This is a genomic window from Actinoplanes sp. SE50/110 (genome assembly GCF_900119315.1).
Taxonomy (GTDB): Bacteria; Actinomycetota; Actinomycetes; order Mycobacteriales; family Micromonosporaceae; genus Actinoplanes.
Genome location: NZ_LT827010.1, coordinates 2,861,702 through 2,976,344, shown reverse-complemented (window position 1 = coordinate 2,976,344; position 114,643 = coordinate 2,861,702). Strand labels below are relative to the sequence as shown.

At 71.2% G+C, this 114,643-nt stretch carries 97 protein-coding genes, 1 pseudogene and 1 riboswitch (2 of these 99 cut by a window edge); of the genes and pseudogenes, 43 read left to right on the top strand and 55 right to left on the bottom strand.

Annotation, left to right across the window (positions count from 1 at the left end; genetic code table 11):
- The 3 genes from ACSP50_RS13200 to ACSP50_RS13190 all read left to right on the top strand — a co-directional run.
- Nucleotides 1-962, top strand: the 3' portion of a protein-coding gene (locus tag ACSP50_RS13200) for a LacI family DNA-binding transcriptional regulator (protein WP_014689908.1). It extends 22 nt beyond the left edge of the window; only the last 962 of its 984 coding nucleotides appear in the window; its start codon lies off the left edge, out of view; it ends in the stop codon at nt 960-962.
- Nucleotides 963-1,065: 103 nt separating this feature from the next.
- The gene (locus ACSP50_RS13195; RefSeq protein WP_014689909.1) at nt 1,066-1,506 is read left to right on the top strand and encodes a hypothetical protein; all 441 of its coding nucleotides are present in this window, start codon (nt 1,066-1,068) and stop codon (nt 1,504-1,506) included.
- A gap of 47 nt (nt 1,507-1,553) precedes the next feature.
- The gene (locus ACSP50_RS13190; RefSeq protein WP_014689910.1) at nt 1,554-3,224 is read left to right on the top strand and encodes a hypothetical protein; all 1,671 of its coding nucleotides are present in this window, start codon (nt 1,554-1,556) and stop codon (nt 3,222-3,224) included.
- On the opposite strand, the gene ACSP50_RS13185 is transcribed toward ACSP50_RS13190, so the two are convergent.
- Both ACSP50_RS13185 and ACSP50_RS13180 read right to left on the bottom strand, forming a co-directional pair.
- Nucleotides 3,214-4,065 carry a LacI family DNA-binding transcriptional regulator gene (locus tag ACSP50_RS13185; RefSeq protein WP_014689911.1) on the bottom strand — a complete coding sequence of 284 codons (852 nt, stop codon included), beginning with the start codon at nt 4,063-4,065 and terminating at the stop codon, nt 3,214-3,216. The two genes, ACSP50_RS13190 and ACSP50_RS13185, sit on opposite strands and share 11 nt — an antisense overlap.
- A 5-nt stretch (nt 4,066-4,070) precedes the next feature.
- The gene (locus ACSP50_RS13180) at nt 4,071-6,548 is read right to left on the bottom strand and encodes a glycoside hydrolase family 2 TIM barrel-domain containing protein (protein WP_014689912.1); all 2,478 of its coding nucleotides are present in this window, start codon (nt 6,546-6,548) and stop codon (nt 4,071-4,073) included.
- A gap of 444 nt (nt 6,549-6,992) precedes the next feature.
- On the opposite strand from ACSP50_RS13180, the gene ACSP50_RS13170 reads away from it, so the two are divergent.
- The gene (locus tag ACSP50_RS13170) at nt 6,993-8,423 is read left to right on the top strand and encodes an ROK family transcriptional regulator (protein WP_014689913.1); all 1,431 of its coding nucleotides are present in this window, start codon (nt 6,993-6,995) and stop codon (nt 8,421-8,423) included.
- 50 nt (nt 8,424-8,473) lie between these two features.
- On the top strand, nt 8,474-9,118 hold the full coding sequence (locus ACSP50_RS13165; protein ID WP_155123492.1) for a hypothetical protein: 645 nt from the start codon (nt 8,474-8,476) through the stop codon (nt 9,116-9,118).
- A gap of 108 nt (nt 9,119-9,226) precedes the next feature.
- Here the strand turns inward: ACSP50_RS13165 and ACSP50_RS13160 are convergent, their stop codons facing one another.
- The 8 genes from ACSP50_RS13160 to ACSP50_RS13125 all read right to left on the bottom strand — a co-directional run bounded on the left by ACSP50_RS13160 (nt 9,227) and on the right by ACSP50_RS13125 (nt 16,204).
- Nucleotides 9,227-9,442, bottom strand: coding sequence for a DUF3072 domain-containing protein (locus tag ACSP50_RS13160; protein ID WP_014689915.1), 216 nt, complete (start codon nt 9,440-9,442; stop codon nt 9,227-9,229).
- Nucleotides 9,443-9,623: 181 nt separating this feature from the next.
- Complete coding sequence (locus ACSP50_RS13155; protein ID WP_014689916.1) at nt 9,624-10,052, bottom strand: nitroreductase family deazaflavin-dependent oxidoreductase; 429 nt, start codon at nt 10,050-10,052, stop codon at nt 9,624-9,626.
- Nucleotides 10,053-10,171: 119 nt separating this feature from the next.
- On the bottom strand, nt 10,172-10,834 hold the full coding sequence (locus tag ACSP50_RS13150) for a sulfotransferase family protein (RefSeq protein ID WP_014689917.1): 663 nt from the start codon (nt 10,832-10,834) through the stop codon (nt 10,172-10,174).
- 42 nt (nt 10,835-10,876) lie between these two features.
- Nucleotides 10,877-11,689, bottom strand: a complete 813-nt coding sequence (locus tag ACSP50_RS13145) for an ABC transporter ATP-binding protein (protein WP_014689918.1) — start codon at nt 11,687-11,689, stop codon at nt 10,877-10,879.
- Nucleotides 11,686-12,558: an ABC transporter ATP-binding protein gene (locus ACSP50_RS13140; protein WP_014689919.1), complete on the bottom strand. Its 873-nt coding sequence runs from the start codon at nt 12,556-12,558 to the stop codon at nt 11,686-11,688. Before ACSP50_RS13140 ends, ACSP50_RS13145 begins: the two co-directional genes overlap by 4 nt.
- Nucleotides 12,555-13,508, bottom strand: coding sequence for an ABC transporter permease (locus tag ACSP50_RS13135; RefSeq protein WP_014689920.1), 954 nt, complete (start codon nt 13,506-13,508; stop codon nt 12,555-12,557). The genes ACSP50_RS13140 and ACSP50_RS13135 overlap by 4 nt, the downstream gene beginning before the upstream one ends.
- Nucleotides 13,509-13,519: 11 nt before the next feature.
- A complete protein-coding gene (locus ACSP50_RS13130; RefSeq protein WP_014689921.1) occupies nt 13,520-14,509 on the bottom strand; it encodes an ABC transporter permease in 990 nt (329 codons plus the stop codon).
- Between the two features lie 6 nt (nt 14,510-14,515).
- On the bottom strand, nt 14,516-16,204 hold the full coding sequence (locus ACSP50_RS13125) for an ABC transporter substrate-binding protein (RefSeq protein WP_014689922.1): 1,689 nt from the start codon (nt 16,202-16,204) through the stop codon (nt 14,516-14,518).
- A 235-nt stretch (nt 16,205-16,439) separates the two neighbouring features.
- Between ACSP50_RS13125 and ACSP50_RS41820 the strand changes: the two genes are divergently transcribed.
- Together ACSP50_RS41820 and ACSP50_RS13120 are read left to right on the top strand one after the other, a co-directional pair.
- Nucleotides 16,440-16,598 carry a hypothetical protein gene (locus ACSP50_RS41820; RefSeq protein WP_014689923.1) on the top strand — a complete coding sequence of 53 codons (159 nt, stop codon included), beginning with the start codon at nt 16,440-16,442 and terminating at the stop codon, nt 16,596-16,598.
- 34 nt (nt 16,599-16,632) lie between these two features.
- Nucleotides 16,633-17,394, top strand: coding sequence for a hypothetical protein (locus ACSP50_RS13120; protein ID WP_014689924.1), 762 nt, complete (start codon nt 16,633-16,635; stop codon nt 17,392-17,394).
- Nucleotides 17,395-17,634: 240 nt separating this feature from the next.
- Here the strand turns inward: ACSP50_RS13120 and ACSP50_RS41815 are convergent, their stop codons facing one another.
- The gene (locus ACSP50_RS41815) at nt 17,635-17,835 is read right to left on the bottom strand and encodes a hypothetical protein (protein WP_155123491.1); all 201 of its coding nucleotides are present in this window, start codon (nt 17,833-17,835) and stop codon (nt 17,635-17,637) included.
- Nucleotides 17,836-17,983: 148 nt separating this feature from the next.
- On the opposite strand from ACSP50_RS41815, the gene ACSP50_RS13115 reads away from it, so the two are divergent.
- Complete coding sequence (locus tag ACSP50_RS13115; protein WP_231956921.1) at nt 17,984-18,331, top strand: response regulator; 348 nt, start codon at nt 17,984-17,986, stop codon at nt 18,329-18,331.
- Nucleotides 18,328-19,785 (top strand): ATPase domain-containing protein, encoded by a 1,458-nt coding sequence (locus ACSP50_RS13110; protein ID WP_014689926.1) that lies wholly within the window; start codon nt 18,328-18,330, stop codon nt 19,783-19,785. The genes ACSP50_RS13115 and ACSP50_RS13110 overlap by 4 nt, the downstream gene beginning before the upstream one ends.
- An 11-nt stretch (nt 19,786-19,796) precedes the next feature.
- On the opposite strand, the gene ACSP50_RS13105 is transcribed toward ACSP50_RS13110, so the two are convergent.
- The 3 genes and pseudogenes from ACSP50_RS13105 to ACSP50_RS41810 all read right to left on the bottom strand — a co-directional run.
- Entirely contained in the window at nt 19,797-20,309 is a 513-nt protein-coding gene (locus ACSP50_RS13105; protein WP_080128213.1) for a bifunctional 2-polyprenyl-6-hydroxyphenol methylase/3-demethylubiquinol 3-O-methyltransferase UbiG, read from the bottom strand.
- A gap of 77 nt (nt 20,310-20,386) precedes the next feature.
- Nucleotides 20,387-20,953, bottom strand: coding sequence for a cysteine hydrolase family protein (locus ACSP50_RS13100; protein ID WP_014689928.1), 567 nt, complete (start codon nt 20,951-20,953; stop codon nt 20,387-20,389).
- Nucleotides 20,954-20,962: 9 nt separating this feature from the next.
- Nucleotides 20,963-21,094 (bottom strand): annotated as a pseudogene (locus ACSP50_RS41810) (respiratory nitrate reductase subunit gamma); the annotation flags it as partial.
- A 114-nt stretch (nt 21,095-21,208) separates the two neighbouring features.
- Here ACSP50_RS41810 and ACSP50_RS13090 point away from each other — a divergent pair.
- Nucleotides 21,209-22,180 carry a LacI family DNA-binding transcriptional regulator gene (locus ACSP50_RS13090; RefSeq protein ID WP_014689929.1) on the top strand — a complete coding sequence of 324 codons (972 nt, stop codon included), beginning with the start codon at nt 21,209-21,211 and terminating at the stop codon, nt 22,178-22,180.
- Between the two features lie 18 nt (nt 22,181-22,198).
- Nucleotides 22,199-22,792: a GNAT family N-acetyltransferase gene (locus tag ACSP50_RS13085; protein ID WP_014689930.1), complete on the top strand. Its 594-nt coding sequence runs from the start codon at nt 22,199-22,201 to the stop codon at nt 22,790-22,792.
- Here ACSP50_RS13085 and ACSP50_RS13080 read toward each other — a convergent pair.
- Nucleotides 22,789-23,172, bottom strand: coding sequence for an HPF/RaiA family ribosome-associated protein (locus tag ACSP50_RS13080; protein WP_014689931.1), 384 nt, complete (start codon nt 23,170-23,172; stop codon nt 22,789-22,791). The two genes, ACSP50_RS13085 and ACSP50_RS13080, sit on opposite strands and share 4 nt — an antisense overlap.
- Nucleotides 23,173-23,309: 137 nt before the next feature.
- On the opposite strand from ACSP50_RS13080, the gene ACSP50_RS13075 reads away from it, so the two are divergent.
- Nucleotides 23,310-23,639: a multidrug efflux SMR transporter gene (locus ACSP50_RS13075; RefSeq protein WP_014689932.1), complete on the top strand. Its 330-nt coding sequence runs from the start codon at nt 23,310-23,312 to the stop codon at nt 23,637-23,639.
- Nucleotides 23,636-24,364, top strand: a complete 729-nt coding sequence (locus ACSP50_RS13070; RefSeq protein WP_014689933.1) for a TetR/AcrR family transcriptional regulator — start codon at nt 23,636-23,638, stop codon at nt 24,362-24,364. Before ACSP50_RS13075 ends, ACSP50_RS13070 begins: the two co-directional genes overlap by 4 nt.
- Before the next feature lie 186 nt (nt 24,365-24,550).
- Here ACSP50_RS13070 and ACSP50_RS13065 read toward each other — a convergent pair whose 3' ends face one another.
- The 8 genes from ACSP50_RS13065 to ACSP50_RS13030 form a co-directional block, all read right to left on the bottom strand.
- Nucleotides 24,551-25,144 carry a TetR/AcrR family transcriptional regulator gene (locus ACSP50_RS13065; RefSeq protein ID WP_014689934.1) on the bottom strand — a complete coding sequence of 198 codons (594 nt, stop codon included), beginning with the start codon at nt 25,142-25,144 and terminating at the stop codon, nt 24,551-24,553.
- 57 nt (nt 25,145-25,201) lie between these two features.
- Nucleotides 25,202-26,233, bottom strand: a complete 1,032-nt coding sequence (locus tag ACSP50_RS13060) for a hypothetical protein (RefSeq protein WP_014689935.1) — start codon at nt 26,231-26,233, stop codon at nt 25,202-25,204.
- A 188-nt stretch (nt 26,234-26,421) separates the two neighbouring features.
- Entirely contained in the window at nt 26,422-26,991 is a 570-nt protein-coding gene (locus ACSP50_RS13055; RefSeq protein WP_080127807.1) for a putative glycolipid-binding domain-containing protein, read from the bottom strand.
- A 313-nt stretch (nt 26,992-27,304) separates the two neighbouring features.
- Nucleotides 27,305-27,820 (bottom strand): hypothetical protein, encoded by a 516-nt coding sequence (locus ACSP50_RS13050; protein WP_043511422.1) that lies wholly within the window; start codon nt 27,818-27,820, stop codon nt 27,305-27,307.
- A 382-nt stretch (nt 27,821-28,202) separates the two neighbouring features.
- Nucleotides 28,203-28,748, bottom strand: a complete 546-nt coding sequence (locus tag ACSP50_RS41805; RefSeq protein ID WP_014689938.1) for a hypothetical protein — start codon at nt 28,746-28,748, stop codon at nt 28,203-28,205.
- Between the two features lie 340 nt (nt 28,749-29,088).
- Nucleotides 29,089-29,703 carry an FMN reductase gene (locus ACSP50_RS13040; protein ID WP_014689939.1) on the bottom strand — a complete coding sequence of 205 codons (615 nt, stop codon included), beginning with the start codon at nt 29,701-29,703 and terminating at the stop codon, nt 29,089-29,091.
- Nucleotides 29,700-30,815, bottom strand: coding sequence for an LLM class flavin-dependent oxidoreductase (locus tag ACSP50_RS13035; RefSeq protein WP_014689940.1), 1,116 nt, complete (start codon nt 30,813-30,815; stop codon nt 29,700-29,702). The genes ACSP50_RS13040 and ACSP50_RS13035 overlap by 4 nt, the downstream gene beginning before the upstream one ends.
- A 230-nt stretch (nt 30,816-31,045) precedes the next feature.
- Nucleotides 31,046-32,968, bottom strand: a complete 1,923-nt coding sequence (locus ACSP50_RS13030; protein ID WP_014689941.1) for a serine/threonine-protein kinase — start codon at nt 32,966-32,968, stop codon at nt 31,046-31,048.
- 328 nt (nt 32,969-33,296) lie between these two features.
- Here ACSP50_RS13030 and ACSP50_RS13025 point away from each other — a divergent pair, with 328 nt between their 5' ends.
- On the top strand, nt 33,297-33,854 hold the full coding sequence (locus tag ACSP50_RS13025; RefSeq protein WP_014689942.1) for a dihydrofolate reductase family protein: 558 nt from the start codon (nt 33,297-33,299) through the stop codon (nt 33,852-33,854).
- Nucleotides 33,855-34,003: 149 nt separating this feature from the next.
- On the opposite strand, the gene ACSP50_RS13020 is transcribed toward ACSP50_RS13025, so the two are convergent.
- The 3 genes from ACSP50_RS13020 to pgi all read right to left on the bottom strand — a co-directional run bounded on the left by ACSP50_RS13020 (nt 34,004) and on the right by pgi (nt 38,153).
- Nucleotides 34,004-35,314 carry a glycosyl hydrolase family 18 protein gene (locus tag ACSP50_RS13020; protein WP_014689943.1) on the bottom strand — a complete coding sequence of 437 codons (1,311 nt, stop codon included), beginning with the start codon at nt 35,312-35,314 and terminating at the stop codon, nt 34,004-34,006.
- Between the two features lie 100 nt (nt 35,315-35,414).
- Nucleotides 35,415-36,461 (bottom strand): winged helix DNA-binding domain-containing protein, encoded by a 1,047-nt coding sequence (locus ACSP50_RS13015; RefSeq protein ID WP_014689944.1) that lies wholly within the window; start codon nt 36,459-36,461, stop codon nt 35,415-35,417.
- A 63-nt stretch (nt 36,462-36,524) separates the two neighbouring features.
- A complete protein-coding gene (gene pgi, locus ACSP50_RS13010) occupies nt 36,525-38,153 on the bottom strand; it encodes a glucose-6-phosphate isomerase (RefSeq protein ID WP_014689945.1) in 1,629 nt (542 codons plus the stop codon).
- A gap of 139 nt (nt 38,154-38,292) precedes the next feature.
- Between pgi and ACSP50_RS13005 the strand changes: the two genes are divergently transcribed.
- From ACSP50_RS13005 to ACSP50_RS12995, 3 genes are read left to right on the top strand one after another with little or no spacing between them, the layout of a single operon-like run.
- Complete coding sequence (locus ACSP50_RS13005; RefSeq protein ID WP_014689946.1) at nt 38,293-40,233, top strand: glycosyltransferase family 39 protein; 1,941 nt, start codon at nt 38,293-38,295, stop codon at nt 40,231-40,233.
- A 55-nt stretch (nt 40,234-40,288) separates the two neighbouring features.
- Nucleotides 40,289-40,510 carry a hypothetical protein gene (locus tag ACSP50_RS13000; protein ID WP_155123489.1) on the top strand — a complete coding sequence of 74 codons (222 nt, stop codon included), beginning with the start codon at nt 40,289-40,291 and terminating at the stop codon, nt 40,508-40,510.
- Between the two features lie 3 nt (nt 40,511-40,513).
- Nucleotides 40,514-41,458, top strand: a complete 945-nt coding sequence (locus ACSP50_RS12995) for a hypothetical protein (RefSeq protein WP_014689948.1) — start codon at nt 40,514-40,516, stop codon at nt 41,456-41,458.
- Nucleotides 41,459-41,733: 275 nt separating this feature from the next.
- Here the strand turns inward: ACSP50_RS12995 and ACSP50_RS12990 are convergent, their stop codons facing one another.
- Nucleotides 41,734-42,777, bottom strand: a complete 1,044-nt coding sequence (locus ACSP50_RS12990) for a glycoside hydrolase family 26 protein (RefSeq protein WP_014689949.1) — start codon at nt 42,775-42,777, stop codon at nt 41,734-41,736.
- Nucleotides 42,778-42,991: 214 nt separating this feature from the next.
- Here ACSP50_RS12990 and ACSP50_RS12985 point away from each other — a divergent pair, with 214 nt between their 5' ends.
- Nucleotides 42,992-44,107 (top strand): dipeptidase, encoded by a 1,116-nt coding sequence (locus ACSP50_RS12985; RefSeq protein ID WP_231956920.1) that lies wholly within the window; start codon nt 42,992-42,994, stop codon nt 44,105-44,107.
- 804 nt (nt 44,108-44,911) lie between these two features.
- Here the strand turns inward: ACSP50_RS12985 and ACSP50_RS43910 are convergent.
- Nucleotides 44,912-46,996, bottom strand: coding sequence for an APC family permease (locus ACSP50_RS43910; RefSeq protein ID WP_014689952.1), 2,085 nt, complete (start codon nt 46,994-46,996; stop codon nt 44,912-44,914).
- A 108-nt stretch (nt 46,997-47,104) separates the two neighbouring features.
- On the opposite strand from ACSP50_RS43910, the gene ACSP50_RS12970 reads away from it, so the two are divergent.
- Together ACSP50_RS12970 and ACSP50_RS12965 are read left to right on the top strand one after the other, a co-directional pair.
- Nucleotides 47,105-47,371 carry a hypothetical protein gene (locus ACSP50_RS12970; protein WP_014689953.1) on the top strand — a complete coding sequence of 89 codons (267 nt, stop codon included), beginning with the start codon at nt 47,105-47,107 and terminating at the stop codon, nt 47,369-47,371.
- 303 nt (nt 47,372-47,674) lie between these two features.
- The gene (locus tag ACSP50_RS12965; protein ID WP_014689954.1) at nt 47,675-49,975 is read left to right on the top strand and encodes an immune inhibitor A domain-containing protein; all 2,301 of its coding nucleotides are present in this window, start codon (nt 47,675-47,677) and stop codon (nt 49,973-49,975) included.
- Here the strand turns inward: ACSP50_RS12965 and ACSP50_RS12960 are convergent.
- Nucleotides 49,945-50,640, bottom strand: coding sequence for a cyclase family protein (locus tag ACSP50_RS12960; RefSeq protein ID WP_014689955.1), 696 nt, complete (start codon nt 50,638-50,640; stop codon nt 49,945-49,947). The genes ACSP50_RS12965 and ACSP50_RS12960 overlap by 31 nt on opposite strands.
- A 68-nt stretch (nt 50,641-50,708) precedes the next feature.
- Here ACSP50_RS12960 and ACSP50_RS12955 point away from each other — a divergent pair, with 68 nt between their 5' ends.
- The 4 genes from ACSP50_RS12955 (at nt 50,709) to ACSP50_RS12935 (ending at nt 57,236) form a co-directional block, all read left to right on the top strand.
- Nucleotides 50,709-51,359, top strand: coding sequence for a MerR family transcriptional regulator (locus ACSP50_RS12955; RefSeq protein WP_231956919.1), 651 nt, complete (start codon nt 50,709-50,711; stop codon nt 51,357-51,359).
- Complete coding sequence (locus ACSP50_RS12950; protein ID WP_014689957.1) at nt 51,356-54,019, top strand: VIT domain-containing protein; 2,664 nt, start codon at nt 51,356-51,358, stop codon at nt 54,017-54,019. Before ACSP50_RS12955 ends, ACSP50_RS12950 begins: the two co-directional genes overlap by 4 nt.
- A 152-nt stretch (nt 54,020-54,171) precedes the next feature.
- Nucleotides 54,172-55,473 (top strand): IS256 family transposase, encoded by a 1,302-nt coding sequence (locus ACSP50_RS12945; protein ID WP_014689958.1) that lies wholly within the window; start codon nt 54,172-54,174, stop codon nt 55,471-55,473.
- A 1,331-nt stretch (nt 55,474-56,804) separates the two neighbouring features.
- Nucleotides 56,805-57,236, top strand: a complete 432-nt coding sequence (locus ACSP50_RS12935) for an RICIN domain-containing protein (RefSeq protein WP_043511432.1) — start codon at nt 56,805-56,807, stop codon at nt 57,234-57,236.
- Nucleotides 57,237-57,629: 393 nt separating this feature from the next.
- Here the strand turns inward: ACSP50_RS12935 and ACSP50_RS12930 are convergent, their stop codons facing one another.
- The 3 genes from ACSP50_RS12930 to ACSP50_RS12920 all read right to left on the bottom strand — a co-directional run bounded on the left by ACSP50_RS12930 (nt 57,630) and on the right by ACSP50_RS12920 (nt 63,359).
- Nucleotides 57,630-59,225 (bottom strand): amidohydrolase, encoded by a 1,596-nt coding sequence (locus tag ACSP50_RS12930; protein ID WP_014689960.1) that lies wholly within the window; start codon nt 59,223-59,225, stop codon nt 57,630-57,632.
- A gap of 88 nt (nt 59,226-59,313) precedes the next feature.
- Nucleotides 59,314-61,209 carry an L-lactate permease gene (locus ACSP50_RS12925; RefSeq protein WP_014689961.1) on the bottom strand — a complete coding sequence of 632 codons (1,896 nt, stop codon included), beginning with the start codon at nt 61,207-61,209 and terminating at the stop codon, nt 59,314-59,316.
- A 230-nt stretch (nt 61,210-61,439) separates the two neighbouring features.
- A complete protein-coding gene (locus ACSP50_RS12920) occupies nt 61,440-63,359 on the bottom strand; it encodes an ATP-binding protein (protein WP_014689962.1) in 1,920 nt (639 codons plus the stop codon).
- Nucleotides 63,360-63,786: 427 nt separating this feature from the next.
- Here ACSP50_RS12920 and ACSP50_RS12915 point away from each other — a divergent pair, with 427 nt between their 5' ends.
- The 3 genes from ACSP50_RS12915 (at nt 63,787) to ACSP50_RS12905 (ending at nt 69,046) form a co-directional block, all read left to right on the top strand.
- Nucleotides 63,787-64,425, top strand: coding sequence for a DUF6230 family protein (locus ACSP50_RS12915; protein WP_014689963.1), 639 nt, complete (start codon nt 63,787-63,789; stop codon nt 64,423-64,425).
- Nucleotides 64,426-64,505: 80 nt separating this feature from the next.
- A complete protein-coding gene (locus tag ACSP50_RS12910) occupies nt 64,506-66,038 on the top strand; it encodes a DUF6114 domain-containing protein (protein ID WP_014689964.1) in 1,533 nt (510 codons plus the stop codon).
- 128 nt (nt 66,039-66,166) lie between these two features.
- Nucleotides 66,167-69,046 (top strand): discoidin domain-containing protein, encoded by a 2,880-nt coding sequence (locus tag ACSP50_RS12905; protein WP_014689965.1) that lies wholly within the window; start codon nt 66,167-66,169, stop codon nt 69,044-69,046.
- On the opposite strand, the gene ACSP50_RS12900 is transcribed toward ACSP50_RS12905, so the two are convergent.
- Nucleotides 69,033-69,422 (bottom strand): DUF1992 domain-containing protein, encoded by a 390-nt coding sequence (locus ACSP50_RS12900; protein WP_014689966.1) that lies wholly within the window; start codon nt 69,420-69,422, stop codon nt 69,033-69,035. The two genes, ACSP50_RS12905 and ACSP50_RS12900, sit on opposite strands and share 14 nt — an antisense overlap.
- 67 nt (nt 69,423-69,489) lie before the next feature.
- On the opposite strand from ACSP50_RS12900, the gene ACSP50_RS12895 reads away from it, so the two are divergent.
- Complete coding sequence (locus ACSP50_RS12895; RefSeq protein WP_014689967.1) at nt 69,490-69,759, top strand: DUF2277 domain-containing protein; 270 nt, start codon at nt 69,490-69,492, stop codon at nt 69,757-69,759.
- A gap of 3 nt (nt 69,760-69,762) precedes the next feature.
- On the opposite strand, the gene ACSP50_RS12890 is transcribed toward ACSP50_RS12895, so the two are convergent.
- From ACSP50_RS12890 to ACSP50_RS41795, 10 genes are all read right to left on the bottom strand, one after another.
- Complete coding sequence (locus ACSP50_RS12890; RefSeq protein WP_014689968.1) at nt 69,763-70,662, bottom strand: DivIVA domain-containing protein; 900 nt, start codon at nt 70,660-70,662, stop codon at nt 69,763-69,765.
- Nucleotides 70,659-71,390 carry an AbfB domain-containing protein gene (locus ACSP50_RS12885; protein ID WP_014689969.1) on the bottom strand — a complete coding sequence of 244 codons (732 nt, stop codon included), beginning with the start codon at nt 71,388-71,390 and terminating at the stop codon, nt 70,659-70,661. The genes ACSP50_RS12890 and ACSP50_RS12885 overlap by 4 nt, the downstream gene beginning before the upstream one ends.
- A gap of 215 nt (nt 71,391-71,605) precedes the next feature.
- Nucleotides 71,606-74,026: a non-reducing end alpha-L-arabinofuranosidase family hydrolase gene (locus tag ACSP50_RS12880; RefSeq protein ID WP_014689970.1), complete on the bottom strand. Its 2,421-nt coding sequence runs from the start codon at nt 74,024-74,026 to the stop codon at nt 71,606-71,608.
- A gap of 222 nt (nt 74,027-74,248) precedes the next feature.
- A complete protein-coding gene (locus ACSP50_RS44785) occupies nt 74,249-75,772 on the bottom strand; it encodes a sigma-70 family RNA polymerase sigma factor (RefSeq protein WP_014689971.1) in 1,524 nt (507 codons plus the stop codon).
- Nucleotides 75,773-76,105: 333 nt separating this feature from the next.
- Nucleotides 76,106-77,422, bottom strand: coding sequence for a non-reducing end alpha-L-arabinofuranosidase family hydrolase (locus ACSP50_RS12870; protein WP_099344056.1), 1,317 nt, complete (start codon nt 77,420-77,422; stop codon nt 76,106-76,108).
- Between the two features lie 106 nt (nt 77,423-77,528).
- Nucleotides 77,529-79,826 (bottom strand): beta-L-arabinofuranosidase domain-containing protein, encoded by a 2,298-nt coding sequence (locus ACSP50_RS12865; protein WP_014689973.1) that lies wholly within the window; start codon nt 79,824-79,826, stop codon nt 77,529-77,531.
- A 35-nt stretch (nt 79,827-79,861) separates the two neighbouring features.
- Entirely contained in the window at nt 79,862-80,089 is a 228-nt protein-coding gene (locus ACSP50_RS12860; protein WP_014689974.1) for a hypothetical protein, read from the bottom strand.
- Nucleotides 80,086-81,450, bottom strand: a complete 1,365-nt coding sequence (locus ACSP50_RS12855; RefSeq protein ID WP_014689975.1) for a glycoside hydrolase family 43 protein — start codon at nt 81,448-81,450, stop codon at nt 80,086-80,088. Before ACSP50_RS12855 ends, ACSP50_RS12860 begins: the two co-directional genes overlap by 4 nt.
- Nucleotides 81,450-83,096: a glycoside hydrolase family 27 protein gene (locus tag ACSP50_RS12850; protein WP_014689976.1), complete on the bottom strand. Its 1,647-nt coding sequence runs from the start codon at nt 83,094-83,096 to the stop codon at nt 81,450-81,452. The genes ACSP50_RS12855 and ACSP50_RS12850 overlap by 1 nt, the downstream gene beginning before the upstream one ends.
- Before the next feature lie 101 nt (nt 83,097-83,197).
- On the bottom strand, nt 83,198-83,488 hold the full coding sequence (locus tag ACSP50_RS41795; protein WP_155123486.1) for a hypothetical protein: 291 nt from the start codon (nt 83,486-83,488) through the stop codon (nt 83,198-83,200).
- A gap of 33 nt (nt 83,489-83,521) precedes the next feature.
- On the opposite strand from ACSP50_RS41795, the gene ACSP50_RS12845 reads away from it, so the two are divergent.
- From ACSP50_RS12845 to ACSP50_RS12830, 4 genes are all read left to right on the top strand, one after another.
- Complete coding sequence (locus tag ACSP50_RS12845) at nt 83,522-84,880, top strand: endo-1,4-beta-xylanase (protein ID WP_014689977.1); 1,359 nt, start codon at nt 83,522-83,524, stop codon at nt 84,878-84,880.
- 56 nt (nt 84,881-84,936) lie between these two features.
- Nucleotides 84,937-86,184 carry a cellulose binding domain-containing protein gene (locus ACSP50_RS12840; RefSeq protein WP_014689978.1) on the top strand — a complete coding sequence of 416 codons (1,248 nt, stop codon included), beginning with the start codon at nt 84,937-84,939 and terminating at the stop codon, nt 86,182-86,184.
- A gap of 159 nt (nt 86,185-86,343) precedes the next feature.
- Complete coding sequence (locus tag ACSP50_RS12835; RefSeq protein WP_014689979.1) at nt 86,344-86,646, top strand: cellulose binding domain-containing protein; 303 nt, start codon at nt 86,344-86,346, stop codon at nt 86,644-86,646.
- A gap of 28 nt (nt 86,647-86,674) precedes the next feature.
- Nucleotides 86,675-87,346 carry an HAD family hydrolase gene (locus ACSP50_RS12830; protein ID WP_014689980.1) on the top strand — a complete coding sequence of 224 codons (672 nt, stop codon included), beginning with the start codon at nt 86,675-86,677 and terminating at the stop codon, nt 87,344-87,346.
- Here the strand turns inward: ACSP50_RS12830 and ACSP50_RS12825 are convergent, their stop codons facing one another.
- On the bottom strand, nt 87,347-88,813 hold the full coding sequence (locus ACSP50_RS12825) for an endo-1,4-beta-xylanase (RefSeq protein ID WP_014689981.1): 1,467 nt from the start codon (nt 88,811-88,813) through the stop codon (nt 87,347-87,349).
- 561 nt (nt 88,814-89,374) lie between these two features.
- Between ACSP50_RS12825 and ACSP50_RS12820 the strand changes: the two genes are divergently transcribed.
- Nucleotides 89,375-89,767, top strand: a complete 393-nt coding sequence (locus tag ACSP50_RS12820) for a hypothetical protein (protein ID WP_014689982.1) — start codon at nt 89,375-89,377, stop codon at nt 89,765-89,767.
- 636 nt (nt 89,768-90,403) lie between these two features.
- Here ACSP50_RS12820 and ACSP50_RS12810 read toward each other — a convergent pair.
- The 4 genes from ACSP50_RS12810 to ACSP50_RS12795 all read right to left on the bottom strand — a co-directional run bounded on the left by ACSP50_RS12810 (nt 90,404) and on the right by ACSP50_RS12795 (nt 94,881).
- The gene (locus ACSP50_RS12810) at nt 90,404-91,147 is read right to left on the bottom strand and encodes a Pr6Pr family membrane protein (RefSeq protein ID WP_014689983.1); all 744 of its coding nucleotides are present in this window, start codon (nt 91,145-91,147) and stop codon (nt 90,404-90,406) included.
- A 201-nt stretch (nt 91,148-91,348) separates the two neighbouring features.
- A complete protein-coding gene (locus ACSP50_RS12805) occupies nt 91,349-92,086 on the bottom strand; it encodes a YcnI family protein (RefSeq protein WP_014689984.1) in 738 nt (245 codons plus the stop codon).
- A 272-nt stretch (nt 92,087-92,358) separates the two neighbouring features.
- Nucleotides 92,359-93,762: a cell wall metabolism sensor histidine kinase WalK gene (locus ACSP50_RS12800; protein WP_014689985.1), complete on the bottom strand. Its 1,404-nt coding sequence runs from the start codon at nt 93,760-93,762 to the stop codon at nt 92,359-92,361.
- A gap of 441 nt (nt 93,763-94,203) precedes the next feature.
- Nucleotides 94,204-94,881, bottom strand: coding sequence for a response regulator transcription factor (locus tag ACSP50_RS12795; RefSeq protein ID WP_014689986.1), 678 nt, complete (start codon nt 94,879-94,881; stop codon nt 94,204-94,206).
- Nucleotides 94,882-95,310: 429 nt separating this feature from the next.
- On the opposite strand from ACSP50_RS12795, the gene ACSP50_RS12790 reads away from it, so the two are divergent.
- From ACSP50_RS12790 to ACSP50_RS12775, 4 genes are all read left to right on the top strand, one after another.
- Complete coding sequence (locus tag ACSP50_RS12790; RefSeq protein ID WP_014689987.1) at nt 95,311-96,486, top strand: sigma-E factor regulatory protein RseB domain-containing protein; 1,176 nt, start codon at nt 95,311-95,313, stop codon at nt 96,484-96,486.
- An 82-nt stretch (nt 96,487-96,568) separates the two neighbouring features.
- Nucleotides 96,569-97,783, top strand: coding sequence for a tryptophan synthase subunit beta (gene trpB / locus ACSP50_RS12785; protein WP_014689988.1), 1,215 nt, complete (start codon nt 96,569-96,571; stop codon nt 97,781-97,783).
- A complete protein-coding gene (gene trpA / locus ACSP50_RS12780) occupies nt 97,780-98,760 on the top strand; it encodes a tryptophan synthase subunit alpha (protein WP_014689989.1) in 981 nt (326 codons plus the stop codon). The genes trpB and trpA overlap by 4 nt, the downstream gene beginning before the upstream one ends.
- Complete coding sequence (locus tag ACSP50_RS12775; protein WP_014689990.1) at nt 98,720-99,445, top strand: GntR family transcriptional regulator; 726 nt, start codon at nt 98,720-98,722, stop codon at nt 99,443-99,445. Before trpA ends, ACSP50_RS12775 begins: the two co-directional genes overlap by 41 nt.
- Before the next feature lie 476 nt (nt 99,446-99,921).
- Here the strand turns inward: ACSP50_RS12775 and ACSP50_RS12770 are convergent, their stop codons facing one another.
- Nucleotides 99,922-100,539: a tyrosine-protein phosphatase gene (locus ACSP50_RS12770; RefSeq protein ID WP_014689991.1), complete on the bottom strand. Its 618-nt coding sequence runs from the start codon at nt 100,537-100,539 to the stop codon at nt 99,922-99,924.
- 266 nt (nt 100,540-100,805) lie between these two features.
- Here ACSP50_RS12770 and ACSP50_RS12765 point away from each other — a divergent pair, with 266 nt between their 5' ends.
- Together ACSP50_RS12765 and ACSP50_RS12760 are read left to right on the top strand one after the other, a co-directional pair.
- Nucleotides 100,806-101,198, top strand: coding sequence for an SCO5389 family protein (locus tag ACSP50_RS12765; protein WP_014689992.1), 393 nt, complete (start codon nt 100,806-100,808; stop codon nt 101,196-101,198).
- 335 nt (nt 101,199-101,533) lie between these two features.
- Entirely contained in the window at nt 101,534-102,007 is a 474-nt protein-coding gene (locus ACSP50_RS12760; RefSeq protein WP_157432777.1) for a DUF4265 domain-containing protein, read from the top strand.
- A gap of 332 nt (nt 102,008-102,339) precedes the next feature.
- Here the strand turns inward: ACSP50_RS12760 and ACSP50_RS12755 are convergent, their stop codons facing one another.
- From ACSP50_RS12755 to ACSP50_RS12735, 5 genes are all read right to left on the bottom strand, one after another.
- Nucleotides 102,340-103,131 carry a phosphatase PAP2 family protein gene (locus ACSP50_RS12755; protein ID WP_014689994.1) on the bottom strand — a complete coding sequence of 264 codons (792 nt, stop codon included), beginning with the start codon at nt 103,129-103,131 and terminating at the stop codon, nt 102,340-102,342.
- Between the two features lie 230 nt (nt 103,132-103,361).
- A complete protein-coding gene (locus tag ACSP50_RS12750; protein ID WP_014689995.1) occupies nt 103,362-104,570 on the bottom strand; it encodes a tetratricopeptide repeat protein in 1,209 nt (402 codons plus the stop codon).
- A gap of 90 nt (nt 104,571-104,660) precedes the next feature.
- Complete coding sequence (locus tag ACSP50_RS12745) at nt 104,661-105,638, bottom strand: NlpC/P60 family protein (RefSeq protein ID WP_052311575.1); 978 nt, start codon at nt 105,636-105,638, stop codon at nt 104,661-104,663.
- A gap of 14 nt (nt 105,639-105,652) precedes the next feature.
- Nucleotides 105,653-105,784: riboswitch (cyclic di-AMP (ydaO/yuaA leader) on the bottom strand.
- A 113-nt stretch (nt 105,785-105,897) separates the two neighbouring features.
- Nucleotides 105,898-106,815, bottom strand: a complete 918-nt coding sequence (locus tag ACSP50_RS12740) for a M56 family metallopeptidase (RefSeq protein ID WP_014689997.1) — start codon at nt 106,813-106,815, stop codon at nt 105,898-105,900.
- Nucleotides 106,812-107,132 carry a BlaI/MecI/CopY family transcriptional regulator gene (locus ACSP50_RS12735; RefSeq protein ID WP_304412711.1) on the bottom strand — a complete coding sequence of 107 codons (321 nt, stop codon included), beginning with the start codon at nt 107,130-107,132 and terminating at the stop codon, nt 106,812-106,814. Before ACSP50_RS12735 ends, ACSP50_RS12740 begins: the two co-directional genes overlap by 4 nt.
- Nucleotides 107,133-107,238: 106 nt before the next feature.
- Here ACSP50_RS12735 and ACSP50_RS12730 point away from each other — a divergent pair, with 106 nt between their 5' ends.
- Genes ACSP50_RS12730 through ACSP50_RS12715 form a run of 4 tightly spaced genes read left to right on the top strand, consistent with a single transcriptional unit; the run spans nt 107,239 to nt 114,273 of the window.
- On the top strand, nt 107,239-108,642 hold the full coding sequence (locus ACSP50_RS12730) for a cytochrome ubiquinol oxidase subunit I (RefSeq protein ID WP_014689999.1): 1,404 nt from the start codon (nt 107,239-107,241) through the stop codon (nt 108,640-108,642).
- 9 nt (nt 108,643-108,651) lie between these two features.
- Entirely contained in the window at nt 108,652-109,632 is a 981-nt protein-coding gene (gene cydB / locus ACSP50_RS12725) for a cytochrome d ubiquinol oxidase subunit II (protein WP_014690000.1), read from the top strand.
- Nucleotides 109,629-113,711, top strand: a complete 4,083-nt coding sequence (locus ACSP50_RS12720) for an ATP-binding cassette domain-containing protein (RefSeq protein ID WP_014690001.1) — start codon at nt 109,629-109,631, stop codon at nt 113,709-113,711. Before cydB ends, ACSP50_RS12720 begins: the two co-directional genes overlap by 4 nt.
- A 10-nt stretch (nt 113,712-113,721) precedes the next feature.
- Nucleotides 113,722-114,273 (top strand): TetR/AcrR family transcriptional regulator, encoded by a 552-nt coding sequence (locus ACSP50_RS12715; RefSeq protein ID WP_052311576.1) that lies wholly within the window; start codon nt 113,722-113,724, stop codon nt 114,271-114,273.
- Between the two features lie 133 nt (nt 114,274-114,406).
- On the opposite strand, the gene ACSP50_RS12710 is transcribed toward ACSP50_RS12715, so the two are convergent.
- Nucleotides 114,407-114,643 carry the 3' end of a methyl-accepting chemotaxis protein gene (locus tag ACSP50_RS12710; RefSeq protein WP_014690003.1) on the bottom strand. The gene runs 1,320 nt beyond the window's last position, so only the last 237 of its 1,557 coding nucleotides appear in the window; its start codon lies off the right edge, out of view; its stop codon occupies nt 114,407-114,409.

Genomic DNA, 114,643 nt, shown 5'->3' with positions numbered 1-114,643 from the left:
CCAGCGCCGACGTCGCCCGCCGGGCCGGGGTCTCCCGGGCCACGGTCAGCTACGTCCTCAACAACACCAGCGGCCAGAGCATCTCCCCGGCCACCCGCGACCGCGTCCTGCAAGCCGCCGCCGGCCTCGGCTATGCCCCGTCCGCCGCCGCCCGCACCCTCCGCACCGGACGCTCCGACGTGGTCCTCTGCCTGCTCCCCGACTGGCCGATCGGCAACGAGGTCGGCAACCTGCTCGGCAACCTGTCCACCGCGCTCGCCCGGGAGGGACTCACCTTCGTCGCCCACCCCGGCAGCCGCGAGGACCGGCCGATCGCCGAGATCTGGAAGGCGCTCACCCCGGCGGCGGTGCTGTCGTTCACCGACTTCTCCGACGACGAACGCGAGGCGATGCGGGCCGCCGGCGTCGCCCTCGTCGTCGCGCTGCTCGGCCGGCCCGGGCGGCACGGGCGGGAGCTGGAGGTCCCGCAACAACTCGTCGGACGACGACAGGCCGAGCACCTTGCCGGTACGGGTCATCAGCGGCTCGGATACGCCTACCCGGACGATCCGCGTCTGCAGATCTTCGCCGACCCCCGCCTCGCGGGCGTGCGCGCCGCGGCACCGGTCGACCCGGTCGTGCGGGTCGTCCCGCTCGACGCCGCGCAGGCGTCCGCGGCGGTCGCCCGCTGGTGCGCCGACGGGGTCACCGCGATCTGCGCGTACAACGACGAGGTGGCGCTGGCCGTGCTCGCCGGGGCGCGGCGGCTGGGGCTGGCCGCACCGACCGACGTCGCGGTGATCGGCGTCGACGACATCCCGGCGGCCCGCCTCGCGGTGCCCCCGCTGACCACGGTGACCACCGACCAGCTGACGCTGGCGGCGCACCTGGCCACCACGGTGGTGGCGGCGGTCGGCGGCCGGGCGGCCCCGCCACTGCCCACCGGCGACCTCATCCAGCTGGTCGTCCGCGACTCCGCCTGAGCCCCGCGGCTGCCAACCAACGCACAGGCGGGGCACACGGCCCCTTCAGGCTGGGGGCGAATCGTGAACCCATCACGAGGGACCCACCGAGGGGATGACCACCATGATCGAAGAGCTCACGCGGGCGGCCCAGCCCACCACCGTGACCCCGGCCCCGGCCCCGGCCGCCGATCCGGTGGTCGCGGTCCTCGGCCAGCGGAGCCGGGTCGGCGCCCTTCCGCAGCACCTGCCCTCCGGCTGGTCGGTCCGCGCCCTGACGGTCCTCGACGACGCCCGCCCCGGCGAGATCATCCTGCTCAGCGGCGCCCGGGTCGAGGACGTCCGGCAGGCCCGGGTCACCCTGCCCCGCGCCAGCCGGATCGTCGTCCTCATCGACGAGTGGGCCCCGGCCGCGCTGGTCGCCGGCATCCTCACCGCCGGCGCCGACGTGTGCGTCCGCGGCGGCCACCCGGCGATCCTGGCCGGCCACCTGGTCGCCTGCCGCCGCCGCCAGCTCGCCGAGCGCTGGGCCACTCTGGATCCGGCCCGCACGTCGAATATCTGATCTACCGGGTACGGTCTACGGGCTTCGTCCGTACCCGGGGAGAGACCATGCGCAAGCGCACCATCAGGACACTGCTCGCGGCCGGCGTGCTGGCGGCCGGGTCGGCGGCCTTCGTCAACCTCGCGACCGGGTCGGCGTCGGCCGGGACCGGGCCGACCACACTGACCGGGCAGCAGCGCCACGCGATCGACGGATATCACGCCGACCGGATGGTGGTCGACACGGTGCACCAGCGGCTGCTGATCGCCGACGACGTGGCGCACCGCATCCTCGCGGTCGGCTACGACGGCACGGTCGCGGCCCAGGTGGCCCTCCCGGACGGGGCGAACGCCGGCGACCTGCGGCTCACGGCCGACGCGGGCCGGCTCTGGGCGATCCTGCCGGGCGCCCACCAGATCGTCTCCTGGGACGCGGCGACCCTCGGCGACGCCAAGCCCTACCCGGTCGACCTCCTCGACCTCGGCCACCTCACGCTGGCCGGCGGCACGCCCTGGTTCACCTTCGACAAGAACTACTTCGCCTCGCTCGACCCGGCCACCGGCGCGGTCACCCGGTACGTGCTCGGCAAGGGCAACGACACCTCGGCATCGCCGTCCCAGCCGCTGATCGCCGCCAACCCGGCCGACCCGACCCAGTTGGCGCTGACCTACGCGGGCACCCGGACGACCCTGTTCCGCTACGACACCGCCGGCGACATGACGGCGCCGGTGACCGCCGAGACCGGCGTGCTCGCCGCGCACAACACGTTGGCGTACACCCCCGACGGCACGATGATCTACGTGGCCGGTGCCGGTGGCGTCTTCTACACCTGGGCCGACGACCTGGCCGGCATCTCGGCCCGCACGATCGGCCTGGACGGCGCCGCCGACGTGGCGACCACCGACGGCTGGGTCGCGGCCGGCACCGGCGACGTGCGTCTCTACCCGGACGCCGAGACGACCGCGGCCCGCGAGTTCGACTTCCCGGCCACGGCCACCGTGACCGACCTCGGGTGGGGTGCCGGCGCCGGCCGGCTCTTCGCGATCAGCACCGATCCGACCGGCGCGCAGAGCCTGTGGGTGATCGACCAGCCCACGGCGACGCCGGCGCCGGCCACACCGGAGCTCACGCTGAACCGCGACGGGAGCGTCAACGCGTACGGCGCCACCGTGACGATGACCGCGCACCTCGGCACCACCGCCCAGAACCGGACCGTGGAGATCTGGGCCGACCCGTACGGCACCGACCGGCCGCGCACCCTGCTCAAGAAAGGCGTGGTGGACGCCGCGGGCAACCTGAGCGTCGGCTACCAGCTGACCCGCAACACCACGTTCAGCGTGGTCTTCGCCGGTGACGCCGGATACGCCGCCCGGACGGTCACCTCGGCGGTGAACACCTCGGTCGCCGTCGCCACCACGGTCGCCAACCACTACACCGTCAAGCGGTCGTACTACTACGTGCACAAGAGCAAGAACCCGGTTTTCGGTACGACGATGACGCCGTACCCGGGACGCACCGAGCGGCTGACCCTCCAGCAGTACTCGGGCGGCCGGTGGGTGGCGTTCAAGAGCGGGAACTACCGGCTCAGCTCGGCCGGCAAGTACTCGTACACCCTCACCGGAACGCACCGGACCGGGGTGAAGTACCGGGTGTCGGCGGCCTACCTGACCGGCATCTCCGGGGACCGGGCCAACGCCACGACCAACGGGCCCTGGAAGTACTTCATCTTCACCAGCTGACTTTCGGAGCGGCGGGAGCCGGGCCGGTGCTCTCCCGGTGGCGGATGCTGACCGCCGGGCCCGGGTGGGTGCGGCCCGCTCCCCCGTCGAGCACGTCGAGCACCGCCCGCCCCAGGGTCAGCCCGTGCTCGTGCACGTCGGTGCTCAACGCCGACAGGGGTGGCACCGCGAGCTCACACAGCGGGGAGTCGTCGCAGGCCAGCAGGCTGACCTGCGCCGGCACCCGGGTGCCGGTGCGGAGCAGCTCCTGCTCGGCGGCGACCGCCATCACATCGTTGTCGAAGACGATCGCGGTCGGCGGCGGGGCCGAGGCGAGCAGGGACCGCAGCGCCCGTACGCCGCCCTCGGCGGTGTAGTCGCCCTCGGCGATCCGCACGGTGACGCCGCGCCCGGCCGCCGCCGCCCGGATCGCCGCGGTGCGTTCCGCGGTGTGCACCAGGTCGGCAGGGCCGCTGACCCGGCCGATCACCCGGTGGCCGAGGGCGGTCAGGGCGGCGATCGCGGTGGTCATCGCCCCAGCGTCGTCGGTGACCACTTTGGCGTACGGTCCGGGGTGCCGACCGGCCAGCACCGCGGGCAGGCCGAGCGCGGCCACCCGGTCCGGGCGCACGTCGTCGTGCACCAGGTTGACCACGACCACCGCGGCCACCGTGTGGTCCTGCGCCCAGCGGCGGTAGGTGGCCAGCTCGGCATCCCGATCGGGGACGACCAGGAGCAGCACGGTGGCGCCGGCCGGGGCGAGCGCCTCCTCCATGCCGGCGATCAGCTCCATGAAGAACGGTTCGACCCCGACCTGCGCGGCGCTGCCGGTCAGCACCAGCCCGATCAGCCCGCCGGCCACCGCGCTCAGGCCTCGGTCGCGGCGGCGAGGGTGTTCGCCGCGACGAGCACCCCGGGCGCGCCGAACGCCGCCGGGTCGGCCCAGGTGGTGCGCACGTGGAAGGTGTGGCTCTCGCCGGCCAGGAGATCCACGAGCAGGTCGTCGACGGACGACGCGGGGTCGATCTTGTCGGTGAGCAGCGCGACGTCGCGGGCGAAACGGGAAGCGGTCACGGTGATGCAGTATCCGCCCTCGGCGGGGGTGATGTCCGCGGTGAGGGGCGACGGGTCGTACGCGAGATCGAAGTCCTCGGCGAACAGGTGCGTGGCGCGCAGCCCGTCGGCGTCCGCGACCAGCACCTCGCGGGTCACGTCGCCGGGTGTGGTCAGTCCGGCGTCCAGCGGGACGACCGATCCGGATCGAGGCGCGACGTCCAGCTCGACGGTCCCCTCGGCCAGCGGCTCGCCGGTGAAGGAGACCCGCCGCACCCGCACCGTGCCCCGCCAGGGCGTCGGCGAGTCGTTGACCGCGACCAGTGCGCCGTCCGGCGACCCGGGCGGGAAGCGGAGGCTGAGCAGCCGCGGGGCGTAGGCGCGGCGCAGCGCGTACCAGGCCGGCTTGCGCCGTCCGGCGCCGTCGACCACCGCCCAGGAGGTGACCGGCCAGCAGTCGTTGAGCTGCCACAGGATGCTGCCCATCGTGCGCGGCGCGTGCCCGCGCAGGTGGTGCACCGCGTACGCCGTCGCCCGGGCCTGGTTGAGCTGGGTGGCCCAGTGCCACTCGGCGAAGTCGGCCGGCACCCGCATGTGGTGCGCCAACCCGGTGTCGAGTTTGTCGTTGCCGCCGGCCGCCTTCTGGTGCAGCAGGAACGCCGGCGACTCCTGATCGAAGTCCTCGGGAGCCAACGACTCGCGCAAAGTCGACCAGGTGGCCGGCGCCTGCCAGCCGAACTCGGCGCAGAACCGGGGCAGGAAGTTCGCGTGGTGGGTGTAGTCCTGCCGGTTCCACGCCTCCCACTCGTGGCGGGTGCCGTGCCGGTCGTCGTTGGGGTGGATGATTTCGGGGTCGTGGCCCGGGCTGGACGGGCTGCCGGGGTGGTAGGGGCGGCTCGGGTCGAGGTCGGCGAGCAGCGCCGGGAAGTCCCGGTAGTAGTATCCGGCGCCCCAGGTCTGCCCGTTGAGCCGCGGTTTCCAGTCCCAGTCCTGGTGCCCCCAGATGTTCTCGTTGCCGCCGTTCCACAGGATCAGCGACGGGTGCGGGGCGAGCCGGGCGACGTTCTCCCGGGCCTCGGCGAGGATCTCCGAGCGGATCGGCTCCTCCTCCGAGTACGCCGCGCAGGCCAGCGGGAAGTCCTGCCAGACCAGCACGCCGCGCTCGTCACACTCGGCGTAGAAGTCGTCGCTCTCGTAGATGCCGCCGCCCCAGACGCGCAGCAGGTTGGCGTTGGCCTCGACGGCCCGCTCGATCGCCGCCGCGTACCGTGCCCGGGTCAGCCGGGTGAGCAGATGGTCCTCGGGAATCCAGTTGAGGCCGCGCACGAAGATCGGCTGTCCGTTGACGATCAGCGTGAACGGGGTGCCGACCGCGTCCGGCGTCTCGTCCAGCGTCACCGTCCGGAAGCCGACCCGGGTGTCGAACACGTCGAGGTCGCCGTCGCCGTCGCGCAGCACCACGCGCACGTCGACGAGCGGCTGGTCGCCGTAGCCGACCGGCCACCAGACCGGCGCGTCGGGCACGGTGATCTCGGTCGTCACCGCGTCGGCCGTCGCCGGGAGCGTGACCGGCACGGTCTGCGACCCGACCGCGACCTCGGCGGTCAGCGCGGTCGCGGCCGCGAGCCCGGATCGCTCCACCTCGATGGAGATGCGGCACTTGCCGGTACGGCCGTCCGCGTCCACCGTGGCCAGCGGACGCACCGAGGCGAGCCGTGCCACCCGCCAGCGCTCCAGGCGCACCGGCTTCCAGATACCGGCGGTCTGCAGGTCGGGCCCCCAGTCCCAGCCGAACGAGCAGGCCATCTTGCGGACCGCGTTGAACGGGTGCGGATAGGGCCGGGGGCGTTCCCCGATCACCTTCTGCAGCCGCTCGGCATAGTCCAGCGCGGAGTCGAACCGGACCGACAGCGGCAGCGGCGCGCCGTGCAGCCGGTCCCGCACGTCGAACCGGTGGCCACGGTGCATGTTCGCGGTCCGGCCCAGCTCGGCGTCGCCCAGGGTGATCGTGGCGACCGTGTCCAGACCGTCGAAGACCAGGTCGACCCGCTCGTCCGGGGCCGCCGGCGCGGCCCGCAGGGTGGTGGCGTAGAGCCAGGCCGCCCGGTGGAACCAGACCAGCAGCGACTCGTTCTCCCCGAGGTACGGATCGGGGATCAGCTCGGCGTCGAGCAGGTCGGTGTGCACCGTGCCGGGCACCGTGGCCGGCACCGTCCCGGCGGCGATCTCCGCGGGCACCGGCCCGCCCACGGCACGCACGGTCCAGCCCGAGTGCAGGTCGGTTCTGATCATCTGGGGGGTGACTCCTGTCGTCGTGCCGCCGCGACCCGGCAACTCATATTCTTAAGCTACTGAACGAAGCCCGTCAACGCTGGTGGGGAGTCGCCGACGGCGCGGACCTGAGCCACCTGAGCGCCGCCCGGATGAGCCTGGTCCTCGACTGCCGGAGCCCGGCGGTGATCGCGACGGGCACCAGCGCCTCGTACCCGCCGGGCGCGGCCGGGCTGCCCGGACCGGTCCGGACCGGGTGCACCACGTCCGGCCCCGGCCGGCGGGTGACGTTGCCGACGGCAACGCCATCGCGTGGGGTGCTGCGTTACCCTGGTGCACGCCCCAGGGGGTACGCCTGAACGGCCGCACGCTCGGCACCGTCGGACTCCGGCTCCCGGTGCTCTGTCCGGACCGCGTCGTGCTCGTGCGCGTCACGGCCGCAACCGCCCCGGGGAGGGTGACCGAGTGAGAGAAGCGGTCGGCGCGCCCGCGCCGGCAGGCCGGCCCGGCCGTGGTCGCCGCCCCGGCGCCCGGGAGAGCATCCTCGACGCCATCCGCGCCTGCGAGCCCCTCAGCCGCGTCGAGCTCGCCAAGATCACCGGCCTGACCGAGGCCGCGGTGTCGATGACGGTCCGTCGGCTCCTCGAGGAGGGTCTGGTCGTCGAAACCGGCCGCACGCCGACCGGCGGCAAACCGCGCACGTTGCTGCAGCTGGACCCGACCGCCCGCCTGGCCGTCGGCGTCCACCTCGACGAGGACACCACCACCTACGTCCTCACCGGGCAGACCGGGGGTGTCATCTCCCGCCTGGCCCGCCCGGCCCTCCCCGCCATGTCCGCCACCCGCACCGGATCCACCACCGGGACCAGCGCCGGGCCCGCCCCCGCGCCCACCGCCGATCAACCCGTGACGGCCGCGCCCGGATCGACCGCGTCCGGATCCGCCGCGCCTGGATCGACCACTTCCGGACCCGCCACGGCCGGACCAGCCACGACCGGTTCCGTCACGGCTTCCGGCGATGGGGATCGGCTCGGGGACGGGGTGGATCTGCTGCTGCGGACTCTGGCCGCCGACATCGACACGCTGCTGGCCGGTTCCGGGGTCGATCCGGCCCGGTGCCTGGGCGTCGGCATCGTCTGGCCGGGGCCGCACAGCGGCGGCCCGGCCGACGACCCGCTGCCCCATCTGCGCGGCCTGGGCGGCGACGAACTGGGCAGCCGGCTTTCCGCCGCCACCGGCTGGCCGGTCCTGGTGGAGAACGACGCCACCGCCGCCGCGGTCGGCGAGTACTGGGTCGCCCGGGTCGGCCCGGAGCAGGCGTTCGCCGCCCTCTACATGGGCGGCGGGATCGGCGCCGGCATCGTCGTCGAGGGCCGGGCGATGCGCGGCAGTCACGCCAGCGCCGGCGAATTCGGTCACCTATGCCTGGACGTCTTCGGCCCGGAATGCTGGTGTGGCAGCCGGGGCTGCCTGGAGGTTCTGGCCGGCCCCCGCACGGTGGTCAGCGCCGCCCGCGACAATCGGGTCGCCGCCGCCGAAGCCGGCCTGGACCTGTCCCAGCCGCTCCGCAGCGTGGCCACCGAGTTCGCCGCCATCGCCCGGGCCGCCCGGGCCGGCGCCCCGCACTGCCGCACGCTGTTGGAGACCTCGGCCCGCTACGTCGCCGCCGCCGCCGAAACGGTCGTGAACCTTCTCGACATCGACCTGCTGGTCCTCACCGGCCCGGGTTTCGCCGCCGCCTCCGCCATCTACGGCCCGGCCATCATGCGCCGCCTGGCCCCCGCCGACGCCCGCACCTGGCACCGCAACGTCACCGTCACCGTCTCCCTGGCCGCCGCCACCGCCTCCGCCACCGGCGCCGCCGCCCTCGTCCTGCAGTCCCACCTTCGCGCCTGATCAGCGGAAACGCGGGACATCGCCGTGGGCGGAGCCGCAATCTGGCGGACATGAGAATGTTCCGAATAGTCCTCGCCGCCGCGGCGACGGCGGCCTGCGGACTCACCGGCGCCGCGAACCTTCCCACCCCCGCGCACGCCGCCGGACCCGGCGTTCCGACGGCAGCGCACCCCGCCGACTCTGGCATCTCGACGGCCGCGCACGCCGCGCACGCCGGGCCCGCCGGGCCCGCTGATCCGCGACCGGACGGGCTGCGATTGACCGGGGCGGAACGGTCGATGCTGCTCGCCGCCACCCGTCGTTTCCGCGACGTGCGGGAGGCGGTCCGGGCCGGCTACCTGCCGACCGACGATTGTGTCCCCGGCATGGGCCTGCACTACTCGAACCCGGCCCTGGCCGCCGATCCCAGGATCGACCCGGAACACCCGGAGATTCTTCTCTACGTCCGCGGCGACCATGGCCGGGTGCATCTGGCCGGCCTGGAGTATTACCGACCGGACGCCGACGGTGACCTGCGTACCGACGGCGACCGGCCGGCCCTGTTCGGCCACCGGTTCAACGGACCGATGCTCGGCCACCCGGTGCCGGTCGGCGCTCCGCCCATGCCGGTCCATTACGACCTGCACGTCTGGCTCTACACCCGGAATCCGGCCGGCGAGCTCACCACCGACAACCCGGTGATCACCTGTCACTGACCGACGTCGGTACCGCCGCTGACGACCCGGGAGCCGGCCGCCCCGGGCCGGTCGGCGGCCGGTGGTCCGACAGCCGACGGCTCCGGCGGACCAGAGGCCGCCCGGCGCTCAGCGGCCGCGGCCGGTCTTCTCCTGGAGATCGTCGATGCGGCGCGAAGCCTCCGCCTTGGTCAGCCCGTCCGGCACGTCCTCGTGCGCCTCGGTCGCGAGCGTGTGCAGGTAGGACTCCTGCGCCCCGGTCGCCGGCTCGTCACCGGTGCTCCAGTCGTCAGGATCCTTCACCCGGTTGTCGCCGTTCGGTTCGGCGTTGTTCCGGTCAGCCATGTCATCCTCCTCCGTCGAACAGCCGTGCTATTACCCACCGCACCGCATGCCATGCCACGGATCACCCGCCGGAGGGCGACGCCGCCGGCCGGGCCCCGGATCGCCGCCGGCGGTTGAGCGGATCACCGGCTCCGGCCGCGGGTCAGCCGAAGGCCGCCCGGCTCGGGCGGCTCGCCGCCGGTCAGGCGGAGGCGGCCCGGGTGAGCTGCAGGACGGGGATGGTGCGGATGCCGGCGGTCTTCTGCTCGTACTCCGCGAAGCCGGGGTAACGACGCGCCTGCTCGGCGTAGCGCTCGTCCCGCTCCGGGCCGGTCAGTTCCTTGACGGTCACCGCATACGTCTCGGTGCCGACCTCGACGGTGGTGCTGCCCGCGCTGGTCAGGTTGTGATACCAGGCGGGGTTGTCGGGCGCGCCGGCTTTCGAGGCGAAGATGTAGATGGTGTCCCGGTCGGTGTCGTCCGGCAGGTACATGAGCGGGGTGACGGACTCGCGGCCGGTCTTCCGACCGGTGTGGTGGATGAGGACCATCGGCGCCCCGGCGAACGGCCCGCCGACCCGGCCCTCGTTGGCCCGGAACTCCTCGATGACTTGGGTGTTCCAGTCGCTCATCGCATGTCCCTCATGATCGTCGGTCGTGTCGGCGACGTCCCGCGACGCACCGATCACGAGGGTATCTCGGCGGTGTGACGAAACCACCGGAACGGGACGGCCCTCCACGAGCCGACCTTTCACCTGCCGTTCGTCGCTCCCGTAGGCGTGCGACCGGCATCGACGGAGAGCCCCAGACCGCTCAGCCGCTCCTGGAACGCCGCGGTGTCGTTGAGCCGCGGGAAGTCCTCGTCCGGCACCGGCCGCCCGAGGAAGGCGCAGAGCGGCTCCCACCCGTCCCCGATCCGGTATTCCAGAAGTCGTTCCGCGGGCACCGTCTCGCGCACCGCGGCGTTGTGCCGGTTGAAGACCTCGATGGCGTACGCCCGATCGCCGAACCGTCCGTCGAACGTCCCCACCCAGTTGGTCGCGTCCACCATCTCCCGCATCGCCGTCAGCCCGGGCGCCGCCGGCCGTCGGGACGCGGCCCAGATGGTCCGTTCCGCGCTGGCGTACCAGTCGTCCGGGTCCCGCACGGTCAGCACCACCCTGGCCCGCGGGTGCCGGTCCACGAGTTCCCGCCAGAAGTACACGCCGGGCCAGTCGACCGTCGAGCGGTAGCCGTCCAGGGCCCGATCCAGCGCGCCCGGCTCGCCGGCCGCCGCCCGGGTGAAGAGCCGGCAGCGCTCCTCGTCCCCGATCAGTGGCAGCATGTGCGCGCACGGCCCCAGGCCGATCCGTTCCAGGGCGACCTTGAGGCTCAGTGTTCCGGTTCGTCCGAATCCCGCACCGATGACATCCATCCCCTCTTCATACCCGCACCTTCCGGGTCGAAAAGGTGAACTTCACACTGTCCCGCGGAGTTCCCCGATCCGCCGTTCCGGGTTGGGCGCCGCCTCGGCGAGCATTTTCGTGTATTCGTGCCGCGGGTTCAGGATGACGTCGTCGGCCGGGCCGCGTTCCACGATCGCGCCCTGGTACATGACCAGGATCTCGTCGGCGAAGTGGCGCGCGGTGGCCAGGTCGTGGGTTATGTACAGGACCCCGAGATCCTCTTCCCGCTGCAGGGCGGCCAGCAGGTTGAGCACGCCCAGCCGGATGGAGACGTCCAGCATGGAGACCGGTTCGTCGGCGACGAGGATGCCGGGCCTGGGTGCCAGCGCGCGGGCGATCGCCACCCGTTGCCGCTGCCCGCCGGAGAGTTCGTGGGGCCGTCGCCGGGCCACGGTGTCCGCCGGGGTCAGCCGCACTCGTTCCAGCAGTTCCAGGACTTTCGCCCGTACGTCGGTGTCGGTGATCCGCCGATGGTGGAGCCGCACCGGCCGGGCCAGATGATGGCCGATGGTGTGGTACGGGTTGAGTGATGCGAACGGGTCCTGGAAGACCATCTGCACCTTCCGGCGGTATGCCGCGAGTCCCGCCCCGCGCCGTCCGACCGGTTCGCCGTCGAGCCGGATCTCGCCGCGGCTGGGCCGTTCCAGCTGCAGGAGCAGTCTGGCGACCGTCGATTTGCCGCTGCCACTCTGCCCGACCAGGGCGATGGTCTTCCCGTGACCGAGGGTGAGGCTGACGTCGTCGACGGCGCGCAGCGTGCTGGTCCGCCAGCCGTCCCGCAGCCGGTAGTCCTTGCCCAGCCCGCTGACTTCGAGGGTGGTCACGACGCCTCCACTTCGACCGCGTCCAGCGCGAGCAGCCGGTCGTCCATGGCGCCGCGGACGAAGGAGCCGCGGTCGCCGGTGAGGCTGGGGAACGATGCCAGCAGCTGCCGGGTGTATTCGTGCTTCGGGGTGGTGTAAAGGTCGGCGGCGGCGCCGAGTTCGACGATCTCGCCGCCGCGCATGACCGCGATCCGGTCGCTGATCTCCAGCAGCAGCGGCAGGTCGTGGGTGATGAAGATGACCGCGAAGCCGAGTTCGTCGCGCAGCCGGGTGATCTCCCGGAGGATCTCCCGCTGGACGACCACGTCGAGCGCGGTGGTCGGCTCATCCATGATCATGACTTGCGGTTCGAGCGCCATCGCCATCGCGATCATGACGCGCTGCCGCATGCCCCCGGACAGTTCGTGCGGGTAGGAGGTGAGCCGCGCCGGGTCGACGCCGACGCGTTCCAGCAGGTCGGCGCAGCGCTGCCGGCGCTCCCTACGGCCCATCCCGGGCCGGTGGGTGGTGAAGACGTCCTCGAACTGGTCGCGGATCGAGATCACCGGATTGAGCGAGTTCATCGCTCCCTGGAAGACCATCGAGATCTTCTCCCACCGGTTCGCCCGCAGCTCTTCGGCGTCCAGGGCGTTCCAGTCGGTCTCGCAACCCGCACGGGAGCGGAACACCGCCCGGCCGGAAGTGATCATTGCGGGCGGTTTCAGGAGGCGGATGATGCCGTACGCCAATGTGCTCTTGCCGCAGCCGCTCTCCCCCGCCAGGCCCAGCACTTCGCCCCGCTGAAGGTCGAGGCTGACGTTCTTCACGGCGTGCACGACCGGGTCGACGAGATAGTCCACGCTGAAGTTCTCGATGCTCAGGACCGTCACAGCGTGGCCTCCTTCGCCTTGGACAGCTGCTCGGACGACATCCGCCAGCTCTTGCGGGCGGCCCGGGTCCGGTTGCGCAGCCTGGGGTCGATCACCTCGTCGATCGAGAAGTTGATCAGCGAGAGGGCGGCGCCGAACAGGGCCAGCATCAGACCCGGCGGCACGAACCACCACCAGGCGCCGAGCCGCAGGGCCAGGCCGTTCTGCGCGTAGTAGAGCATGGTGCCCCAGGTGAACGAGCCGCTGGCGCCGAGACCCAGGTAGGACAGACCGGCCTCGCCGAGGATCGCGAAGATGACCGCGAAGATCACCTGGGAGGCGAGCAGCGGGATCAGGTTGGGCAGGATCTCGACGGCCAGCACCCGCCAGCGTTTCTCCCCGGCGACCCGAGCGGCCAGCACGTAGTCGCGGTTGCGCAGGCTCAGCGTGTAGCCGCGCAGCACCCGGGCCGACCCGGCCCAGCTGGTGATCGCCAGCACCAGGGAGACCAGCCAGATGCTCTTGTCCGGGACGTAGCTGGAGATCACGATCACCAGCGGCAGGCCGGGGATGACCAGCACCACGTTGGTGAACAGGGAGAACAGGTCGTCGACCCAGCCGCCGGCGTAGGCGCCGACGACGCCGAAGAAGGTGGACAGGATCAGCGTCAGCACACCGACGATCGCGCCGACCGCCAGCGAGCCGCGGGTGCCGTAGGCGAGCTGGGCGAGGACGTCCTGACCGGTCTGCGTGGTGCCCAGCCAGTGCTCGGCGCCGGGTCCGGTCAGGCCCTGGTCGTGCACCAGGGACGGGTCCTGGCAGAAGATCGGGCCGAGCAGACCGAACGAGACGATGGCGCCACCGAGGGTCAGGCCCGCGATGAGCTTCCGGTTGCGCGTGAATCGGCGTACTTCAATCGGACTTTGATCTTGAGGGATGGTCGGCTCGGCGAGTTCCGTGGTCATCGTCATGGTCGCCCCTCTCAGGCCCGGGCGCGGGTGCGCGGATCGATGACCGAGTACAGGAGGTCGACCAGCAGGTTCGCGCCGAGCACGGACAGCGTGATGACCAGGAAGATGCCCTGCATGAGGGCGTAGTCGTTGCTGCCGACCGCCTGCAGCAGCGCGTTGCCGATGCCGGGATAGGAGAAGACCGCCTCGGTGACGATCGAGCCGGCCACCACGAACCCGAGCGAGATCGCGAAGCCGGAGACCGACGGCAGGATGGCGTTGCGGGCCGCGTAGCGCCGCATCATCCGGCCCGGTCGCAGCCCCTTCGCCTCCGCGGTGACCATGTAGTCCTCGCTCAGCGTGGACACCATCATGTTGCGCATACCGAGCATCCAGCCACCCACCGAGGACAGGATGATGGTGATCGCCGGCAACGCGCCGTAGTAGACGACCGAGCCGGCGAACGCGGCGTTCCAGCCGGGCGTGACGGTGTAGACGTCGTAGCCGCCGTTGAGCGGGAACAGCGGCCAGATGCTGCCGAAGACGAAGAGCAGGATCAGCGCCAGCCAGAAGTACGGCACGGACTGGAACATGGTGGTGACCGGGACGAGGTTGTCCAGCCAGGATCCCCGTCTCCAGCCGGCGACGGTGCCGAGACCGACGCCGGCCAGGAACGAGATCACCGTGGCGAGACCGATCAGGCCGATCGTCCAGGGCAGGGTCTGCTCGATGATCGAGCCGACCGACGCGGGGTAGAACGTCACCGAGACGCCCAGATCTCCGTGTGCCAGGTTCCCGAGATACCGCAGATACTGGCCCCACAGCGGTCTGCCGCTGTCGGTGCCGAGCATCGCCTCGACCGAGGCGCGCATCTCGGGGGTGACCGGGCCGCGCTGACCCAGCTTCGACAACAGGATGTCGACCGGGTCGCCGGGCATCAGGCGCGGGACGAAGAAGTTCACCGTCAGCGCCGCCCCGAGGGCGACCAGGTAGAACCCCAGTTTGCGAAGCAGATGGCGCACCTTCGTCTACTTCGCCGGCTGCAGGTTGGTCAGCACGATGCCGTTGTCCCACTGTTTCCAGGAGGCGGGCAGGGCGTACTTGTTGTCGTTGGACGGCCAGCCGGTGGCGTGGCTGGTGTTGAACTCGGTGAGCATCGAGTTGACGTAGATGGGGATGTACGGCAGGTCCTTGACGATCTCGGCCTGCACGATCGCGTACTGCGCCTTCTGGGTCGCCTCGTCGTTGGTGGCCGCCGCCGCGTCGACCGCCGCGTCCACCTTCGGGTTCGAGTACCGCGCGTAGTTGCCGCTCGGCGGCGCCGACTCGCCGACCTTCTCGGTGGTCTTGCTGGAGTACTTCAGGTAGGTGGCGTACGGGTTCGGCGACGCGCCGAGGCCGATCGAGTCCAACGACAGCTCGAACTTGCCCTGCACCTGGTTGTTGTTCCACTCGTTCCAGGACAGCTGGGTCGGCTTGAGCTCGATGCCGATCTCCTTGAGTTCCTGGGTCATCGCGTCGTTCAGCGAGATGTAGTCACTCCAGCCGGTCACCGTCTGGATGGTCAGCGACAGCTTCTGGCCGCCCTTGGCGCGGATCCCGTCGGAACCCTTGGCCCAGCCGGCCGCGTCCAGCAGCTGCTCGGCCTTCGCGGTGTCCGGCGCGCCCGGCACGGTGGCATCGGCCTGATCGGCGATCCAGCTCCTGTCCCGCTGCGGCAGCAGCATGGTCGGCGACGCGGTCTCCGCGAAGCCGCCCCCGGCCAGCTTGTTCAGCTGGTCGCGGTTGAGCGCCCAGTAGATCGCCTGGCGCACCGCCGGGTCGGTCTGCGGTCCCTTGCAGCCCAGCGCGGCGCCGGCGCAGGTGAAGATCGAGGTGGTCATCGCCGGGGTGTTGACGTAGCTGAGGTTCTTCTGGTTCTTCAGCAGCTGGTCGAGGCCGGGCAGGAAGGCGCTCATCCAGTCGACCTGGCCGGCGGTCAGTGCGGCGCTCGCGGCGTCCGCGGTGGCCAGCGCGATGTAGCGGACGTTCTGGATCTGCGGCTTGCCGGGCTGCCAGTAGTACGGGTTCTTCTCCATCACGTAGCTCTGCGCGGAGAAGGTCTTGAGCTTGTACGGGCCGGTCCCGACCGGGTTCGGGTTGATCGTCTTGGCCGGGTCGGAGATCCTGCTCCACACGTGCTCGGCGATGATCGGGGTGTTCGCGATGACCGCGGCCTCGTCGGTGAACGACGGCTTCTCGAAGGTCAGCACCGCGGTCCTGTCGTCCTTGGCGACCGCCGAGGCGAGCTTGACGCCGGTGGAGTTGAGCGCCTTGTTCTGCCGGATCAGCTCGAACGTGTACGCCACGTCCCTGGCCGAGAACGCCTGCCCGTCGGACCACTTGACGCCGTCCCGGGTGGTGATCGTCAGAGCGCTGCCGGCGGTGTCCCAGGAGTAGCCGGTGGCCAGCATCGGCGTCGGCTTCGACTCGGCGGCGAAGTTGTACCAGTACAGCGGCTCGTAGATGAGGCCGTTGGTGGGCTGCAGGAAGGTCGGCGTGAACGGGTTCCAGTTCTCGACGATCGTGCCGGTGGACCCGTTGAAAATGGTGATGGCGCTGGTCCCGGCGTTGCCGCCGGTGGATCTGGTGCCGCTGTCGCCCGAGCAGCCGGCGGCCGCGAGGGCCAGCACGGCGGCCGCGGCGACCGCGGCTCGACGGCTCAAGGAGTTCAACATCGGTAGATACCTCGATCTTCGAGCATGCGGTGACGGCGCCCATTATTAAGTGGCTTAAGTTTGCGATGTCAAGAGCGGATGCCGGGTCGTCGCTCGGTGCGTCAAATCCCGGTGCAGGATCGATTCAGGCCGATGTGCACATGCTGCACGGACGACTACTCTGCGTTTGAACTGAACGGGGTGGTGGTCTCGTACCCCCGTGCGACAGTCTCGGGGGACGGGATTAGGGGCACCTATGAAGATCGATCTGGACATCCTCACCGCGATCACGGAGCGCCTCCGGCGCGCCAACGACACCGCCCGCCGGCCCGCCGGACCGGACCGGCCGCAACCGCCGCTCAGCACCGGCACACCGAGCCTGCCCCTGGCGCGTCGGATTCGGCACGCCCGATGACCCCCGGTGACCGCCTCAACGACCGGACAGCCTCATGACCCTCTACTTCGACCTGCCGCGCACCACACCCGTCGCGGCCGATCCGACCCCGTGGCGTGACTACCGCCCGTCACCGCGACTGGTGCACACGGCGGTCGGCAGCGGCCTGCTCACCGTTCTCGTCGCGGCGGCCGGCGGGTGGTCGCTGCTGCTCGGCGAAGGGGCGGCGGCGGTCGCCTGCACGATCGCGACGCTCGTGCTCGGGCACCTGTCCGGGCTGCTGCTGCACCTGTGGGTGCGGCCGTACAACACCGGCGACCGGATGCGGATCGCCGCCGCCGGCGACGGCAGCCCCGGCCTGACCTTCCGGTACTCGGGGCGGCTCTACTACTGGTACGGCGGCTTCCTCGGACTGCTGACCATCGCCCAACTCGGCCTGGCGGTCACGGTGTGGCCGTTCGCCGCGGGAGCCCTGCTCAGCGGCGCCGCGCTGGTCATGCTGTCACGGCACGCCCCGGGCCGGCTCACCCTCACCCCGGACGGGGTCCACCACCACGGCATCCGGCACCAGCGCTTCCTGCCCTGGGAGTCGATCAGCGACATCCTGCCCGGCGAACAGGCCCACATCCCGATCATCGCCGCCCCCACCACCGGGGGACAGCCGCACCTGACCATCCAGGTGCCCTGGCTGGACACCGACCCGGCCCTGGTCCTGCAGGCCCTTCGCTGGTACCACGCCAACCCGGTCCACCGCTTCGAACTCTCCTACCACATAGCCTGCGACCGCACCCGACAGCGCGCCTGGCACCTCCACTGACAGCCGTGGACCAGCCGTCAACCAGCGCCTCCCGGGCGAGGAACACCGGGTGGCGGTGAAAGGACACCATGGCTCGGTCAGGTTGAGTTGCTCCGCCGATCCGTCCCGGGTCCTCGACGTGGTGCGGCGCGGCGTGGGCCCTGGTCAGCGCGGGGCCGCTCGCGACCTGCCGGTCGTCCGGTGACATGCGCAAAGCCTGCCGGAGTGGACTCCAGCATGCCTTCGAGGGGTGATGAGGCGTCAGGCCCGGGCGGTGGCGGGGCGCCTGACCGCGAACACGTCCAGCAGCAGCGCCGCCGGGGCCACCATGCCGAGCAGGACGAAGCCCCACGCGTACGACTGGAAGCGTGAGCGAGCTGTGCCCGGCCAGGCCGAGGAACGGCGAGCGGGCTGAGCAGCGCCCAGGCCCAGAAGTTGACCGCGAATCCGACCGTGGCGCAACGCCTGGGAGGTGGCCGAGCCTCGGCCATGGCGACCAGATCGTGAAGGCGGACGTGAGCGAAACAGCACTTCTCGTCACAGCGGCACCGATCATCGGTACGGTCACCGTGAGACATCCAGCAGCGGGACGGAACCGGTGGGCACGATCTTGGTCGTCGACGACGAACCGGACCTGCGTTTCCTGGCCAAACGGATTCTCACGCGAGCCGGCCATCAGGTCATCGCCGCGGGCAACGGCGCCGACGCGTTGGAGGCGGTTCGACAGGTCCGGCCGGACCTCGTGGTGACCGACATGATGATGCCGGTCATGAACGGTGTGGAGCTCATTCGCCGGTTACGTGCCGACCCGGTCACCGCGGGCATCCCGATCTTGGCGGCCAGCTCGGACTGGCATCTCGCCGTCGAAGCAGACGCCGCTCTCGCCAAACCCTACGGACGGGCCGATCTGGTCGAGGCAGCCGAACGTCTTCTCCGGGAAGGAAGTGACCGGCGGTGACACACCTGAGCACCGGGCACCCTGACCTCGACCTGATTCTGGGCGGCGGCCTGCGACGCGGATCGGTCGTCGTCCTGGCCGGTCCGCCCGGCACCGGCAAGACCGTCCTGGCGCAACAGATCTGTTTCGCCGTGGCCACCGGTGAGCACAAGGCCATCTACTACACCACCCTGTCGGAGCCGCACGCCAAACTCGTCGAACACCTTCACGACTTCACCTTCTTCGACGCGGGCTCGCTGGGCCCGCGGGTCGAGTACGTGCACCTCGGCGACATGCTGCGTGGGCACCAGGCGGCCGGCCTGGACCCGGTCATCGACGAGGTGGTCCGCAAGGCGCTCGACGACGAGCCGGCGTTGCTGGTCGTCGACAGCACCATGATGCTGCGCGACTTCGTCAGCGATCGGGCCTTGCGCACCTCCCTGTACGACTTGACCAGCCGCGTCGCCCACAGCGGAGCCGTCCTGCTGCTGCTTGGCGAGTACAGCGACGCGGACATGCAGTCGGGCATCGAATTCACTCTGGCCGACGGCATCATCGCGCTCTCCCACCAGATCCGGGAGCCGGTCGACCGGCGCACTCTGCGCGTCATCAAGATGCGCGGCGCCGCACCGCTCGGTGGCGCCCACACCCTGCACATCACCGACGACGGTATCCGCGTCTACCCGCGCATCGAGTCCTTCCTGCCCACCGACATGCCGGGCCGCGGTGCGCGGATATCGTCCGGTATTCCCGGCTTGGACGACCTGATGGGCGGCGGCATTCCCGACGGGGACGGCACCGTCGTACTCGGCCCGACCGGAGTCGGCAAGACCATCGGCTGTCTCAGCTTTCTCGCCGAGGGCCTCGCGCAGGGCCAGCGGTGCCTCTACGTCACCTTCCAGGACACCGTCGAGGAGCTGAAGGAGATGGCCGGCCGGTTCGGCTGGGACTTCGCCGCCGCCGAGGAACGGGATCAGCTGGTCATCGCCCACGTCCCGGTCGGCGCGCTCGATCTCGATCTGGACGTGCTCTCGTCGATGATTCGGCACAGCTTCGACGACGGATCGGTCCGGCGGGTGGTCATCGACAGTCTCGCCGAGATGGCCCACGCCGCCCGCGAGGCCCAGCGGTTTCCCGCATACCTGCGCAGCATGCTCGCCGTCGTCCGGTCCGCCGGCGCCTCACTCTGGGTGACCAGCGAGACGCAGCTGTTCGGCCACGTCGATGATCCGCTCACCGGTCTGATGTATCTGTTCCACAACGTCATCCAGGTGCGCTACATCGAGGAATGCGCCGCGGCCGGCCGCTTCCTCAACGTCGTCAAGATGCGCAACAGCCGCCATGACAACGCCATGTACCGCTGCCACATCGCCGATCAGGGTGGCCTCACCGTGGGCGAGCGGCTCGAGCAGGCGACCGGACTACTCGGCTGGGACGCGCCGCGCAACTGCCTTCCCCCCGGCCGCGACAGCTGACGTGGCGCGGCCTAAGGGTGGCGGAGCAGCGCGACCAGGAACTGGGCCGAGGGCGTGAACGGGCGCAGATCCCACGTGCTCAGCAGCAGGTCAGCGGCGAGGCCGGCAGTGGTCACGTCGGCCAGGAATTCGTCGAACGGATAGCCGCGGCCGGCCCCGAACCCGACCGCCACCCGCCCGGAAGGCGCCAGGTGCTCGCCGAACCGTCGGATGATCTCCACCCGGGTGTCCGGCGCCGCGAAGGTCATCACGTTCCCCGCGCAGACGATCGCGTCGAACGGCACCCCCGGCAGCTTCAGCTCGGACAGGTCACCCACCAGCCACTGCGGCCCGGGGTGATCGGCGATCGCCGCCTCGATCAGCTCCGGGTCGAGGTCCACCCCGGTCACGTCGTGACCCAGGCTCGCCAGGAACCCGCCGACCCGCCCCGGCCCGCACCCGGCGTCCAGGATCCGCGCGCCCCGCGGCACCAGGGTGTCGACCAGCCGGGCCTCACCGGCCAGATCGGCGCCTTGGGCCGCCATGTCCCGGAACCGCTTGATGTACCACTGTGAGTGCCCGGGATCCTCGGCGCTCCGGCGCAGCCACTCGTTGCCACCGGTCACGCGGCGGCCCCGGCGAAGTCGACCTCGGCGGTCGGCGCGGTGCCGGCGACCCGGCCGGGTGCGGCCTGCCCGCTCCAGTACAGGTTGGTGAACGACACCACGGTCGCCGGGTCGGGCGCGCCCCACTCGGTCAGGTCCTCGGTGGTGTGCGCGTCGCTGACCAGCAGCACGTCGTAGCCCCGGGTGAAGGCGCCGTGGATGGTCGACCGGATGCACGCGTCGGACTGCGCACCGGCCACCACGAGCCGGCCGACACCGCGTTCGGCGAGCCGCTCCTCCAGGTCGGTCGCCTCGAAGGAGTCGCCGAACCTCTTGTGCACCACCGGCTCCCCGCCGGCCTGGGGCAGCTCCGGCACGTAGGCCCACTGCTCGCTGCCGAACGGCAGGTCGTCGTCGGAGTGCTGCACCCAGATCACCGGCACCGCCTCGGCGCGCGCCTTGCCGACCAGGGTGGCGATGTTGGCGATCACCGTGTCCCGGTTGACCGAGGTCTCGCCCACCACCCCGTTCTGCACGTCGATGACCAGCAGTGCCGTGGCGTCCCGCCCGTCGAGCGTCGTCATGGACCGACCCTATACTCTCCGGCGCGAGTCCCGGATCACGGCCGGGGCCGGCGGGGCGCGGCGGACGACGTACGGCCGCCAGGAGCGGGCGAGCGGCGCCGACCACACGTGCACCAGCCAGCTGAACGGCCACAGCGCCAGGTCGCACTCGCCGAACCTCGGTGCCGCACCCGCCCGCTCGGCGTTGCCAGCTCGTCCGGGGTGGCGTGCCGCGGCGGCGCACCCGGAACCGGAGTCCCGAGGTTTACTGGGAGCGTGTCTCATGGACTCGCCGACGTCGCCCGTCTCGCCGGGGTGTCGCCGGCCACCGCGTCGCGGGTGTTGTCCGGGTCCGGGCCCGCCTCGGCGGACAGTCGCGCCGCGGTCCGGGCGGCCGCCGCGACGCTGGGCTATCAGCCGCACCCGGTGGCGCGGCAACTGGCCCGCGGCACCGGGACGCGGCTGGTCTTCGCGGTGCGCGACGAGCGGGCCGACATCCTGCGCGACCCGTTCGTGATCCGGGCGGCGGCGGCCATGGCGGCGGTGCTGGACACGTACGACATCGGACTCACCCTGCGCCGCATCGGCCTGGGCGCCGCCGCGGACCTGCGCCTGATGTCGGACGATCGCGGCCTGGCCGCGCTGGTGTTGGCCGGGCACGACCGCGTGATGCTGGCGAACCTGCCGCCCGGCCTGCGCGGCCGGACGGCCGCGATCGGCACGGGCGGGGCCGATGTCGACAGCGCGGCGGGCGTCGGCGCGTTGTTGTCGCGGTTGTACGCGGGTGGCCGCCGCCGCATCGCCCTGATCGCCGGCCCCGCGTGGCTCGCCGCGTCCGCCGCGCCGGTCGCCGCCTACGCCGAGCTGACCCGGTCGGCCGGGCTGCCCGCGCGGATCGTGCGGGGCGACTTCACCAGCGACGGCGGTCGTGCCGCGGCGCGCGGCATCCTGGACCGCTGGCCGGACACCGACGCGATCGCCGCGGTCAGCGACGCGACCGCGCTGGGCGTGCTGCAGGCCCTCGCGGCGGCCGGGCGGCGGGTGCCGGACGACGTCGCGGTGACCGGTTTCGACGATGTCCCGCTGGCCGGGGCGACCCATCCGGCGCTGTCCACCGCGACCCATCCGGTCGAGGAGATCGCGGTGGCCGCGGCCCGGGCCGCGCTGGGCGAACCCGCCCCGGCGACGTTGTTCCCCAGCGTTCCGGTGTTCCGGGAGACTTGCGGTGGAAGCGCTTCCACGGCCTAGCCTGCAGGCGTGCCCGAGATGCGACCCTACCGGCCGGCCGACCTGCCCGCCCTCTACGACATCTGTGTGCGCACCGCCGACCTCGGCGGCGACGCCCGCGGGAAGTACTCCACCGACGCGCTGATGGGCGACCTGTTCGCCGGCCCGTACGCCGTCCTGGAACCGGATCTGGCGTTCGTGCTGGACGACGGCGGCCGGGCGGTCGGCTATGTGGTGGGGACCGCGGACACCGCGTCGTTCGTCAGACGCTACCGCGAGGAGTGGATCCCGCGGCTGGCCGGCAGGTATCCGGTGCCGCCGCCCCCGCCGCGCACGCCCGAGCAGGACATGGTGGCGCTGCACTACCGGCCGGAGCGGATGATCGTGCCGGAGCTGGCCGACCACCCCGCGCACCTGCACATCGACCTGCTGCCGCCCTACCAGCGACGGGGGTATGGGCGGCAGCTGATCGACGCGCTCAGCGCGGCGGCGGCCCGGGCCGGCGCGACCGGGGTGCACCTCGGCATGGTGACCGAGAATGTTCGCGCTCGGCCGTTCTACGACCGGATGGGATTCACGGTGCTTCCGGTCCCTGACCCGGGGCCGTTGACGTACCTCGGCAAGCGTCTCTAGATCGGGTCTTCGTCCACGACGACCTCGGGGACCTCCCGCAGGTGCCGGTTGTGGCGCGGCTCCTGCTTGGTCTTCGCGTCGTTGAGCCGGCGCCGCAGGTCGTCGCGGACGTCCATGATCGCGGCGTGCAGGTCCTCCTCCGAGGACGTGGTGACGATCTTCTCCCGGCCGCCGATCCAGCACTCCAGGGTCACCTTCTGGCCGCGCGCCTCGCGGTCCTTCACCGTGATCTCCAGCTCGGTGGCGTCGGCGTGGAACGCGGCGAGACGGGCGTCGAGCGGGCCGAACTGCTCGGCGATCCAGTTCCGGTCACCCTGGGTGAAGCCGGCGCCCACCCGCAGACATTCCTCAACGGTGGCCGGGTTCGCGACTGCGGTCATCAGAACCTCCTGAATCCGGTGGAAAACCTCCCCATCCCCTTACCCGGTTGATCAACCCTGAATCCTCTCCCTTCCGAGGGGCGAGGGTTTCTTGTACGATCGTACTTGTACGAACGTACAAGATGAGGTGCATAGCAGTGCGGTACGTCCTCCTCGCCGTCGCCATCGGCAGCGAACTCTTCGCCACCAGCATGATGAAAGCCACCGACGGGTTCTCCCGGCTCTGGCCCACCCTCGTCGTCCTCGCCGGGTACGGAGTGTCCTTCGTGGCCCTCTCCCAGGCGATCAAGGGCGGCATCCAGGTCGGCATCGCCTACGCCATCTGGTCCGCGGTCGGCACCGCGGCCATCGTGGTGATCGGGGCCTTGTTCCTCGACGAGCCGGTCACCCTCGCTAAGGTGGGCGGCATCACCCTGATCATTGCCGGAGTCGTGATGCTCAACCTGACCGGCGCGGAAGCGCATTGACCGAGCGCCGCCCCCGCCCCACGGAAAGCCGCGCCGCCTCGGAGCCCCGCGACCCGGGAACCCGGGCCGCTTTGGAACCCCGCGACCCGGAGACCCGGGCCGGCTTGGAACCCCGCGACCCGGAGACCCGGGCCGGCTTGGAATCCCGCGACCCGGAGACCCGGGCCGCTGCGGAGCGCCGGCCGCAGCGTCCCCGCGATCCGGAAGCGCGCCGCGCCGCCCTGGCCGCCGCCACCATGGAGATCATCGCCGAGGCGGGGGTCGGACGGACCACCCACCGCGCCGTCGCCGCCCGGGCCGGACTCCCGCTCGGCGCGACGACCTACTACTTCCCCACTCTCGACGACCTGATCGCCGCCGGCCTGCGGTACTCGTGCGACGCGATGCGGGCCGACCTGGACGTGTGGTCCACCCGCCTCGCGGCCGCACCGGACATGCCGGCCGAGCTGACCGCACTGACCGCGGAATACCTGCAGGACCGGCGGCAGGTCCGCATCGAGTACGAGCTGTGCATGGCCGCCGCGCGCGACGCCCGGCTGCGGGCACTCGCCGAAACCTGGATGGACGGACTCCCCGAGATCCTCCACCCGTGGGTCGGCGAGCCCGCGGCGCGCGACATCTGCGCCCTGCTGGACGGCATCATCCTGCGCGCCCTGGTCACCGAGACCGAGCTGGACGCTCCGGGCCTGACAGCAGCCATCCGCCGCCTGATCCCGCCGGCCTGAGCCCGCTCCCCGCCTTCCGGCCTCTTGCCTTCCCGCCCCTTACCGCGCCGGTATCCGGGCCGCTGTCACCGCGTGTCTCCCGCCCTTGCCACCGCCCGCACAGCGGCCCCTTGCGAGTCCTTGCCACCGGACGGTGTACCCCATGTCGGCGGCGGGCCGGCCGGATCCCGTCCGTCGACCGGTCGATCAGGCCGGGGTCATCAGGGCCCGGACGCCGGCGACATACGTCTCGCGGTCGACCTGACCGACCAGGATCCGCTGCAGGATGTAACCCTGCACCAGCCCGAAGATGGCCGCACCGACAGCGGTGGCATCCGCGCCCGGCGGCAGCTGTCCGGTGGCCCTGGCGCGCTCGGCGGTCCGCACCATCCGTTCCCTGATCCGGCGGTAGACGTCGCGCACCACCTCGGCGACCTCGTCGTCGTAGGTGGCCTCACCCCAGATCTGGATCGCGATCCGCACCGTCTGGTCGGCCTGCAGGGTCGCCTCCACCTGTCCGATCACCGCGTCCAGGAAGGCCGGGAGCGGCGGCATGGGATCCGCCGCGAGCAGGTTGTCCAGAATCCCGGTGACCTCGCCGATCTTGATGCCGGCGATCGCCATGATCAGCTCGTTCTTGCTCTTGAAGTAGCGGTAGAACGCGCCGACCGACAGATCCGCTTCCTTGATCACATCCTGCATCGACGTCTGATGGAACCCGTTCCGCACGAAACAACGCACCGCCGCATCGAGGATCTGCTGACGGCGGGCGGCGAGGTGGGCTTCGGACACACGCGGCACCCGCCCAGCCTACCCACCAAACCGAACGTTCGTTCCGGGAAGCCCGAACCGACAGCGCTACGTGTCACCGACGGGCAGGGTCAGTGTCACCTGAACGCCGCCGTCATCGGGCCCCGCTTCCGCGGACCGGCAACCCTGCGGTGACATGGCGAACAACCTGCTGACCGCGCGCCCACACCAGGCCACGGCCAATCCTGCCAGCACCCCGGCCAAGCCGAGGAGCATGTCCTCGTCCCCGTTGAGAGACTCGTTGCCCGCCATCCGCGTCATGTCCGGCCCGATGATGATCGTCGCGTAGCCGATCACCATGCACATGATCGGGATGATCAGCGCGCCCGAAATCGTGACCGCGGCCCTCAAGCCGGCGGGTGCGGACGGATGGCCCACCGACCAGATCCCGGCGACAAACAGGCCCGACCCCGCGAGGAGTAGCCAAACCAGAGCATCTGGAGGACTGTGCGCAAAGAAGACCGTCAGCACCACCCACCCCAGCGCCACTCCCGTCGTCGCCGCAGCCCGACTCGCGGCAACCGGTGCTGCCGCAGTCAGGGTCGCGATCCAAGCGAGCACGATGTGCAGCAGCACCACGGCCAGCCGGGTCGGCGGCAGCTGCGGCTCGCCGCCGCTCGGCGAACCCACGCCGAGCATACTGATCGCACTCAGCACGCCGATCACTGCGACGGTACGCAACACCGGAGGTCTCAGTGAGGTGCGGCGCCCACATCGCGTGCAGACGACGGCGGCCGTGGCCACCACAAGGACACCGACGCCCAGTGTGAGTGGCAGTGCGGGTCGGCCCGGGTCGGCGCGGTCCATCAGCAGATCCACCACGATCCAGCCGACGCCACCGGCAGCCACCCCACGCGTGGGCCACCGAGCGCCACCAGCCAGCACGATGAGGGCGAGACACGACGCCACGATTGCGCCCCACCGCAGGTCACGAGCCCAGTACGACGAGTTCTGTGCCATCTCCCACCAACGGGAGTCCGGCTCGGTGAGCGGTTGCAGCACTGCGATGCCGTACGCCCACAGCGCCGCCCCACCTACCGCGACGGCTGGAAGCGCCGTCAACCTCGCCGACCTGATCATGGAGCGGCAGCCTAACCCTGACCGTCAAGACGCGTCACGCCTGCGGCATGCCGACGACCACAACCGAGCCGAATAACCATGACTGTCCAAGTGCAACTACCGCTGCCAGTCACAGTTCTCCGCGGTGGTGTCCCGCACCGGGACACCACCGTGCGCGTCGACGAGGCACCCGCGTGGGTGCCGGTGCTTCAGCGGGCCAGGCGGAGGTGACCGGCCTGGTAGACCGCCATGCCGGCAGCGTCGAGCTCGAAGGTGGACGCCGGCCAGTCGCCGGTGATCCGCAGGCGCTGCGGGCTGACCAGGTGGTAGGTGACCGTGCCGGGCAGCACCGCCAGCGAGGGCACCTGCACCCGGATCGCCGGGACGGTGACCGGGCCGGACTTCACCGTCAGGCCGAGGCCACGCACCGCCCAGGCGACGAAGATCGGCGAGTCGGCGAGGCGCAGAACCGCCCGCGGGTCGAGCGCGTCCCGCTGCTCGGCACCGGCGGACGGCAGGTCACCGGCATCCCCGGCGTGTTCCGCCCGGCAGGTCCACCCGCTCGCGCCGCGGTCCAGCCACAGCTCCCGGCTCCACCCGTCGCCCTGCGACGTGACATGCAGCGACGTCACCTCGGACGTCGACGTGACCTCCGCCTGCCAGGTCAGCGAGTACGCCCGTGCGCCCGCCACGATCGCCGAGCCGTGTGGCCGCGAACCGCGCGGGAACACCAGCTCGGTGCCGACCGTGTCGGTCCGCTGCCACGTCAGCGGTGTCACGGGCAGGTCGGCTCGAGGCCGTTCCGCCAAGGCCGGTCCCCGTGCGCCGGTCATGGTCATAGCGCCTCCTTTGCCGCTATCCGGTTCCTCATACTTGCATTGTGCAAACGACCGCGCGCCGGAATCCACCCCTGCGAGGCGGTCCTGGCACAACCTTCGGTTAACGGAGGGCCTCCACCAGGTGCCCTCACCGCGACCCGTCCACGCAGCCGGACCCGACGGCCCGGACGAAACAGAATCCCTGCCCACCGTCGGTGTGTCGCACACCATACGACCACTGGCCGGCCACTCGCCAGGCGGGTGGCCAGCACTATCAATCGCTACGCAGAGCAACAAGAAGCACACTTAGCCGTACGGTCACGGCTGCCACGCCCGCGCAGAACAGCACCAGCATTCCCACCGAAACCACCACCGCGACCACCGACCACCGCTTCGAGCGGACCGGCCCGGAAGCCCCTGTCAGCTCGGAGACCGCCAGGCGAGAGACTCCCGAGTCACCGACCGGCAGCCGAGGGGCCACCACGCCGGAGCCCGCCACGCCGGAGGCCGCCGCGCCGGAGCCCGTCAGGCCGGAGCCCGTCAGGCTGGAGACGCTGAGGTCCGCGGGCCGAGTCCGGACGCCGCCATCGATCGGCACCGTGCGCCGGTCGACCGCCGGCGGCGTGTCGGGGCGTTCGCGCGGGATGGCGATCAGATGCCGGAGCGCCGCCTCGGGGGCCGGGCCGGCCGGCCGACGCCCGCGCGGCAGCACGACGAGATGCCGCCGGACCACAGGCGGCTCGCCGTCCGGGAGATCCGCCAACGGCTGGACCGGGGTGGACGTGCCCACCCGAACAGCTTGAACAACAAAGCGTGCCGTTGTCGACGCGCAGAGTGTGTCAACCCCCCGACCCACCACCCGGGACAACCCGCCCCGGCGCCCCATCCCGGCGCCCCATCCCGCCGCCGCCCACCCGCTCAGCCCGCGCCTCACCGACGGCGCTCACACCTCGCGCCGGCGGGTCCTCCCCAGGGCCCACGCCAGCCCACCGCGCTCAGGCCCCGCGCCAGCCCACCGCGCTCAGGCCCCGCGCCGATCCGCCCCACCCGGACCTGACCTCGACCGTCCACCCACCCACGCTGACCGCCCCAGCCGGGCCTCGCGGTGGAGTCCGCTCACCTCTCGCGCCGGCTCCTCCTCGCGGACCGAGGCGAGTTCCACGGGCTGCCGGTCAGGCTCTGCGCCAGCGGGGTCGGTCGCCGTTCTTGCTGGTGCAGCGCATCAGAGTGCCGGCGCTGGTGGTGCCGTACGCGCCCTCCGGGGAGCAGAACGCTCCCGGATGCACTCCCGACTGCGGTGGGGCCGTGGTCGGAGCTTTGGTCGTCGGCTTGGTGGTCCTCGGTCTGGTCGTCTTCGGCGGGGCCGGCCTGGTGCCGGTCGTCGCCGGTTTTGCGGCGGGGGTTCTCGTGGTCGGTGCGGCGGTCGGTTTCGGCTTGGCGGTGACCGGCGCCGGGCTGGACGCGGCCGAGACCCCCGCGGACGGCGAGCCGGCGGCCGCGACGACGACCGCGTCCGCGGGCGCACCGCTCGTGCTGGTCCCGCCCGCCTTGGTGCTGCCGGAGTCGCCGGTGAAGGCGTTGATCGCGGTGACGCCGCCTCCGCAGCAGAGCAACACCACCCCGACGAGGATGCCCAGGATCAGCTTGCCGCTGGGCTTTTTTTTCGGCGCGGCGGGCTGCGGTGGGTTCGGCTGCTGCTGCGGCGGTCCATAGGTCACCCGCACCACCCTGCAGTAGAGCGTGATCTTCGTCGATGCCCTGTCCGGGTTGTGCCGATCACTGTTCGGCTGGCCGCGATGTGGACTTTCGGCCAACCCACGGTGCGATTCGCGGCGCACCCGCCGCCAACCGCTCGCCGCCAGCCGCCCCGTCACCAGCCGTACGCCGCTCGCCCCAGCCGCTCGCCCCAGCCGCGCGCCGCCAGCCGCGCGCCGGCCCGAGGGCATCAAAGTACGGACACGCCTCGCCCACGCCCACCCCACGCCGGGGCTGAGGCTCGGCCCGATACGGCGACGCGCGCCGGGGATGGCCGGCGCGCGTCGGATCACGGCGTACGAACTAAAGGGTTTTCAGCATGTCCTCGAAGGACTCGGTGAGGGCGAACGGATCGACGACCGTCACCGGTTCGCGCCGGTCGAGTTCGCGCGCCAGTTCGGTGGCGGCGCGCTCGATCCGGCCGCGCAGCGGGCCCTCCACCGAGTTGGCACCCCAGTCGTCGCTGGCCGCGAAGACCGCGGTGGGCACCGGCACCGCGCGGAGGTAGGCGAACAGCGGTCGCAGCGCGTGCTCCAGCACCAACGAGTGCCGGGCGGTGCCGGCCGTCGCGGCGAGCAGCACCGGCTTGTCGGCCAGCGCGTCCTTTTCGAGCACGTCGAAGAACGACTTGAACAGGCCGCTGTAGCTCGCGCTGAACACCGGAGTGACGGTGATCAGCGCGTCGGCGGCGGCGACCGCATCCTGCGCCTGCCGGAGAGCGGCCGGCGGGAAACCGGTCAGCAGATGGTCGGTGATCTCGTGCGCCAGGTCGCGGAGCTCGATCACCTGGATGTCGAGCTGGACGCCGATCCGGGTGGCGGCCCGGTCCGCTGCCGCGGACAGCTGGTCCGCGAGCAGGCGGGTCGACGACGGCTGGCTCAGGCCGGCGCTGATCACGACGAGGCTGCGCTGCTTCATGCCTGCACCTCCACCTTCTCGGTCACGGCGGCCTCGGCGGCGTTCTTGGCGGCGACCAGTGCGGCGTGGGTCGGCGCGTCCGGCACGTGGGCCGGCTTGAGCGCCGCGAACTCCTTGCGCAGCACCGGGATGACCTCCTGGCCGAGCAGGTCGAGCTGCTCGAGGACGGTTTTCAGCGGCAGGCCGGCGTGGTCGACCAGGAACAGCTGCCGCTGGTAGTCACCGACATAGTCGCGGAACTTGAGGGTCCGCTCGATCACCTGCTGCGGGCTGCCGACGGTCAGCGGCGTCTCCCGGGTGAAGTCTTCGAGTGACGGCCCGTGGCCGTAGACCGGGGCGTTGTCGAAGTACGGCCGGAACTCGTTGACCGCGTCCTGGCTGTTTCTGCGCATGAACACCTGGCCGCCGAGGCCGACGATGGCCTGGTCCGGGTCGCCGTGCCCGTAGTGCGCGAACCGCTCGCGGTACAGCGCGATCATCCGCTGGGTGTGCGACGCCGGCCAGAAGATGTGGTTGGCGAAGAAGCCGTCACCGTAGTACGCGGCCTGCTCGGCGATCTGCGGACTGCGGATCGAACCGTGCCAGACGAACGGCGGGACGTCATCGAGCGGACGCGGCGTCGAGGTGAACGACTGCAGCGGCGTACGGAACTTGCCCTCCCAGTCGACGGTGTGCTCGCGCCACAGCCGGTGCAGCAGCGCGTAGTTCTCGATCGCCAACGGGATGCCGGCCCGGATGTCCTTGCCGAACCACGGGTAGACCGGCCCGGTGTTGCCGCGCCCGAGCATCAGGTCGACCCGCCCGTCCGCCAGGTGCTGCAGCATCGCGAAGTCCTCGGCGATCTTCACCGGGTCGTTCGTGGTGATCAGCGTCGTCGCGGTGCTCAGCTGCAGCGTCGTGGTCTGCGCGGCGATGTAGGCGAGGGTGGTGGTCGGCGACGAGGAGAAGAACGGCTCGTTGTGGTGCTCGCCGAGCGCGAAGACGTCCAGGCCCGCCTGCTCGGCGTGCTTGGCGATGGTGACGATGTCCTTGATCCGCTGGGCCTCGGTCGGGGTCTTCCCGGTGGTGGGGTCGGCGGTGATGTCGCTGACGCTGAAGATGCCGAATTGCATGACCCGCTCCTGAAACCTCCGGCCGGGGCACTCACGTCCCGGGCTGCCTCGCACAACGTCGTTGACGAGGAAACTATTTCAGATTCAAAGAACTTGGGCTGCGGCGGGGGTCACACCGGTTCGTCAGCGGCCGGCACCACCTGCCTACGTCGTCAAGCCGGCACCGCACTCCACGTCGTCAAGCCGGCACCGCACTCCACGTCGTCAAGCCCGCACCGCACTCCACGTCGTCAGAAGCCCGCGCCGCTGTCCACGTCGACCGCGGTCACCGCCACCGCCACCCCATCGACCGTGGCGGTGCCGCCGGCGACGTCGAACCTCGGTGCCGGCCCGGTGCGGCCGCCGTCGGTCAGCACCCCCACCTGCCGCCCGTCCGGCAGGACGATCCAGGACCCCTGGATCCGCGCGCCACGCACCTTGGCGGACGTCCGGTAGAGCCCGGACGGCTTCTGCACCGGCCGGAGCGTGAACGCATGCGTCCCGCCGGCCACGGTCACCTTTCCCGTCGCCCCGAGCGCGTCGAACGTCCCGGTGATTCGCGCCCCGCCCGTACCGGACAGCGCCAGCCGCCCGTCCACCGCGGTCCCCTGCAGCCAGGCCTCCCGGGTGTTCCCGTCACAGATGTACGCGATCGCCGTCCCGTCCCGGATCGACAACGCCAGCGTCCCGCCGTCGTCCGCCGCATATCCGGCGAGCGTGACCCGCACCGGCGCGGCGCTCGCACTGGCCCGCACCTGCTCGGTGGGCGGCAGCACCCCGCCGGCCCCCGCGCTCGGTGTCACCGCCGGGGCGCTGCTCACCGGGACCGCGGCCGCCGGATGGGACCGGTCCCCGACCACCTTGGCGATCCCGAGTCCGACCATCCCCGCCGCGACGACCGCCAGCACCCCGGCCGCGACCAGCATCCCCCGCCCCTCACGCCGCCTCGGCGGCGCCTCCGCGACCAGCCCCGTCCCGCCGAGCCCGGCCGCCGGGACCCTCGGCCCGCCACCACCCCGCGGCGGCGCCCCGGCCAGAAGCCCACCCTGTGCCGGTGTCCCGGCCAGGAACCCGCCCTGTGGCGGCGCCCCGGCCAGAAGCCCACCCTGTGCCGGTGTCCCGGCCAGGAACCTGCCCTGTGGCGGCGCCCCCGCCAAAAACCCACCCTGCGCCGGTGTCCCGGCCAAAAACCCGCCCTGTGGCGGCGCCCCCGCCAAAAACCCACCCAACGGCACCCCACCGGCCAGCTGCCCGACCCAGATCCCGGAGTGCTCCGGATCGACGGCCGCGCCGGCGCCGCCTCCCGCCCCCGGCGATCCGACGCTCCCGGCCCCGCGCACCGTCGTCCGCCGAGACACCGGATCGGGCACATCCCCCGCCTCGCCCTCCGCCACGACCGGTGGCGGCGGCCCCAGCACACCCGAGGCCACGAGCGCCCGCAGATATCCCCCCACCTGTTCCGCGGCGGGCCGGTCGCGCGGATCCGGGGCAAGGCAGGACCGGGCCGGCCCGGCCAGCCGCTCGGGCAGTGCGTCCGGATCCCCGCCGACGTGACCGGTGATCAGCTCGACCAGGAGGATCCCGAGCGAGTACACATCGGCGGCCGCGGTCGGCGTCGCACCCTGCCAGATCTCCGGCGCGGTGTAGCCGGGCGTGCCCCCGGCCACCCCACGCGCCGCGTCCATCAGCAGCACCGCGAGCCCGAAGTCGGTCACCCGGACCACGGCGGGGCCGGTATCGCGGACGACTAGAAGGTTCTCCGGTTTGAGGTCGAGATGCACGACGCCTCGCCGGTGCGCCGCGGCGACCGCCTCGGCTGCCTGCCCGACGATCACGGCGGTCTCCGCGGCGCCCAGCCGGCCGCCGCGGTGGGCCAGGTGGCGGCGCAGATCGGGACCGTCGACCAGGTCCATCAACAGGGCCAGGGTGCCGCCCTCGACGACCAGGTCATGGAAGCCGACGATGCCCGGATGGTCGAGATGGCGCAGCGCGGCCTCCTCGCGCAGGAACGACTCGCGGATCCGCCGATCGCTGGCCAGCTCGGGGTGCAGCAGCTTAGCGGCCAGCGGTGGCCCGCCGGAGCGGCGGGTGGCTCGCCGGACGACCGCGAGTGCCCCGCGCCCGATTTCCTCGTGCAGCAGATACTCGCGGCCGAGTGCCTCCTGATCGGCCATCCCCGTACCCTTTCCGGAATTGATCTTCTTTCTCCGGTGACCGTTTCTGATCCGCCGTCGACCGCTTCGCCGAGACACCTCCGCATCCGGCATGAGCAGGGGTGATCCACTAGCCGGGACAGGCAGTCGTCGATCCCGGAATGCCATTGTCGTCTCCGGACAGCGGCCGCCGCAAACAGCCGATCCGAACCTGTGGACAACCGCGGACCACGGCGCGGGCCATCGCCCGGACGCCCCGAATTCCGTCCACACCGCGCCGGTTGCGTGCTTCCCGGGCCGGCTCGGGCCAGGATGGACAGGCCGAGTCCCCGAGGCTGAAGGAGACGCTGTGGCACGGCTGATCTGCACCGGCATCACCTCCCTGGACGGCTACATCGCCGACGAGCGGGGAAATTTCGACTGGAGCCGACCGGACGAGGAGGTGCACTCGTTCGTCAACGACCTGGAACGCCCGATCGGGACGTATCTGTACGGCCGCCGGCTGTACGAGGTGATGCGCTTCTGGGAGGACGCGGAAGCCCGGCCGGATTCGACGCCCGCGACCGTCGACTATGCGCGGGTGTGGCGGGCCGCCGACAAGGTCGTCTATTCGACGACGCTGGCCGAGGTGACCACGGCCCGCACCCGGCTGGAGCGGGTCTTCGACCCGGAGGTGGTGCGGAAGGCGAAGGAGGCCGCCGACCGCGATCTGAGCATCGGCGGCCCACATCTGGCGGCGCACGCGTTCCGCGCCGGCCTGGTCGACGAGGTGCAGCTGTTCGTCTCGCCGATCGCGGTGGGCGGCGGCACCCGGTTCCTGCCGGACGGCGTACGCCTGGATCTCAAGCTGGCCGAGCAGCGCCGATTCGCCAACGGCGTCGTCTACCTGCGATACCGCGCGTCCTGAGGCACCCGGACAGGAACCAGCCGACCGGGCGCGCGGACAGGGACCAGCCGACCGGGCGCCCGGACAGGGACCAGCCGGCACAGGGCGCCGGACAGGGACCAGCCGGCCCGGGGACGGTCCGGACCGGCTGATCGAGGGATGCGGTGAGGTCAGCGACCCTGCAGGGCCTTGACGTTGTCGCCGAAGGTCCAGCCCTTCGACCCGTCCCAGTTGATCGACCAGGTCATCAGGCCCTTGATCGACGGCACCGAGTTGTACGCCTGGCTGACCAACGCCGGCGTCATGTAGCCGCCGCCCGCGCCGGACTGGGCGGGCAGCCCCGGGACCTGCTTGTCATACGGGACCTTGACGGTGACGCCCTGGATGGTGATGCCGTTGTTCAGGCACTGGGTCTGCACGGTGAAGCCCTGCACGGTGCCGGCCGAGTAGGAGTCGCCGGAACACCCGTACATGCTGCCGTTGTAGTACTGCATGTTCAGCCACCAGAGGCGGCCGTTGTCCAGGTACTTCTTGATGATCGGCAGGTACGAGCCCCAGATCGAGCCGTAGGTGACGCTGCCACCGGTCACGTACGCCGTCTCCGGCGCCATGGTCAGGCCGAAGTTGGCCGGCATCTGGGCGAGCACACCGTCGATGATCCGGATCAGGTTGGCCTGCGAGGTGGAGAGCGTGCTGATGCTGCCGCTGCCGGACAGGCCGGTCTCGATGTCGATGTCGATGCCGTCGAAGTTGTTCGCCTTCAGGATCGGCACGATGGTGGCGACGAACCTGTCGGCCACCGCGCTGGAGCTCAGGTCGATGCCGGCCGCCGCGCCGCCGATCGACATCAGCACGGTGGCGCCCTGCGCCTTGGCCGCGCAGATCTCGGCGGGGGTGGGCACCTTGACGCCGGCGTCCATGCCGTTCTCCCAGAGCACCGTCCCGTCGGAGCGGATCACCGGGAAGGCGGCCATCAGCACGTTGTAGCCGTGCTGGGTGATCCGGGTGTCGTTGACCGGGATCCAGCCGAGCCCGGGGTGCACGCCGTTGGACGCGCCGTCCCAGTTCTCCCAGTAGCCCTGCAGGACCTTGCCGGCCGGGCGGCCCTTGGTGGCGCAGCCGGTCCCACCGGTCGCCGTGGGTGTGGGCGTCGGTGATGTCGTCGGGCTCGGCGAGGTGGTGGTCACAGACGGGGTCGGTGTCGGCGTCGATCCACCGCTGCAGCCCCCCAGCTCCTTCCACAGTGTCGGCGTCGCGGCCGGGTTCCACCCGGTGCCCGCGTAGGCGGTGTGGGTGACCAGCGCCTGGTAGAGCTTGGACTGGTAGGTCACCTGCTGCCCGGCGGTGTAGGTCACCCCCTCCGCCCAGACCGTGGCGGAGCAGGCCACGGCCGCTTCACCGGTGGTCGAGTAGATCACCGTCGTGCCGAGTGCCACCCCCACCCCGGCGATCAATGCCAGCACCTGGCGGCGAACACGCATGGGAACTCCTCGACGATGAAGCGATCAGGCGGTGATGGTGACCTGTGCCACCGAATGATGTCGCTGACGTTCACAAATATCAAGGGTTCTTAACAGTGCTTTAAGCAAGTTTCTTTACAGTCACTGGAAGGCCGACAAAAGCCCCATACGGCTGCAGCGCCTCCTCGGCCTGCATCCAGTCCCCGGCGGTGAACTCGACCAGCGGTGAGACGGTGATCGAGACCGCCTTCCTGCCGAGCGTGCGTTTCCACACCGCCATCACCCTGCCGTCACGGACCAGAGTGGACTGGAAGATGCCGTTGCCGCCGGGGATGATGCTCCTGAGCATCTCCGGGGTGGCCATCATCGCGCGGTCCTTGTAGCCCAGCATGTACTCGTCGAAGCCGGGCAGGGCGCGCCAGCCGCGCACCGGCCCGGCGTCGAGCACGGCCGGATCCGCCCACATCTCGACGCCGTCGACCTCGACCCGGCGGAGACCGGCCGTGGCGATGCCGGCCCGGGCGTCCTTCATCGGCAGCATCGTCCAGCCGGCGAAATCCTTCGCCGTGGTGGGGCCGTGGCTGCGGAAATACCGATGGGCGAGGATGCCCAGCGCCTCCTCACGGCTCGGCGCGTTCCGCGTGGGCGCCCACTCGTCGAGCAGCACGAAGGTCTGCTCGGAACCCTCGTTCGGGGCGATCGCCGTGACGCCGCGCTGGCTCGCGTACCACAACAGGTGGTAGCCGAGCTGGCCGCTGACCGGGACGCCACCCGCATTGATGGTGGCCACACAGGCCGACCGGGTGAGGCGGCCGCCACCCGCGAGGGCCGCGCCGAGGATCTCCGCCGCCCGGTCCGCGTCCGCCTCGGCCAGGCCCAGGATCTCGCGGCGTTTCGCCGCGCCGGCCAGCGCGCGCACGCCGGTCAGCTCCAGCATCCAGTGCGCGTCGGCGGACGGGACGAGGTGCACCGTGCCGCGCATCGGCCAGGTGCGCACCACGTCGCGGTTCTCGGTGGCGGCGACGATCTCGGGCAGGGTGCTGCCGCGCAGCCGGGCGCCGAGTGACCACAGCACGCTGTTGAGATCCTGCGCCTGCAGGGCGCCGAACCACTCGGTGATGTCCAGAACCGAGGACCTGGTGACCGACCCCAGCAGAAGGCTGGTCATGCGAAGGCTCAGTGCCGTGTTCGAATCCACGGCACTGAGCCTAGAAGCAGGGTCCGACTTGAATCAGCGGCCGCGCGCGGCCCGGTACCGCTTGATCAGCGTGTTCGTCGACGAGTCGGCGTCGTCGGCAGGCGACTCGGCCGCGGTCAGCTTCGGTGCGAGCTGGTTGGCCATCACCTTGCCGAGCTCGACACCCCACTGGTCGAACGAGTTGATCTCCCAGATCACGCCCTGGGTGAACGTGATGTGCTCGTAGAGCGCCACCAGCTGCCCGAACGTGCCCGGCGTCAGCGACTCGGCGAGGATCGTGGTGGTCGGGTGGTTGCCCTGCATCACCCGGTGCGGCGCGACCTCCGGCTTCGTTCCCTCGGCCTGCACCTGCTCCAGCGTCCGGCCGAAGGCGAGCGCGCCGGTCTGCGCCAGGAAGTTGGACATGAACAGGTCGTGCATCTCACCGATGTCGTGGTTCGGTTCGCTGAAACCGATGAAGTCCGCCGGGATCAGCTTCGTCCCCTGGTGGATCAGCTGGTAGAAGGCGTGCTGCCCGTTGGTGCCGGGCTCGCCCCAGAAGATCTCGCCGGTCTGGAAGCTGACCGGGTCGCCGGAGAGCCGCACCGACTTGCCGTTGCTCTCCATGGTCAGCTGCTGCAGGTAGGCGGCGAAGCGGTGCAGGTACTGCGCGTACGGCAGGACGGCGTGCGACTGCGCGCCGAGGAACGTGTCGTACCAGACGTTGATCAGACCGAGCAGGGCCGGGACGTTGCGCTCAACCGGCGTCGTCCGGAAGTGCTCGTCGACGGCGTGGTAGCCGGCGAGCATCTCGGCGAACCGCTCCTTGCCGATCGAGATCATCACCGACAGGCCGACCGCGGACGGGAGCGAGTAGCGGCCGCCCACCCAGTCCCAGAACCCGAACATATTGTCGGTGTCAATACCGAAATCAGCGACTTTTTCAGCATTCGTACTGACGGCGACGAAGTGCTTGGCGACGGCCGCCTCGTCGCTCAGCGAGGCCAGCAGCCACGACCGGGCCTCGCGCGCGTTGGTCAACGTCTCCTGGGTGGTGAACGTCTTGGAGACGATGATGAACAGCGTCGAGGCGGGGTCGAGGTCGCGCGTCTTCTCGTACAGGTCGGTCGGGTCGATGTTGGACACGAACCGGCACTCGATGTCACGCTGCGAGAAGTCCTTGAGCGCCTCGTACGCCATGACCGGGCCCAGGTCGGACCCGCCGATCCCGATGTTCACCACGGTCCTGATCCGCTGGCCGGTGTGCCCGACCCACTCACCGGAGCGCACCTTGTCGGCGAACGCGCCCATCCGGTCGAGGACCTCGTGCACGTCGGCGACCACGTCCTGCCCGTCGACCACCAGCGTCGCGTCGCGCGGCAGCCGCAGCGCGGTGTGCAGCACGGCACGGTCCTCGGTGACGTTGATGTGCTCGCCGGCGAACATCGCGGCGATCCGCTCATTCAGTTTCGCCCGGCCGGCCAGCGCGAACAGCGCGCTCAGCACCTCGTCGGTGACCAGGTTCTTGCTGTAGTCGACGTAGAGGCCGGCGACCTCCGCGGCATACCGCTCGCCACGCTGCGGGTCGCTGGCGAACAGGTCGCGCAGGTGGACCGCCGAGAACTTCTCCGCGTAGCCCTGGAGCGCCTGCCACTCGGCACTGTCGGAAACGTGTTCGCTCATCTCTCCCACTCCGGACCGGGACACTCGCACACTTCGCCCATCGTGGCACGTACCGCTGGCCGACGCGGCGAACTGGGTTCATAGACGGCCCACAGATTGATCACAGAGCCGTCGTAGCACCACCCGCGAGGTTAGTCCCATGACGACGACAGCCGGCCACCGGGCCCGAAACGTCCCGGAGCGTGCCTCTTTGGTGGCGCTACTGACGGCGACGGCCGTCCTGTACCTCTGGAACCTCAGCGCCTCGGGGTGGGGGAACAGCTTCTACGCCGCGGCCGCGCAGGCCGGCGCGAAGAGCTGGAAGGCCTGGTTGTTCGGCTCCCTGGACGCGGGCAACGCGATCACCGTGGACAAGCCTCCCGCCGCGATGTGGGTGATGGGACTTTCGGCGCGCATCTTCGGCGTGAACAGCTGGGCGATCCTGGCGCCGCAGGCGCTGATGGGCGTGGCCAGCGTCTTCCTGCTCTACCTCGCGGTGAAGCGCTGGTTCGGGCACGGGGCGGGACTGCTGGCCGGGGCGGCCCTGGCTCTCACCCCGGTGGCGGTGCTGATGTTCCGGTACGACAACCCGGACGCCCTGCTGGTGCTGCTGATGACGGCCGCCGCGTACACCACCGTGCGGGCCACCGAGGTGGCCAGCGGGAAGTCGCTGGCCTGGACCGGCGTGCTGCTGGGCTTCGGCTTTCTGACCAAGATGATGCAGGCCTTCCTGGTGCTGCCGGCGATGGCGCTGGTCTATCTGGTGGCCGCCCCGGCGCCGCTGGGCAGGCGCTTCAGACATCTGTCGCTGGCCGGCCTCGCCCTGGTCGCCTCGGCGGGCTGGTTCGTGGCGCTCGTCTCCCTCTGGCCGGCGTCGTCGCGGCCCTACATCGCCGGTTCCACCAACAACACGCTGTGGGAACTCGCCCTCGGCTACAACGGTCTCGGTCGGATCCTCGGCGGCGCGGGCAACGGCGGCGGAGGCGGGGGCGGCGGGGGTAACGTCGGGTTCGGCGGGGCGACCGGCATCGGGCGGCTGTTCGGCACGTCGATGGGTACCGAGATCTCCTGGCTGCTGCCAGCCGCGCTGATCGCGCTGGTCACCGTGCTCGCGGCGACCTGGACCGCACCGCGCACCGACCGGGCGCGCGCCGCGATGCTGCTCTGGGGTGGCTGGCTGCTGGTGACCGGGGTGACGTTCTCGTACATGAGCGGCACCATCCACCCGTACTACACGATCGCCCTCGCACCGTCGATCGCGGCGGTGACCGGAATCGGCGCCCGGGTGCTCTGGCTCTACCGCACCCGGCTGTGGGGCCGGATCGTGCTGGCGGCGATGGTGCTGGCCACCGCCGCGTGGGGCTTCGTGCTGCTCGGCCGCACCGACTGGCTGCCGGCGCTGCGCTGGGCGGCGGTCGTCGCCGGGGTGGTCGCGGCCGCCGGGCTGATCGTGCCGGCCGTCGCGCTGCGCCGGCTCGCCGTGATCGGCATCGTCGCGGGGCTGCTGTCGGCCGGGCTCGGCAGCGCGGCTTACGCGACCGCCACGGTCGGCGTCGCCCATACGGGCTCCATTCCCAGCTCCGGACCGTCCGGAAGCTCCGGGATGGGCGGTGGTCCGGGCGGCGGCGGATTCGGCCGTACGGGTGACGGGGCGCCGCCCGCGGGCAATGCCCCCGCCCAGCCCTCCCCGTCCGCGTCCTCCTCCACCGCGTCCGCCTCGCCGTCTGCGCCCTTCCCCGGGGGCGGGGGCATGGGCCGGGGTGGTGGCGCCGACACCGAGCTGACCGCCCTGCTCAAGGCGAGCACCACCACGTGGTCGGCCGCGGTCAGTGGCGCGACCTCGGCCGCCGACCTGGAGCTGGCCTCGGGTACCTCGGTGATCGCACTGGGCGGCTGGAACGGCAGCGATCCCTCCCCCACCCTCGCCGAGTTCCAGACGTACGTGAAGTCCGGCCGGATCCATTACTACATCGCCGGCGGCGTGGGTGGCGGCGGGGGGATGGGCGGCGGTTCGACCGACTCGTCGCAGATCGCCTCCTGGGTGACCGCGAACTACCCGGCGACCACGGTCGGCGGCAGCACCGTCTACGACCTGTCCTGAACGACCGGCGGGCCCGGTGACCGTCCGGTCACCGGGCCCGCTCTACACTCCCGCGGTGATCATGAGACTGGACACGGCCGTCGATCGCCATCGGCGGCCGATCGTGCTGTTCGCCCTCGTGTGGACGATGCTGGCGGTCGCCGCCCGCCGGCTCGGCCACGCCGACGACGCCACGGCCCGAGAATCCGTCCACGTTCTCGCCGCGGTGGCCGCGATCGCGATCGGCGCGGTGCTCATCGACGCGATCCGCGGTTTCCGGGCCCGGGCCCGGATCTGACCGATGCTCGCCGAGATCTCCGCGGCCGCCTACCGGCTGCGCCTGCCGCTGGTGCTGTACTCCGCCGTCCTCACCGTGGCGACGGTGGCCGCAGGCCGGCTGAGCCCCGCCCCGATCGGGCCCACCGTGGCGACGCTGGCGCTGGTCGCCGTCGCGGGCGTCACCGCCGTGCTCGCCCTCGCCGTCATGGCCGCCGCGCAGCGGACCGGCTCGCAGCGCCCCGCGCTGATCGTCGACGGCGCCTTCCACACACCGCGCCCCGGCACGTTCCCGCTGCTGGCCGTCGCCATGCTGGGCCTGGCGGGCGCCGCCGTGGTGGCCCCCGCCGAGGCCGGGCAGGCCCGTCCGGTGTTCTGGGGCGCCGGCGCCTTCGGCGTGCTGACGCTGGCCTGCTGCGCTCGGGCCATCCGCCACGGGATCGGCCTCACGCTCACCCCGCACGGCCTGCACGCCGACAAACACACCGGCTCGGTGACCATTCCGTGGGAAGCCGTCGACCCGCGCCGGGTCTGGAGCGGACCGTTCGAGGTCCGGCTCCGGTACACCCGGCCCGACCTGGTCCGCACCACCGGTTGGGTGGTCAACCCGCACCGGTTCCGGGTCGACGGCATCGCCACCGGATTCGTCGCCGCGACGATCCAGCACTACGCCGCCAACCGGACCGAACTGGTCCTGATCGGACAACCGGCTGGCCAGCTGCACCCGGCCACCGAGCCGGTAAGCCCGCCGCGGTCCGTCGAGCCGTGGAACCTCAGCAGCGTGCTCCCGCTGTTGGCGCTGGCCGCGATGACCGGCGCCGGCGCGGTCGCCGCGGACGTCTGGGCCGGCCGCCGATGGGGCGACGTCTCGGTCCCCGGCCTGGTCGCACACCTGCTGGCGATCCAGGCGCTGCTGGCCGCGGCCCTGCTCGCGAGGGGATCGATCAGGTTGCTGCGCCGGCGCGGCTGACATCGTCGTACCCCTGTTCGCAATTCCCGGCATGGTCAGCGCCCGATTCCGGACCACACGCCGGTAATGGACCGCGCCCCGATTCCGGACCGCACGCCGATACCAGACCGCTCCCCGATTCCGGGCCTGGCCGAGGTCGCCGCCCGTTCCGGCACCACCCGTCTGATCAAGGCGGCAAGGCGCCTGCTCCATGAACCCACTTTTTCGCCCGAAATACGGAAACGCCGCCCGGGCGGGGGACCCGGACGGCGTTTCCTCAGGGGGTGAGTAAAGATTCAGCCGAGCTTCACGTCGAAGATCGGGTTGGCGGCCAGCTTGCGGAACGCCTTCAGCGACGCCGCCGAGCTGTTGATGCTGATGTCGCGGTCGCCCTCGTCGTCGTGCTTGGTGTCGAAGTGCACGATCGCCTTGATCGCCGGACGCTTCTGGAGCTGGTCGATCACGCTGTTGTAGACGAACGACTTGTCGGTGGCCCGGCCGACCCGGTGGTACGCGCCCCACTCGGCGACCATGACCGGCTTGTCGGCGTGCCTGGTGGTGGCCCAGTCGTACCAGCCGAGCGTGCCACCCTTGGCCTTGCGGTCCAGCAGCGCGGAGAAGTCGCCGTAGTGGTAGTAACCCTTCTCCACGGAGACGTAGGAGTCCAGGCCGACCCAGTCGACGACGTCGTCACCGGGGTACAGGTCGGTCCACCACGACTGCGCCATCCACTTCTCGTTGCCCATGTAGGCGACCACGTTGATCACGTTGGTCACGCCCTGCGCGCGCAGCCGCTCGATGGTGTGCCGGTACATGGCCGCGAAGTCCTTGGCCTGCATGCCGGAGCCGGACCGCGGGATGACGTCGTTCTCCGGTTCGTGGTTCAGAACCAGGAAGAATTTCTTGCCGTACGCCTTGGCCCGCGCCGCGAAGGCGTCGATGCGCTTGTCCTGCCCGCCTCGGGCCACGGCGGCCCAGGTGGTGCCGTACGCGATCTTCCAGTTCTCCAGCAGCACCCGCGGGTGCGCGCTGTCGGCGGTCATCGCGATCTCAGCCTTGGTCGGAAACGGCTCGTTGCCCTTGTGGTACTGGTGGAAGATCGTCGCGGTCCGGCCGCTGGCGTTCTCCCAGTCTTTCAGCGCCTTGTCCCGGGGCGCGCTGGTGAAGCCACCGGCCGCGCCTCCCCACAGAACGCCACAGGTCGGGACCAGCTTGGCGCCGGTCACACATCCCGCGTCGGCAGCGTGCGTAGCGGCCTGTGCCGGCGTGGCCGTCGCGGCGCCGAGTCCGGCGACGAGAGCGGTCAGCGTCAGTACGGTCTTGCGCAGCGTCGAACGCATCAAGATTGGCTTTCCCCCCGAGTCTGTCCAGCGGTGTTGCCCGCCGGGCATGTGAAAGAGATTCCGGGACGCCGGGTGCGCGCCGAGTGCCCGTGCCGGTGCGGGCCGGTTGCGGCTCCCGGCTCGCCGGAATCGGCCTCGCCTGCTTGCTTCCGGGCGCCGGTCCGGGTAGCCAGGAGGAATGTGGATCTTCGATGGGCACAATGATCTGGCTATGCGCCTGCGCGGGTGGCACGGGTCGAGCACGGCGGGTCTCGACGGTTCACGTCCGGAGTTGCACACCGATCTGCCCCGGTTGCGTGCGGGCCGGGTCGGCGCCCAGTTCTGGTCGGTCTACGTGCCGTCGTCGCTGCCGGAGCCGGAGGCGGTGACGCATACGCTGGAGCAGATCGACGTCGTGTATCGGCTGCTGGCCGAGTATCCGGACACGCTGGAGGCGGCGCGCACGGCTGACGACGTGGAGCGGATTGTCGCGGCCGGCCGGATCGCGTCGCTGATCGGTGTCGAGGGCGGGCATTGTCTGGCGCGTTCGCCCGGCGTGTTGCGGTCCCTGGCGCGGCTCGGCGTCCGCTATGTCACGCTGACCCACAACCATCACACGGCGTGGGCGGATTCGGCTGCGGCGCCGCCGGTGTCAGGCGGCCTGACGGCCGAGGGGCGGGCTCTGGTACGCGAGATGCAGCGGATCGGTGTTCTGGTCGACCTGTCGCACGTGGCTCCGGTCACCATGCACGCCGCGCTGGACGAGGCCACCGCCCCTGTCATCTTCAGCCATTCCGGCGCCCGTACGGTGACCGACCATCCCCGCAACGTCGCCGACGACGTGCTGGAGCGCCTGCCGGCCAACGGCGGTGTGGTGCAGATTCCGTTCGTAGCCTGTTTCGTCTCTCCTGCCGTCCTGGATTGGCAGCGCGCGGCGGACGAGGAGTGGCAGCGTCTGGGCCTGCCCCCGGTGCAGGACACCTGGCCCCGGGCCCCTCGCGCCGGCGAGTCCGATCCGCCCACGGCCACCATCGCGGACATGACTTCCGAACCCGCCTTCCTCCCCTGGCTGGCCGCCCACCCCCGCCCGGACGCCACCGCCGCCGAGGTCGCCGACCACGTGGACCACGCCCGCGCTGTAGCCGGCATAGATCACATCGGCCTGGGCGGCGATTTCGACGGAACCCCGGACGTCCCGATCGACCTCCCCGACGTCGCCGCCTACCCGGTCCTGCTCACCGAGCTGGAGTCCCGCGACTGGTCCCGCACCGACCTGAGGAAGCTGGCCCACCACAACGTCCTCCGAGTCCTCCGCGAGGCAGAACAGCACGCCACCGCCGATCTCTGACCCCACCCATCCGCGCCGGTCCCACCCACGAACGCCGGACCGGAGCACCCCACTCTGAGCCGAGCCCCGCCTCCCTCGAAACGCGGCCCGCCTCCCCCTGAGCCGCGGCCCACCTCCCCCGAAGCCGCGGCCCACCTTCCCCGAAGCCGCGGCCCACCTCCCCCGAAGCTGCGGCCCATCCAGCTCGGACCAAGGCTCGCCCTCCCCGAAGCTTGGAGGCACGGGCGTTCCTCGGACATCAGGTAGGCGGGCGCCCTCGTGGTAGCCCGGGCCTCGAGCATCGGATGGATCGGCGAGCCTGGCGACAGTCACCGGGCTCAGACACCGGGCTCAAACACCGCCACGATCCGCGGCCACACACCCCTGCGGGTCCTCGGGCTCAGACACCGGGCTCAGACACCGGAGGGATCGGCGGACGCCGTGACGAAGCGGCTTCGGAAGCGGCCGGCGAGCTCCACCGACCGAGCCGCCAGATAACCGAGAGTGACCATCCTGGGCGGCGTGCGTACGCGCCGCCCAGGCGCCAGCCCATGGTGAGGGCCGAAGTTCGCGGATCCGCCGGCACCCGACGGGTGGGTTCGGATGCCGGAGCACCGGCGGATCAGCCGGGGTATTGCCGTAAAACTTCTTGGGCTTCACGACAACTACCGGATGTTCAGCGGTGTGGCCCGCATGAACGTGAAGATCATACGGTTATTCAGCGGGGAGTCCAGTGGCCGGGGTGAACCCATCGACAACGACCTTAGCGATGAGACGGGCAGGAGCGACAAGCAGGCCCCATGACATACCGTCCGTCACCCATAGTTAACTGACCGGCGGATTTCCGCCTTCTTCCGGCTCCGATCCACCCACTGTCGGCTTGGTCACTCCACCGCCGTCCGTCCCCGCCGGCCGCGCCCGCTCGGTCCGCCACCCCGCCGCCTCCCCGGCCACAACATCCGCCGGGCCACCGTCCGCCTCCCCAGCCGAAATCTCCACCGGGTCACCCGCCGCACCCCGAACCGCCTCCGTCCGCGCGACCACATCCGCAGGCGCACCCGCCGCCGCCTCCCCGAGCGCCTCCGTCCGCGCGACCACATCCGCAGGCGCACCCGCCGCCGCCTCCCCGAGCGCCTCCGTCCGCGTGGTCACACCAGGCTTGGCCCCCGTCACCGGCATGCCCGCCGCCATGGTGCGGCCGGCCGCATCCGGCTCCAGCCCCGAAGCCGGAGTTCCCACCGCTGCCGACCGGCCGACTACGTCCGGCTCGGCCGTTGGCGACTTGCCGGCCGCCTCGGGCTGGGAGGTCACATCCGGCGTGACCGTCGTCGCCGGGTTCGGGGTTGCCGGGCCGGGGGTTGCGCCGAGGCCGACGGTCGCGGGGGCCGCGTCAGCGATTTCGAGCCTTGCGGCGGCCTCCGGCTTCGCGGCGGCAGCCACACCGTTGAGGCGCTGCGGCGGGACGACCAGGCCGGGCCTGTCGGCTTCCGGTGGCAGGCCGGTGCCGATCGCGGCGTAGACCGCCGGCCGCTCCCGGCGCAGACGCCGCCCCCACCAGACGCCGAGCAGATAGACGCCGAGGAACGCGATCGGCGGCAGCCACACCTTCACCAGATTGTCCGAATCCAGCAGCTCGCCGAAGAACGCCACCGATAGAAGCAGCATGAGGACCAGGAAGACCGCGGCAATCCACGGCGCGGCCGACCGGCGCCAGGTCGTCTCACCGTGCGTGTCACGCCGGAAGAATCGGACCACTGCGATCGACGCGATCGTCATCAGCGCCAGCACGCCGAGGCCACCGGAGACCGTGCCGAGGAAGAACAGATCACTGGTCGGGTTCAGTACCAGCGCCGCGAAGATCACCAGAACGATGAACGCCAGGCCGGACTGGGCGATCGAGGCGGCTACCGGCACGTCGTCACGGGTGCGGGCGAGCGCCGGCGGCAGCACGCCCTCCCGGGCGACAGTCAACGCGTACCGCGCGACGGTGTGATGGAAGGCCAGCATCGCGGCGAACAGGCTGGTCGCGAAGAAGACCCGGGCCAGGTCGATGACCGCGGTCGGCAGGTATGGCCCGGGCAGCACGAAGAACAGGTCGTTGAGATATCGCGCGGCCACATCGATGATCTTGTCGGGCCCGGCCACGACGGACATCGCCCAGGCCGAGCCGCCGTAGAGGATCGCCGCGACGCCGAGCGTCATGAAGATCGCCCGGGCGACGGTACGCCGGGGGTCGCGCGCCTCGGCCGCGTAGACCAGTGGCGACTCGAAGCCGACCATCCCGGCCACCGCACCGACCAGCAGCGACACTCCACCGGCGCTGGCGATCAGGCCCGGATTGACCGTGTCGAACGCGACCGATCCGCCGTCGGGATGACCGACCATGACCGCATCCAGGGTCAGCACGATCAACACTTCGGCGCCGACCAGCACGGTCAGGATCCGGGCGTTGAAGTCGATCTGCCGCAACCCCAGGACGCTGACGACCGCCCAGCCCAGCAGCGCCCAGACGATCCACGACATCTTCAGCCCGAAGATCGCGGCGGCGTTGTGCGCGGCGACACCGAATGCCCCGTACAGACCGATCTGCATGGCGTTGTAGGCGAGCAACGCGATGAACGCGGTGCCGACGCCGGCCGGCCGGGTCAGGCCCTTCGCGGCGTAGGCGTAGAAGGCACCGCTGTTCGGCACGTGGCGCGCCATCGCGGTGAGCCCGACCGTGAAGATCGCCAGGACAACGGCGACCAGCACGTACGCGACGGGGATGCCCTTCTCTTTCACTTCCCCGTACCCGAGGGGTAGCGCCCCGGCCACGACGGTGAGTGGCGTCATCGCGGAGACCGCGATGACGAACACGGACCAGGTGCCGAGTTTGCGCGAGTTCTGCTCGGTAAGCCCCGTCTCTGCCACGGCGCCTCCTGTCCACAGCGGATCAGTGCCAGACGCCGAAGATATCGAAACTACCCGATCTTGGGGCGAGTTGTTTTCGTCCCGTCCGACACGAGTAGATTCGTGCCTATGCCCATCGGTCCGCAACCACCCGGCCGCCGCGGCACTGTCGAGGAGCCGTACAGCCCACTCAACCTCCGGCTCGTCCTCGCCGCGTTCGGCATGGTGGTCTGCGCCGCCCTGTCCGCGATCCTGTTCCGCGCCGGCTGGACTCTGCCCGGCTGGTTGCTCGCCGCCTGGGCGGCCGTCGCCGCCGTCGACATCCTGGTGATCCAGAAGCGCCGCCGGGCCCGCAACCGCGCCGAGCAGGGCAGGAAGCACAGCCTCTTCGAGTGACACCCCGTCGTGTCCCCGAACCGCCCACATCCGTGTCCACGCCGCGGGCGCCGCGGATGCGATCGGCTGAATGATGGCCGAACCTTCCTGCTCGACGACGGTTTCCGATGCCGTGCGAGGCGATTCCGGGCCCACGCGGCAGGGGGAGTGCGATCCTGGAGAGCGGCCGCCGACGACAGGTGAAGCGTGCAGGGCGGATGCTTCATGATCGACTGCGCGTGTTGGTGCCATATGCACCTTTAGGCAGGTAACGTCCGCTTCGTGAACCGCACCGGATTTGCCAGTCTCACGGCAGTCGTGATCATGGCCCCGCTCCTCACCAGCCCAGCCGAGGCACAGCCGCAGCGGCCGCTCACCCCGGCCGTGCACGGGCACGCCGGGGTCCTGCCGGAGATCGACGGCCGGGGCCTCACCCGTACACACCTGCGTCTCGGTGGCAAATTCCTGCCGCAGGCGCGCTATCGGCCGCAACCCACCGCCCGCCGCGCGCCCGCGGCCACCCCCGCGGTCGGCACGGTCCGCAGCTGGGTGGGGTTGGACGACACCGACGGCGACCTGTACCGCAAGGACTACACGTTGCGGGCGGTCGGCAGGCACATCGAGGTCTGGGTGGCCAAGGACATCGCCTTCCCGGCCGGCGACTGCCGTAAGAACTCCACCGAGGTGACCGACGCCCAGGTCGCCGATCTGGTGACCCAGTTCGACACCAACATCTACCCGAAGGAGACGGCGACGTTCAGCACGCCGCCGGACCGGTCGGGCGCGCACCCGGGGATGGCCGGCGACTTCAGCGGTGACGGCGACAAGACCGTGACGCTGGTCGACAACGTCCGCGACGACAACTACTTCCATTTCCCGGAACGCCCCACCTACATCGCGGGCTTCTTCTCGGCGCAGCTCAACGAGTTGTTCGACCGGAACGTGATGACGATCGACGCCTACGACTGGCAGCACCGGCTCGGCGCGGACCCGAAGAATGAACCGACCGACGACCTGTGCACCAGCCGGCCGGCGCGGCCGCGGATGTACGAGGGCACCTTCGCCCACGAGTGGCAGCACCTGCTGGAGTACTACCAGGACCCGGCCGAGGTGGACTGGCTCAACGAGGGGCTGTCCGATTACGCGCAGACCCTGGTCGGCTATGTGGACCCACGGATCGGCGTGCACCATCCCGGCTTTGACAGCCACATCGCCTGTTACCAGGGTTTCGGCAACGTGAAGACGACCTACAACGCGAATCCGCGGGAGTGCGGCGGCCCACAGAACTCGCTGAACCTGTGGGACGAGGGCGAGCCCAACGAGGTGCTCGCCGATTACGGCATCACGTACGAGTTGATGGTCTATCTGCGGGACCGGTTCGGCGTGAAGATGATCGCCGAGCTGCACCGCGACGCCAAGCACCAGTCGCTCGACGCGCTGCAGACCGCCCTGCCCAAGGGCCTCAAGGTCGCCGACGTGCTGCACGACTTCCAGGTGATGACCCTGGTCGACAAGGAGGTCGGCGAGCCCGGCGGGACGGTCACCGGAGTGCCGCGCGACCGCGTGACCGCGGCGGAGCTCCAGTCGACGGTCAATCTCGCGAACCCGGCCACCTATGACAAGTCGGGCGCCGCGCCGAACGGGGCGGATTTCATCCGCCTGCCGCAGGGTCTGATCAAGTCGGTGGCGTTCAGCGGGGCGCCGACCCTGCCGCCGACGCCGCTGGCCTGGAAGATCGATGCGGGCCTGCTCTTCTCCGGGAACACGTCGGATCTCGACGAGACCGCGGCCCGTCAGGTCGAGGTGCCGACCGCCGATCCGGTGCTCCGGTTCAAAACCACTTACGGCATGGAGAAGGACTTCGACTACGGGTACGTCACCGTCTCGGCGGACGGAGGCAAGACGTACCAGGCGATCGAGGGCAACAACACGGTCAAGGGACCACTCGGGCCCGCGATCACCGGTCAGGCCGCGGACGTCAAAGAGAATTACGACCTCAAGGCGTACGCGGGTAAGAAGATCCTGCTCGGCTTCCGCTACGTGACCGACGCCGCGGTCAACCTCGGCGGGTGGCACCTCGGCGAGGTGACCCTCGGCGCCAGCAAGATCACCAGTGACTCGCTGGACGGCTGGAAGTCGCCCACCCAGTGGCACCCCATCCCGGTGCGCGGCTGGCACGTCTCGCTGGTCGGGCTGGGCCACCTGCGCGCCGCGGTCGTGCCGATCACCGAGGTCGCGGCGCTGCGCGGCTTCCCGAAGGTCGTCGCGATCGTCGCACAGGACGACCCGACCGGAACGGTCACCCAGTACGCCCCGTACACCCTGACCGTGGACGGCGTCGTCCAGCCCGGCGGCGGTCAGACCGCGACCCCGCCCCCGGCCGCGTCCACCACCACCAAGGGCCACAGCACAGCGGGCAACACCCCGGGTCACGCCACACCCGGCGCCGCACCGAGCCACTCCACCCCGAGCCACCCCACCCCGGGCCATCCCACGCCGAGCCCCACCCGCAGCCGCAGCACTGCGGGCGTCACCCAGGGCCACGCCACACCCGGCGCGAGCCCGGCGCACCCCACGGCCGGCTCCGGCCACGGTCAGCCGGCCGCCGGCGGCACCACTCCGTAGATCAGCGCCGTCGAACCGGAACCGGCCCGGTTGATCTGCCCGCCACACAGGACCCACGCGCCGGTGGCGGGCAGATCTGCGAGATGGGCCAGCACCTCGAGGCTGACCCGGCGGCGCTGATAGACCAGTCGGGAAACCGTGAAGCCGGCGTCGCTGCTGACATCGGGGCTGAACGCGTCCGTGCCGGTGCCGCCCCGCTCCCCCAGCCGGCCGGTCTCCACCAGCCAGCGCACCGTCTCCGGGGCGAACCCGGGATGCCGCTCGAAATCCGCGCATCCGAATCTCTCCTCCCACCCGGTCCAAATGATCACGAAAGACTCGTCCGGGATGCGGCCGTGCCGCCCCTCCCAGTCCTGCAGGTCGCCGATGGTCACCGCATATGCGGGGTCGGCCGCGCACGCGGACCGCACGTCGACCTTCACCGCCGGCCGGAACAGGTCGGCCGGCTCCAGCTCGTCGGCGAGCAGCCCGCCCTCGGTGAAGTGGCCCGGAGCGCCCCAGTGCGTGCCGGTGTGCTCGCCGCCGCGCACCGCTCGCAGATAGAAGCCCTCCCCGCCGAGCGTGGCAACGGTGTCCAGCTCGAACGGCGGATCACCGGGAAAGACGCTGATCCGCGCGGGGTCGTTCACGTGCGAGAGGCTCACCAGCCTCAGCCGATCCAGCATGCCGCTCATCCTGCCACGAATCATTGACACTGTCACCATGACAGTGTCATGCTCTGCTCATGTGGACGATGGAGGAGCTGGTCGACCGGGTGCGCACCGCACTCGCCGCGGAGTATTCCGGCGCGCCCAACGGCCGCGTCCGGGATCTGCCGGATCGCCGCTCGATCCGGTGGTATTCGACGATCGGCCTGGTCGACCGCCCCCTCGGCACGCGCGGCCGCACCGCGCTCTACGGCCCGCGGCATCTCATGCAGCTCGTCGCGATCAAGAGACTGCAGGCGGCCGGACGCACCCTCGCCGAGATCCAGGCGGACCTGAGCGGGGCATCGGACGAGTCGCTCACCGATCTGGCCCGGGTGCCGTCCGAGCTGCTCGAGGCCGATCCATCGCCGCCGCCCGCGACGCCCCGGCCGCCGTTCTGGAAATCGCCACCCGCTCCTCAGACGGCACCGACGCACGCGCTCGATTGGGCCTTCCCACAGTCGGAGGCCCCCTCAGGCCTCGCGGAGGTGCCATCACCGGCCGGCGACCCGGGCACGGCGCCGCCGATCGGCGCCGACGCCCTACTTACCGGGGTGCCGCTCGGCTCAGGGCTGATCCTGCTGGTCCCCGGTTCATTTCATCTCGATCGCATCGACCGCACCCAGCTCGCAACCGCGGCCCGGCCCCTGCTCGACCTGCTCGCATCCCGTGGGCTCACCGATAGGAGAGATTCGTGATTATCTACGTCAATCCGATGGGGCCGGGCGAGCTGGAGCGGGTCAGGCCGGCGCCCGGATCCGGGTTCGGCTCGTTGCGCACCGACCGCGGCAATCTGCCTCTCGACCGGCTCGACGTGCAGGCCGCGATCAGTGGGCTGGTCGCCCGCACCGAGGTGACCGCCGAGTTTGTCAACACGCACGACACCGCCCTCGAGGCGACCTACGTCTTCCCACTGCCCGACCGGGCCGCGGTCGTCGGCATGACGATGACCGCCGACGGCCGCACGGTCACCGCCGAGCTGCAGGAGCGTGCCGCCGCCCGCGAGCAGTATGACCAGGCCGTGGCCGCCGGTCAGCGGGCCTCGATCGCCGAGGAGGAGCGGCCCGACGTGTTCACCATGCGGGCCGGCAACATCCTGGCCGGCGAGCGGATCGTCGTGCGGCTGAGCCTGGTCGGCCCGATGCCGTTCGAGGACGGCGCCGCCACCTACCGTTTTCCCCTGGTCGTCGCCCCTCGCTACATTCCGGGTGCACCACTCCCCGGCCCGTATGCCGGGGACGGCCAGACCGCCGACACCGACGCGGTGCCGGACGCTTCCCGCATCTCCCCGCCGGTGCTGCTGCCCGGATTTCCCAACCCCCTGCGACTGTCCCTCGGCGTGACCGTCGACGCGGCCGGTCTGGAGCTCGGCGAGGTCCGCTCCAGCCTGCATGCGATCTCCGAGGAGGGCGGCACGCTACGGATCGCTCCGGGCGAGCGGGCCGACCGTGACTTCGTGCTGCGTCTGGCCTACGCACCGGGTGGCAACACCGCGGTGGCGGTGCCCGACAACGATGGTGAGGAGGGGACGTATCAGATCGTGATCCTGCCCCCCGCCGGCGACGTGCCACCCCGGCCGAAGGACGTGGTGCTGCTCCTCGACCGTTCCGGCAGCATGGGCGGATGGAAGATGGTGGCCGCCCGCCGCGCCGCGGCACGCGTGATCGACACCCTGACCGGCGCCGACCGCTTCGCCGTGCTCACCTTCGACCACCAGGTCGAGCGCCCCGACGGTGTGGAGCCGGGGCTGAGCGAGGCCACCGACCGCAATCGGTTCCGCGCGATCGAGCACCTGGCCCGAGCCGACGCCCGGGGCGGCACCGAGCTGCTCACCCCACTCACCACCGGGCTCGGACTGCTCGCCGACAGCACCGGACGGGACCGTGTCCTGGTGCTGGTCACCGACGGTCAGGTGGGCAACGAGGATCAGATCGTCCACGAGGTGACCCCACTGATCGGCAGCACCCGGCTGCACACCATCGGCATCGACCGCGCGGTCAACGCCGGCTTCCTCGGGCGGCTGGCCGCGCTCGGCGCCGGCCGGGCCGAGCTGGTCGAGAGCGAGGACCGGCTGGACGAGGCGATGGAGCACATCCACCGGCGGATCGGCGCTCCCGTGGTCACCGGGCTGTCCCTGACCGCCGATGATGTCACCGCGCTGGAGGGGACGCGCAGTCCCCAGCGACTGCCCGGGCTCTATCCGGGAGTGCCGCTGGTGGTCACCGGCCGCTATTCCGGGTCGACGGCGGGGACCTTCACGGTGACCGGGACCACTCGGGACGAGCAGGCGTTCCAGGCCACCATCCCCCTGCGGGAGCGTGCCGAGCCTGCGGTGACCAAGCAGTGGGCTCGGGCCCGCCTGCGCGACCTCGAGGATGCCTTCGCGGCCGGCGACCACACGCTGGAGCAGCAGATCGTCGAGACCTCCCTGCGTTTCGGCGTGTTGTGCCGCTTCACCGCCTATGTCGCCGTCGACGAGCGCGTGGTCAACGAGGGCGGCGAGGTCCGGCGCGTGACCCAGCCCGTCGAGATGCCCTCAGGCTGGGAGTCCACGGCACCCCCGATGGCCGCCGGCATGATCCTGGCCTCGGCGTCCTCTCCGTTCCCGGGCGGACCGGCGCCGGCCGCACCCGGGATGTTCCCGCCGGCACCGCCGATCCCGGGCGGCCCGGTGCCGAGCCGCCCGCGCTTCGCCCCGGCCAGCGCCAAACTGCGTGCATCCCACCGCCAGCCGGACGCGTTCGACGACGCCAGGCTTGCGGGTCAGCCTCCGATTGTCGGCGGCCCTCCGCCCTCCGCGGACAGCCCCGCTTCACCTGCGGCCAGCCCACCCGCACCCACCAGCGACGCATCGACCCCCGCAGGTGGCTCATCGGCACCCACCGGTAGCGTGCCGGCGTCCGCAAGCGGCCCGACGTCTCCCGCAGGCGGCCCGCAGTCTCCCGCAGGCGGCCCGCCGTCTCCCGCTGGTGGCGTGCCGCGATCCGCAAGCGGCCTCCCGGCCGGCGGCGGCCGGGTTTCCCCGCGCGGTTTCGGTCGGTCGCGGCAACCCGCCGACGCCGGCATCCCGCTCGCCGACATCCGGCAGCTGGCCACGGTCGAAGCAGGACGGTTGCGCGACGCCGCCGACCACCCCGACTACGAGCGTCGCGACCTGCTGGACGACCTCGCCAGCCGCCTCACCGTCCTGCTGACTCCCCTATCCGGCGACGACTTCGGTCCCTTGCAGGCTCTGATCACGCTGCTGAACGGCAACGCCCCACTCGCCGAGAAGTGGTCCACCGCCCTGCGGGTTCTGACCGAATTCGGCGCACCCACCTCACCGAAACGAGCGACCAAGCCCTTCTGGAAGCGCTGACACCACTACGCCCGCTGGAAGCGCTGACACCACTACGCCCGGGCGTCCATTCCGGCCGCCCGGGCCCCACCGACCGAGCCGCGCCTGCCGTTGCCCGCTCATGCGGGACTGTAAAACGAACGGTGTAACTCCTGATCAAGGAGACGCACCTGATGACGGTCATGACGGATGCCGTGGATACTTCCGCGGTGGCGAAGAAGAAGACTCCGGCGAACACGCCTGAAGGCGTGGACGCCGAACTGGTCGGCCGGCTGGTCGAGCAGGCCCGGGCTGCGGGCCTGCAGCTGACCGGTGAAGGCGGCCTGCTGCAACAGCTAACGAAGCGGGTGATCGAAGCCGCGCTGGACGGCGAGATCACCGACCACCTCGGTTATGAGAAACACGACCCGGCCGGCAAGGACGGCGGGAACTCCCGCAACGGCACCCGTGCCAAGACCGTGCTCACCGACGTCGGCCCGGTCGAGATCACCGTGCCGCGGGATCGAGACGGCTCATTCGAGCCGCAGATCGTCAAGAAACGGCAGCGGCGGCTGACCGGCGTCGAGGACATGGTCCTGTCGCTGTCCGCCAAAGGCCTGACCACCGGAGAAATCAGCGCTCACCTGGCCGAGGTCTATGGCGCCGACGTCTCTCGCCAGACGATCTCCACGATCACCGACAAGGTCATGGACGGCATGGCCGAATGGCAGAACCGGCCCCTCGACCGGGTCTATCCGGTCGTGTTCCTGGACGCGATCAACGTCAAGATCCGCGATGGGAAGGTCGCCAACCGGCCCATCTACGTCGCTCTGGCGGTCACCGTCGAGGGCACCCGCGACATCCTCGGGCTGTGGGCCGGCGACGGCGGTGAGGGCGCAAAGTTCTGGTTCAGCGTGTGCACCGAGCTCAAGAATCGTGGCGTCGAGGACGTGCTGATGGCCGTCTGCGACGGCTTGACCGGCCTGCCTGACGCGATCAACACCGTCTGGCCCAGGACTGTGGTCCAGACTTGCGTGGTGCACCTGCTGCGCAACTCGTTCAAGTACGCCGGCCGCCAGCACTACGACGCGATCGCCAAGGCGCTGAGGCCCGTCTACACCGCACCGACCGAGGCCGCCGCCGAGCATCGGTTCCTGGAGTTCGCCGAGGCCTGGGGCGGGCGATACCCGGCCATCGTCCGGCTCTGGGAGAACGCCTGGGCCGAGTTCGTGCCGTTCCTGGCGTTCGACGCCGAGATCCGCAAGGTTGTCTGCTCCACGAACGCCATCGAGAGCGTGAACGCCCGCATCCGCCGGGCGGTCCGGGCCCGCGGGCACTTCCCGAATGAGCAGGCCGCCCTGAAATGCGTCTACCTCGCCGTGATGTCCCTCGACCCGACCGGCACCGGCCGCCGCCGCTGGGCGATCCGCTGGAAACCCGCCCTCAACGCCTTCGACTTCGCCTTCGAAGGACGACTCACCGCAGGCCGCAACTGACCTTCAACAACATCGAGTTACACCGTTTTCTTGACAGTCCCGCTCATGCCGCTCCGGCCGAAGTCGTGCGGCGTCGCTCAGGTCGTGACACGTCAGCCAAGGGTGATTGTTCAGCAGGCTTCGCAGCCGGTTCGGTCGTCTCGAACCGGTCCGTGCAGATCGAAACCCGCGCTGTGTGGGCGGTCCGCGCCGATGTTGCCGTGGAGCGCTGTGGCGCTCGGGCTGCCGGAGAGGGTGAACGGTGCGGCGCGACTGCGGGCGGCATGGGGAAAGTACGCGCTGCACGCCGGGGTGGCGACTCGGTGGCACCCCGGGGAGTGGCGGTGTGGCTTGGAAAATGCGGCTCGCCAGTGAGCTGTGACACTTCGGTGGGATGGCTCGCGCTCGGAGGCATAGCCGCTGTTCATGGCGGTAGAAGGGCTGGCTGCAGGGGGTGGTTGACGGTCCGGACGGGGGTGGGGTCGGCCGAACGGGGCCCGCGCGGGGTGGGCTGGGCCGGTAAGTTGGTTCATCGATGTCGATCGGGGGGGGTGGGTCTGTCCGTGGACGACGAGGATCTCGGTACTGACCAAGACCCGCTGCTGGTGCGGCCGTTTGTCGCCCAGGAGGGGGGCGCCGGGGACGCTGAGGCTTCCGGGGCTACCTGGCCGGCCGGGGCGGCGCCGGACTCGGTGACCCAGGTGCTGCCGGTGTACTCGGGCGGCTCGGGGCCGGGAGGATCGAGCGCCTCCCGGTCGGGTGGCTCCGGGGCGGGTGGCTCCGGGGCGGGTGGCTCTGGGGCCGGTAGCGCTGGGGCCGGTGGAAACCGGTTCGGGTCGGGCGGCTCGGGAGTGGGTTCGACAGCTGGGGCACGGGCTGACGGGCTGGCGCGGGCTGATGGGCCCACACGCGCTGACGGACGGACACAGGCTGGTGGGCGGGCACGGGCTGACGGGCCCACACGCGCTGACGGGCCCACACGCACTGACGGGCGGACACAGGCTGGTGGGCGGGCACGGCGGTTGTTCGGGACGCGGCGGCGGCCGGTGCTGGTGGCCGGGGTGGGTGCGGGTGCGGTGGTGGTTCTGGCGGTGGCCGGGTATGCGGCTCTGCGGCCCGAATTTGATCCGGCGCTCTCCGCGGACCTGCCCCGACCCTCGTTTCCGGCAGTAACCGGGCCGGGGACTACCGAGGCCACGACTACCGCCGCGGGGACCGCCGGGGTGGTGGTCGGTGCGCACGGCGGCACCGGGACCGGTGGTGGTCCGGGGGTGAACCGGACTGCCACGCCCACAGCCGCGGTGAGTGTGACGCCTAGCAGGATCGGGGGTTCGGCTTCCGCGGCGGCGGGCGTGAGCTCGGCGGCCAGCGCCGGGGCCCAGGCGCCGGCGGCGGTCGTGGTGGGTTCGGGTACGGCTGGCACCGGCATTCTGGTCAGTGGGAACGGGCTCTGCCTCGACCTGCCGGGGGCGGTCCCGGTCGATGACAGTGTCATCCAGGTGTTCGACTGCAACCGGTCGGCTGCGCAGGTGTGGACGCTCGGAACCGACGGCACGCTGCAGGTGATGGGCAAGTGCGCGCTGTTGGTGGGTGACAGCACGGTGCACTTGACCTCGTGCGACCTACGGACCACGGCGCAATGGCGGATCACCGGCGACCATCAGCTGATCAACGCGGCGAGCAACCGCTGCCTGACCGATCCGTCGCAGGGCGCCCGCCCCGGCACGCGGGTCGTGGTCGTCACCTGCACCGGTGCCTCCGACCAGCGCTGGTCCCTGAGCTGACATCGTCACCACTCCGCATGCCGGTGCGGGCGTCCCGATCTCCTCGCCCGACACCGAACGGCGCCGGCTGAGGCCGGAACGCATGCATTTCCCACGCACCCTCGGCATCAATCCCGGCCGATGCAGGGCCAGCGCTGAAGCCCGCACAGACCAACCGCCGGAAGCCCCGCAGAAACCACCGGAAGCCCGCGCAGAGGAACCGCCGGAAGCCCGCGCAGAGAGGCCGCCGGGAGCCCGTGCAGAGAGGCCACCCGAAGCCCGCGCAGAGAGGTCGCCGGAAGCCCGCGCAGGGAGGCCACCCGAAGCCCGCGCAGAGAGGTCGCCGGAAGCCCGCGCAGGGAGGCCACCCGAAGCCCGTGCAGAGAAACCGCCGGAGCCTGCGGCGAGAAATCCTCAACCGTCCGCGGCGAAAGATCCTCCGAAGAGAACGTCCCCCTCCACCACGGTCATCACCACCGCCGACTCGGCGAACTCATCCGCATCCACCCCCAACGGATCCAGCTCGAACACCGAGAAATCCGCCCGGCATCCGGCCGCGATCCGCCCCGAGTCCCCGATCCCCGCCGCTTCCGCCGCCTGCGACGTATACCCCTCCAACGCCATCCGCGCCGTCAACCCCTGTGCAGGCAGCACCGGCGACGTGTCCACCGCCCCGGCCGGCCGGCGCAGCCGGGCCGCCGCCAGGATTCCCCGCGGGTCGAACGGCGCGATCGGCCAGTCCGATCCGAGCACCAGCCGTGCCCCGCTGTCCCGCAGGTCCCGAGCCCGAAACGCCCGGTCGGCCCGCAGTTTCCCGAGCCGCCGCGACCAGTTGTCGGTGTGGTCGGCCCGGGTGTGATGGGTGCAGTGGGTCGGCTGCATGCTGGCGGTCACGTCGAGTGCGGCGAACCGTCCGATCAGGTCGCCCGGCATCGTTTCGAGGTGTTCGATCCGGTGCGGCACCCGCTGCCGCGGCAGCCGGCCGACGGTGTCGAGCGCGTAGCGGATCCCGGCGTCGCCGATCGCGTGGCTCACCGTCGGCACCCCGTGCCCGGCGAGGTGGCGGGCCGCGGCGGCGTATTCGCCCGGGTCGGGCCAGATGCTGGCGGTCGACTCGCCGAGACTGTCGGGTTCGTCGAGCCACGCGGTGCCGCCGTCGACCGTACCGTCAATCATGAATTTTGCTCCTTCGACCTGCCAGCGCCGTCCGTGCAGGCGCTGTTTGGCGACGATGTCGGCGAGGTCGGCGCCGGGTGTGACCAGCGGCGCGCACCGCCACCGCATCGGCAGGTCACCGGCGTCTTCGAGGGCGCGGAACAGCGCGAGTGAGTCCTCCTCGAAGTCCATCGCGTTCGCCGCGGTCAGCCCGCTGGCCGCCATCCGGGTCAGCAGTTCCCGGAGCCGGCGGAGCCGGGTGCCGGGCGGGTCTGGCGGCAGGACGGCGCGCACCGTTTCGACGGCTTCCAGTTCGAGCAGACAGCCGGTCGGCTGCCCGTCCGCGTCGCGGACGACGCCGGCGTGCGACCGCGCGGCCGGCCCGGCGATGTCCAGCGCCCGCGGGCTGACCAGCGCCGAGTGCGCGTCGAAGAACCGCAGGAAGACCGGCACGTGCGGGCCGAGCACCTCGATCAGCGGCGCGGCGGTCAGTGGCGCCCCCTTGAACGCGTCCGGATCCAGACCCCAGCCCTCCAACCAGCCGTCCGGCGCGGCGCACACCGAGGACGCGGAACGCAGAGCGTCCTTCAACCCCGCAAGCGTGTGTACGCCGGACAGATCCAGGCCGCGCGTCAACCCGATGCCGTGCACCGGGTGGGTGTGCCCGTCCACCAGCCCCGGCGTGATCGTCGCCGTGCCGACGTCGATGATCCGGGTGCCGGGACCGCGCCAGTCCCGCACGTCGGCCCGGTCGCCGAGGGCGGTGATCCGGCCGCCGGCGACGGCGACCGCGGTGGGCCGGATTCCGGGGGTCAGGGTGTGGATGCGGTCAGCCATCAGGATGAGGTCGGCCATGCCCGGGACTCCTCACGGACGGTGGTCAGGCGGATACTCACCCAGGCATACCGCGCCGGGCGTCCCCGCGTTCAGTACCCGGAGGTGGCTATCCCGGGATCATCCATCCCAGGATCGGTGTGCTCTGCAGCGTGACCAGCACACACATGCCGAGCAGCAGCACCGCGCTCCAGAGGATGACCTTCCGGAAGATGTCCCCCTCCCGCCCGGCCATCCCGACCGCACCCGCGGCGATCGCCAGGTTCTGCGGGCTGACCATCTTGCCCAACACCCCGCCCGACGAGTTCGCCGCGGCCAGCAGCAGCGGATCCAGCCCGGCCTTCGCCGCGGTCTGCACCTGCAGGGCGCCGAACAGCGCGTTCGCCGAGGTGTCCGAACCGGTCACGGCGACGCCGATCCAGCCGAGGATCGGGGACAGGAAGACGAACACGCCGCCGGCCGTGGCCAGGAACGCCCCGAGGGTGTTCGTCTGTCCGGACTGGTTCAGCACGTACGCCAGGGCCAGCACCGCCATCACGGTGACGATCGGCTGGCGGAGTTCGGCGTACGTCCGACCGTAGGCCCGGGCCGCCGCACCGGGGCGGACCCGCAGCACGACGGCGCTCAGGATGCCCGCGATGATCAGCAGGGTGCCGGCGGCCGGCAGCCAGCCCAGGGTGAAGTTCGTCGAGGACAGCGGTTTGCCGGTGGCACTCAGCACGTGCAGGCCGGGCCACGCGAAGATCACCGTCCAGGGGGATCGCGCCAGCGCCGACTTGACCGGCCCGAGGTTCGCGATCGCGAAGATCACGATGATGATCAGGTACGGAGCGTAGGCGCGGGCCACCTCGGCCGGCGCATCCCGGCGCAGTCCGGTTCCGCTCAGCAGGCTCCCCTCGACGGCGACGTCCCGGCGCTGGGCGGTTCCGGTCGGCGGCCCTTCCCCCGCGGAGGCATCCCGGCGCGCGACGGTTCCGGTCAGCGCGCCATCCCCCGCCGAGGCATCCCGGCGCGCGACGGTTCCGGTCAGCGCGCCATCCCCCGCCGAGGCATCCCGGCGCGCGACGGTTCCGGTCAGCGCGCCATCCCCCGCCGAGGCATCCCGGCGCGCGGCGGCTCCGGTCAGCGGGCTTGACCCGACGGCGCGAGCCGGCTGCCAGAGACGCAGCAGCAGGACCACCGCGGCGGCCGCCGCCAGCGAGGCGACGATGTCGGTCAGCGGCACCGACAGATGGTTCGACGCCACGAACTGCGCCACCGCGAAAACCAGACCCGCCACCGCCGCCGCCGGCCAGGCCTGCCGCACCCCGCGGCGGCCGTCCACCACGAAGACCAGGATAAGCGGTACGACGAGGGCCAGCACCGGGGTCTGCCGACCGACCATCGCCCCGAGCGTGTCGGTGGTCAGTCGCGGGTCGTTCCCGGCCCCCGACGTCACCGTCGCCAGCGTCACGATCGGCGTGGCCAGCGCCCCGAACGCGACCGGCGCCGTGTTCGCGATCAGCGCCACCGAGGCCGCCCGGATCGGCGCGAACCCGAGCGCCGTCAGCATCACCACGGTGACCGCGACCGGCGTCCCGAAGCCGGCGAGCGCTTCGAGCAGCGCCCCGAAACAGAACGCCACGATGATCGCCTGAATCCGCATGTCCGGGCTGACCCGTTCCATCGATCGCCGCAGCACGTCGAAATGCCCGCTGACAACGGTCAGGTTGTACACCCAGATCGCATTGATCACGATCCACAGAATGGGGAAGAACCCGAATGCCGCACCCTCGCTCGCCGACAGCAGCGCCTGCCCGACCGGCATCGCGTAGCCGGCGATCGCCACGACCAGCGCCACGACCAGCGAGATCACCCCGGCCAGCCACGCCCGCACCCGGAACACCCCGAGCAGCAGAAAGAGCGTCAGCAGCGGGAGCACCGCGAAGATCGCCGAAAGCCTCACCGAATCCGAGACCGGGTCCACCACGATCCGGAACCCACCCGCAATGATCTGATCCGCCATGGCAGCCATCCAGAGCCGTCGATCCCACTTTCCCGCAATCTAGCCCCCGCCCCGCCCCGGCGAAACCCGCCCGCACGGCGGACCGGTCACCGTCCGGGCGCCCAGGGATCCGGGAATCCGCCGCCCCGACCTCCGGGGGCGGCTGACCGCGTACGCCGCAATCGGAGGCGGTCGCGACCCCGAGCGGATCGTGAGTGGGCCGCAGATCCCCCCGGTGGCCCGAAAGGGCCTCAGGAGACCGGCAGGGCCACCGGCGCCGGAACAGCCGGCAGGGTCACCGTGAAGGTCGTGCCGCGGCCGACCACCGACTGCACCGCGATCGCCCCGCCGTGGTCGCGGACGATGTCGCGGACGATCGCCAGGCCCAGCCCGGGGCCCTGGACCGCCTGGTCCATCGCATTGCCGGCCCGGTGGAACGGGGTGAACAGACCGGACACGTCCTCCGGCGGGATGCCGATGCCGGTGTCGGTGACCGTCACCGTGACGTGCCGGCTGTCCGCGTCACAGCCCCAGGTGACGCTGCCCCCGGCGGCGGTGAACTTGATCGCGTTCTCCAGCAGTTTGCGCAGCGCCCGCTGCAGCTGCGTGCGGTCGCCGCGAACCCAGGCGGGCGCCGCGTCGAGAGTGACCGCCAGGTTCTTGGCCTGGGCGGCGGCCTGCAGCTCGGCGTGCACGGTGGTGGCCAGGACGGCCAGGTCGAGGGGTTCGGTGACCGCGTCCACGGCGGTCGCCGGCCGGTCCAGCAGCAGCAGGTCGTTGATGGTGTCCTGGAGGCGGTGCCCGTTGCGTAGGATCGCATTGAGCGACCGGCGCTGCATCGGGTTCAGTTCCTCGTCCTCGTCGGCGAGCATCTCGGCGTAGCCGAGAATGCTGGTCAGCGGCGTGCGCAGCTCGTGGGTGACGGTCTGGATGAAGACGTCCTTGCGCTGGTCGAGCATCCGCAGCTGGCCGATCAGCAGCTCCTGGTGCACCCGGATGCCGAGCTGGCGCAGCGCCCGTTCGATCTCGCCGGCCACGCTGGCCAGCAGGCGGTGCTCCGGGGCGGTGAACTGGGGCAGGAACTCGCGGACCACCAGCACCCAGCCGCCCGGGCAGTCGGGGTCGCCGCCGATCGTGACGGCCAGGCCGCCGGCGCGGATCGCGGGCTGCCCGGCGGGCATGTCCCGGATCCCGGTGACGGCGTCCGGCGCCGGGTCGGGCGCCTCCGGCGGCCAGCGGACCGCGATCTGACCGGTACCGGGGACGAACAGGTTGCCGTGCACGGCGTCGGCGCCGAGCGCCCCGCCGATCCGGGCGACCACCCGGTGACCGACCTGCGCCGGGTCGGCGCCCTCCTGCTGCAGCTCGGCGACGACCGCCTGGCAGAGCCAGGCGCGGGCGGTGCGGGCCTGCTCGGCGGCGAGCAGTTCCTCGGTCTGCGCGGAAAGATCGTTCAAAGCTTCGATGACGGTACGCAGTTCCGCCGCGCCGAGGAGCTCGGCGCGGGCCGACCGGTCGCCGGCGGCCTGCCGGCGGATCGTGTCGCCGAGCCGGGCCAGCGGCACCAGCAGCTGTCGCCGGCTGACCCGGACCAGCAGGTAACCGGCGGCGAGCACGGCCAGCACCAGCGCGGCCGAGCCGGCGCCCAGGATCCGGCTCCGGCGTCGGCCGGCCGCGTTCTCGGCGTGCTGCTCGGCGGCGATCGCGTCGTCCGCCGCGGCGTTGAGTGCCCGGACCCGGTCGAAGAGGTGTTTGCCGAGCGCCGGATCGGTCCGGGTGGCGCGGGACTGCCGGTCGATCACCGAGGCGGCGTACTGGGCGAGCCAGTCGTAGGCGGCCTGCCGCTCGGCCTCGACCAGCTCCCGGACCTGCGGGTCGCGGGTCTGTTCGGCGGCGGTGCCGAGCGCGGCGAGGGCGGCGCCCCGGCCGTTCTCGTAGGGCTCCAGGAAGAGCCGCTCCCCGGTGAGCTGGTAGCCGCGCACCCCGGTTTCGGCGTCGGTCATCCGTTGCAGGGCGTGTTGATTGGCCTCGCGGGCCGCGGCGATCCGGGCGGACCGGCGGTCGTGGTCGTCGCGCAGCCGCCCGCCGGTGCCGAACTGCACCACGAGGAACGCCGTGAACAGCCCGAGCAGGGCGGCGAAGCCCAGGTTGAGCCGGCGTTGCAGTCTCACGCCCCTCACATCGGCAGCGACCCGGCCGGACTTACCCGTTCGGTGGAGGGTCGACCTCGGCGAAGTGGTGGGAGACAGCGATTTCTGAGAGATCTCTGGATTTCGTTACCGATCCGTGACCGACGATGTCTCGTCACTTGTGGTGATTGCCACACTCAGGAAACCGGACCACTTGTCCGCTTTACCGCCGGTATTTCGGACACCGCGGACAGCGGCATCACGCTGCGTTAACAAGATCAAGTGATGTGGGTTACTGACTAGTAGCCATGGCCCTTGTAGTCACCGTGCCGGGGCGGCAACATTTCCCGAACGTTACGACGACGGCATCGACTCGCCTCTCTGTTGACGGTTGGCAGAAGTGTCGCCCGTCGATGCGAGCCATCAACAGCAGGCCGGTACCGGCCGTCACTCTTTTATAGGAGGATCCGTGGAGGATTCGCAGAGCGCTCCGGCCACCGGACGGACCAACTGGCGCCGGTTCGCCGTCGCCGTTGGCGTGCCGACCGCCGTTGCGGCCGGCCTGGTGGTGGCGCTGCAGACGGGCGCCCTGGCCGCCAACTTCGTCATCTCCGGCACGCAGTTCAAGCTGAGCGCCGACACCCTCGAGGGCAACGGCTTCACGCAGTACAGCGACGCGCTGGTCGACGGCAGCGGCAAGCCGCGCGCGGCCGCCATGTCCGGCATCTCGAGCGCGACGATCACCAACCTGTGCCAGTCGGTCTCCCAGAAGACCCCGCTGGGCACGATCACCCTGCAGATCAAGGCGGCGACCGGCGTCAAGGCGTCGGACGACGACTCGAAGAAGGTCCAGGCCTCCAACCTGCTGATCGGGATGTCCGAGCTGAGCGGCGACGCGACGTTCACCAACATCGAGATCGGTCGGGACGCCGGCAACCTCAACCGGGCCGGCGACGCGAAGGGTGCGGTCGGTGGTTTCGGTCAGCAGGCCGAGCACGTCACCATCAACAGCCTGAAGCAGCAGGCGTACTCGACGTCGGCCTCGACGTTCAAGCTGACCGGGATGAGCCTCAAGCTCCTCACCGGCGACGGCAACGAGTGCTACTGATCTAGTTCCACCGGGGCTCGCGGAGCACCACCCCGCGAGCCCCACCCCTTTGTGTGACCTTTTTTCCTGGAGGACGACGAGTGGCGACGGACGATTTCTGGAGCAAGTTCCGCCGGTGGCGGCGCGCACGGCCGTTCTGGTCGGGTCTGCTCCTGCTTCTGTCGGGCCTGGAGCTGCTGTACAGCTCGAACCTGTCGCTGGGCAACCTGCAGATTCACATCGGCCCGCAGGGCTTCCTGTCGTACCTGCTGCCGATCCTGATGCTGATCTGCGGCGCGCTGGTGATGTTCTCGCCGGCCCAGCGGATGTTCTACGGCATCGTCGGCCTGCTCACCGCGCTCTACTCGTTCATCGGGCTGAACCTCGGCGGCTGGTTCATCGGCATGCTGCTCGGCATCGTCGGTGGCGCGCTCGCGCTCTCCTGGTCGCCGGCGCCCCACCGGCCGGCCACCGCCCTGCAGGGCCCGCTCGACTTCGCCGGACCGTCCCAGGGCGAGCCGGTGCCGGCCGAGGGCACCGACACCCGGCACCTCGAGGTTGCCGGGCACGACGACCGGCCGCACGAGCAGCCGGTGGTCAGCGACCCGAGCATCCTGCCCGGCCTGGCGCCCGAGCCCGAGGGTGAGGACCCCCGCGGGAGCCTGCCCGGCCCGCGCCGCGGCCTGAACCGCAAGGCGCTCGCGATCATCACCCTGCCGATCCTGGTCGGCGCGACCATGCTGATCGGCAGCCGGCTCCCGGCCAGCGCCGACGACTGCCCGGCCGGCCTGCCGTCGATCAAGACCTCCGCGTCACCCAGCAAGACCGGCGGCAAGAAGACCCCGGCGACCATCCCGGCCCGGCCGGCCGGCAAGACGCCCACCAAGACCGCCACCACCACCACGCCCGCGCCGGCCACCAGCACCTCGGCCGCCGCGGCGTCGAACGACAGCAACCCGATCGTCGACGGCATCCACAGCGTGGTCGACGGCGTCGGCAACCTGCTCGGCATCGGTGGCAACGAGTCGCCCGCACCGAGCGCGTCGCCGTCGGCGTCGGCGAGCAAGGCGGCCGAGCCGGCCGCGACCGGGACCACCGCCCCGGGCGCGGCACCGGCCAAGACCACGGCGCCCGCTCCGGCCAGGACCACCAGCAAGCCCGCCGCCGACTCGGATGTCATCCCGTGCCTCGGCGCCCGCCAGGAGAACGTGGTCGCCGACGGCAGCGTGCCGCGGTCGGCGATCAAGCCGGGCGTCATGAAGGTCGACTCGCTGACCATGTACAACTCGACCTACAAGGGTGTCGCCGACGTCCCGACCGCGAACGGCACGATCAAGGCGCTGCAGTTCGACATGGACAAGGCGGTCAACAAGCCGTTCAGCCTGACCATCGACGAGCCCGGCGACGCGGTCACCACGATCAAGAGCGCCGAGCTGACCACCACCGGCAACGTGCACTTCTACACCCCGAAGATGACCGGCAACCTGTTCGGCCTGATCCCGGTCACCTTCACCCCGGAGCAGCCGCCGCCGCTGACGCTGCCGATCCTCTGGTTCACCAACGTGACCATCGATCTGGCGTTCGTCAGCTGCAACACGCTCACCGGGCAGCCGCTGCAGATCACCGAAAGCTGACATTCCGCTCCGACCGGCTCCGGCGCTCAGCGCCGGGGCCGATTTTTTCGTGTCCAGCTTCCGACCTTCCCGCAAATGACATAGACGAATGCGGTGGGGTTCTGTCGAACCCACCACGGAGGACATCCATGCGCGTACGCCTCGCGGCGACCCTGAGCCTGTGCCTGCTCCTCGGCACGGCAGTGGCCCTGCACCGGTCCGGGCGGGCCGCCCCGGCCGCCGACCCGCACGCCGGCCACATCCTGCCCACGGCCGTCCCGGTCGCGGTCACCACCGCGCTGCCGCTGCCGCACACCGGCTGGAAGGTGACCGCGGACAGCGGACAGACCTCCGCCGCCAAGGCGATCGACGGCGCCGCGGGCACCGCCTGGCTCAGCGGCACCACCGCGCTGCCGCACCGGCTGGCGATCGACACCGGCAACCGGGTCGCCGTCAGCGGCCTCACCTACCTGCCGCGGGCGAGCACCGCCACCGGCCGGATCGGCCGGTACCGGGTGCAGACCAGCGACAACGGCACCACCTGGGCCGCCCCGGTGGCCACCGGCACGTTCGCCGACGACGCCACGCTCAAGACCGTCACGTTCGGCACGGTGATCACCCGGTACGTGCGGCTGGTCGCGGTCACCGAGGCGGGCAACCGCGGCAGGCAGGTCGCCGCCGCCGAGGTCGACCTGCTCGGCGGCACCGACCCGGCGCTGCCCCGGACCGGCTGGACGGCCACCGCGGACAGCCAGGAGACGGCCGCGGCGAACGGCGCCGCGGCCAACGCCCTGGACGGTGACACCAGGTCGATCTGGCACACCGCGTACAGCGTGGCGCCGGCTGCCCCGCTGCCGCACACCTTCACCGTCGACATGCGGGTCACCAACCTGGTGTCCGGGCTCAGCTACCTGCCCCGGCAGGACGGCGGCCGCAACGGGCTGATCGGGCGGTACCGGATCGAAACCAGCATGGACGGCACCACCTGGGGGCCGGCCGCCGCGACCGGCGCGTTCATCGACAGCCAGGACGCGCAGACGGTCACGTTCGCCCCGGCCCTGGCCCGGTTCGTGCGGATCACCGCGCTCAGCGAGGCCGGCAACCGCGGCCCGTGGAGCAGCGCCGCGGAGATCAACCTGCTCGGCCGGCCCGACCCGACCCTGGCCCGCACCGGTTGGACGGTGACCGCCGACAGCGAGGAGACCGCCGCGGAGAACGGGCGGGCGGTCAACGTGCTCGACGGCGACCCGGCGACCATCTGGCACAGCGCGTGGAGTGCCACGCCGGTGCCGGGACTGCCACACTCGGTCACGGTGGATCTGCACCACGCCGTACCGGTGGGCGGCCTGTCCTATCTGCCGCGCCCCGCCTCACCGAACGGCCGGATCGGCCGCTACCGGATCGCCACCTCGAGCGACGCGACCACCTGGACCGACCGGGTGACCGACGGGGTGTTCGCGGACAACCCGGCCCGGCAGACGGTGATCTTCCCGCCGGCCACCGCCCGCTACGTGCGGCTGACCGCGGTCACCGAGGCCGGCACCCGCGGCCCGTGGAGCAGCGCCGCCGAGCTCGACCTGCTCGGGCCGGCCGGCTCGGTGGCCCCGAAACGCGGCGTGTGGAGCGCCCCGGTCGGCTTCCCGCTGGTCCCGGTGGCCGCCGCGCAGCTGCCCAACGGCAGGATCCTGACCTGGTCGGCGTTCAAGGCCGACACGTTCAGCGGCGGCGGCGGGCTGACCCTGACCGCCACCTACGATCCGGCGACCGGGGTGGTCACCCAGCGGTCGGTCAGCGAGACCGGGCACGACATGTTCTGCCCCGGCATCGCCACGCTGCCGGACGGCCGGATCGTCGTCACCGGCGGCAACAACAGTGAGAAGACCAGCATCTACGACCCGGCCACGGACGCCTGGACCGCCGGGCCGGCGATGACCACGCCGCGCGGCTACCAGGCCAGTGCCACCCTCGGGGACGGACGGGTGTTCACCGTCGGCGGGTCGTGGAGCGGCGGGGCCGGCGGGGTCAACGGCGGCCGGCACAAGGCCGGCGAGGTGTTCTCCCCGGCCACCGGATGGACCGCGCTGCCCGGCGCGGACGCGGCCCCGATGCTGACCGCGGACAGCAACCCGAACGGCGACTACCGCAAGGACAACCACGCCTGGCTGTTCGCCTGGTCCGGCGGCAGGGTGCTGCAGGCCGGGCCGAGCCGGGCGATGAACTGGTATACCACCGCCGGGACCGGCGGGGTCAGCCCGGCCGGGGTGCGCGGCGACGACGGCGACGCGATGAACGGCAACGCGGTCATGTACGACACCGGCAAGATCCTCACCGTGGGCGGGGCGCCGAACTACGAGAACAACGACGCGACCGCCAACGCGTACGTGCTGACCATCGCCGGCAGCACGGTGACCACCCGGAAGATCGCGCCGATGGCCAACGCCCGCGCCTTCCACAACAGCGTGGTGCTGCCCGACGGCAAGGTGGCGGTCTTCGGCGGGCAGAACTATCCGGTGCCGTTCTCCGACAACACGGCGGTGCTGCAGGCGGAGTTGTTCGATCCGGTCACCGAGACGTTCAGTCCGCTGTCACCGGCCGCGATGCCGCGCACCTATCACAGCGTGGCGCTGCTGATGCCGGACGGCCGGGTGTTCACCGGCGGCGGCGGGCTGTGCGGCGCCGGATGCGCGACCAACCACTTCGACGCGGAGATCTTCACCCCGCCGTACCTGGTGGGTGTCAAGTCGCGGCCGGTGATCACCTCGGCGCCGACGACGGCCGCCAACGGGTCGAAGATCACCGTCACCACCGACAAGAGCATCAAGTCGTTCGCGCTCGTACGGATGGGGACCGCGACCCACAGCGTCGACACCGACCAGCGACGGTTGTCGTTGCCGCAGGTGGCCGTGAGTGGTGGTTACCAGCTGACCATTCCGGCGGACCCGGGAGTGGCGGTGCCCGGTTACTGGATGATGTTCGCCGTGGACGCCAAGGGGGTGCCCAGCATCGCCAGGACCATCAGGGTCTTCTGATTCGCCAGGCTCGCACCACGGCGTCCGCGTCGAACGGTGGCAGGATCACCGGCGGGCCGTCCAGGTGCCCGCGCCGGGCCTTGTCGATCCGGGTGTTGAGGTCCGCGACATGCTCCCGGACCTCGCGCTCGGTGTGCAGGCGGTCGACCACCGTCGTCAGATCCTCGGCGGCCCGGCGCAGGGCCAGGGTGGGCGGGACCACGCCGGCGGTCGCGCCCTCCCGGCGCAGCCAGTCCTTGACCCACCAGTCCTCGTCGTACTCCTCGCCGTGGCCGGCGAGCGGCTTCCCCGCCCCGGGCAGGTTGTCGAACTCGCCGCGCTCGGTGGCCTCACGCAGCTGGCGGTCGATGGATGACTCGTACCAGTAGGCGCCCATGGGACAAGCTTAGGGTCCGGATGGCATAGATTCTTGGCGACATCGGGTAACCGCGAAGGAGCCGAACGTGTGCCGCAGCATCCACCAGTTGCACAACTTCGAGCCGCCGGCGACGACCGACGAGGTGCAGGCCGCCGCCCTGCAGTACGTCCGCAAGATCGCCGGGACGACCCGGCCGTCGCAGGCCAACCAGGCGGTCTTCGACGAGGCGGTCGCGGCGATCACGGCGGCCACGCAGGCTCTGCTGGACGGCCTGGTGACGACCGCCGCGCCGCGGGACCGGGAGGTGGAGGCGGCGAAGGCGCGGGCCCGGGCCGAGCGCCGGTACGCCTCCTGACGCTCAGCCCCGGGGTGCCAGCCGGGGTCGCCCGTCGGCCAGCTCGTCCAACCGCTGGTTGATGTGCTGCCGCAGCGTCTCCCGCTGCGCCGTGATCACCAGCAGCAGCCGGTCGATGTCGGAGCGGGCGGCGTCCCGTTCGGCGGCGAGCGTCCGGACCGCCTCGGTGTGCCGGTGCCGGGCGTCGCTGACCACCGTGGAGGCGCTGAGTTCGGCCTGGCTGACCAGCCGGTCGGCTTCGGCGCGCGCGGCGCCGAGCAGCCGCGCGGCCTCCCCGCGGGCGTCGCGCACCTCCTCGTCGGCGGCGCGCTGCGCCATGGTGAGCACGTCGGCGCGCCGGGCGGCCGCCGGCGCCTCGGCACCGGCCCGGCGGGCCTGCGCCAGTTCGTGTTCGACGGCCGCGGCGTGCTGCCAGGCCCGTTCGCGGCCGGCCTCGGCTTGTTGCAGCTCGGCTTCCACACGCTGCAGCTCGGCCTGCGCACGCTGCGGCTCGATGCCGGGCTCCACCTCGTGCAGGTCGCGGCGCAGCGCACGGTTCTCGGCGCGCAGCCGGGACATCTCCCGCTCCAGCACGTCGAGGAAGCCGTCGACCTGATCCCGGTCGTAGCCGGGCGAGCCGGGCGCAGGCCCGCGGAACGGCGCCGTCTCGGGTTCGGGGCGGTCGTCGGCGGGGTACGGCGCCGCCCGGGCTTCGGGGCGACGGGCCGGACGGGCGCCGGCGCGGTACGGCGCCGTCTCGGCGTCCGGGCGGCGGGCCGGGCGGTCGCCGGCGGGGTACGGCGCCGTCTCGGCCTCCGGGCGGCGGCCAGGGCGGCGGCCAGGGCGGTCGCCGGCGGGGTGCGGCGCCGTCTCGGGTTCGGGGCGGTGCGGAAGCCGGTCGTCGTCCCGGAACGATGCTGTCACAGGGCCGGGCAGGCTTCGAAGACGGTCGCCTGCCTGGTCGCGGACGGTTCCAGGCGGATGCCGTCGGCGGCCAGCATCAGGTGGCGCTGCGGATAGTTCACCGACCGCAGCGCGAATCCGCCGCCGGTGCGTTCCGGGCAGAAGGTGGCGTCCTGGTCGAACAGCGAGCTGCCGTCGGCCGGCTCGAGCCGCAGCAGGAATTCGCGGTGCCGCAGGAAGCGTCCGGGTTCGCCGGCCGATTCGAACGAGACGCAGCGGGGGTCGGCCCGTCCGGCCCGCACCGTGAACCGGGCGTCGCGCCGGTCGTGCGAGCTGCTCGCGGCCGTGACCGCGGCGACGATGACGGCGGTGTCCCAGCGGCGGATCCGGTATTCGGGGAAGCCGGCGAAGCCGAGCCCGAGCGTGGTCCCGGCGAGGAGGCGGGGCGGTGCGGTGCGGCGGCCGGCCGTGGTCCGGCTGGGGCGCGGCGGCGGGACGGGCGCGGCGGGGCTGTGCCGGGACACCGGGTCGAGGACCGGCCGGGTGCTGGGTGCCGGGGCGACGGAGACCGGTGGCTGGGCCGACGGCATGGTCCACACCGGCGGCGGTTGCGGCGCCGGCATGGCCTGCGGTGAGCGTTCCGTCCGGAGCAGGAAGGTGGCGACGGCCGAGTAGCCGACAAGAACGGTCAGGGTTGCGGCAGCGAGCGCCAGTATCGGCCGGCGGTCGGAGCGGGGGGACTCCGGCATCGAGGTGACTCCTGGGGGACCCGACAGGTGGCGCGGGGTACCGGCACACCTGAGGGTGAACGGGAACAGGGCGAATGGTCTTCGCGAAAGCGATCCCCGGAGTCAACGCGACCGCAATGATCTTGTCAACCTCCTACAATTTTAAACTTTATTGCACAGTACGACGGTCCGTGGGCGTCCTCACCGGGGTGCGGACGCCCCACGGACCGGTCGCGTCAGCGCTGCAGGGTCAGCACCCCGGGCCGGTACGGCAGCAGGCCGTAGTCGCCGCCCGAGCTGGGCGAGCGGCCCTGGTACAGCAGCTGCAGGTGGCACGGGTCCACGGTCATCGTCTGATCCGCGGTGGCCCGGACCAGCTCACCGTGACTGATGTCGTTGGTCCACGTGGCGCCGCTGTTGGCCTTGCCGGCGAACGGGTTGGCCTCGGTGGCCGCCTGCGGGGTCCAGGAGCCGCCCAGGCTGGTCGCGGTGAACGACCGGAAGTAGCGCCCGCCGGACCCCACCGCCTCGACGATCATCAGGTACCGGCTCTGCCCCTGCACCTTGTAGACCTGCACCGCCTCGAACAGGTTGCTGGTGCTGTCGCTCATCACCACCGCCGACGACGTGCCGAAACTGCCCGGGAAGGTGCCGATCGGCATGCTCGCCCGGTAGATCTTGCCGTTGTCCCCGGCGAAGAACAGGTACATGTTCGTGCCGTCGCCGATCAGCGTCTGGTCGATCGGGCCGGTGCCGGAGCCGGTGATGCTGCCGGAGAACAGGGTCTTCGCCGCCGACCAGCCGTTCGGGTTGCTCGGGTCGCTGGAGGTGCGGTAGGAGAACGCCGAGCCGCCCCACTGGTAGGCGAGCACCCAGATGCTCTTCGGCGCGAAGTAGAACAGGGTCGGCGCGACCGCGGCGAAGTTCATCGAGTTCTGCGTCGCCGAGGCCATGTCGGTCCAGTCGGTGAACGGGCTGAAGCTCATCGAACCCCAGCTCGACCCGGTGTCGTGGGTTGTGGCGTACACCAGGTGCCTGCCGTTGTAGGGAACGGTCGTGAAGTCCTTCAGCGCGACCCGGCCGGACTTCGGCGTGGCGAGCGCGCCGGTCGACGTCCAGCGGTAGGACGACGGAAGCGCACACGATCCGGAGGCCGGCGAGGTGGTGGGAGTGCTCCCGCCGCCGACCGGAACGAGCTGCCACTGCTGGTTGGTGCCGTTCCCGTCGGTGTACTGCACGACGTTGGCGCCGTCGGTGGTGGCGGCGCCCTGCACCTCGACGGCCTTGCCGCTGTTCCGGTTGATCAGCTGGATGAAGCCGTTGCCGGACTGCACGCTGAACTGCTGGTTGGCGCCCTTGTTGTCGGCCCACTGGACGATCGCGCCGCCGTCGGCGGTCGACTTGCCGGAGACGTCCAGGACCTTGCCGGACAGCTTCGACTTCAGCCGGTAGAAGCCACCGCCGGAGTCGACGAACTGCCACTGCTGCTGCGTCTGATCGTTACGGGTGAACTGGGCGATCCGCGCACCGTCGGTGGTCGCCAGGTTGTACACGTCCAGCGCCTTGCCACTGTTGCGGTTGACCAGCACATACCAGGCGCTGGTGTCGATCGCCGTGGCCGGGGCGATGGTCGAGCCGGTCGAACCGCCACCGGCGTTCAGCGCGTTGAGCACCGCGGTGTAGGCCGCCTTCTTGGCGCCGCCGGCGTCGAACAGCAGCGGGTTGGTGCCGGTCCGCCAGGAGTCGCTGTCCCGGATGCCCCAGACCGTGATGCCGGCGCACCGGGCGACCGCCAGGCAGGCCCGGGTGACCGCGGCGTACGCGTCGGCCTGCCCGGAGCCGGCGATGTCCAGCTCGGTGATCTGCACGTCGACGCCGAGGTCGGCGAACCGCTGCAGGTTGGCCTGGTAGTCGGCGGGCATCGCGCCGGTCAGGTGGGACTGGAAGCCGACGCAGTCGATCGGCACGCCGCGCGCCTTGAAGTCCTTGACCATGGCGTACACCGCGGTGCTCTTGGCATTGATGCCGTCGGTGTTGTAGTCGTTGTAGCAGAGCCTGGCCGACGGGTCGGCGGTCCGCGCGGCCTTGAACGCGGCCTCGATCCAGTCGTTGCCGGTGCGCTGGAGGCTGGAGTCACGGCGGGTCCCCCGCCCGTCGTCGGCGAACGCCTCGTTCACCACGTCCCAGGCATAGATCTTGCCGCGGTAGTGGGTGGCGACCTGGGTGACGTGGTTGAGCATCGCCGACCGCAGGGTGCTGCCGGACAGCGCCTGCGCCCAGCCCGGCATCTGCGAGTGCCAGGCGAGCGTGTGCCCGCGGACCCGCTGCCCGTTGGCCTGCGCCTGGGTGACGATCCGGTCGCCGGCGGTGAAGGTGAACGATCCCCGGGACGGCTCGGTCGCGTCCCACTTCATCTCGTTCTCCGGGGTGACCGCGGTGAACTCGCGCTTCAGGATCCCGGCGTAGGTGGCGTCGCCCAGCTTCGAGGCGGCGATCGCGGCGCCGAAGTAGCGGTTGCGGGCGGTGGCCGAGGCGCCCAGGGTGCTCGCCGCGTCGGAGGTGCCGGCGAAGAACAGCGCCGCTCCGGCGGCCACCGTCGCGGTGAGCAGGACGGGCAGCAGCGTGCGTAACCGGCGGGGCCGGCTCCGTGCGTTCATGGGGGTGGTGCCTTTCGGGGATGGGGTCGCCGCCGGTCGGGGCCGGCAGGCGGTGCGTTCGCGTGCGGAAACCGGAATGGGAGCGCTCACATTCGTGAAGCGATCGTGCCAGACGGGTCCGGCGAATTCAAACGAAGATCACCCCGACCAGCGCAAATACGCGCGCATAACAGAATCGGGAAAGCATTTTTCGGTTATCCGGCGGGCGGTGCCCGGGTCGGCTCAGCCAGCCAGCCCCGGGCGTACCAGGAACGACCCGTCGGCCCGGAAGGCCGCGGAACCGTCGAACTGGTCCACCCACAGCTCGTCGCCGCGGTGCCGGAGGAACCAGCCCGGATAGTTGGACGACTCCAGCGTGATCGAGCCGGCCGCCTGGCCCGCGCCGGGGCAGAAGGTGGCGTCCCCACGGAACAGCGCCGTGCCGTCGTCGGCGTTCAGCCGCAGCCGCCACGAGGCGTGCCGCAGGTATCGGCCGTCGGCCGCGCGGAACGAGAAGCACCGCTGGTCGTTCAGCCCGGCCACCGCGCGGAAGGTGGCCGGTTGCCGGGTCGCCGCCGGGCCGCCCCGGCCGGTCCCGATCAGCATGCCGTAGCTGCCGGCCGCCGTGATGTAGCGCCCGGTGGCGTTCGCCGCCTCCAGCGACACCGGACCGGCGCGCAGCGTGCCGGTTCCGGCCGGCCTCGGGGTGGTGCCCCGGGTGGCACCCGTGGTGGCGCGTGCGGTGACCGGCGCCGGCGCCGCGATGGTGGCCGGCTGCGGGGTCCGCGCGATCGTCGCCGGTCGCGGCACCTCCGGCGCGGTCACCGAGACCGCGCCCGCGGTGGCGCCGACGATCAGCGTGCCGGCGGTCACCGCGGTCACCACCGGGTGCGCCGCGGCCAGCGCCGCCAGCTGGCCGAACACGCCCGCCTTGCCGGCGGCGACGGACAGCACCGCCCCGGCACCCACGCTCTTGGCCAGCACCGTCGCGGTCAGCGCCGCGGGCACCGGGAGCAGCAGCAGGCCGGGCAGCAGGCGCTCGGCGGGCACCAGATCGCCGGCCGCCCGGGTGCAGACCGGGCAGCCACGGACATGCCGGGCCAGGCGTTTGCGCCACCGCGGGCCCGGCGTCCCGGGCCAGCCGGCCAGCTCCGCACCGAGCCGGGGGCACCGCGGCTCGGCGTCCAGGGCCGCCACGATCGCCCGGCTCACCTCCAGCTGGGCGCGCATCCGCTGGACGCGGACGCCGGCGTGCACCACCGTGACGCCGAGCGCGTCGGCGAGCTCCGCCCGGGTCAGGTGCCCGGAGGCCTCCAGCAGCCACAGCGACAGCAGGGACCGGTCGTCCGGGTCCAGCCAGCGGCCGGCCCGGCGCACCTGGCGGCGCTGCGCCGACAGGTCGGCGCGCAGACCGGTGACGCCCTCGAACTCCGCGCCGACGTCCGGCACCCCGGCGGCCTCGTCGATCGGCACCGCCCGGGCCGCGTCCCGGGCCCGGCGGTGCTGGTGCGTGCTGACCTGCCGCAGGGCGATCGCCACCAGCCAGGACCGGAAGCTGTCCGGGGAGCGCAGCGACCGCAGCTGCCGCAGCACGCGCAGCATGATGTCCTGAGCCACGTCATCGACGTCCGGGTCGGTGTCGAGGGCCTGCCGGACGATCGTGTAGACGACCGGCAGGTACGCCCCGACCAGCTCGTCGCGGGCGGCGCGGTTACCGGCCTGAGCCGCCCGGACCAGACCGGCGGCGTCCGTCCGGGTAGCTGCCATGTTCCCTCGTCATCGTCACACCGCGGGCCAACAGACTGTGAACGACCACGGTCGCCAGGTCAACCTCGCCGGCTGGTGATCCGCGGCGCACCGTCGCCGGCCCGGCGGACAATGCGCGCGCTAACAGTCGCGTACCGAACATTGCCAGGATGTTTCGCCACATTCAAGGTGATCGCCGTCGGCGTCACCTCGACCTTCCGGACGCCGACGGCATAACACTTCCGTGGACTGTTTTTCAGGTGCGGAGCCACCGCTGATGCGATCCCCCGTCGCCGGACCACGGGTTCGACCGCGGCCCCCTCGGCGGTGGCCGCACCGGTGACGTCGAGGCGGTCAGCGCTGCAGGGTCAGCAGGCCCGGGCGCCAGGGCAGCTGGTCGTACGTGCCGCCGGCACCGGGGTTCTTGCCCTGGTACAACAGCTGCAGGTGGCACGGGTCGACGGTCATCGTCTGGTCCGGGTTGTTCCGCACCAGGTCGCCGTGGCTGATGTCGTTGGTCCAGGTGGCGCCGCTGTTGGCCGCGCCGGCGAACGGGTTGCTCTCGGACGCCGCCTGCGGGGTCCAGGAGCCGCCGAGGCTGCTCGCGGTGAACGACCGGAAGTAGCGGCCCCGGCTGCCGATCGCCTCGACGATCATCAGGTACTGGTTCTGTCCCTGCACCCTGTAGACCTGAACGGCCTCGAACAGGTTGTTCGTCGAGTCGCTCAGGACCGTGGTGTACGAGGAGCCGAAGCTGCCCGGGAAGTTCGCGATCGGCATGCTCGCCCGGTAGATCCTGCCGTTGTCCCCGGCGAAGAACAGGTACATGTTCTGCCCGTCGCCGATCAGCGTCTGGTCGATCACGCCGGTGCCGGAGCCGGTGATGCTGCCGGTGAACAGGGTCTGCGGCGCCGACCAGCCGTTGGCGTTGGTCGGGTCGGTGGAGGTCTTGTAGCTGAACGCGGTGGGCCCCCACTGGTAGGCCAGCACCCAGATGTTCTTCGGCGCGAAGTAGAACAGGGTCGGCGCGACCGTGCCCTGGCTCATCCCGTTCTGGCCGGCCGCGGCCATGTCCGACCAGTCGGTGAACGGGGTGAAGGCCATCGATCCGTAGCCGGAGCCGGCGACGTCCGACGCGTACACCAGGTGCTTGCCGTTGTAGACGACGTTGGTGAAGTCCTTCAGCGCCACCCAGCCGGACTTCGGCTGAGCGAGCGCTCCGGTCGAGCTCCATCGGTAGGTCGACGGCAGCGTGCACGTCCCGCCCGGGGTCGAGGGCGACGGGGACGGCGACGACGGGGACGGACTGGACGGGGACGGCGAGCCCGGCGATCCGGTGCAGGCGACGCCGTTGACCGCGAACCCGGCCGGCGCCGGGTTGCTGCCGGTCCACGAGCCGTTGAAGCCGAACGACACGGTGCCGCCGGTGGCGACCGAGCCGTTGTAGGCGACGTTCTTCGCGGTGACCGCCGAACCGCTCTGGGTCACCGTGGCGTTCCAGGCCTGCGTCACGGTCTGCCCGGCGCCGTACGTCCAGGTCACCGTCCAGCCGGTGAGCGGATCACCGAGGTTGGTGACCGAGACGTTGGCGCCGAAACCGCCGTCCCACTGCGACGACACGGCGTAGGTGACCGAGCACCCGGCGGCCGCGGCGTGCGCGGGCACCGTCATCACCGCGGCCGTCGAGGCCAGCAGACCGACGCCGGCTGCCGCCGCGTACGCGGAGATTGGTCTGGTTCTCTTCACGAGCTCTCTCCCTGTGGTGGTGGGTCCGGGGTCAGGCGACCCGGACGAGACGCCAGTTGTTGCCGGTGCCGCCGGTGTCGGACGTCTGGACCACCTGGCTCCCCCAGGTGCTCGCACCGCCGGACACGGCGAGCACCCGGCCGCTGTTGACGTTGCGGATCCGGTACGAGCCGTCGGCGTTGGCGACCAGCGTCCAGCGGTGATCGGCGGTGCCGTTGTCGGCCCACTGCAGGACGGGGGCGTTGTCGGTGGTCGCCATGTTCTGGACGCCGAGGACCTTGCCGCTGTTGACGTTGCGGAACCGCACGGCGCCGCCGTCGGGCACCTGGACCCACCGGTGGTCCGCGGTGCCGGTGTCGCCCCAGACGATCACCCGGCCGCCGTCCGCGGTGGACATGTCCTGGACGCCCAACACCAGCCCGGACGCGACGTTCACCACCTGGTAGGCCGCTTCACCACCGGACCCGGTGTTCCAGTAGACGGCGTAGTCGAACCCCTGCGCGTCGGGGAACGGGCCGAGCGACACGGTGGCGCCGTTCGCGGTAGCCGTGAAGGCCAGGCTGCCGCTCCCGGTCCGGGCGATGGACGACACGTTCAGCGACGGATGCGCCGACAGCGTGGTGCCGCCGTAGTTGCCGCAGAGCACCACCGGGCCGTACGTGATCGCCTGCACCGCGGGGTTGTCGGCAGCCGGCTGCATGATCACTCGCATCGGGAGCCGGACGGTCAGCACGTCGCCCGCCGCCCAGGCGCGGGTGACGGTGGCATAGCCGCCCGGGGTGGCGCCGACGCCCTGCGCCACGCCGTTGACCGCGAGGGTGGCGCCGGTCGTCCAGCCCGGAATGCGCACCCGGATGCTCCAGGTCCCACTCGGCGTGCCGGACACGGTCAGCGTGGTGGTGTCGCTGACCGGGTACGCGGTGGCCTGCGTGACGGTGATGCCCCGCTCGGCCCAGGACAGCACCGAGGGGGTGAACAGGTTGACCGTCAGGGTGGTCCCGCTGAAGAAGTAGATCGACTCCATCAGCTTGGTGTTGGTCTCGACCCCGGTGCCCTGGCAGCACCAGAAGCTGGCGTAGTCGGTGGACCAGGTGCCGCCGCCCCAGGCCGGTCCCACCCCGCGCCGCCCGCCGGGCCGTAGCGGGGTGAAGTAGGTGATGTGGCCATGGCTGTCGGCCGGGTTCTGCGCGCCGATCAGGTGGTTGAGCAGCGCCCGCTCGTAGAAGTCGAAGTACGCCGCCCGGTCCGGGTCGGTCAGCCACAGTTCCCGGGTCAGCTTGAGCATGTTGTAGGAGTTGCAGTGCTCGCAGGTGTCGTTGGTGAGGTAGCCGGCGATCGCGTTCGGGGCACGGAAATGCTCGGCCTGGCTGTTGCCGCCGATCGCGTAGGTGTGCGCGCCCGTGGTGATGTTCCAGGCGTTGAGCCCGATGTCGCGGTAGCGGGTGGTGCCGGTGGCCTTGTACTCCCGGACGGCACCCACCCACTTGGGCACCTGGGTGTTGGCGTGCAGCCCGTTGAGCTGGTCGGCGCCCGCGGCCAGCGGGGTGAAGACGGCGGCGTGGTCGAACCGCTGGGCGGTGGCGAGCCAGCGGCCGTCGCCGGTCTGCTGGTAGATGTCGGCCAGCACCTCGTTCATGCCACCGAACTCGGTACCCAGCATGGCCTGCATCTGGCTGGTGGTCAGCCGCGCGGTCCGGGTGTCGACCCATCCCGCGAGCCGCAGCAGCACGTCGCGGGCCTGGGTGCCGCCGATCAGCCGCCAGACGTCGAGCAGCCCGGCGAGCGTCTTGTGCACGCAGTAGTAGGGGACGTTGCCGTTGCTGAGGGTGCCCGCCTCCAGGGCGGTGAAGTCGGACTCCGGGAAACCGGACAGGTAGCCGTTGGCCGCCTGACACTTGGCCAGCTCGGCGACCATGTAGTTCGCCCGGTCCCGGCAGGTGGTGTCGCCCAGCGCGGCCCAGGCCTGCGCCCACGCGGTCAGGAAGTGACCCTGCACGTGGGTGCGGAACGGGAAGTCGGGCGCGTCCCAGCCGCCGTTGGCCGCGGCGCCGCCGGTGCTCCTGCCGTGGTTGGCCCGGAAGTTGTAGAGCAGCCGGTCGGCGTCGACGAAGCGCAGGTAGTTCAGCGTGCGCGTCTGGTTGTCCAGGAATCGTCCGGTGGTCAGCCGCACCTGTCCGAGGTCGAACGGGAAGGCCGAGACACCGAGGTCGGCCCGGGCCGGCGCAACCGCCGCAGCGTCGGCCCGGGAGATCGGCCCGAGGCCGGCGGCCACCGCGCCGGCGCCGGCCGCCTGCAGCAGGCCGCGGCGGCTGATCGGGAACGGGGTCATGAGTCGCTCCTTGATGTGGATGCGGTGGCCGCGCCTCAGGGCGTGGTCAGGTCGAACCGGTTGGCGGTGACCGCGCCGCCCAGCGCCTGGGTGGCGTAGTCGAAGAGGCCGAACCGGTGACCCATGAAGAACTGCCGGGCGTTGTTCAGGGTGAACGCCGGGCCCAGCGGGGTGAACGTGCTGCCGGTGGTGCTGTACGAGAACGTCGCGGTCCGCCCCGAGCCGGGCCGGATGTCGGCGGCCGCGAGCGGGCGGATCCTCATCGCGCGCTCCCCGCCCCCGCGAACTGCCACCAGTCGACGTTGAACAGATAGCCGCTGCCGCCGGTGAACCGCAGATACAGGTCCGGGGTGCCGGTCGCCCCGCTGACCGGACAGGTGACCGTGGTCCAGGTCTGCCAGCCGCCGGTCCCCGGCACCGTGCAGGTGCCCACCACCGCGCCGGTGGCGCTGCCCAGCCGCAGTTCGAGACGGCCCCCCGAGGTGGCCGAGGCGACCCGGGCCGAGAACGAGGTGGCCCCCGTACCGAAGGCGACGCCCTTCACCTTGATGTAGTCGCCGTTCTCGAGGTATCCGACGTTCCGGCCGCCGCTGGTCGCCTCGGTCTCCACGCCGGAACTCCAGGCGATGGTCTCGGCCTCCTGCCGGACGTACGGGTTGAGCGTCCCGACCTGCGGCGCCCCGCCCGTGGTCATGGTGATCGTCGGGATGCTGCCGTCGGCGTGGTAGCTGAACCTCTCCACCGCGACCGAGCGGGTGTATCCGCCGCCGCCGGGCAGCGCGCCGTTGTGGTAGAAGAAGTACGAATTGCCGTTGAAGTCGATGACGCCCGGATGGTTGGTGAAGCTGCCACCCTGGGTCGGCATCACCGTGCCGCGATAGGTCCACGGCCCGGTCGGTCCGGGCGCGGTGGAGTAACCGATGAACTCCGAGCAGCACTTCGCGGCGAAGACGTTGTAGTAGGTTCCGTTGCGCTTGTAGACCCAGGGGCCCTCCTCGTACAACGTCGGCCGGTTGGTGCTGCCGGTCCGGGTGCCGAACCCGGCCGTGGTCAGCGGGATCTGCTGGATCCCCCCGGTGTAGCTGATCATGTCGGGGTTGAGCCGCACGTACCACAGGTTGGGGTTGCCCCAGTAGAGGTAGGCCTGGCCGGAGTCGTCGATGAAGACCGTCGGGTCGATCTCACCGTTCTCGGCGAGCGGATGCCCGAGGGCGTCGGTGAACGGCCCGGTGGGGCTGTTCGCCACCCCGACCCCGATCGCCATCCGCCCGGTCGCCCGGTCGGTGACCGGCACGTACCAGTAGAACTTGCCGTTACGCGGGACCACCTGACCGGCCCAGGCGTTCGCACCGGCCCAGCTGAAGGTGGCCAGGCTCATCGGCGAACCGTGATCGGTCCAGTTGACCATGTCGGCGGACGAGAACAGCCGCCAGTCCTTCATCGTGTAGTACGTCGAGTTGTCCTCGTCGTGACCGGTGTAGAGGTAGACGCGCCCGTTGTAGACCATCGGCGCCGGATCGGCGGTGTACACGGTCTGCACGATCGGGTTGTCGGCGTGCGCGGCGGACGGGACGGCCAGGCTCGCCAGGATCAGAAGGGCGGCCGCCCAGGATCGTTTCGGCATCAGCCACGGCTCCAGCGCTGGTTGACGGCGGCGGTGCAGGTCCAGAGCAGGACCGGGGTGCCGTTCGCGGTCAGGTTGTGGTCGACGTCCAGGCACAGGCCGGAGGCGGTGCCGCGGATCGTGCCGTCGGCGTTGAGGGTCCACTGCTGGTTGGTGCCGCCGTTGCAGTCCCACAGCTGGACCTTGCTGCCGGCGGTGGCGCCGGTCGGCGCGTCCAGGCACTTGCCGAGCGACTGCAGGGTCGCCCCGCCGGCGGTCCACTGCTGGTTGGCGCCGCCGTTGCAGTCCCAGACGGCCGGCTGGGTACCGTTGGCCGTGGCGCTGTTCGGCACGTCGAGGCACCGTCCCGAGGAGGCGCTGACCAGCGTCGCGCCGGCCGGCGGCGTGCCCGTTCCCCCGCCGCTGACCCGGTAGACCACCGTGCCGTGGGCGGGGACACTTGCGCTGATCGCGCCGGTGCTGGTCGTCGTGCCGCCGGTCCAGGCGTCCTGCAGGGTGAGGGAACCGCCGGACTTGCCGATCGCCGCGGCGGTCGTCGACACGGTCGTGGTGGCGCCACCCTGGTTGTAGAGAGCCACCGCGACGTCACCGTTGGACAACTTCTTCGCCAGTACGCGGCGGGTGCCGTCGTTGCTGACCTGGGTGGCCTGCAGGCCGAGCGAATCCTGGTCGATCGCGATCAGCCGCGGGTTCTTCAGGATGGTCTGGGTGGCCGTGCTCATCGACCGCAGGTCGTTGCCGGCGATCAGCGGCGCGGCCAGCATCGTCCAGAGCGCGAAGTGGCTGCGCTGCTCGGTGTCGGTCAGCCCGCTGCGCCCGACCTCCATCATGTCCGGGTCGTTGAACTGCCCGGGGCGGGCGTATCCGGCCAGCGGCACGGTGACGTCCACGATGTTCTTGACGCCCATCGGGTAGCCGTTGGTCTGCCCGGTGTCCCAGGCGGCGCTGATGTCCTCGGTGGTGCGCCACATGTTGGCGACGTCTCCCCAGTTGCGCTGCGGGCCGGTCTTGGCGTGCACGCTGTTCGGGTTGATGCTGTAGACGATCGGCCGCCCGGTGGCCGCCAGCGCGTCGCGCATCTTCGCGAACGTGGTGACCTGGTCGTTGATCGTGCCGGTCGGCGAGCACCAGTCGTACTTGAGGTAATCGACCCCCCACGCGGCGAACTGCCGCGCGTCCTGCGCCTCGTGTCCCTGGCTGCCGGTCGCCCCGGGATAGCTGTTGAAGTACTGGGCGCAGGTCTTGTCCAGCGGCACCTCGTAGAGGCCGAACTTGAGGCCCTTGGCGTGCAGGTAGTCGCCGAGCGCCTTCATCCCGCTGGGGAACCGCGTGGGGTCGCCCTGCAGGTTGCCGGCCGAGTCCCGGTTCGGGTTGAACCAGCAGTCGTCCACCACCACGTACTGGTAGCCGAGGTCGCGCATGCCGCTGCTGACCACCGCGTCGGCCATCTGCCGGATCAGCGATTCGCTGATGTTGCAGCCGAAGGTGTTCCAGCTGTTCCAGCCCATCGGCGGGGTGCGCGCCACCCCGTTGTCGAGTGCCTGCGCCGCGGAGCCGGGCAGGGCGATCACGCCGGCGACGCAGAGGACGGCGAGGATCGCTGTCCGGAACCACCGTCGTCGTCCAGGCAGGCTGCTTCGGGGCATGGCGGGGTCCTTTCGAGGGATGGTGGACCTGTTATCGCTCACACCGGTGTTTCCGCTGCTCGGACGGTACTAGAACGCAACACCGGAAGGGGATGGGAGCGCTAACAGACCTGTTTCCGAAGGTTGTCAGGATGTTTCCAGACATTCAAGAGGTCTTTTGCCGCTCTCTCGCGGCACGCTCCCGGACGACCGGCGTCCGCCCAGGTGGCACCGGAGACGAACAGCTTGGTGCACCATCCGAAAAAGCCGATCTCGTCGCACGACCACGGCACGGCACCGGAGATAACACTTTTGCGGTCATCAATTTCCGGATCGGAAATCGTTATGCCGGCGCCACCACGATGGTCGGATCTTGCCTTGCCGCGAAATGTATTGGCAACATTGCCGTTCATTGATGGAAGCGCTCCCACGGAAGGGCCCCCGCCATGTCCCTGCTCCGCAGAACCCGCTCCCTGCTGCTGGCCTCGGCCGCCGCGGGAGTCGTCGTGGCCGCGAGCGTCGCGGTGATCGGCACCGCCGAGGCGGCGACCACGCTCGGCGCCTCGGCCGCGCAGACCGGCCGGTACTTCGGCGCCGCGATCGCTGCCGGCCGGCTCGGCGACACCACCTACACCGGGATCCTGACCCGCGAGTTCAATGCGGTCACCCCGGAGAACGAGATGAAGTGGGACGCCACCGAACCGTCCCAGGGCCGGTTCACCTTCACCAACGGCGACCGCATTCTCAACCAGGGCCTGACCAACGGGTCCCGGGTCCGCGGGCACGCCCTGCTCTGGCACAACCAGCAGCCCGGCTGGGCGCAGGCACTGTCCGGCAGCGCGCTGCGCAGTGCGGCGATCAACCACGTCACCCAGGTCGCCACGCACTACAAAGGCAAGATCTACGCCTGGGACGTGGTGAACGAGGCGTTCGCCGACGGCGGCAGCGGGGCCCGCCGCGACTCCAACCTGCAGCGCACCGGCAACGACTGGATCGAGGCCGCCTTCCGGGCCGCGCGGGCCGCCGACCCGGGCGCGAAGCTCTGCTACAACGACTACAACACCGACGGGATCAACGCGAAGTCGACCGGCGTCTACACCATGGTCCGCGACTTCAAGTCCCGCGGCGTGCCGATCGACTGCGTCGGCTTCCAGTCGCACCTGGGCACCGGGATCCCCGGCGACTACCAGGCGAACCTGCAGCGCTTCGCCGACCTGGGCGTCGACGTCCAGATCACCGAGCTGGACGTGGCGCAGGGCGGCAACCAGGCGAACGTCTACGCGAGCGTGACCAGGGCCTGCATGGCGGTGTCGCGGTGCGCCGGCATCACCGTCTGGGGCATCCGGGACACCGACTCGTGGCGCAGCGGCGAGAACCCGCTGCTGTTCGACGGCTCCGGGAACAAGAAGGCGGCATACACCTCGGTGCTGAACGCCCTCAACGCCGGCGGGACCACCACCTCGCCGTCCGCACCGTCGCCCAGCACCAGCGTCAGCACTCCGCCGCAGCCGTCCGGGGCCTGCAGCGCGTCGGTGTCGCTCAACTCGTGGAACGGCGGCTTCGTCGCGACCATCAGGGTCACCGCCGGGTCCGCCCCGATCACCGGCTGGAACGTCGGCGTCGCCCTGCCCGCCGGCAGCGCCGTGACCAGCACCTGGAGTGCCACCGCCGGCGGCAGCACCGGCACGGTCAGCTTCCGCAACGCCAGCTACAACGGGCAGCTGGCCGCCGGTGGCACCACCGAGTTCGGCTTCCAGGGCACCGGCACCGGCCCGACCGCGACACCCACCTGCGCCGCCGCCTGACCGATCGACACCCGGCGCCGGTCACCCCCGACCGGCGCCGGAAAGGGGAACCTGAGATGACCCGACGCACCGTGACAGCGATTCTCTGCGCGCTGGCCCTGGCCACCGCGACGCTCACCGGACTGTTCGGCACCGGCGTGCCCGCCACGGCGGCGGTCGCCGGATGCGGCAAGGCACCGACCCTGACGAGCGGCACCCGCACCATCTCCAGCGGCGGCCAGAACCGCACCTACATCCTGCGGGTGCCGGACGGCTACGACCGCAACCACCCGTACCGGCTGATGTTCGCCTTCCACTGGCTCAACGGCACCGCGGCCGACGTGGCGACCGGCGGCCCGGCCGGCGCGACCTGGGCCTACTACGGCCAGCAGCGACTCGCCGGCGCCACCACCATCCTGGTCGCGCCGCAGGGCATCGACAACGGCTGGGCCAACCCCGGCGGCCGCGACCTGGCCCTGGTCGATGCCCTCACCGCACTGATCGAGGGCGACCTGTGCGTCGACACCTCCCAGGTGTTCGCGCTGGGCTGGAGTTACGGCGGTGCGATGAGCTACGCCGTGGCGTGCGCCCGCCCCGCGGTCTTCCGCGCGGTGGCGGTGCTCTCCGGCGCCAACCTCAGCGGCTGCTCCGGCATCGGTCAGCCGGTCGCGTACCTCGGCATCCACGGCATCCACGACAGCGTCCTGGACATCTCCCTCGGGCGCGGCCTGCGGGACAGTTTCGTGCGGGCCAACGGCTGCACCGCGCAGAACCCGCCGGAACCGGCCCGCGGCAGCCTCACCCATGTGGTGACCGCCTACACCGGATGCCGGACCGGTCACCCGGTCGAGTGGGCCGCCTTCGACGGCGACCACACCCCGGAGCCGGTGGACGGGACGACCGCCACGGACGGCGCGCGCACCTGGACCGGCGCGGAGATCGCGAAGTTCTTCGCCCAGCTGCCGAGCACCACCCCGCCGGTGTCGCCGTCGGTCACGCCGTCCGGGACGCCCGGTGGCCAGCCGGGCGGCTGCGCCGTCACCTACCGGGTCGTCAACAGCTGGCCGGGCGGCTTCCAGGCGGAGGTCACCGTCACCAACACCGGCACCACGCCGACCAGCGGATGGCGGGTCGGCTGGACGCTGCCCGCCGGACAATCGATCAGCCAGGTGTGGAGCGGCTCGCTGAGCGTCAGCGGCAACGCCGTCACGGTCGTCAACGCCACGTACAACGGCATGCTCGATCCCGGCGCCGCCGCCACCTTCGGCCTGATCGCCTCCGGCAGCCCCGCCATCACCCCGGCGATCGCCTGCACCCTGCCCTGAACCGGCCGGCGGGAACGGCCGGGACTACCTCACCGCGGCGGACCGCCACGGATACATCGTCGTGCTGCCCGAAGCCACCCGCACCGAGGCCTGGACGGCGCCACCACCTCCCCGCCCCCGTCACCGTCGTCACCCGCACCGGCCGGCACGGCCTGCCGGGTGAGCACCTCGATCAGCGCCTGGCGCACCGGGCTGACCGCGAACCTCACCATCACCGACACCGGGAGCGCCGCCGTCGACGGGTGGGCGCTGGGCTTCACGCTGGCCGCCGGCCAGACCATCAGCTCCGGGTGGAACGCGACCTACTCGCCGGCCAGCGGGTCGGTGACCGCACGGAACGCCGGTTACCACGCCGCGATCCCGGTCAACGGGTCGGTCACCATCGGTTTCCAGGCCGGGCACACCGGGAACACCGCGGCGCCCACCGGGTTCACCCTCAACGGCAACGCCTGCGGGGAGTGAGCCGGGTCGCGGTGGGTACAGGCGGAGGATGGCCGACACCGCGATCTTCGACGTCGACGGCACCCTCGTCGACACCAACTACCAGCACGCCCTGGCCTGGTACCGGTCCTTCCGGCGCTACGAAATCACCCTGCCGATCTGGCGCATCCACCGCGCCATCGGCATGGGTGGCGATCAACTCGTCAAGGCGGTGGCCGGCGACGACGTCGAGCGGCGCCACGGCGACGCGCTCCGCGAGGTCTGGAGCGAGGAGTTCGACCGGCTGATCGACGAGGTCCGGCCGTTCGAGGGAGCCCGCGAGCTGATCGAGGAGGTCAAGTCCCGCGGGTTCCGCCTCGTGCTCGCCAGCTCCGGTAAGAAGCAGCACGTCGAACACTTCCTCGACCTGGTCGGCGGCCGCCCGTTCGCGGACGCCTGGACCACTGCCGACGACGTGGAGAACAGCAAACCCGAGCCGGATCTGGTGGCAACCGCACTGCACCGGGTCGACGGCGTGTCCGGCGTGATGATCGGCGACTCCACCTGGGACTGCGTCGCGGCCCGCAAACTCGAGGTGCCGACCATCGCCGTGCGCACCGGCGGATTCTCGGTTCAAGAGCTTCACGACGCGGGCGCCGTACGCGTCTTCGACTCCCTGGTCGACCTGCGGGAGAGCCTCGACGACACGCCGCTCGGCTCCCCCGCCCCGGCCGACCCCTGATCAGCTCAGGGTGAACCGCTGGTTGGCCTGCCCACTGCAGTCGTAGATCTGCACCTGCTGGCCGTTACCGGTGCCCCAGACGTCGAGGCAGCGCCCCGACTGCACGCCGGTGATGGTCCCGTTGGCGTTGACGTTCCACTGCTGGTTGGCCTGCCCGTTGCAGCTGTAGATCTGCACGGCCGCGCCGTTGCCCGACCCCGCGGCGTCCAGGCAGCGGTTGCCGTACACGGTCAGCTGCTTGCCGGAGGTGAGCGTCCACGCCTGGTTGGTCTGGCCGTTGCAGTCGTAGAGCTGCACCCGGGTGCCGTTGTTCTGCGACGCGTTCGGCACGTCGATGCACCGGCCGGACTGGGCGCCGACGATCCGCCCGGTGCCGGCCGGCGGGGTGGACGGCGACGATGACGGCGAACCGGAGCCGCCGCCCGGGGTCGGCGACGAGGTGACCGGACCGGCCGCGTTCAGGGCGTTGAGCACCGAGGTGTACGCCGCCTTCTTGGTGCCGCCACCGTCGAACAGCAGGGGGCTCTCGCTGGACCGCCACGAATCGCTGTCCCGCACGCCCCACACCGTGATGCCGACACAGCGGGGCACGTTGACGCAGGCCTGAGTGAGCCCGGCGTACTGCGAGGTGGATGCGTTGGTGACGTCGACCTCGGTCAGCGCGACGTCGACACCCAGCGCCGCGAAGCTCGACAGCGTGGTCGGGAAGTTGCCCGGCAGCGAGCTGCCCCCGGTGAAGTGGGTCTGCAGGCCGACGCAGTCGATCGGGACGCCGCGCGACTTGAAGTCCCGGATCATGTTGTAGACGCCCTGGGTCTTCGCGTACGACCAATTCTCGATGTTGTAATCGTTGTAGCAGAGCTTGACCGACGGGTCGGCGGCCCGCGCCGTGCGGAACGCCACCTCGATCCAGTCGTTGCCGGTGCCCTGCAGATTCGACTGCCGACGGCTGCCATCCTCGTTGTACGCCTCGTTGACCACGTCCCAGTAGGCGAGTTTGCCCTTGTAGTGGGCCATCACGCCGTTGATGTGGTCGATCATGGCCTGGCGCAGGCCGCTGCCGTTGAGGCTCTGCATCCAGCCCGGCTGCTGCGAATGCCAGGCCAGCGTGTGACCGCGGACCTTCATGCCGCGCTGGGTGGCCCAGTTGTAGATCTGGTCCCCGGAGCTGAAAGTGAACTGGCCGCGCTGCGGTTCGGTGGCGTCCGGCTTCATCTCGTTCTCCGGCGTGACCATGGTGAACTCACGCCCGGCGATCGTGGTGTAGGTGGCATCGCCGAGCCGGCCCGCGGCGATCGCGGTGCCGAAATAGCGGCCGGACTGGGCGGCGGCGGCACCCAGGGTGCCGGCGGCGGCGTTGGCATCCGGCGTCACCATCAGGGCGGTGAACGCGCCGACGGCGGCGACGGTGCCGGCGAGCAGGGCCCGGACCGGCAGGGATCGCCGGCGGGGGGATTCGTTTGCCACGGTGATCTCCTTGTCAGCTCCGACTCCGGCCGCCGGGCATCGCCGGAGGGCGGGCGGGCCGCCGTCCGGTGCGGGGATTCGACGAGGTGCGGAATCGGAGCCAGAGCGATGGGCTTCGATGCAGCCCATGCTGGCACGGCAACAATGCCGAAACAATATCTACCGGAAAATTTCCGGAAGTATCAATGTCGGCAGCGCCGAGAAAGCTGTCTGAGCTGGGCTCTTAACCAGCTCAGACGGAGGCCTTTGATCCCGAGAGTTTCGAGAAAATATCCGAGAGTTGTGAGTGCGGTCCCTGGCCTGGACATTGCTGACGGCTCCGAGCAGGTAGGCGGCGGTGCCGGTGCGGCCGAGGACGGCCGGCATGTCGGCCCGAAGAACTCCAGTCGTTCTAAAAGTTGTTGGATCGGCCGCCGACGCCGCAACGGGTGTTCCGCCTCAGCCGACCTCACGAGGGCGACAAATGCCTGGTAGAGGCCTGGTACCTTGCCGGCCATGTCACGAGCGCATCTCGAACGACAAACTCGGCCGGAGGTGGACGGGCGGCGGCATCCTGGCCGGATGACCACCCGCCTCCTGCAGATTCTGCTGGGGGTACACCTGTTCGGCGCCCTGCCGTCACTGTTGTGTGCGGTGCTCCGCACCGGCGACTACGTGGCGTTGTTCGCACCGAGCCTGGCACGGCTCGGAGACCCGAAGGACTCGATCCCCTTCCCCTCGGTCGAGGCGGCGCCGTGGTGGTGCCCGCTGTACGCGTGGTTCGTCACGGCCCACTTCCTCGTGGGATTCCTCCTCTTCTTCCCGCTGCCTCTGGTCGGCTGGTCAGTCGCGATGTCGGCGAGAGACCGTGGCCCGTCGGTGCACGCGAGAGCCTGGGTCTGGGCGTGGGGGGCCGTGACCGTGCTGACGTTCTCCCCGTGGGGCTTCGCCCTGCACTATTGGATGGCGGACTGAATCCGCCCCAGGCGTTCACGCCGCTCGCGCCATCCGCACATTGACCGGCGTTGCTGTTGGCTTTTGTCGATTGCCACGTCAAGGCCTACAACTCAAAGCGCATTCGACGCGGCACATGCTGCCGACGGTGGAAGGCGTGCGCGCCGCCACTTCCCGGCTCGAGTCTGCCGCGGTGCGATTTCAGGGGCATGTCCTCTCGACCGGTGATTTCCTTGCCACCTGGGCCACCGAGCTGGCCATTCATCAGCTGGATATGGGACGAGAGCTTGTGCTGTCACAGCCGGCTCCATCGGCCTTACGTCTTGCCCGCTTGACCGTCGAGGACCCGGCCGGGGTGACGGCACCCCGGACGTGGTCGGACGAGAGGGTCGTCCTTATCGGCGCGGGCCGGGTGAGGCCCCATCCACAAGAGCGAACAGAGGCGTCCGAGCTAGTTGAGCAGTCGCCCGTTCTGGGTTGACGACACCCACCAGTTTCGGCAGATTATTGAGTCCTGCCGAACCAGCAACGGCAAATCCGCCCGGACCCGCTCACCTGCGCGGGCCGACTCAAGACGACTTCCATCGCCGGCCGCTTGAACGATGCTCAAGCAGGAAGTAAGCATGGACGGTGCCGAGGACCGGACCTGCGGCAGCGTCACCTATCGCGGTGAGCGACGGGCTCCGTGCCGGAACGGGGAAGCGGCAGGACAGGAGCCGCCGCCTCAGGAGCAGCCGCCACCCTGTACGGGAGACGCGTATCGAGCAGACGCAGCAGGGCGGCCAGCACCGCGGCAACGAGCACGACAGCTGCCAGGTTGGCCAGCACCCTGGGATAACCGAGGCTGTTCACATCGGCGAACGGATACGGATACCAGTCGGTGGCGGCGCCGTGCGCCAGTGTGTACCCGATCCACAGCGTCGGCCAGAGCGCCGCCCAGGCCATGGTCCGCGCGTCGATCCGCGGCCGCGGGCCGAAGAGCAGCCAACCGAGCAGGGCCGCCCACGGGGCGATGTAGTGGAAACCCAGATTGGCCAGGTAGGCGGCCCCGTGCAGCGCCACCTGCCCGGCCAGGATCGTGCTGTACACGATTCCGGTGATCACGATGCCGAGCAGCGCGTCGAGCCGGATGACCCGCCAGACCCGCCCATCCCGGTTCGGATCCCGCAGCAGGGCCAGGGTCGCGATCAGCACCAGCAGGTTGCTCTGAATCGTGAAGTAGCTAAAAAGCCGGACGAATCTTGTCACCACGGTCTCGTGCACCGCGGGCCCGGCATGCGGCGCTGAATCCGTCGCCGTCAGGACGATCTGCGTGATCAGCGACGCCAGGACGATGAACGCCAGCAGCCCGTGCCAAAGACGGGACTTGCCCGCCATGCCCTGCCAGATGCGGACCGTCATGTGTTCTCCAGCAGGCCGTCGTTGATCTTCCGCGGCAGCCTAGCGCAGCTCACCCCGGTTCCGGGACAGACCTTCCCACCCCACTGCCGATGGATCCGTTTCTACCCGGCGTCACCATCGGGAATGGTCCAGCAGACGGCGACCCGATCGACGCGTGTTGCGGGTCCGGCCTCCCGGCGGACCCGCAACCCCGGCGAATCCTCAGCTTGCGGCGGCCTTGCCGGTTCCGGCGGTCTCCGGCTTACGGCTTGCTTTCGCGTACGCGAGTCCGGCCAGCACCAGCGCCACCAACCCGGCGACGAGTCCGGCAAGACCCCAGCCCGTACCGCTGCCCGAATCGCCGGAGTCGTCGGCTTTCGCCGGGGCGGCGGCGGCAGCGGCGGCCGGCGAGGCGCTCGCGGCGGCAGCCGGCACGATCTTGAGCACCGGCGCCGGGCTGTCCGGCTCGGACCCGTCCGCGGTGGGCTCGTCGATCCAGCGGACCACGGTGCCGTCGGAGTACGTCTGCAGCGCCTTGAACACCAGCTGCCCCGATTGCGGCAACGCCCCCATCGACACGTCGAACTCCTGGAACTGCCCCGGCTGGATCTCCGACCCCTTGGCCGCCGTCCAGGTGATCTTGGAAACCGCCTCGGTGATCTCGGTGTCGTGCGATTTGATCGGCGTGGCCAGCTTCGTCTTCACCGCGGTCGCCGTCCATCCCGGCAGCGGCTTCACCGACACCGAGGCGATCGGCTGGTCGGCCGGCAGGTTCACCTCGAGCTTGGTGGTCGACGCGCTGTCCGACTCGTTCGGCACGCGGAAGGCGACCTTCGTGTATCCGCCCGCGGTCGCCGTGTTCGGGTTGACCGTCACATGCGCGGCGGCCGGTCCGGCCAGCGCCAGGGTCAGCAATCCGGCCGCGGCGGCCACCACTGCGGAACGCTTGAGCAGCGACATTGTTGAAGGAACCTTCCGTCGATTCATCGCCCGCTGCCGGGCACGCTCCTTGGTCGGCCCGATGTTGCGGAAAGTTCCCACCCTCCACAGCTTTTCCCCCGATTCTCACCCGTCCGCGCCCCCGCCCCCACCTCCGGGGTCCCGCCGGCCCAGCTCACCCCGCCTCCGGGGTCCCGCCGGCCCAGCTCACCCCGCCTCCGGGGTCCCGCCGGCCCAGCTCACCCCGCCTCCGGGGTCCCGCCGGCCAGCTCACCCCGCCTCCGGGCGGGCCATCACTTCGGGCTCGCCGGGGTTGAAGCGGATACGGGCGTCTGCTGTTTGTCGGCCGGTAGGCGAACCTCGACCCGCAGTCCCGGCTCAGCGTCGCCGAGCGTCACCGAACCGCCGTGCCTGCGCACCAGTTCCCGGACGATCGCCAACCCCAGCCCGGACCCGCCGGCATCCCGCGCCCGTGCATCGTCGAGCCGGGTGAACCGGTGGAACACCCGTTCCCGGTCTTCCGCCGGAATCCCCGGCCCGTCGTCGGTGACCACGACCAGCAGGTCCGTCCCGGACGCTGCCGTACGCACCGTCACCCGGTCCCGTTTGTGCCGGCAGGCGTTGTCGATCAGATTCGCCACCACCCGGGCCAGCCCGTCCGGCTCGGCCACCATCGGCAGCGGCTCGTCGGACGCCACGACCTCCACACCCGGATACCGCGACGCCACCTCATCGACCAACTGCCCGAGGTCGACCTCCTCGAGCCGGCGAGCGACCGCCGCCCGCCCCACCCCGTCATCGGCCCGCGCCAGCAACAGCAGGTCGTCCACCAGCCGGGACAGTCGTTGCACATCGACGAGCAGATCGTCGGTGAAGGCCGCCCAGTCGGTGTCGTCCGGCAGCCGCTGCGCCACCTCCAGCTCGGTTCGCATGTTGGTGAGCGGGCTGCGCAACTCGTGCGCCGCGTCCGCCACGAACGCCCGCTGCCGCGCCCGCGCCGTGTCCAGCCGATGCAGCATGTCGTTGAGCGTGATCGCCAGCCGCCCGACCTCGTCGTGCGAGTCCGGCACCGGCAGCCGTCCGGCCCGGGTCCCCCCGGTGATCTCTTCAGCTCCGGCGCGCAGCGCGTCCACCGGCCGCAGCGCCGCCCCGAGCGCCCGCCACAGCCCGGCCGCCAGCAAGGCCACCAGCAGCGGGAACGCCACCAGCAGCGTGACCCGCAGCAGATGCACGCTCTGCGTCAGCTCGCTGGTCGACCGCGCCACCAGGATTCGCAGCGGCTGGGTGGCCGGACCCGCGGTCAGTTTGACCACCCGGGCCTCGCCCTCGAACCCGATCCGCTCCCCGGGGATCGACCGTCCCTCCCCGTCGGGCAGATCCCGCAGCTCATCCTCGTACAGGAAGGGCACCAGCCGGTCAGCCGTGGCCGACACCGACCGCACCCGCCCCGATTCGTCGATGACCTGAACTTTCGTCTCCGGCGAAACCTCGATCCGACTGGGCAGCTGCCCCTGATCGACCAGGCTCGCCACCCCTCGCGCCGTGTCCATCGCCTGCGAGTGCACCGCCCGCCCCTGCGCGAAGGTCAGCACTGTCACCAGCACCACCCCGCCGGCCGCCAGCCCGAACCCCAGCGCCGCCACCGAGATCAGCAACAGCCGAGCCCGCAGACTCAGCTCCCGAAGCCGCCGCCGCATCACCCCACCGCCCCGCGCGTCTCCCCCACCACCGTCACTGCCCCACGCCCTCCCCGCCCGCCTCACGACCCCACGCCCAGCCGCCGACCCCACCGGCTCACCGGCTCACCGGCTCACCAGCTCACCAGCTCACCAGCTCACCAGCTCACCAGCTCACCAGCTCACCAGCTCACCAGCTCAAGCGGGGGCGCCGACCCCACTGGTTACAAGCCCCCACCAGTTCGATAGCTCAAGCGCCGGCACCGACCCCACCGGCCCGCAACCCCCACCCGCTCACCGGCTCAAGCGCGGGCACCGACCTCACCGTCAACGCCCTTCCGTCAGCTGGCACCACCACGGCGAGCCGCCCACTTCCGAGCCGTGCGCGAACGGCGGCATCACCGCGGCCCGGCGCCACCACGCCACCGGACGACGCGGGAGGGGGCCTCGGTGTCATGGCTGCTACTCGGTGAGGGCGCCGGACGCGGCGACGAGGCGGTAGCCGGAACCGCGGACCGTTTCCAGACGGTCCCGGCCGATCTTGCGACGCAGGTAGCCGATGTAGACCTCCACAGCGTTGGGCGCGGTCTCCAGAGCGGCATCCCAGACATGATCAAGCAGTTCGGTCTTCGAGACGACCTCGCCCGGACGACGGATCAGATACTCCAGCAGGGCGAACTCGCGGGTGGTCAGGGTGACCTCGGTGCCGGTGACCAGCACCCGCTTCTCCGCCGGATCCAGCTCGACATCACCACAGGTCAGAACCACGGGCCGAGCCTGCGTGCCACGGCGCAGCAACGCGCGCAGCCGGGCGAGGAGGACGACGTACGAAAAAGGCTTGGTCAGATAGTCGTCGGCGCCGCAATCCAGACCATCGGCCTGGTCATACTCACCGTCTTTCGCGGAGAGCATCAGCACCGGCAACCAGTGCCGCTCGGCCCGCAACTGTCGCACGACGCGATACCCGGAGAGCCGCGGCAGCATGACATCGAGAATCATCGCGTCATATCCGCCGTGGCGGGCCATCTCCAGCCCGTCCTGCCCGTCGTGGGCCACATCGACCGCGAACCCCTCGGCCTGCAAGCCACGACGCAGCGCAGCAGCCAGCCGTTCCTCGTCCTCCACCACCAGCAACCGCACGATGCCACCTTGTCATGTCGATCCCTCCGGTGGTTACCGGCTCTCAGTCCCGTCACAGCACTCCAGGCCCCACCGCACGCCCTGATCGCATGGAGACCTCTGACACCCGGCACTCCGGCACTCCGGCACTCCGGCACCCCGGCACCCCGGCACCCCGGCACCCCGGCACCCCGGCACCCCGGCACCCCGGCACCCCGATCCTCAGACCGCACGCACCTATAGCTAGTGCACCCAAATTCTTGTCGCCTGACGCCGTCGTTCATTCGCACCTGCCGTTGCTGCCTGCTCATCTCCCTCGAACGCCACCTATGTCACTGCACATGGCTAGCGGCCCTGTGGTCCCCTAAGCCTGGCCCCTACGGGTCGCTCTCAGCCTTGTCACAGCGGTGCCGAAGCACGATTGCTGCATACCAACGGGAGGTGGACATCGTGTCCGTGTGGAAGTCGAGGCCGGCACTGCGCTGGCTGCTACCGGGGGCCACCGCGGTCGTCGTCATCGGGGGCGGCGCGGCAGCCGGCACGATCGTGGCGAATGCCGGCCCCTCGCTGCCGGACCGCAGCGCGGCCCAGTTGCTGGTGGATCTGCAGGGCGCCAACCCGGCCGGTCTCTCCGGCACCGTGGTCGAGAGCACCGATCTGGGTCTGCCCGGCGTCGCCGGGCTGGCCAGCAAGTTCGGCGCCTCGGCCGGCGGCACCGGTGGCCTGACCAGTCTGATCGCCGGCAGCAACACCGCCCGCGTGTGGTACGCGGGTGAGGACAAGGTGCGGTTCGCCCTGCTCGGGACGCAGGGTGAGACCGACGTGATCCGTAACGGGTCGGACGTCTGGCAGTGGAGCAGCTCGGACAACACGGGCAAGCACCTGAAGCTGCCGAAGGACGCCGGCAAGGGGTCGCCGCGGTCGCTGCCCAGCGCACTGCCGTCGACCCCGCAGCAGGCGGCGGACGCGGCTCTCGCCGCGATCGACCCGTCGACCAAGGTCGAGACCACCGGCGCGGCCAAGGTGGCCGGGCGGGACGCGTACGAGCTGGTGCTGAGCCCGCGAGACACCGAGTCGCTGGTGGGGCAGGTGCGGCTGGCGATCGACGCCGAGCAGCACGTCCCGCTGCGGGTCGAGGTGTATGCCAAGGGTGCGGCGAAGCCGGCTGTCCGGGTCGCTTTCGACTCCATCAGCTTCAGCGTGCCGGACGCGGAGCAGTTCACCTTCAACCCGCCGCCGAACGCGAAGATCGACGAGGCCGGAACCCCGTCGGACGCCGCCAAGGCCGGCGCGGCCAAGGGTGACGCGGCCAAGAAGGGTCTCCCGCACCCGGTCCCCTCCGTCTCGTCGCAGAAGGACGGGCCGAAGGTGATCGGCAAGGGCTGGACCTCGATCGTCTCGGCCAAGCTGCCCGGGGGCACGCTGTCCGAGCTGACGAAGGCCGGCAAGGGCACCGGTGAGGACGCCCAGCAGGCGCAGGCACTGCTGAGTGTGCTGCCGGAGGTGAGCGGCTCGTGGGGCAAGGGCCGGCTGCTGAGCGGCTCGCTGTTCAGTGTGCTGGTCACCGATGACGGCCGGGTGCTGGCCGGGCTGGTGACGCCGGAGGCGCTGTACAAGGTGGCCTGACCCCCTCCGAAATAGTTCTAGAACTCTGCCGCCCATCATGGCATGCTTGGGCGGCAGAGTTCTATAACTTTTGGAGCGTGAGATGTCAGCGCCGACGCAGATGCTGGAGACAGCACACATCGAGACAGCAAGGCCTCACCCGGCCGCGGCGATGGAGGCACCGACGGCCACCGGCCGCTTCGGCGAGTTCGGCGGGCGTTATGTGCCCGAGTCACTGGTCCCGGCCTGCGCCGCGCTGGCAGCGGCGTTTCGCGAGGCCTGGGCCGACCCGTCATTCCACGAGCGGCTCGCCCGGCTCCGCTCGGAATATGCGGGGCGCCCCACAGCCCTCACCCCCGCCGCCAACCTCTCCGCCGAGCTCGGCGTGACCCTGCTGCTCAAGCGGGAGGACCTGGCTCACACCGGCTCCCACAAAATCAACAACGTGCTCGGCCAGGCAGTGCTGGCGCAGCGGATGGGCAAGACCCGGCTGATCGCCGAGACCGGCGCCGGCCAGCACGGCGTCGCCACGGCCACCGCCGCCGCCCTGTTCGGCATGCGCGCCACCGTCTACATGGGTGAGCGTGACATCGACCGTCAGCGGCTCAACGTCTTCCGGATGGAGCTGCTCGGCGCCGAGGTGATCCCGGTGACCAGCGGCAGCCGCACGCTGAAGGACGCGACGAACGAGGCGATGCGCGCCTGGGTCGCCGCAGTCGACGAGGCACATTTCTGCCTCGGATCGGTGGCCGGCCCGCATCCCTATCCGTGGCTGGTCCGCGAGCTGCAGCGGGTGATCGGCGAGGAGGCCCGGGCGCAGACCCCCGTCGTTCCCGACGTGGTCGTGGCCTGCGTGGGCGGCGGGTCCAACGCGGCCGGCACCTTCGCCGGGTTCGTGGACACTCCGGCGCGGCTGGTCGGGGTGGAGGCGGCCGGTGGCGCCGCGATGACCAACGGGACACCCGGCGTGGTGCACGGCTACCGCTCCTTGATCCTGCAGGATCCGGCCGGCCAGGTGCTCGAGGCGGAATCGATCGCGGCCGGGCTGGACTATCCCGGTGTCGGACCGGAGCACGCGCATCTGGGGACGACCGGCCGGGCGGAATACCGCACGGTCACCGACGACGAGGTGCTCGCCGCGGTCCGGCGGCTGGCCCGCAGCGAGGGGATCATCTGCGCGCTGGAGTCGGCGCATGCCGTGGCCTGGGTGCTGCGCGCGGCCGGCACGCCCGATCTGCCTGCCGGGTCGACGGTGCTGCTCACCCTCTCCGGCCGGGGAGACAAGGACATGGCGACGCTGGCCGGTGAGGTCCGATGAAGCGGCTGAATCCTTACCTGACCGGTGGCATCACCCCGGACTGGATCGATTACCTGCTGGCCTTCCAGGACGCCGGCGCCGACGCGGTCGAGATCGGACTGCCGTTCTCCGACCCGATGGTCGACGGCGCCACCATCCAACGAGCTTCCGACCAGGCGTTGCGCCGGGGAGCAACGGCTGCGTCGATCCTGTCCGACCTGACCGCGGCGCGTCACCGCATCCGCATCCCACTGATCGCGATGACATACGCCAACCTCGTCTTTCGCGGCGACCCCCAGGCAGGTGAACCCACCCGCCAGGCAGGTGAACCCACCCGCGAAGGTGGAAAAGACACCAGCAGAGCGAACCAGCCCGTACGCGGCAGCCAGGCGACCGCCCGGTGCGGCGAGCCCACAGATTCGGGCGCGGGAGCCACCATCCGAGGCGATGGGCCGTTGAGCGGCGGCGGGGATACGGGTGGGCCGGAGGCGTTCTGCCGGCGGCTGGCGGAGGCCGGGTTCTCCGGGCTGATCGTGCCCGATGTGCCGGTGGATGAGGCCGACCGGCTGGAGAGGGCCGCGGCGGCGGCCGGGATCGACCTGGTGCTGCTGGCCGCGCCGGTCACACCGGAGGATCGGCTCACCGAGATCGGCCGGCGCAGCCGAGGGTTCGTCTATGCGGTGAGCGTCATGAACACCACCGGCGAGCGTGACACGCTGGCCGCGACCGCGGCACCACTGGCCGCCCGGCTCAAGGCGGTGACCGACCTGCCCGTGCTGATCGGTTTCGGCATCTCCACGCCGGCGCAGGCGGCCACGGCGGCACGTGCCGGGGACGGGGTGGTGATCGGCGCCGCTCTGATGCGTAGGGTTCTGGACGGTGCCTCACCCGACGACCTGCGAGCCGAGGTCGCCGCCTACCGCGCCGCCCTCGACCAGGTCGACCAGGAGATGCCCGTTGCCCGCGCGCACGCCGAAATATCAGGTGATCGCCGATGACCTGACTACCAAGATCAAGGACGGCGAGTTGCCGGCCGGGTCCGCGCTGCCCCCGCAGAAGGAGCTCAGCGCGCGGTACGGGGTGACTCTGGCAACGCTGCGGCAGGCCCTGAAGCAGTTGGAGGACGAAGGGCTGCTGTCGCAGGAGCCGGGCCGGGGGACGTTCGTGTACCCGCGGATCAAATACCAGCTCACGTCGTTGCACGGGTTCGCCGAGGATCTGCGCGACCAGGGGCAGACGGTGACCACGGAGATCCTCGACCAGTCCATCGGCACGCCCCCCGACTGGGCCGCGCTGATCGGTCAGGACGAGGCGCTGCGGCTGGAACGGGTCCGGCTGGTCGGCGGCCGCCCGGCGGTGCATCAGTTGTCGTGGGTGCGCGGCACCGAGTTGGTGTCCGCTGATCTCAGCGATCTGTCGCTGTACGCGGCGTTGATCGCCAAGGGTCGCCTGGTCCACCGCGCTACTGAGGTGGTCCGTCCCGGCCTGCTCGCCGAGCCCGCTGCCGGCCTGCTCCGCCGGCCGCCCGGGGAGCCGGTTCTGGTCTCCGAGCGGGTGACCTACGCGCTCGACGGGTCCGCGCTGGTGGTCGACCGCGCCACCATGCTCGGCTCGGCGATGGAGATCCGGACCGAACGCGCGGCCACCGGCCTCTCCGTGCAGTGGAGCCGCCCCTCCGCCTGATGCACAGCACCACCACCCACCCTGCACGAACTCTGCGGTGCGGCTGAGACCGGCACAGGCACGCCAGGCGCGCCAGGGCCACAGCCGGCACGGGCACGGCTGGCACGGGCACGGCTGGTGCGGGCGCAGCGGGAGGCGGCTGGGTGCGACGCGGGCATAGCCGGAAGCGGCTGGTGTCGGAGAGCCATTGTGCCGGCGACACGGAACACCGCTGCCGGGCTGGCCTGGAGCTTCCGCGTTGGCGAAAGGCGGCAGTTATACAGCGGTGATGAGATCGCGGCTGTCAGACCGAGGCGCGATCAGGCCGAGGCTCGTCAGATGCTGATCGGCAGGCGGTGGCGGTCGGGCCGAGGCGCGATCAGGCCGAGGCGCGTCAGGTGCTGAGAGTCAGGCGGTGGTGGTCGGGCCGAGGCGCGATCGAGCTGAGGCGCAATCAGGCCGAGGCGGGTCAGATGCTGCGGGTCAGATGCTGGGGGTTAGGCGGTGATGGTCAGGCGGTGGCGGATGGCGGCCAGTGCGGTGGGGGCTACGCCGCAGTGGGTCAGGTAGTTGGGGACGCCGCCGTAGCGGGTGGTGGCGTGGGTCAGCGTGTTGTGCATCGCCTCGGGGGAAGTGCCTGGGGTGCGGGCGAAATCGGCGGCTATCTCGGCCGGGGAGACTTCGGCTACGGCCAGGAGGAGGGCGGTCAGGGCGCCGGTGCGGTCGCGGCCGCCGCGGCAATGGATGACCACGGTGCCGGGAGGGGCGGTGGCGATCTCGTGGAACGCTCGCGCGATCCGGGTGGTGTTGTGGTCCAGCATCGGGGCGTAGGTGTCCAGCGGCGGGTCGTAACCCATCGGGTCGTTCAGCAGTGGGACGTGGCGGTAGAACGGGTCCGCGAAGAACGGGCTGGGGTCGGCGGCCAGCTCGCGGGACCAGCGCAGGTCGAGGATCCGGGCGATCGGCTGGGAGCGGACGGCTTCGGCAGCGGCCGGAGTGAGGCGGCTGTGGCTGTCCGAGCGGATCAGGGCACCGGGGCGGATCTGGCCGCCGGTCATGGTGGGAGTACCGCCTAGGTCGCGGGCGTTCTCGCAATGCGGCCAGTCCAAAATCATCGGTTCAGCCTAGGGCCATGCAGCGATCACCGAACTCAGGAGGAGACCACGCGCCGGGCTCGGCTGCGGCACGACGATCACCGATATCGGGCGACGCTGCGCGGAAGCGCCGGTTCAGTGCGGGCTGTGCGGGGTTCGGTGCGGGATGGAGGCGGATGGGGTGGGGCGGGGTGCGCGGACGGACGAGGCACGGCGTGTTGGCTTGGTAATGAAAATCGTTTCCAACAAGATGGAGGGGCAACGACGTACAACGGGAAGGGTTTGGCATGTCGCTTGAGGTTTCGACGGAGCTGCTGGAGAGGGCCGAGCGGGGCGAGGTGACCGATGCGGAGTTTGTGGCTTGCGTGCGGGGGTCGCTGCCGTATGCGTGGGAAGTGGTCAGCTCGGTGATGACCGATCTGCAGGCGAATGGGGAGCAATTCGCGGATCACGAGGTGCCGCCGCCGTCGGAGAGTGAGCGGGGGCAGCTGCTTCGAGCGCTGGCCAGCGATGCGATCCGCGGTGGGTTGGAGCGGCATTTCGGGGCGAAGCTGGCGTTCCAGAATTGCCATCGGGTGGCGGCGTTCGCGTTCTCGGCGGTGGGCGGGGAGCGGTACCAGCGGTTCGTGTCGCCGCGGGGGCAGCTGCTGAATCAGTCCCCCGAGCTGCGCAACTGCTGATCAGATGAGGCCGGCCGGGCCTGGCGTGCCCGGCCGGCCGGCGCAGAGGCCACCGGAAGGCGACGCGGGAGGGTCACGGTCGGGAGGCGGGTCGGCGGCGGGAGGCGAGGCCGGCGGCGAGAAGGAGGCCGGCGAAGGAGGGAGGCGGCGGCGAGAGGGGGGCCAACAGAAGAGGGAGCCGGCGGCGAGAGGTGGCCGACGGAGGAGGGGGGCCGGAAAGATCACCCGTGACGGGCAGGCAGGGCGGGCCGGGAAGATCGCGGGTCGGCAACGATATGCGAGACTGCGGCGCGTTGGATCACCGGTGGCGGGTGAAATGCCCCAGAATGCCCGGCGTGACCGTGGAGGAAATGGCGGAGCATGTCCGGCTGGTGGCCGGGCTCGGCGCGGGTGGCCAGATTGTCTACGAGTCGGTGCTGACCCGCCCGCTCGACGATGACCTGCGCATGGTGCTCGGCACCCCCGCCTTCGTGGAGGGGCTGGCGGCCGGCGACCAGATTCGGATCCGGGCCGGTGGCGGGTTCGAGGTGGTGCGGCACGGCGGCAACCTCTGCCTGCTGGTGGTGCCGGAATCGCCGCCCGCCGGGGATGATCTCGGGCCGCTCCGGGATGCCTTCGACGAGTTGGGCGGGATCGTGGAGCTGCCGCCGGACCGGCGGTTCATCGTGATCACCGTGCCGGCCGCGGCCGGGTTCGATGCGGTGGAGGCGGCGATCAACGCCTGGACCGGCCCGCGCGGCGATCACTGGGAGTACGGCAACGTCTACGACGTCGACGGCAATCCGCTGAACTGGTGGGAAAGCGCCTAACGGCGCGACACCGCCGCTCCGCGTTGCCAGGAGGCGCCCAGCGGCGCAAGACCGGCTCCTGCAGCCGACAGAGACGAAACGACGCCACTTGCCGCCGGCATGGACCGCCCAACGGCTCAACACTGGCCCTCCTGTCGACGGGAAGCGTCCACCAGCGCGACGCGGGCTCATGCCGCTCCGACACAGTCCACCCGACGGCGCAGCGCCCGCTCGCCGCGGACTGAACCGGTCAGCGGCCCGCCCCCGCCGCCGGCGCAGACCGCCCAACGGCGCAGCGCCCGCCCCTGGCCAGCACCACCCAACGGCGCAACGCCCGCCCCTGGCCAGATTGTCTAGCGGCGCAGCGCCGGCTCCTCGAGCGGGAGGCGCGGCAGGGGGACCATCGCCGGGAGCGCCGGCGGTTTCAAGGTTGCGGAAAATTGGGGTCGCACCAACAGGTACGCCGCGGCGAGCAGGGCGAGTGCGGCGACCGCGTCGAGCCAGTAGTGGTTGCCGGTGCCGACGACGACCAGCAGCGTGATCATCGGGTGCAGCAGCCACAGGCCGCGCCAGCGGCTGCCGGTGGCGGCGATCAGGGCGACGGCCACCACGACGGCCCAGCCGACGTGCAGGGAGGGCATCGCCGCGTACTGGTTGGAGAGCTGGTCGTGTTCCGGCGCCCCGTACACCGCCGGGCCGTAGATGCGGCCCAGATCGAGCATGCCGGTGGCGGTCAGCATCCGTGGCGGGGCGAGCGGGAAGCCGAAGTGCACCACCAGCGCCGCGCCGGTGAGCAGGGCGAGCACGTTGCGGGTCCAGCGGTAGTGGGCGGGGCGGCGCACGTACAACCAGATCAGGCAGGCCACGGTGGCGGGGAAATGGACGTACGCGTAATAGCAGTTCGCCGTTTCGACGAGCCAGTGCCAGGAGAGCAACCGGTGCTGAAGGCTGAGCTCGCCGGGCAGGTGCATCCAGCGTTCCAGGTCCCAGACGCGGCGCGCGTTGTCGTAGGCCTCGACGACGTGGCCGGTGGCGGCGATCCGGCCGATCTTGTAGATCGTGAACAGCACGGCGACCAGACCGAGCTCGCGGAGCGCGGAGATCCACTGGGAGCGGGCGGCACGGGGTGGGGCGGCGACGCTCACGGCAAGCTCCTCAATGAGCCGGCCCGGCTCGCTGACACCCAAAAACCGTTAGATCGAGAAAAATGGCCACATGATGTGACCACTCGGGCCACTCTAGCGGTGCCCGGCAACACCCCGGTGACCAGCGGTGGGGCGGCGAAGCTTGCCGCCGAATGAATGCGGCATGACGCACAGCATCCGGCGATCTTGCCAGACGGGCAAGTTTCCGTGACCCGTTAGTGATAAAAGGCTCAGCGGCCCTTCCGTTTCCTCAGGTAGGCGGCCAGGTCGTCGTACTCGCCGCTCTCGTTGGCGAACATCGCGACGTTGCGCGCCGTGGTGAACCACGCGTCCGTCGACGGGCGCACCTCGCGGGCCGCGGCCAGCATGTCCCCCTGGTTGATCATGCGGATCTCGCCGGTCGCGATCGAGTCGCGCATCGCGTACTCGGCGGCCGTCTCACACAGGTGCGCCAGGTCGGCGCCGGAGAAGTGCTCGGTGGCCGCGGCCACCGCCGCCAGATCCACCCCGGCGACCGGCCGGTCCCGCAGGTGGTACTCGACGATCGCGGCCCGGGCCGCACCGTCCGGCGGCAGCACCAGCACGGTCCGGTCGAGCCGGCCCGGCCGGCGCAGGGCCGCGTCGACGTCCCACGGCGCGTTGGTGGCGGCCAGCACGAAGACGCCCTCGTTGCCGCCCTGCACGCCGTCCAGCTCGGTGAGCAACTGGTTGACCACGGTACGCATCGCCGAGGAGTGCAACTGGCTGCGCTTGTGCCCCAGCGCGTCGATCTCGTCGAGGAACAGCACGCAGGGGGCGTGCCCGCGGGCCGACTCGAACAGGTCGTGCAGGTTCCGCTCCGAACTGCCGATCCACATGTTCAGCACGTCGGTGATCGACAGCGAGAGGAACGCCGCGCCCATCTCCCCGGCCACCGCCCGCGCCAGGAATGTCTTGCCGCAGCCGGGCGGACCGTAGAGCAGCAGACCGCCGCGCAGGCTCTTGCCGAACAGGCTGCGGAGTTTCGGGTTGCGCAGCGGGCCGAGGAAGGACACTTCGAGCCGCTTCTTCACCTCGGCCATGCCGCCCACGTCGGCCAGGGTCACGGTGGACCGCTCGACGTCGAACGCCCGGTCGGCATCGCCGGTGACCGGCTCGGGCTCGTCGCCGGCCCGGGCGAACCGGGGCGGGACGACATCGCCGAACTGCTGCTCCATCGCGCCCCAGTCGACCCCGGAGGCCGGGGCGGCAGCCGGGGCCGGCCCGCCGAGCGCGGACGTCATCAAGCCGCGGGCCGTCTCGTTGGCCGGATCACGGCTGAGGACCTGAGCGGCGTGCTCGATCGCCTCGGCGCCCCGGCCGGCCGTCACCAGCAACTCGGCCAGGTGCAGCCGCAGCGGCAGGTCGTCGGGGCGGGCCTGGACCGCGGCGGTCAGGCTGTCGATCAGCGCGTCGCTCATGAAACGCGATTATGCCCGTGTCCGATGTGCCGGAACGCGAAAGGCCGCCCCCGGCGCACCGGAAGCGGCCTGACGACCCGACTGACCGGATCAGCCCGAGGGCCGCCGATAGCCGGCGATCGGACCGCGATCGATCGTCGCCATCCGCACGTGGTCGCCCGTGTGCGGTGCGTGCACGACCATTCCACCGCCGATGTAGATCGACACGTGGTGCACGTCGGAATAGTAGAAGACCAGGTCACCCGGTTTCAGTTCGCTTCGCGAAACCGCGCGGCCCTCGGTCCACTGATCCTTGGTGTAGTGCTCCAGGTGCACGCCGACCGACGCCCACGCCGCTTTCGTCAGTCCCGAGCAGTCGTAGCTGTTCGGGCCCTCGGAACCGAATACGTAGGGTTTGCCGATCAGGTCGCACGCCTTCTGAGCGGCCCGGCCACCGATGTCGTTGGTGTAGTCGACCGGGCAGGGACCCGTCTTGAACGGCCCGTCATCCGTTTTCCCGTACGCCTGCAGGCGCAGTTTCTGCAGGGAGGTGATCTCTTTCTCGATCGCCGTCTTCTTCTGGTTCAGATCGGCGTCGCGGGCGGAGATCTCGGATGCCAGGGCATCCACCTTCGCCTTGTCGGCGGCGTACTTGTCGCGGAGTTTCACCACCTCGCTGATCGAGTCCTGACGGTTCGCGGCGAGCTGTTCGAGCAGCGAGAGCTTCTCGGTCAGGCTGGTCGGCGAACCGCTGAGAATCGCGGCGACAGCGGTCGGCGGGCCTTGCATGTAGGCGTCCGAGGCGAGGCCACGGACGTCTTTCATGGCCACGTCCACTTTCTTCTGCAGCGGGTCGAGCGTCGCGTTCAGCTGCTTCTGCTGCTTCTGCAGTTTGATCAGCTTCCCGTGCACGTCGTTGAAGTCCTCGATGACGGGCTCGAGCTCGTTCCACTGCTTGTCGATCTGGTCCTCGACGCTGGACGGCGAGGGCGTGGCGTGGGCAACGACAGGTCCGGTGAGAACGAGTCCGGCAGCGACGGCGGCGCAGAGCAGACTGCGCAGCACGCCACGCGCGCCTATCCGTTTCACGTAGGTGCGTTGTCCTTTCTTCCATTCAGCCGCCGACCGGGTTAGCTGACGGGTTCGGGCGGGAAGAACGCCCGGCCGCGAACGGCTACACCCCACTTACCTGGTTCCCCGGCTCGCCGTTACGGGCGATTGGGCGGTGGTTCGTCAGATCGGCCGGATGGACGATGGGGGGCTGCCGAACCGGGGACCACCGTACCCGGATCACCGAGGCAAATGAAGCGCGCGCCCGCGGCGAAACCGCTCGCACACCCTCCAGCACTCACAGTGACCGGAATGGCCAGGCATCCAGGGCCTGACCGAGCCAGGGCACGATCAGGATCACCGTGGGTAGCACGATCAGGCTGGCCGCGGCGAGCCCGGCGAGCACCGACAGGCCCCGCGAGGTGACCTCGGGACCGGCCAGCCGGTCGAGGCGGCGGCGCCGGGATTCACCCGCCGGGTCGGCCGGGGCCTCCTCCGCGAGGGGAACCGCGTCGGAGAGCCGGGACAGCGCGGCACGCAGGGGCGCCGCGCCTGTCCGGCGCCGCGCGGCGTCGTCCGACACCATCTCCAACAGCAGGTGTACGGCGTCAAGCGGCGCCCGGGAGCGCAGCGGAGCCGGCACCGCCTGGTAGAACGCGGTGAACGACTCCATCACCAGCTCGTGCCGGTGCCGCAGGTGCGCCTGCTCGTGGGCGAGCACCGCGTCGACCTGGGCACGGTCGAGGACCCGCAGCACCGCGTCGCTGAGCACCACCCGGGGCTCGCGCCCGGGCACGCAGTAGGCCAGTGGCAACGGCGCGTCGAGCACCCGCACCTCGGGACCGCCCAGTTCGCGGTGCCGTTCCACCCGGTCGAGCAGGTCGGCCAGCGTGCGGTGGCGTTCGCGGCGGGCCCGGGCCCGGGCGGTGACCCGGATCAGTGAGATCAACAGCCGGGTGACGATGGTGGCGGCGACCGCCAGGGAGAACACCAGCGCGGCGACCGCCCACGGGTGGCCGGCGCCGGCCGCCCGGGTCAGCTCCTCGGGGGCGGCCAGCACCACGCCGAGCGCGCAGAGCACCGCGGTCAGCGTGAGGGCCTGCCAGAGCAGGACGGCGGCGACCGGGGCGCGGTCGGGCCATCGGGCGCCGGCCAGGATGCCCGGGACGACCAGTGACAGGGTCAACCCGAGGGCACCGAGCAGGAGTGCGGTCACGTCTCTTTCGGTGTCGCGTTCAGGGCGGCCTGGATGGCGCCGGGCGGCAGCTGGCCCAGGAAGTATGCCAGCGCGGCGTCCCGATCGGGAGTGGCACTGAGCGCGTCGAGCATCAGGCCGGCGGTCATCTCCTCGCGGGTCTGCGCCGGCGCGTACCGGTACGCCCGGTCGGCCCGCTGCTGGACGACGAGCTCCTTCTTGGCGAGCCGGTCGAGGACGGTCATCACGGTCGTGTACGCCAGATCGCGGTCGGCGCTGAGCCGCTCGTGCACCTGTCGCACGGTGAGCGGCTCGGAAGCGTCCCAGAGCTGGGTCATGACCTCACGTTCAAGATCGCCAAGTGCCATGTGACCCATCCTACTAGAGCGTGTCGTACTACGTCTCGTAGTATCTACTACGAAGAGTCGTAGAGGGGGAGACCCGATGGACGTGCTCGACCTGACCCGGCTGCAGTTCGCGGTGGTGACGATCTACCACTACCTGTTCGTGCCGCTGTCGATCTGCCTGTCGGCGACCGCGGCGGGACTGCACCTGACCTGGCTGCGGACGCGGACCGAGAAGTACCGGAACCTGACGAAGTTCGTCGGCAAGCTCCTGATCGTCACCTTCGCGGTGGGGGTGGTCACCGGACTCGTGCAGGAGTTCCAGTTCGGGCTCGGCTGGAGCGCGTTCGCCAAGTTCTACGGTGACGTCTTCGGGCCGACCCTGGCGGTCGAGGGGATGCTCGCGTTCTTCCTGGAGGCGACGTTCCTGGCCCTGTGGTATTTCGGATGGGAACGGCTCCCCCGGCGGATCCACGCCGCCACGATCGTGGTCGTCGCGATCGGGACGCTGCTCTCGGCGTACATCATCCTCGCCGGTAATTCCTTCATGCAGAACCCGGTGGCCTACGCCCTCGACCCGGTCACCGGACGAGCCCGCCTGACCAGCTTCACCGGGCTGCTCACCAACGAGGTGGTGCTAGCCGCCTTCCCGCACACGATGGCCGGCGCGGCGATGGCCGGCGGCGGACTGCTGCTCGCCCTCGGGGTGTGGCGCCTCGCCGTTCATGACGAATTCCGGACACTGGCCCGGCTCGGCGCCTGGCTGATGCTGACCGGCGGAGCGCTGACCGCGATCACCGGTGACCGGCTGGGCAAGGTGATGACGTCGGTGCAGCCGATGAAGATGGCGGCCGCCGAGGCGCTCTACTCGACCACCACCGGGGCGCCGTTCTCGGTCTTCGCGCTGGGCAGACTCGGCCACGAGAAGCCGTTCCTGACGGTGGAGATCCCGCGGCTGCTCTCCTTCCTGGGCACCGGATCGTTCGACGGCACCGTGCAGGGCATCGACGATCTCCAGGCGCAGTACGCGGCGCAGTACGGACCGGGCAGCTACATACCGATGATCCCGGTGGCGTTCTGGACGTTCCGCCTGATGATCGGCGCCGGGGTGGCCGGGATGGCGCTCGCGGCGTACTACCTCTGGGCCTCGTCGGCGCGGACCGGCCGGCTGCTGCCCGGGTTCCTGCGCTTCGCCGACGACGAGGTCCCGGGGTGGGTGAAGCGGATCCTGCTGCTGTCGCCGCTGCTGCCCGCCGCGGCCAACACGTTCGGCTGGGTGTTCACCGAGACGGCCCGGCAGCCGTGGCTCGCCTTCGGCATCTCCAAGGTCGCCGACGGCATCTCCCCCGGCCTGACCAGCGCCGAGGTGATCGCCTCCCTGGCCGGCTTCACGCTGATCTACGGCCTGCTGGCGATCGCCTGGTACCGGCTCGTGCTCCACATCGCGGCGAAACCCATGACTCCGGAAGTCTCGGTCACCGAGAACAAAGCCCTGGCGTACTAGGAGCCCACCATGATCACTTTCTGGTTCGCGATCCTCGTCCTGGCCTGGGTGCTCTACTTCGTCCTGGAAGGCTTCGACTTCGGCGTCGGCCTGCTCGCCCCGATGATCGGCCGGGACGACCACGAACGCGCCGCCGCGATCCGCACCATCGGGCCGTTCTGGGACGGCAACGAGGTGTGGCTGGTCGCCGCGATCGGCGTCACCTTCGCCGCCTTCCCGTCCTGGTACGCGGTCCTGCTCTCGGCCCTCTACCTGCCGATGGTCGGCATCCTGCTGCTGCTCGCGGTCCGCGGCGTCGCGCTGGAATTCCGCGGCAAGCACGACTCCCCCGCCTGGCGCCACCGCTGCGACCTGCTCCTGGCGGGTTCGTCGGCGGGCGTCGTCCTGCTCTGGGGCGCCCAGCTCGGCATCTTCGTGCGCGGCCTGGCCCTCGGCCCGGACGGCGCGGTCACCGGGCACGGCCTGAGCCGCAGCCTGGCCCCGCTGTTCTCGGTGCCGGCCGGCCTCGGCGCCCTCGCCGCCCTGCTCGGCACGATCCTGCTCGGCGCCACCTTCCTGGCGCTGCGCACCACCGGCCCGGTCCGCCGCCGCGCCGTCGCGCTGTCCCGGCACGGCGGCAACGCCGGCACCGTCCTGCTGCTGCTCGCCGGCCTCGCCACCGGTTCCCGGCTCACCCTGGTCGCCGCGGTCCTCTGCTTCATCACCGGTATGCTCGCCCGCCAGGGCCGCGAAGCGCTCGCCTTCACCACCACCGCGCTCACGGTCACCGGCGCGATCGTCGCCGTCTTCACCGCCCACGGCGCGGTCGTGCTGCGCAGCACCCTGTCGCCGCTGTGGTCGCTCACCCGCGAATCCGCCGCCGCCGGCCCGTCGGCGCTGCGACTGATCACCGTCGCCGGCGTGCTCATCCTGCCCGGCGTCGTCGCCTACCAGGCGTGGTCCTACTGGGTGTTCCGCCGCCGCATCGCCAGCGAGCGGATCCCGTCATGACCGCGGCCCGCTCCTCGGTCGCGGTCGCTGCCGGTTCCGGCCGCTCCACCCCGATTGACGGTACGTCGTCAGCACCGTCCGCCTCGCCCCACCCGCCCACCGCGGGCCGCCCGCCGCGGGGCCCGATCGACCCGAGGCTGCTGCGCCACGCCCGCACCGCGCGCGCCGGCATCGCCCTGCAGTCCCTGATCGGCATCGGTCAGGCCGCCGCGACGCTGGCCATCGCCGTGGCCCTCACCCGGCTCATCGCCCCGTCCCGGCCACACTCGCTGCTGTTCGGCGGCTCCCGCGGCACCGCCGTCGCCCTGCTCGCCGCCGCCTTCACCACCCGTGCCCTGCTCGCCTGGGCCGAACAGGTCACCGCCCGCCGCACCGCCGCCAAGGTCACCGACGAGCTCCGCCGCCGCCTGCTCGGCACCGTCGTGCGGCGCGGCCCGGCCTGGGTCGCCTCGTTCGGCGCCGGTCGCCTCACCACCATCCTGGGCACCGGGCTCGACTCCCTGCGCCCCTGGTTCGCCGGCTACCTGCCGTCCCTGATCCTCGGCGTGACGCTGCCCCCGGTCGTGCTCACCGTGATGTTCCTGGCCGACCCGGCCTCCGCGGTGATCGCCCTGCTCACCCTCCCGCTGGTCCCGATCCTCGGCGCCCTGATCGGCTGGGCCACCCAGGCCCGCGCCGAGCAGCGCTGGGCCGCCGACGCCCGGCTGGCCGGCCACTTCCTCGACGTCGTCCAGGGTCTCGGCACCCTCCGCATGTACGGCCGGGCCGACCGCCAGACCACCGTCATCGCCGACCTCACCGACCGGCACCGCCGCGCCACCCTGCGGGTCCTGCGGGTCGCGTTCCTCTCCTCCACCGCCCTGGACCTGGTCGGCACCCTCTCGGTCGGCCTGATCGCCGTCCAGGCCGGCATCCGGGTCGCCGGCGGCTCCATGCCACTGGCCCCGGCCCTGCTCGCCATCCTGCTGGCCCCCGAGGCCTACCGCCCGCTGCGGGAGATGGCCGCCCGCTACCACGCCGCCACCGACGCCACCGCGGTCATCACCGACGTCACCGACATCCTCACCCCACCCGCGGCGCCGCTCGCCGCATCTCGCACCGGCTCTCTGCCGGACACCGCCCTCAGCCAGGAATGGCTGGCCCTGACCCACCGCATCCGCTCCTGCCCCGTTCCCTCGCCCTCTCCGCTCAGCGATCTCGCCGCCCCGCCACCCGCGTTCCCTGCCGCCACCGCGGGCCTTTCACCCGCGCTCCCGGCCGCTGCCACCCCGACACCCGCACTCCCCGCCGCCACCGCGGGCCTTCCACCCGCGCTCCCGGCCGCTGCCACCCCGACACCCGCACTCCCCGCCGCCACCGCACCCGGACCGTCGGCCGCGGCGACCCCGCGGTGGGGTGTGCTCGCGTCCGGCGTGCGAGCCTCCTATCCCGGCTCCCGCGGCGAAGCGCTCTCCCTGCCCGAACTGGCCGTCCAGGCCGGCGAGTTCGTCGCCCTCCGCGGCCCGTCCGGCGCCGGCAAGAGCACCCTCCTGCGGGTCCTGGCCGGCCTGCACCCCGCCGACAGGGGCGCCCTCGCGGTGGGCCGCACCTTCCACCTGTCCCAGCGCCCGGCCCTGCCGCACGCCCGGACGATCGGCGAGGCGTTCCCGGCCGGAGCCACCGACGACGAGATCCGCTCCGCCCTGCACCTGGTAGGCCTGGACACCGAGGTCACTCCGCAGACCCCGCTCGGCGAGCACGGCCGCGGCATCTCCGCCGGTCAACGTCAGCGCCTGGCCCTGGCCGCCCTCCTGCACCGGGCCACCCACCTGCGCCGCGGCGAACCCGCCGCGAGCCGGCACCCCGGCCCGGTGGTCACCCTGCTGCTCGACGAACCCACCGCCCACCTCGACCCCGCCGCCGAACGCCTGGTCATCACCCACCTCCAGGACTTCGCCCGACGAGGCTGCGCCGTCCTGGTGGTCGCCCACCGCCCCGCCCTCCTCGCCGCCGCGGACCGCATCGTCGACCTGACCGCCCCGCCCGGCATCACGACGACCCCGGCCGACAGCCCCGCCTGCGACGCTCCCGGGGAAGCCTCTCGAGAGCACCCCGCGTCCGCACCCCGGCCTGCCGAGATCGCCGCGGAGGGCAGTTGGTGGCGGCGGCCCTGGGTCGCGGTCGCGCTGGGTGCGGCCGCGGTCCTCGGCGGGCTGACCCTGACCGGCTCCGCCGCCTGGCTGCTGGTGCGGGCCGCCACCCTGCCTCCGGTGCTGACCCTGTCCGCGGCGGTGGTCCTGGTCCGCGGCAGCGCGGTGGCCCGCCCCCTGCTCCGCTACCTGGAGCGTCTGGTCGCCCATGACGTGGCGTTCGCCCGGCTGGGTCGGCGGCGGGCCGCGGTCTACGCCGAGCTGATCCCCCGGGTCCCCGGCCCTCGGTTGCACCGCCGCGGTGATCTCCTCACCCGCCTGGTCGACGACGTGGACGCCCGGGTCGACGGTCTGCTCCGCGGCTGGTTCCCGATCCTCACCGCCGCGGTGACGGTGGCGGTCGCCGGGGCCGCCGCGCTCACCATCGCCATGTCGGGGGATGCCGCCGCCACCATCGCGGTGTCCGGCGACGCCGCATCGACCGGCCTCGCGGCGCGGGCGGCCGGGGTGGCGCCCGCCGTGCTCGCCACCCGGATCGCCGGCGTGCTCGCCCTCGGCATCGTGATCACCGGCGTGGTGGCCCCGTTGCTCGCCTGGTGGCAGGCGGACCGCCAGGAGGCCGCGACCGGCTCCGCTCGGGCCGCCCTGCGGGACGCGATGGTCGAGACGGTCGACGGCGTCGAGGAACTCGGCACCGGCGCCGCCCGTTCCGGCGTGCCGGAGAACCGTAGCCGCACCCTGGCCGTACTGGAGGCCCGGGCGGCCCGCACCGCCGGCCTGGCCGCCGCCGTCGCCCACCTGGGGTGGGCGGTCGCCGCCGCCGGAACGGCCATCGTCCTGGGCCGGGCCGGCCTTTCCGCGGAGTGGTCCGCGGTCCTGCTGCTGGGCGTCATCGCCCTGGGCGAGCCGCTGGTCGCCCTGCCGGAAGCCGCCATCGCCCGCCGCCACGCCACCGGCGCCGAACACCGGGTCGCCGCCCTGACCACCGACGACCCCACCGCCCGCCGCCCCGCCACCGGCGCCGAACACCGGGTCGCCGCCCTGGCCACCGACGACCCCACCGCCCGCCGCCCCGCCACCGGCGCCGAACACCGGGTCGCCGCCCTGGCCACCGACGACCCCACCGCCCGCCGCCCCGCCCCAGCGGAACCTGACGCCACCGGCGAAACGCCCGCCACCGGAGCCGACACACCCACTGACGAGATCGCCGCCGGAGCCGGGCCCATCGCCGACAGCGCGGCGGTCCACGGCACCACGCCGGTCGATCCCGGCCACCCCGCGCCACCACCGGCATCCCGGCCGAGGTCCGGCGAGGTCATCATCGAGGCCCTGGTCGCCGCCTGGGACCCCCAGGGTGACCCCACGATCGACGGCCTTTCGCTGCACCTCCGGCCAGGCGCCAGGGCGGCCGTCACCGGCCGCTCCGGTTCCGGGAAGTCGACGCTGGCCGCCGTGCTCGGCGGCCTGCTGCGACCGCGGTCCGGCGAGGTGCGCGTCGGCGGCCGGGCCGTCCTCGTCAGCGATGAGACCGGACATGTGTTCGCTTCCGACGTACGGGAAAATCTGCGTCTCGCCGCACCGGCCGCGAGTGACGGAGAGGTTGTCGCCGCGCTGCGGCGGGTCGGTCTCGGCCCGTGGCTGGACGGTTTGGCGGCCGGGCTGGACACCTGGCTGGGGACCGGGGGCAGCACGATGTCGGGCGGGCAGCGGCGCCGGCTGGCCACCGCGCGGGCGTTGCTGGCCGATCCGGCGCTGCTGATCCTGGATGAGCCGACCGAGGGGATCGATGAGGCGGGCGCCCGGGAGCTGATGGCGGATCTGCTGGACGCGGCGTCCGGGCGGACGGTGCTGGTGTTCGCGCACCGCGCGGAGGGTCTCGATTTGGTAGACCAGATTTACGAACTGTCCAATGGACGGCTGAATGTCGGTTTGGACCGATCAGTCCGCTAATCTGGGGACTATGGCACGTACGCCGGTTCCGGGCACCCGCGACACGATTCTGACCGCGGCCGCCGGGCTGTTCTACCGGTACGGCGTCCGCGCGGTCGGCATGGCCCAGGTCGTCGAGGTCGCCGGCTGCGGCAAGAACCTGCTGTACCGGCATTTTCCCAGCAAGGCGCAGCTGGCCGCGGCCTATCTGCGACTGTCCCGCCGGGAGCGCGAGCAGGCCGCCGCCGAGGCGCTCCGCTGGGCGCACGGCCCGGCCGGACAGCTGATCGCCCTGGTCGCCGAGATCGCCGAGTCGACCCGCCGGCCGGGCTGGCGGGGCTGCGCCTTCCGCAATTATCTGACCGAGTTCCCGGGCGCCACCGACGAGCCGGCCCAGCTGGCCCGCGCCTACCTCGCCGACAGCCGCGCCGTGGTCGACCGCCTGGTCACCGAGCTGGGCGGTGACGCCCTGCTGGCCGACCGCATCTGGCTGATCGTCGACGCCCTGCACTCCAGCCCCCCGGACCAGGCCCGGGTCGCCGTCGACTGGGTCACCGAACTGATCCGCGACACCACCGCCTGACCTCGGCTCAGCCCAGGTCGAGGGCGTAGCGGAGCCGGTCGTACCGGTCCGCCCCGAACGCCACGAAGCGCTCCGGCGTGCCTTGTCCGCGGAAACCCGGCGACTCTACGAGGCCGCCGCCCGGATGTCGTCGTCAGGTCCGGTAGGTCGCGGCCGTGGCCTGGAGTTCGGCCGCGGTCCGGGCGAGTTCGGCGGCGGTCTGCTGGGTCTCGGTCGCGCCGGAGGTGACCTGCTGGGCGGCCTGCGCCACACCGGCGATCGTCCCGGCGATCGCCGACGAGCCTTCCGCGGCCTGACCGACGCTGCGGGCGATCTCGGCGGTGGTCGCGGTCTGCTCCTCGACGGCCGCCGCGATCGTCGTCGCGTAGTC

What these genes read in the sequence shown, in the direction of transcription:
- ACSP50_RS12770 (WP_014689991.1), bottom strand. Translation starts at nt 100,539, where the DNA reads ATGATTTTGGACTGGCCGCATTGCGAGAACGCCCGCGACCTAGGCGGT.
- ACSP50_RS12855 (WP_014689975.1), bottom strand. Translation starts at nt 81,450, where the DNA reads ATGCCGAAACGATCCTGGGCGGCCGCCCTTCTGATCCTGGCGAGCCTG.
- ACSP50_RS13160 (WP_014689915.1), bottom strand. Translation starts at nt 9,442, where the DNA reads ATGGCTGACCGGAACAACGCCGAACCGAACGGCGACAACCGGGTGAAG.
- ACSP50_RS41820 (WP_014689923.1), top strand. Translation starts at nt 16,440, where the DNA reads ATGAAGATCGATCTGGACATCCTCACCGCGATCACGGAGCGCCTCCGG.
- ACSP50_RS13005 (WP_014689946.1), top strand. Translation starts at nt 38,293, where the DNA reads ATGACGACGACAGCCGGCCACCGGGCCCGAAACGTCCCGGAGCGTGCC.
- ACSP50_RS12715 (WP_052311576.1), top strand. Translation starts at nt 113,722, where the DNA reads ATGGCACGTACGCCGGTTCCGGGCACCCGCGACACGATTCTGACCGCG.
- ACSP50_RS13080 (WP_014689931.1), bottom strand. Translation starts at nt 23,172, where the DNA reads ATGACCGCAGTCGCGAACCCGGCCACCGTTGAGGAATGTCTGCGGGTG.
- ACSP50_RS13015 (WP_014689944.1), bottom strand. Translation starts at nt 36,461, where the DNA reads ATGACCAGCCTTCTGCTGGGGTCGGTCACCAGGTCCTCGGTTCTGGAC.
- ACSP50_RS12860 (WP_014689974.1), bottom strand. Translation starts at nt 80,089, where the DNA reads ATGAGGATCCGCCCGCTCGCGGCCGCCGACATCCGGCCCGGCTCGGGG.
- ACSP50_RS13060 (WP_014689935.1), bottom strand. Translation starts at nt 26,233, where the DNA reads ATGATCAGGTCGGCGAGGTTGACGGCGCTTCCAGCCGTCGCGGTAGGT.
- ACSP50_RS12945 (WP_014689958.1), top strand. Translation starts at nt 54,172, where the DNA reads ATGACGGTCATGACGGATGCCGTGGATACTTCCGCGGTGGCGAAGAAG.
- ACSP50_RS12870 (WP_099344056.1), bottom strand. Translation starts at nt 77,422, where the DNA reads ATGACGGTGCCCGCGCACGCCGCGGCCGCCGGGTGCTCGGTCACCTAC.
- ACSP50_RS12850 (WP_014689976.1), bottom strand. Translation starts at nt 83,096, where the DNA reads ATGCCCCGAAGCAGCCTGCCTGGACGACGACGGTGGTTCCGGACAGCG.
- ACSP50_RS13085 (WP_014689930.1), top strand. Translation starts at nt 22,199, where the DNA reads ATGCGACCCTACCGGCCGGCCGACCTGCCCGCCCTCTACGACATCTGT.
- ACSP50_RS12820 (WP_014689982.1), top strand. Translation starts at nt 89,375, where the DNA reads ATGACCACCCGCCTCCTGCAGATTCTGCTGGGGGTACACCTGTTCGGC.
- ACSP50_RS41795 (WP_155123486.1), bottom strand. Translation starts at nt 83,488, where the DNA reads ATGAACGGCAATGTTGCCAATACATTTCGCGGCAAGGCAAGATCCGAC.
- ACSP50_RS12750 (WP_014689995.1), bottom strand. Translation starts at nt 104,570, where the DNA reads ATGAGCGACGCGCTGATCGACAGCCTGACCGCCGCGGTCCAGGCCCGC.
- ACSP50_RS12970 (WP_014689953.1), top strand. Translation starts at nt 47,105, where the DNA reads ATGCCCATCGGTCCGCAACCACCCGGCCGCCGCGGCACTGTCGAGGAG.
- ACSP50_RS12840 (WP_014689978.1), top strand. Translation starts at nt 84,937, where the DNA reads ATGACCCGACGCACCGTGACAGCGATTCTCTGCGCGCTGGCCCTGGCC.
- ACSP50_RS12990 (WP_014689949.1), bottom strand. Translation starts at nt 42,777, where the DNA reads ATGCGTTCGACGCTGCGCAAGACCGTACTGACGCTGACCGCTCTCGTC.
- ACSP50_RS13155 (WP_014689916.1), bottom strand. Translation starts at nt 10,052, where the DNA reads ATGAGCGACTGGAACACCCAAGTCATCGAGGAGTTCCGGGCCAACGAG.
- ACSP50_RS12925 (WP_014689961.1), bottom strand. Translation starts at nt 61,209, where the DNA reads ATGGCGGATCAGATCATTGCGGGTGGGTTCCGGATCGTGGTGGACCCG.
- trpB (WP_014689988.1), top strand. Translation starts at nt 96,569, where the DNA reads ATGTCAGCGCCGACGCAGATGCTGGAGACAGCACACATCGAGACAGCA.
- pgi (WP_014689945.1), bottom strand. Translation starts at nt 38,153, where the DNA reads ATGAGCGAACACGTTTCCGACAGTGCCGAGTGGCAGGCGCTCCAGGGC.
- ACSP50_RS12930 (WP_014689960.1), bottom strand. Translation starts at nt 59,225, where the DNA reads ATGGCCGACCTCATCCTGATGGCTGACCGCATCCACACCCTGACCCCC.
- ACSP50_RS12905 (WP_014689965.1), top strand. Translation starts at nt 66,167, where the DNA reads ATGCGCGTACGCCTCGCGGCGACCCTGAGCCTGTGCCTGCTCCTCGGC.
- ACSP50_RS12845 (WP_014689977.1), top strand. Translation starts at nt 83,522, where the DNA reads ATGTCCCTGCTCCGCAGAACCCGCTCCCTGCTGCTGGCCTCGGCCGCC.
- ACSP50_RS12955 (WP_231956919.1), top strand. Translation starts at nt 50,709, where the DNA reads ATGGAGGAGCTGGTCGACCGGGTGCGCACCGCACTCGCCGCGGAGTAT.
- ACSP50_RS12965 (WP_014689954.1), top strand. Translation starts at nt 47,675, where the DNA reads ATGGCCCCGCTCCTCACCAGCCCAGCCGAGGCACAGCCGCAGCGGCCG.
- ACSP50_RS12960 (WP_014689955.1), bottom strand. Translation starts at nt 50,640, where the DNA reads ATGCTGGATCGGCTGAGGCTGGTGAGCCTCTCGCACGTGAACGACCCC.
- ACSP50_RS13165 (WP_155123492.1), top strand. Translation starts at nt 8,474, where the DNA reads ATGAGAATGTTCCGAATAGTCCTCGCCGCCGCGGCGACGGCGGCCTGC.
- ACSP50_RS12865 (WP_014689973.1), bottom strand. Translation starts at nt 79,826, where the DNA reads ATGACCCCGTTCCCGATCAGCCGCCGCGGCCTGCTGCAGGCGGCCGGC.
- ACSP50_RS13135 (WP_014689920.1), bottom strand. Translation starts at nt 13,508, where the DNA reads ATGACGATGACCACGGAACTCGCCGAGCCGACCATCCCTCAAGATCAA.
- ACSP50_RS44785 (WP_014689971.1), bottom strand. Translation starts at nt 75,772, where the DNA reads ATGGCAGCTACCCGGACGGACGCCGCCGGTCTGGTCCGGGCGGCTCAG.
- ACSP50_RS12730 (WP_014689999.1), top strand. Translation starts at nt 107,239, where the DNA reads ATGGACGTGCTCGACCTGACCCGGCTGCAGTTCGCGGTGGTGACGATC.
- ACSP50_RS12805 (WP_014689984.1), bottom strand. Translation starts at nt 92,086, where the DNA reads ATGTCGCTGCTCAAGCGTTCCGCAGTGGTGGCCGCCGCGGCCGGATTG.
- ACSP50_RS13125 (WP_014689922.1), bottom strand. Translation starts at nt 16,204, where the DNA reads ATGTTGAACTCCTTGAGCCGTCGAGCCGCGGTCGCCGCGGCCGCCGTG.
- ACSP50_RS12800 (WP_014689985.1), bottom strand. Translation starts at nt 93,762, where the DNA reads ATGCGGCGGCGGCTTCGGGAGCTGAGTCTGCGGGCTCGGCTGTTGCTG.
- ACSP50_RS12830 (WP_014689980.1), top strand. Translation starts at nt 86,675, where the DNA reads ATGGCCGACACCGCGATCTTCGACGTCGACGGCACCCTCGTCGACACC.
- ACSP50_RS13020 (WP_014689943.1), bottom strand. Translation starts at nt 35,314, where the DNA reads ATGCGTGTTCGCCGCCAGGTGCTGGCATTGATCGCCGGGGTGGGGGTG.
- trpA (WP_014689989.1), top strand. Translation starts at nt 97,780, where the DNA reads ATGAAGCGGCTGAATCCTTACCTGACCGGTGGCATCACCCCGGACTGG.
- ACSP50_RS12985 (WP_231956920.1), top strand. Translation starts at nt 42,992, where the DNA reads ATGCGCCTGCGCGGGTGGCACGGGTCGAGCACGGCGGGTCTCGACGGT.
- ACSP50_RS13195 (WP_014689909.1), top strand. Translation starts at nt 1,066, where the DNA reads ATGATCGAAGAGCTCACGCGGGCGGCCCAGCCCACCACCGTGACCCCG.
- ACSP50_RS13150 (WP_014689917.1), bottom strand. Translation starts at nt 10,834, where the DNA reads ATGGATGTCATCGGTGCGGGATTCGGACGAACCGGAACACTGAGCCTC.
- ACSP50_RS13120 (WP_014689924.1), top strand. Translation starts at nt 16,633, where the DNA reads ATGACCCTCTACTTCGACCTGCCGCGCACCACACCCGTCGCGGCCGAT.
- ACSP50_RS12810 (WP_014689983.1), bottom strand. Translation starts at nt 91,147, where the DNA reads ATGACGGTCCGCATCTGGCAGGGCATGGCGGGCAAGTCCCGTCTTTGG.
- cydB (WP_014690000.1), top strand. Translation starts at nt 108,652, where the DNA reads ATGATCACTTTCTGGTTCGCGATCCTCGTCCTGGCCTGGGTGCTCTAC.
- ACSP50_RS13030 (WP_014689941.1), bottom strand. Translation starts at nt 32,968, where the DNA reads ATGGCCGATCAGGAGGCACTCGGCCGCGAGTATCTGCTGCACGAGGAA.
- ACSP50_RS12885 (WP_014689969.1), bottom strand. Translation starts at nt 71,390, where the DNA reads ATGCCGGAGTCCCCCCGCTCCGACCGCCGGCCGATACTGGCGCTCGCT.
- ACSP50_RS13035 (WP_014689940.1), bottom strand. Translation starts at nt 30,815, where the DNA reads ATGCAATTCGGCATCTTCAGCGTCAGCGACATCACCGCCGACCCCACC.
- ACSP50_RS12735 (WP_304412711.1), bottom strand. Translation starts at nt 107,132, where the DNA reads ATGACCCAGCTCTGGGACGCTTCCGAGCCGCTCACCGTGCGACAGGTG.
- ACSP50_RS13105 (WP_080128213.1), bottom strand. Translation starts at nt 20,309, where the DNA reads ATGGCGGCCCAAGGCGCCGATCTGGCCGGTGAGGCCCGGCTGGTCGAC.
- ACSP50_RS13100 (WP_014689928.1), bottom strand. Translation starts at nt 20,953, where the DNA reads ATGACGACGCTCGACGGGCGGGACGCCACGGCACTGCTGGTCATCGAC.
- ACSP50_RS12880 (WP_014689970.1), bottom strand. Translation starts at nt 74,026, where the DNA reads ATGAACGCACGGAGCCGGCCCCGCCGGTTACGCACGCTGCTGCCCGTC.
- ACSP50_RS13190 (WP_014689910.1), top strand. Translation starts at nt 1,554, where the DNA reads ATGCGCAAGCGCACCATCAGGACACTGCTCGCGGCCGGCGTGCTGGCG.
- ACSP50_RS12720 (WP_014690001.1), top strand. Translation starts at nt 109,629, where the DNA reads ATGACCGCGGCCCGCTCCTCGGTCGCGGTCGCTGCCGGTTCCGGCCGC.
- ACSP50_RS13180 (WP_014689912.1), bottom strand. Translation starts at nt 6,548, where the DNA reads ATGATCAGAACCGACCTGCACTCGGGCTGGACCGTGCGTGCCGTGGGC.
- ACSP50_RS12765 (WP_014689992.1), top strand. Translation starts at nt 100,806, where the DNA reads ATGTCGCTTGAGGTTTCGACGGAGCTGCTGGAGAGGGCCGAGCGGGGC.
- ACSP50_RS12900 (WP_014689966.1), bottom strand. Translation starts at nt 69,422, where the DNA reads ATGGGCGCCTACTGGTACGAGTCATCCATCGACCGCCAGCTGCGTGAG.
- ACSP50_RS13040 (WP_014689939.1), bottom strand. Translation starts at nt 29,703, where the DNA reads ATGAAGCAGCGCAGCCTCGTCGTGATCAGCGCCGGCCTGAGCCAGCCG.
- ACSP50_RS12995 (WP_014689948.1), top strand. Translation starts at nt 40,514, where the DNA reads ATGCTCGCCGAGATCTCCGCGGCCGCCTACCGGCTGCGCCTGCCGCTG.